The organism is Pseudoduganella sp. R-32 (assembly GCF_049913245.1).
Lineage (GTDB): Bacteria > Pseudomonadota > Gammaproteobacteria > Burkholderiales > Burkholderiaceae_D > Rugamonas.
Map to the genome: position 1 here is coordinate 4,589,075 of NZ_CP183987.1, position 115,343 is coordinate 4,704,417.

General features: G+C 63.9%; 97 protein-coding genes (2 of these 97 running past the window's edge). 57 read left to right on the plus strand and 40 right to left on the minus strand.

Annotated features, from left to right (window positions below; all coding sequences use genetic code 11):
- From ACN9MU_RS20725 to ACN9MU_RS20755, 7 genes are all read left to right on the plus strand, one after another.
- Positions 1-723 carry the 3' portion of a paraquat-inducible protein A gene (locus ACN9MU_RS20725; protein WP_426162310.1) on the plus strand. The gene continues 519 nt to the left of window position 1, outside the view, so the window shows 723 of its 1,242 coding nt (coding positions 520-1,242); the start codon falls outside the window, past its left edge; it ends in the stop codon at positions 721-723.
- Positions 716-2,353 (plus strand): intermembrane transport protein PqiB, encoded by a 1,638-nt coding sequence (locus ACN9MU_RS20730; RefSeq protein ID WP_426343398.1) that lies wholly within the window; start codon positions 716-718, stop codon positions 2,351-2,353. Before ACN9MU_RS20725 ends, ACN9MU_RS20730 begins: the two co-directional genes overlap by 8 nt.
- Entirely contained in the window at positions 2,350-2,949 is a 600-nt protein-coding gene (locus ACN9MU_RS20735; protein WP_426336050.1) for a PqiC family protein, read from the plus strand. Before ACN9MU_RS20730 ends, ACN9MU_RS20735 begins: the two co-directional genes overlap by 4 nt.
- A gap of 65 nt (positions 2,950-3,014) precedes the next feature.
- Positions 3,015-3,899: an AraC family transcriptional regulator N-terminal domain-containing protein gene (locus ACN9MU_RS20740; protein WP_426318453.1), complete on the plus strand. Its 885-nt coding sequence runs from the start codon at positions 3,015-3,017 to the stop codon at positions 3,897-3,899.
- A gap of 107 nt (positions 3,900-4,006) precedes the next feature.
- Entirely contained in the window at positions 4,007-4,465 is a 459-nt protein-coding gene (locus ACN9MU_RS20745) for a (2Fe-2S)-binding protein (RefSeq protein ID WP_426162314.1), read from the plus strand.
- Positions 4,462-6,657 (plus strand): molybdopterin cofactor-binding domain-containing protein, encoded by a 2,196-nt coding sequence (locus ACN9MU_RS20750; RefSeq protein WP_426343399.1) that lies wholly within the window; start codon positions 4,462-4,464, stop codon positions 6,655-6,657. Before ACN9MU_RS20745 ends, ACN9MU_RS20750 begins: the two co-directional genes overlap by 4 nt.
- Entirely contained in the window at positions 6,657-7,655 is a 999-nt protein-coding gene (locus ACN9MU_RS20755) for an XdhC family protein (RefSeq protein ID WP_426343400.1), read from the plus strand. The genes ACN9MU_RS20750 and ACN9MU_RS20755 overlap by 1 nt, the downstream gene beginning before the upstream one ends.
- Here the strand turns inward: ACN9MU_RS20755 and ACN9MU_RS20760 are convergent.
- On the minus strand, positions 7,608-8,477 hold the full coding sequence (locus tag ACN9MU_RS20760) for an acyl-CoA desaturase (RefSeq protein WP_426343401.1): 870 nt from the start codon (positions 8,475-8,477) through the stop codon (positions 7,608-7,610). The two genes, ACN9MU_RS20755 and ACN9MU_RS20760, sit on opposite strands and share 48 nt — an antisense overlap.
- Positions 8,478-8,543: 66 nt before the next feature.
- Complete coding sequence (locus ACN9MU_RS20765) at positions 8,544-9,464, minus strand: LysR family transcriptional regulator (protein ID WP_426162318.1); 921 nt, start codon at positions 9,462-9,464, stop codon at positions 8,544-8,546.
- 112 nt (positions 9,465-9,576) lie between these two features.
- On the opposite strand from ACN9MU_RS20765, the gene ACN9MU_RS20770 reads away from it, so the two are divergent.
- Positions 9,577-10,812 carry an MFS transporter gene (locus ACN9MU_RS20770; RefSeq protein WP_426343402.1) on the plus strand — a complete coding sequence of 412 codons (1,236 nt, stop codon included), beginning with the start codon at positions 9,577-9,579 and terminating at the stop codon, positions 10,810-10,812.
- Here the strand turns inward: ACN9MU_RS20770 and ACN9MU_RS20775 are convergent.
- A complete protein-coding gene (locus tag ACN9MU_RS20775) occupies positions 10,781-11,410 on the minus strand; it encodes a LysE family translocator (protein WP_426343403.1) in 630 nt (209 codons plus the stop codon). The two genes, ACN9MU_RS20770 and ACN9MU_RS20775, sit on opposite strands and share 32 nt — an antisense overlap.
- A gap of 78 nt (positions 11,411-11,488) precedes the next feature.
- On the opposite strand from ACN9MU_RS20775, the gene ACN9MU_RS20780 reads away from it, so the two are divergent.
- Positions 11,489-12,400 carry a LysR family transcriptional regulator gene (locus ACN9MU_RS20780; RefSeq protein ID WP_426162322.1) on the plus strand — a complete coding sequence of 304 codons (912 nt, stop codon included), beginning with the start codon at positions 11,489-11,491 and terminating at the stop codon, positions 12,398-12,400.
- On the opposite strand, the gene ACN9MU_RS20785 is transcribed toward ACN9MU_RS20780, so the two are convergent.
- Entirely contained in the window at positions 12,381-12,632 is a 252-nt protein-coding gene (locus tag ACN9MU_RS20785; protein WP_426162323.1) for a hypothetical protein, read from the minus strand. The two genes, ACN9MU_RS20780 and ACN9MU_RS20785, sit on opposite strands and share 20 nt — an antisense overlap.
- 766 nt (positions 12,633-13,398) lie before the next feature.
- A complete protein-coding gene (locus ACN9MU_RS20790) occupies positions 13,399-13,827 on the minus strand; it encodes a PACE efflux transporter (protein WP_426162324.1) in 429 nt (142 codons plus the stop codon).
- 124 nt (positions 13,828-13,951) lie between these two features.
- Between ACN9MU_RS20790 and ACN9MU_RS20795 the strand changes: the two genes are divergently transcribed.
- A complete protein-coding gene (locus ACN9MU_RS20795; RefSeq protein ID WP_426318457.1) occupies positions 13,952-14,839 on the plus strand; it encodes a LysR family transcriptional regulator in 888 nt (295 codons plus the stop codon).
- 40 nt (positions 14,840-14,879) lie between these two features.
- On the opposite strand, the gene ACN9MU_RS20800 is transcribed toward ACN9MU_RS20795, so the two are convergent.
- Positions 14,880-15,881, minus strand: coding sequence for a YeiH family protein (locus ACN9MU_RS20800; protein ID WP_426162326.1), 1,002 nt, complete (start codon positions 15,879-15,881; stop codon positions 14,880-14,882).
- Between the two features lie 102 nt (positions 15,882-15,983).
- Here ACN9MU_RS20800 and ACN9MU_RS20805 point away from each other — a divergent pair, with 102 nt between their 5' ends.
- A complete protein-coding gene (locus ACN9MU_RS20805) occupies positions 15,984-16,883 on the plus strand; it encodes a LysR substrate-binding domain-containing protein (protein WP_426162327.1) in 900 nt (299 codons plus the stop codon).
- A 70-nt stretch (positions 16,884-16,953) separates the two neighbouring features.
- Positions 16,954-17,385 carry a VirK family protein gene (locus ACN9MU_RS20810; protein ID WP_426318458.1) on the plus strand — a complete coding sequence of 144 codons (432 nt, stop codon included), beginning with the start codon at positions 16,954-16,956 and terminating at the stop codon, positions 17,383-17,385.
- A 51-nt stretch (positions 17,386-17,436) separates the two neighbouring features.
- Here ACN9MU_RS20810 and ACN9MU_RS20815 read toward each other — a convergent pair whose 3' ends face one another.
- Positions 17,437-18,078: an outer membrane beta-barrel protein gene (locus tag ACN9MU_RS20815; RefSeq protein WP_426318459.1), complete on the minus strand. Its 642-nt coding sequence runs from the start codon at positions 18,076-18,078 to the stop codon at positions 17,437-17,439.
- A gap of 148 nt (positions 18,079-18,226) precedes the next feature.
- Positions 18,227-22,492, minus strand: a complete 4,266-nt coding sequence (locus ACN9MU_RS20820) for a hypothetical protein (RefSeq protein ID WP_426318460.1) — start codon at positions 22,490-22,492, stop codon at positions 18,227-18,229.
- Between the two features lie 140 nt (positions 22,493-22,632).
- On the opposite strand from ACN9MU_RS20820, the gene sctV reads away from it, so the two are divergent.
- From sctV to ACN9MU_RS20855, 7 genes are all read left to right on the plus strand, one after another.
- Entirely contained in the window at positions 22,633-24,747 is a 2,115-nt protein-coding gene (gene sctV, locus ACN9MU_RS20825) for a type III secretion system export apparatus subunit SctV (protein WP_426343404.1), read from the plus strand.
- A 2-nt stretch (positions 24,748-24,749) separates the two neighbouring features.
- Positions 24,750-25,667 carry an FHA domain-containing protein gene (locus tag ACN9MU_RS20830; RefSeq protein WP_426343405.1) on the plus strand — a complete coding sequence of 306 codons (918 nt, stop codon included), beginning with the start codon at positions 24,750-24,752 and terminating at the stop codon, positions 25,665-25,667.
- Positions 25,661-27,022 carry a FliI/YscN family ATPase gene (locus ACN9MU_RS20835; RefSeq protein ID WP_426343406.1) on the plus strand — a complete coding sequence of 454 codons (1,362 nt, stop codon included), beginning with the start codon at positions 25,661-25,663 and terminating at the stop codon, positions 27,020-27,022. The genes ACN9MU_RS20830 and ACN9MU_RS20835 overlap by 7 nt, the downstream gene beginning before the upstream one ends.
- A 74-nt stretch (positions 27,023-27,096) precedes the next feature.
- Positions 27,097-27,483: a hypothetical protein gene (locus ACN9MU_RS20840; protein ID WP_426162336.1), complete on the plus strand. Its 387-nt coding sequence runs from the start codon at positions 27,097-27,099 to the stop codon at positions 27,481-27,483.
- Between the two features lie 260 nt (positions 27,484-27,743).
- Positions 27,744-28,331: an RNA polymerase sigma factor gene (locus tag ACN9MU_RS20845; RefSeq protein WP_426162337.1), complete on the plus strand. Its 588-nt coding sequence runs from the start codon at positions 27,744-27,746 to the stop codon at positions 28,329-28,331.
- A 64-nt stretch (positions 28,332-28,395) separates the two neighbouring features.
- The gene (locus tag ACN9MU_RS20850) at positions 28,396-28,734 is read left to right on the plus strand and encodes a hypothetical protein (protein WP_426162338.1); all 339 of its coding nucleotides are present in this window, start codon (positions 28,396-28,398) and stop codon (positions 28,732-28,734) included.
- Positions 28,731-30,230, plus strand: coding sequence for a DUF535 family protein (locus tag ACN9MU_RS20855; RefSeq protein WP_426318462.1), 1,500 nt, complete (start codon positions 28,731-28,733; stop codon positions 30,228-30,230). Before ACN9MU_RS20850 ends, ACN9MU_RS20855 begins: the two co-directional genes overlap by 4 nt.
- 3 nt (positions 30,231-30,233) lie before the next feature.
- Here ACN9MU_RS20855 and ACN9MU_RS20860 read toward each other — a convergent pair whose 3' ends face one another.
- Positions 30,234-30,485 carry a hypothetical protein gene (locus tag ACN9MU_RS20860; RefSeq protein WP_426162340.1) on the minus strand — a complete coding sequence of 84 codons (252 nt, stop codon included), beginning with the start codon at positions 30,483-30,485 and terminating at the stop codon, positions 30,234-30,236.
- A 98-nt stretch (positions 30,486-30,583) separates the two neighbouring features.
- Here ACN9MU_RS20860 and ACN9MU_RS20865 point away from each other — a divergent pair, with 98 nt between their 5' ends.
- Positions 30,584-31,357: an AraC family transcriptional regulator gene (locus ACN9MU_RS20865; protein ID WP_426318463.1), complete on the plus strand. Its 774-nt coding sequence runs from the start codon at positions 30,584-30,586 to the stop codon at positions 31,355-31,357.
- 9 nt (positions 31,358-31,366) lie between these two features.
- Here ACN9MU_RS20865 and ACN9MU_RS20870 read toward each other — a convergent pair whose 3' ends face one another.
- The 5 genes from ACN9MU_RS20870 to ACN9MU_RS20890 all read right to left on the minus strand — a co-directional run bounded on the left by ACN9MU_RS20870 (position 31,367) and on the right by ACN9MU_RS20890 (position 41,653).
- Positions 31,367-36,247 (minus strand): hypothetical protein, encoded by a 4,881-nt coding sequence (locus tag ACN9MU_RS20870; RefSeq protein WP_426343407.1) that lies wholly within the window; start codon positions 36,245-36,247, stop codon positions 31,367-31,369.
- Positions 36,248-36,355: 108 nt separating this feature from the next.
- Positions 36,356-37,291 (minus strand): class A beta-lactamase, encoded by a 936-nt coding sequence (bla, locus tag ACN9MU_RS20875; RefSeq protein WP_426162343.1) that lies wholly within the window; start codon positions 37,289-37,291, stop codon positions 36,356-36,358.
- A 10-nt stretch (positions 37,292-37,301) separates the two neighbouring features.
- Positions 37,302-37,706, minus strand: a complete 405-nt coding sequence (locus tag ACN9MU_RS20880) for a type III secretion system chaperone (protein WP_426318465.1) — start codon at positions 37,704-37,706, stop codon at positions 37,302-37,304.
- Between the two features lie 125 nt (positions 37,707-37,831).
- Positions 37,832-38,515 carry a response regulator gene (locus ACN9MU_RS20885; protein WP_426162346.1) on the minus strand — a complete coding sequence of 228 codons (684 nt, stop codon included), beginning with the start codon at positions 38,513-38,515 and terminating at the stop codon, positions 37,832-37,834.
- Between the two features lie 96 nt (positions 38,516-38,611).
- On the minus strand, positions 38,612-41,653 hold the full coding sequence (locus ACN9MU_RS20890; protein ID WP_426162347.1) for an ATP-binding protein: 3,042 nt from the start codon (positions 41,651-41,653) through the stop codon (positions 38,612-38,614).
- A 227-nt stretch (positions 41,654-41,880) separates the two neighbouring features.
- Between ACN9MU_RS20890 and ACN9MU_RS20895 the strand changes: the two genes are divergently transcribed.
- Together ACN9MU_RS20895 and ACN9MU_RS20900 are read left to right on the plus strand one after the other, a co-directional pair.
- Entirely contained in the window at positions 41,881-43,179 is a 1,299-nt protein-coding gene (locus ACN9MU_RS20895) for an SGNH/GDSL hydrolase family protein (RefSeq protein ID WP_426162349.1), read from the plus strand.
- 128 nt (positions 43,180-43,307) lie between these two features.
- Positions 43,308-44,534 carry a PrpF domain-containing protein gene (locus tag ACN9MU_RS20900; protein ID WP_426162350.1) on the plus strand — a complete coding sequence of 409 codons (1,227 nt, stop codon included), beginning with the start codon at positions 43,308-43,310 and terminating at the stop codon, positions 44,532-44,534.
- Between the two features lie 262 nt (positions 44,535-44,796).
- On the opposite strand, the gene ACN9MU_RS20905 is transcribed toward ACN9MU_RS20900, so the two are convergent.
- The 3 genes from ACN9MU_RS20905 to ACN9MU_RS20915 form a co-directional block, all read right to left on the minus strand.
- Entirely contained in the window at positions 44,797-48,147 is a 3,351-nt protein-coding gene (locus ACN9MU_RS20905) for a TcdA/TcdB pore-forming domain-containing protein (protein WP_426318468.1), read from the minus strand.
- Between the two features lie 158 nt (positions 48,148-48,305).
- On the minus strand, positions 48,306-49,223 hold the full coding sequence (locus ACN9MU_RS20910; protein WP_426323813.1) for an arsenic resistance protein: 918 nt from the start codon (positions 49,221-49,223) through the stop codon (positions 48,306-48,308).
- A gap of 82 nt (positions 49,224-49,305) precedes the next feature.
- On the minus strand, positions 49,306-49,899 hold the full coding sequence (locus ACN9MU_RS20915) for a cysteine hydrolase family protein (RefSeq protein WP_426318469.1): 594 nt from the start codon (positions 49,897-49,899) through the stop codon (positions 49,306-49,308).
- Positions 49,900-50,115: 216 nt separating this feature from the next.
- Here ACN9MU_RS20915 and ACN9MU_RS20920 point away from each other — a divergent pair, with 216 nt between their 5' ends.
- The 5 genes from ACN9MU_RS20920 to ACN9MU_RS20940 all read left to right on the plus strand — a co-directional run bounded on the left by ACN9MU_RS20920 (position 50,116) and on the right by ACN9MU_RS20940 (position 54,500).
- Positions 50,116-50,973: a hypothetical protein gene (locus tag ACN9MU_RS20920; protein ID WP_426162353.1), complete on the plus strand. Its 858-nt coding sequence runs from the start codon at positions 50,116-50,118 to the stop codon at positions 50,971-50,973.
- 3 nt (positions 50,974-50,976) lie between these two features.
- Positions 50,977-51,471, plus strand: a complete 495-nt coding sequence (locus ACN9MU_RS20925) for a hypothetical protein (RefSeq protein ID WP_426162354.1) — start codon at positions 50,977-50,979, stop codon at positions 51,469-51,471.
- Positions 51,468-52,646: an MFS transporter gene (locus tag ACN9MU_RS20930; RefSeq protein WP_426318470.1), complete on the plus strand. Its 1,179-nt coding sequence runs from the start codon at positions 51,468-51,470 to the stop codon at positions 52,644-52,646. The genes ACN9MU_RS20925 and ACN9MU_RS20930 overlap by 4 nt, the downstream gene beginning before the upstream one ends.
- A gap of 182 nt (positions 52,647-52,828) precedes the next feature.
- A complete protein-coding gene (locus tag ACN9MU_RS20935) occupies positions 52,829-53,767 on the plus strand; it encodes a DMT family transporter (RefSeq protein ID WP_426162357.1) in 939 nt (312 codons plus the stop codon).
- On the plus strand, positions 53,754-54,500 hold the full coding sequence (locus ACN9MU_RS20940) for an alpha/beta fold hydrolase (RefSeq protein WP_426162358.1): 747 nt from the start codon (positions 53,754-53,756) through the stop codon (positions 54,498-54,500). The genes ACN9MU_RS20935 and ACN9MU_RS20940 overlap by 14 nt, the downstream gene beginning before the upstream one ends.
- 98 nt (positions 54,501-54,598) lie before the next feature.
- Here the strand turns inward: ACN9MU_RS20940 and ACN9MU_RS20945 are convergent, their stop codons facing one another.
- Complete coding sequence (locus tag ACN9MU_RS20945) at positions 54,599-54,880, minus strand: hypothetical protein (RefSeq protein WP_426318471.1); 282 nt, start codon at positions 54,878-54,880, stop codon at positions 54,599-54,601.
- A 66-nt stretch (positions 54,881-54,946) separates the two neighbouring features.
- On the opposite strand from ACN9MU_RS20945, the gene ACN9MU_RS20950 reads away from it, so the two are divergent.
- Positions 54,947-55,357, plus strand: coding sequence for a hypothetical protein (locus ACN9MU_RS20950; protein WP_426162360.1), 411 nt, complete (start codon positions 54,947-54,949; stop codon positions 55,355-55,357).
- Positions 55,358-55,390: 33 nt separating this feature from the next.
- Here the strand turns inward: ACN9MU_RS20950 and ACN9MU_RS20955 are convergent, their stop codons facing one another.
- The 8 genes from ACN9MU_RS20955 to ACN9MU_RS20990 all read right to left on the minus strand — a co-directional run bounded on the left by ACN9MU_RS20955 (position 55,391) and on the right by ACN9MU_RS20990 (position 69,903).
- Complete coding sequence (locus tag ACN9MU_RS20955) at positions 55,391-55,642, minus strand: hypothetical protein (protein ID WP_426162361.1); 252 nt, start codon at positions 55,640-55,642, stop codon at positions 55,391-55,393.
- A gap of 262 nt (positions 55,643-55,904) precedes the next feature.
- On the minus strand, positions 55,905-62,303 hold the full coding sequence (locus ACN9MU_RS20960; RefSeq protein ID WP_426343408.1) for a TcdA/TcdB pore-forming domain-containing protein: 6,399 nt from the start codon (positions 62,301-62,303) through the stop codon (positions 55,905-55,907).
- Between the two features lie 213 nt (positions 62,304-62,516).
- The gene (locus tag ACN9MU_RS20965; RefSeq protein WP_426336056.1) at positions 62,517-62,813 is read right to left on the minus strand and encodes a hypothetical protein; all 297 of its coding nucleotides are present in this window, start codon (positions 62,811-62,813) and stop codon (positions 62,517-62,519) included.
- A gap of 137 nt (positions 62,814-62,950) precedes the next feature.
- Positions 62,951-65,080 carry a type I secretion system permease/ATPase gene (locus ACN9MU_RS20970; RefSeq protein ID WP_426336057.1) on the minus strand — a complete coding sequence of 710 codons (2,130 nt, stop codon included), beginning with the start codon at positions 65,078-65,080 and terminating at the stop codon, positions 62,951-62,953.
- Position 65,081: 1 nt separating this feature from the next.
- Complete coding sequence (locus ACN9MU_RS20975) at positions 65,082-66,449, minus strand: HlyD family type I secretion periplasmic adaptor subunit (protein WP_426343409.1); 1,368 nt, start codon at positions 66,447-66,449, stop codon at positions 65,082-65,084.
- Positions 66,439-68,562: a peptidase domain-containing ABC transporter gene (locus ACN9MU_RS20980; RefSeq protein WP_426336059.1), complete on the minus strand. Its 2,124-nt coding sequence runs from the start codon at positions 68,560-68,562 to the stop codon at positions 66,439-66,441. Before ACN9MU_RS20980 ends, ACN9MU_RS20975 begins: the two co-directional genes overlap by 11 nt.
- 168 nt (positions 68,563-68,730) lie before the next feature.
- Positions 68,731-69,387, minus strand: a complete 657-nt coding sequence (gene aroQ, locus ACN9MU_RS20985) for a gamma subclass chorismate mutase AroQ (protein WP_426162367.1) — start codon at positions 69,385-69,387, stop codon at positions 68,731-68,733.
- A gap of 51 nt (positions 69,388-69,438) precedes the next feature.
- Complete coding sequence (locus ACN9MU_RS20990; protein WP_426343410.1) at positions 69,439-69,903, minus strand: PliI family lysozyme inhibitor of I-type lysozyme; 465 nt, start codon at positions 69,901-69,903, stop codon at positions 69,439-69,441.
- Positions 69,904-70,199: 296 nt separating this feature from the next.
- Here ACN9MU_RS20990 and ACN9MU_RS20995 point away from each other — a divergent pair, with 296 nt between their 5' ends.
- Together ACN9MU_RS20995 and ACN9MU_RS21000 are read left to right on the plus strand one after the other, a co-directional pair.
- A complete protein-coding gene (locus tag ACN9MU_RS20995; RefSeq protein ID WP_426343411.1) occupies positions 70,200-70,547 on the plus strand; it encodes a hypothetical protein in 348 nt (115 codons plus the stop codon).
- Between the two features lie 158 nt (positions 70,548-70,705).
- Positions 70,706-71,050, plus strand: a complete 345-nt coding sequence (locus ACN9MU_RS21000; RefSeq protein ID WP_426162370.1) for a helix-turn-helix domain-containing protein — start codon at positions 70,706-70,708, stop codon at positions 71,048-71,050.
- Positions 71,051-71,359: 309 nt separating this feature from the next.
- Here ACN9MU_RS21000 and ACN9MU_RS21005 read toward each other — a convergent pair whose 3' ends face one another.
- The 9 genes from ACN9MU_RS21005 to ACN9MU_RS21045 form a co-directional block, all read right to left on the minus strand.
- The gene (locus tag ACN9MU_RS21005; RefSeq protein ID WP_426336061.1) at positions 71,360-72,334 is read right to left on the minus strand and encodes a fimbrial protein; all 975 of its coding nucleotides are present in this window, start codon (positions 72,332-72,334) and stop codon (positions 71,360-71,362) included.
- 204 nt (positions 72,335-72,538) lie between these two features.
- The gene (locus ACN9MU_RS21010; RefSeq protein ID WP_426162373.1) at positions 72,539-75,049 is read right to left on the minus strand and encodes a fimbria/pilus outer membrane usher protein; all 2,511 of its coding nucleotides are present in this window, start codon (positions 75,047-75,049) and stop codon (positions 72,539-72,541) included.
- Between the two features lie 196 nt (positions 75,050-75,245).
- Positions 75,246-75,992 (minus strand): fimbria/pilus periplasmic chaperone, encoded by a 747-nt coding sequence (locus tag ACN9MU_RS21015; protein WP_426318477.1) that lies wholly within the window; start codon positions 75,990-75,992, stop codon positions 75,246-75,248.
- 91 nt (positions 75,993-76,083) lie between these two features.
- The gene (locus ACN9MU_RS21020; RefSeq protein ID WP_426318478.1) at positions 76,084-76,632 is read right to left on the minus strand and encodes a fimbrial protein; all 549 of its coding nucleotides are present in this window, start codon (positions 76,630-76,632) and stop codon (positions 76,084-76,086) included.
- 181 nt (positions 76,633-76,813) lie between these two features.
- The gene (locus ACN9MU_RS21025; RefSeq protein WP_426162377.1) at positions 76,814-77,857 is read right to left on the minus strand and encodes a hypothetical protein; all 1,044 of its coding nucleotides are present in this window, start codon (positions 77,855-77,857) and stop codon (positions 76,814-76,816) included.
- Positions 77,858-77,860: 3 nt separating this feature from the next.
- A complete protein-coding gene (gene sctC / locus ACN9MU_RS21030; protein ID WP_426343412.1) occupies positions 77,861-79,456 on the minus strand; it encodes a type III secretion system outer membrane ring subunit SctC in 1,596 nt (531 codons plus the stop codon).
- Positions 79,450-79,869 carry a hypothetical protein gene (locus ACN9MU_RS21035; RefSeq protein WP_426343413.1) on the minus strand — a complete coding sequence of 140 codons (420 nt, stop codon included), beginning with the start codon at positions 79,867-79,869 and terminating at the stop codon, positions 79,450-79,452. The genes sctC and ACN9MU_RS21035 overlap by 7 nt, the downstream gene beginning before the upstream one ends.
- Positions 79,866-80,084: a hypothetical protein gene (locus ACN9MU_RS21040; RefSeq protein ID WP_426162380.1), complete on the minus strand. Its 219-nt coding sequence runs from the start codon at positions 80,082-80,084 to the stop codon at positions 79,866-79,868. Before ACN9MU_RS21040 ends, ACN9MU_RS21035 begins: the two co-directional genes overlap by 4 nt.
- Entirely contained in the window at positions 80,081-80,803 is a 723-nt protein-coding gene (locus ACN9MU_RS21045) for an HrpE/YscL family type III secretion apparatus protein (RefSeq protein WP_426343414.1), read from the minus strand. The genes ACN9MU_RS21040 and ACN9MU_RS21045 overlap by 4 nt, the downstream gene beginning before the upstream one ends.
- A 115-nt stretch (positions 80,804-80,918) precedes the next feature.
- On the opposite strand from ACN9MU_RS21045, the gene sctQ reads away from it, so the two are divergent.
- The 13 genes from sctQ to ACN9MU_RS21110 all read left to right on the plus strand — a co-directional run bounded on the left by sctQ (position 80,919) and on the right by ACN9MU_RS21110 (position 88,641).
- The gene (sctQ, locus tag ACN9MU_RS21050; protein WP_426343415.1) at positions 80,919-81,953 is read left to right on the plus strand and encodes a type III secretion system cytoplasmic ring protein SctQ; all 1,035 of its coding nucleotides are present in this window, start codon (positions 80,919-80,921) and stop codon (positions 81,951-81,953) included.
- Complete coding sequence (gene sctR / locus ACN9MU_RS21055) at positions 81,950-82,612, plus strand: type III secretion system export apparatus subunit SctR (protein WP_426162384.1); 663 nt, start codon at positions 81,950-81,952, stop codon at positions 82,610-82,612. The genes sctQ and sctR overlap by 4 nt, the downstream gene beginning before the upstream one ends.
- A gap of 10 nt (positions 82,613-82,622) precedes the next feature.
- Positions 82,623-82,904: a type III secretion system export apparatus subunit SctS gene (gene sctS, locus ACN9MU_RS21060; RefSeq protein WP_426162385.1), complete on the plus strand. Its 282-nt coding sequence runs from the start codon at positions 82,623-82,625 to the stop codon at positions 82,902-82,904.
- A 59-nt stretch (positions 82,905-82,963) separates the two neighbouring features.
- Positions 82,964-83,137: a hypothetical protein gene (locus ACN9MU_RS21065; RefSeq protein ID WP_426162387.1), complete on the plus strand. Its 174-nt coding sequence runs from the start codon at positions 82,964-82,966 to the stop codon at positions 83,135-83,137.
- A 93-nt stretch (positions 83,138-83,230) separates the two neighbouring features.
- Entirely contained in the window at positions 83,231-83,434 is a 204-nt protein-coding gene (locus tag ACN9MU_RS21070) for a hypothetical protein (RefSeq protein ID WP_426162388.1), read from the plus strand.
- 29 nt (positions 83,435-83,463) lie between these two features.
- The gene (locus tag ACN9MU_RS21075; protein ID WP_426162390.1) at positions 83,464-83,748 is read left to right on the plus strand and encodes a hypothetical protein; all 285 of its coding nucleotides are present in this window, start codon (positions 83,464-83,466) and stop codon (positions 83,746-83,748) included.
- 56 nt (positions 83,749-83,804) lie between these two features.
- Positions 83,805-84,368, plus strand: a complete 564-nt coding sequence (locus ACN9MU_RS21080; RefSeq protein WP_426162391.1) for a hypothetical protein — start codon at positions 83,805-83,807, stop codon at positions 84,366-84,368.
- On the plus strand, positions 84,365-84,730 hold the full coding sequence (locus ACN9MU_RS21085) for an EscI/YscI/HrpB family type III secretion system inner rod protein (protein ID WP_426318484.1): 366 nt from the start codon (positions 84,365-84,367) through the stop codon (positions 84,728-84,730). Before ACN9MU_RS21080 ends, ACN9MU_RS21085 begins: the two co-directional genes overlap by 4 nt.
- Positions 84,731-84,737: 7 nt before the next feature.
- Positions 84,738-85,493 carry a type III secretion system inner membrane ring lipoprotein SctJ gene (sctJ, locus tag ACN9MU_RS21090; RefSeq protein ID WP_426343416.1) on the plus strand — a complete coding sequence of 252 codons (756 nt, stop codon included), beginning with the start codon at positions 84,738-84,740 and terminating at the stop codon, positions 85,491-85,493.
- Complete coding sequence (locus tag ACN9MU_RS21095) at positions 85,471-86,154, plus strand: hypothetical protein (RefSeq protein ID WP_426318486.1); 684 nt, start codon at positions 85,471-85,473, stop codon at positions 86,152-86,154. Before sctJ ends, ACN9MU_RS21095 begins: the two co-directional genes overlap by 23 nt.
- A complete protein-coding gene (locus tag ACN9MU_RS21100) occupies positions 86,141-86,719 on the plus strand; it encodes a GNAT family N-acetyltransferase (RefSeq protein WP_426343417.1) in 579 nt (192 codons plus the stop codon). The genes ACN9MU_RS21095 and ACN9MU_RS21100 overlap by 14 nt, the downstream gene beginning before the upstream one ends.
- A gap of 6 nt (positions 86,720-86,725) precedes the next feature.
- Positions 86,726-87,514, plus strand: coding sequence for a type III secretion system export apparatus subunit SctT (gene sctT / locus ACN9MU_RS21105; protein ID WP_426343418.1), 789 nt, complete (start codon positions 86,726-86,728; stop codon positions 87,512-87,514).
- The gene (locus ACN9MU_RS21110; protein WP_426318487.1) at positions 87,511-88,641 is read left to right on the plus strand and encodes an EscU/YscU/HrcU family type III secretion system export apparatus switch protein; all 1,131 of its coding nucleotides are present in this window, start codon (positions 87,511-87,513) and stop codon (positions 88,639-88,641) included. Before sctT ends, ACN9MU_RS21110 begins: the two co-directional genes overlap by 4 nt.
- Here the strand turns inward: ACN9MU_RS21110 and ACN9MU_RS21115 are convergent.
- Positions 88,623-89,729 (minus strand): HD-GYP domain-containing protein, encoded by a 1,107-nt coding sequence (locus ACN9MU_RS21115; RefSeq protein ID WP_426162400.1) that lies wholly within the window; start codon positions 89,727-89,729, stop codon positions 88,623-88,625. The genes ACN9MU_RS21110 and ACN9MU_RS21115 overlap by 19 nt on opposite strands.
- A 218-nt stretch (positions 89,730-89,947) precedes the next feature.
- On the opposite strand from ACN9MU_RS21115, the gene ACN9MU_RS21120 reads away from it, so the two are divergent.
- Positions 89,948-90,295, plus strand: a complete 348-nt coding sequence (locus ACN9MU_RS21120) for a hypothetical protein (protein ID WP_426162401.1) — start codon at positions 89,948-89,950, stop codon at positions 90,293-90,295.
- A 20-nt stretch (positions 90,296-90,315) separates the two neighbouring features.
- Here the strand turns inward: ACN9MU_RS21120 and ACN9MU_RS21125 are convergent, their stop codons facing one another.
- Entirely contained in the window at positions 90,316-90,480 is a 165-nt protein-coding gene (locus ACN9MU_RS21125) for a hypothetical protein (protein ID WP_426162402.1), read from the minus strand.
- 375 nt (positions 90,481-90,855) lie between these two features.
- Here ACN9MU_RS21125 and ACN9MU_RS21130 point away from each other — a divergent pair, with 375 nt between their 5' ends.
- From ACN9MU_RS21130 to ACN9MU_RS21145, 4 genes are all read left to right on the plus strand, one after another.
- The gene (locus tag ACN9MU_RS21130) at positions 90,856-91,035 is read left to right on the plus strand and encodes a hypothetical protein (protein ID WP_426162403.1); all 180 of its coding nucleotides are present in this window, start codon (positions 90,856-90,858) and stop codon (positions 91,033-91,035) included.
- A 9-nt stretch (positions 91,036-91,044) separates the two neighbouring features.
- Positions 91,045-91,605: a disulfide bond formation protein B gene (locus ACN9MU_RS21135; protein WP_426162405.1), complete on the plus strand. Its 561-nt coding sequence runs from the start codon at positions 91,045-91,047 to the stop codon at positions 91,603-91,605.
- A 73-nt stretch (positions 91,606-91,678) separates the two neighbouring features.
- The gene (locus ACN9MU_RS21140) at positions 91,679-92,935 is read left to right on the plus strand and encodes a molybdopterin-dependent oxidoreductase (RefSeq protein ID WP_426162406.1); all 1,257 of its coding nucleotides are present in this window, start codon (positions 91,679-91,681) and stop codon (positions 92,933-92,935) included.
- A gap of 11 nt (positions 92,936-92,946) precedes the next feature.
- The gene (locus tag ACN9MU_RS21145) at positions 92,947-93,597 is read left to right on the plus strand and encodes a c-type cytochrome (RefSeq protein ID WP_426162407.1); all 651 of its coding nucleotides are present in this window, start codon (positions 92,947-92,949) and stop codon (positions 93,595-93,597) included.
- Between the two features lie 59 nt (positions 93,598-93,656).
- Here ACN9MU_RS21145 and ACN9MU_RS21150 read toward each other — a convergent pair whose 3' ends face one another.
- Positions 93,657-94,382 carry a hypothetical protein gene (locus ACN9MU_RS21150; RefSeq protein ID WP_426162408.1) on the minus strand — a complete coding sequence of 242 codons (726 nt, stop codon included), beginning with the start codon at positions 94,380-94,382 and terminating at the stop codon, positions 93,657-93,659.
- Between the two features lie 186 nt (positions 94,383-94,568).
- On the minus strand, positions 94,569-95,711 hold the full coding sequence (locus ACN9MU_RS21155; protein WP_426162410.1) for a branched-chain amino acid ABC transporter substrate-binding protein: 1,143 nt from the start codon (positions 95,709-95,711) through the stop codon (positions 94,569-94,571).
- A gap of 378 nt (positions 95,712-96,089) precedes the next feature.
- On the opposite strand from ACN9MU_RS21155, the gene ACN9MU_RS21160 reads away from it, so the two are divergent.
- The 6 genes from ACN9MU_RS21160 (at position 96,090) to ACN9MU_RS21185 (ending at position 107,296) form a co-directional block, all read left to right on the plus strand.
- The gene (locus ACN9MU_RS21160; RefSeq protein WP_426162412.1) at positions 96,090-96,491 is read left to right on the plus strand and encodes a CesT family type III secretion system chaperone; all 402 of its coding nucleotides are present in this window, start codon (positions 96,090-96,092) and stop codon (positions 96,489-96,491) included.
- Positions 96,492-96,503: 12 nt separating this feature from the next.
- Positions 96,504-101,276: a hypothetical protein gene (locus tag ACN9MU_RS21165; RefSeq protein ID WP_426343419.1), complete on the plus strand. Its 4,773-nt coding sequence runs from the start codon at positions 96,504-96,506 to the stop codon at positions 101,274-101,276.
- A gap of 156 nt (positions 101,277-101,432) precedes the next feature.
- Entirely contained in the window at positions 101,433-102,929 is a 1,497-nt protein-coding gene (locus ACN9MU_RS21170; RefSeq protein WP_426318490.1) for a DUF535 family protein, read from the plus strand.
- Positions 102,926-104,137: an MFS transporter gene (locus ACN9MU_RS21175; RefSeq protein WP_426318491.1), complete on the plus strand. Its 1,212-nt coding sequence runs from the start codon at positions 102,926-102,928 to the stop codon at positions 104,135-104,137. Before ACN9MU_RS21170 ends, ACN9MU_RS21175 begins: the two co-directional genes overlap by 4 nt.
- 111 nt (positions 104,138-104,248) lie before the next feature.
- Positions 104,249-106,159: an FTR1 family protein gene (locus tag ACN9MU_RS21180; RefSeq protein WP_426323815.1), complete on the plus strand. Its 1,911-nt coding sequence runs from the start codon at positions 104,249-104,251 to the stop codon at positions 106,157-106,159.
- Positions 106,160-106,270: 111 nt separating this feature from the next.
- Complete coding sequence (locus ACN9MU_RS21185) at positions 106,271-107,296, plus strand: hypothetical protein (protein ID WP_426318492.1); 1,026 nt, start codon at positions 106,271-106,273, stop codon at positions 107,294-107,296.
- A gap of 76 nt (positions 107,297-107,372) precedes the next feature.
- Here the strand turns inward: ACN9MU_RS21185 and ACN9MU_RS21190 are convergent, their stop codons facing one another.
- A complete protein-coding gene (locus ACN9MU_RS21190) occupies positions 107,373-107,714 on the minus strand; it encodes a hypothetical protein (protein WP_426162418.1) in 342 nt (113 codons plus the stop codon).
- 264 nt (positions 107,715-107,978) lie between these two features.
- On the opposite strand from ACN9MU_RS21190, the gene ACN9MU_RS21195 reads away from it, so the two are divergent.
- The 3 genes from ACN9MU_RS21195 to ACN9MU_RS21205 form a co-directional block, all read left to right on the plus strand.
- Complete coding sequence (locus ACN9MU_RS21195) at positions 107,979-109,619, plus strand: methyl-accepting chemotaxis protein (protein ID WP_426162419.1); 1,641 nt, start codon at positions 107,979-107,981, stop codon at positions 109,617-109,619.
- A 13-nt stretch (positions 109,620-109,632) separates the two neighbouring features.
- Entirely contained in the window at positions 109,633-110,373 is a 741-nt protein-coding gene (locus ACN9MU_RS21200) for an HD-GYP domain-containing protein (protein ID WP_426162420.1), read from the plus strand.
- A gap of 313 nt (positions 110,374-110,686) precedes the next feature.
- Positions 110,687-115,343, plus strand: partial view of a hypothetical protein gene (locus ACN9MU_RS21205; RefSeq protein ID WP_426343420.1) — the 5' portion only. Its footprint extends 647 nt past the window's final position; the window shows 4,657 of its 5,304 coding nt (coding positions 1-4,657); the start codon lies at positions 110,687-110,689; its stop codon lies beyond the right edge, outside the window.

The following is a 115,343-nucleotide window of genomic DNA, read 5'->3' on the forward strand; positions in this document are numbered from 1 at the left end:
GCGTTTGCCGCGCTGACGCTGATGCTCGCCATCGTGGTGTCGTTCGACCCCAAGATGCTGTGGAACCTGGGCGACGCCCTGGCGCCGCAGCCGGACGTTCCTCCGCCCGTTCCCCAGGCAGCGTTGGCATGCCACGTGTGCGGGCTGGTGTCGGCAGACAGCGGGACACGGCGGCAGGACTGCCCGCGCTGCCACGCGCGCCTGCACCACCGCCATCCGGACAGCCTGGGCCGCACCTGGGCCCTGCTGATTGCCGCCGCCATCCTGTACGTTCCTGCCAACCTGCTGCCCGTGATGTACACCCATTCCCTGTTCGGCCTGGAGGACGACACCATCATCAGCGGCGTGCTGTATTTCTGGGACAGCGGTTCGCCCGCCCTGGCCGCGATCATCTTCGTCGCCAGCATCCTGGTACCGCTGCTGAAGCTGGCCGCCCTGTCGCTGCTGGCATGGACTGCACAGCGCCGTTCGCGCTGGCGGCCGCTACAGCGCACCAGGCTTTACCGCATGGTGGAATTCGTAGGACGCTGGTCGATGCTGGACATCTTCGTCATCACCCTGACCGTGGCCCTGGTACGCTTCCAGACGCTCGCCACCATCACCGCCGGCCCCGGGGCCCTGGCGTTTTGTGCCGTCGTGGTGCTGACCATGCTGGCATCGATGCAATTCGACCCGCGCCTGATCTGGGATCCCGTCCCGCCCAATGGAGAACAACATGCCTGAACACGACGGCGCCCCAGCCAATACCGCCGGTGCTCCCCTGCCCCAGCCCCAGGTCGACAGGGCCAGCCACTGGCTGCCTTCGCTGGTATGGCTGCTGCCCCTGCTTGCGGCGCTGGTCGGTATCGGCCTGGTGGCCAAGTCCTACTTCGACGAAGGGCCGACCGTGGTGGTCAGCTTCCGCAGCGGCGAAGGACTCGAAGCCGGCAAGACCAAGGTGAAATACAAGGACGTGGACGTCGGCCAGGTGCGCGCGATTTCCCTGTCGCCGGACCTGAGCAAGGTGCTGGTCACCATCGACATGAACAAGGATGCGCGCCGCTTCACCGCGGCCGATACCCGCTTCTGGGTGGTCAAGCCGCGCATCGGCGTGAGCGGCGTCTCGGGCCTCGGCACGCTGCTGTCAGGCGCCTATATCGGAGTCGACGCCGGCAAGTCGAAGGACAGCAGCCACGAATTCACGGGCCTGGAAAAAGTGCCGCAAGTGGCGGGCGACCAGAAAGGCACGCACTACACGCTGCACGGCGAGTCGCTCGGTTCGATCGACGCCGGCTCTCCAGTCTTTTATCGCCGCATCCCGGTCGGCCAGGTGATCAGCTATGAGCTGGAAAACAACGGCCAGGGGGTTGCCATCCGGGTCTTCGTCAACGCGCCTTACGACCAGTACGTGGGCAAGAGCACGCGCTGGTGGCATGCCAGCGGCGTCGACCTGCAGCTCGACTCGGGCGGGTTCAAGCTGAATACGCAATCGGTGGCGGCCATGCTGGTTGGCGGCATCGGCTTCGAATCGGTCACCGGCCGCAAGCCCGACACCGTGGCCGCCGCGGGCACCGAATTCCCGCTCGCGGCCGACCAGGCCCGCGCGATGCGCGAGCAGGATGGCGCACCGATCACCACCGTGTTCTACTTCAACCAGTCGCTGCGCGGGCTCTCGCCCGGCGCGCCGGTGGACTTCCGCGGCATCGTGCTGGGCGAGGTGCGTTCTGTAGGCGTGGAGTTCGACCCGGTCAAGAAGGACTTCCGCATGCCCGTCACGGTGGACATGTATCCGGGCCGCCTGGGCCGCCGCTTCCAGGAGACGGTCACCGACGAGAAGGACCGCAACGCCGGCCCGCTGGTGCTCGAGCGCATGGTCAGCCACGGCTTGCGCGGCCAACTGCGCACGGGCAACCTGCTGACCGGCCAGCTGTATATTGCGCTGGACTTCTTCCCCAACGCGGCGCAGGTCAAGCTGGACATGAACGCCTACCCGGTCGAAGTGCCGACCGTGCCGAATGCGCTGGACGAGCTGCAGGCGCAGATCGCCAGCATCGCGCGCAAGCTGGACAAGGTGCCGTTCGACCAGATCGGCAACAACCTGCGCGACTCCCTGAAGAGCGCCGACAACCTGTTCAGGAAGGTCGATTCTCAGCTCGTGCCGGAACTGCAGTCCACGCTGGGCGAGGCGCGCCAGACCTTCGGCGCGGCGCAGCAGGTGCTGCAGCAGGATTCGCCGGTGCAGTCCGACCTGCGTTCAGCCTTGCAGCAACTGACGCAAACCCTGCAATCGCTCAATGAACTGTCGGATTACCTGCAGCGCCATCCGGAAGCGCTGATCCGCGCCAAACCCCAGCCTGCGAAGGAGAACAAATGATGCGCTGGCAATCTCTGTCAGGCGGCGTAGTGCTTGCCTTGTCGCTGGCCGGCTGCGCAAGCCCGCCGCCGGAACGCTTCTATAGCCTCAGCAACGGCATGGCCCCTGCCGCCAGCGTGCCCAATCCGGGCTACTACATCGAGGTGCAGAATGTGACTGTGCCGCAGCAGGTGTCGCGCAGCCAGCTGGTGGTGACTTCCGGCGAAGGGCGCGTCGACCTGCTGGAGCAGGAGCGCTGGTCCTCGCCGCCGGCAGCGGAGATCGGGCAGGCCCTGTCACTGGCCATTTCAGGCGAACTTGGCGCCATCGATGTGTTCCGCACCCCGCAGCCGGAAAAGGCCACGGTCTACCGCATCAACACCAATGTGCAGCGCTTTGAATCGGCGCCAGGCAACTATGCGCTGCTGGACGCCGTATGGAGCGTGCGCGTGGCGGGCAGCGCGCAAGTGCTGGCCTGCCGCAGCACCGCCCGTGAAGAAGTGGGCGCCGGCTATGACGCGCTGGTGATGGGCCACCGCCGCGCGATAGCCCGGGTGGCGGCGGATATCGCGAAAGCCGTGCGCAGCCAGGCGGCCGGCAAAGGCGTTTGCCCTTGACCGTTTTCTGCGCGTGGGAAATCCTGGCTCATGAACAAACCGGGCCGTGATGTTATGCTAGCCGCATGAAAACCCTGGCTGAAGCTGTCGCACAATGGACCGAGGACGCGGAAGACTACCAGTCCCCCATTGCCAACCTGTACCTGTACCGCCGCAATGAGCCGACTCCGCCGAACGTCTGCCTGGTAGAACCCAGCATCGTGATGGTCGCGCAAGGCGCCAAGCAACTGGTCATCGGCGAGCAATGCTACCGCTACGATGCACAGCGCTTCATGGTGACCGCGCTGAACCTCCCCGGCAGCTCGCAAGTACTGGAAGCGACTCCGGAGCAGCCTTGCCTTGGCCTGGTCTACAAGCTTGACCTGCGCACCATCACCGAATTGTCCACGCACAGCAGGCTGCCCCTGGCGGCCGACGTTTCCAGCCAGGGCGTGGCGGCCATCGGCAGCCTGACGCCCGCGCTGGCGGATCCTTTCCGGCGCCTGATCGCCTTGCTGGACGAGCCGGAGTCCCTGTCGGTGCTGGCGCCGCTGGTCGAGCGCGAGATCCACTACCGGCTGCTGCTCAGCGACCAGTCCGCACGCCTGCGCCAGATTGCCTCCACCGGCAGCCAGGGTTTCCGCATTGCGCGCGCACTCGACTGGCTGCGCGTGCATTACGCCCAGCCGCTGCGCCTGGACGAACTGGCGGCACACGTGAAAATGAGCACGTCCAACCTGCACCTGCATTTCCGCCAGCTGACTGCGATGAGCCCTTTGCAGTACCAGAAATGGCTGCGCCTGAACGAAGCGCGGCGCCTGATGCTGAACGAACACCTGGATGCCGCCAGCGCCGCGTTCAGGGTCGGCTACGAAAGCCCTTCGCAGTTCAGCCGCGAGTACAGCCGCCTGTTCGGCGCCCCGCCCAAGCGCGATATCGACAGCATGCGGCGCGAAGCCGCTGCTGCCTGAAGCGCCAAAGAGGATCAGGCAAGAAATCGGTGGGATTGTGCTATCAGTAGCGAAAATCCGCTCCCTAGAATGCAAGCTTGCATTTCCACATGAGCGGAGAGTACGGAATGATCACACTGAATATCAATGGCACGACGACACGCGTTGACGTCGCCGCCGACACCCCATTGCTATGGGTGCTGCGCGACAAGCTGCAGCTGACCGGCACCAAGTACGGCTGCGGCATGGGCCTGTGCGGCGCCTGCACGGCGCACCTGGACGGCACGCCGATCCGCTCCTGCAGCACGCCCGTTTCGGCCGCTGTCGGGAAAAAAATCGTCACCATCGAAGGCGTCGACCGCGCGCGCATCGGCAAGGTGGTGCAGGAAGCCTGGAAAAAGCTGGACGTGGTGCAGTGCGGCTACTGCCAGTCCGGCCAGATCATGAGCGCTGTCGCCCTGCTGGAAGGCAATCGCAAGCCATCGAACGCTGACATCGACGCAGCCATGGCCGGCAACATCTGCCGCTGCGCCACCTACGTGCGCATCCGCGCCGCCATCCACGAAGCCGCACAGGAGCTGGCATGAACATCACTTCCCCTCGCATTGAAAATGGCAGCCGCCGCGACTTCCTGCGCAGCGCAGTGCAGGCTGCCGCCGGCCTGACGCTGGCAATCTACCTGCCCGGCACGCAAGCCGCAACCGCTGCCGCCGCAGCACCGGAATTCGAACCAAACGCCTTTGTCCGCATTGGCACGGACGGCACGGTCACCGTCATCGCCAAGCACGTTGAAATGGGCCAGGGCGCCTACACCGGCCTTGCCACGCTGGTCGCGGAAGAACTTGACGCAGCCTGGTCGCAGGTGCGCGTGGAAGGCGCGCCTGCTGACGCGCGCCGCTACAACAACCTGGCATTCGGACCGGTCCAGGGCACGGGCGGCAGTACCGCCATGGCCAACTCCTGGGAACAGATGCGCAAAGCCGGCGCCAGCGCGCGTGCCATGCTGGTATCGGCCGCCGCCGCGCAATGGAAAGTCCCTGCCGGCGAGATCCGCGTCAGCGAAGGCATCGTCAGCCACGGCGCGCGCAAGGCCGGCTTCGGCGAATTGGCGCCCGCCGCGGCACTGTTGCCGGTGCCGGCCGATGTGCCGCTGAAATCACCGGAAAACTTCAAGCTGATCGGCAAGCATGCGCCGCGCAAGGACAGCGCGGACAAGGTCAATGGCCGCGCCCAATTCACCCAGGACGTGCACCTGCCCGGCATGTTGACCGCCGTAGTCGCCCGCCCGCCGCGCTTTGGCGCCACGGTCAGGTCATTTGACGCGCGCAAGGCAAAGGCCGTCAATGGCGTGGTCGACGTGGTGCAGATCCCGACCGGCGTGGCAGTGCTGGCGCACGATACCTGGAGCGCAAAGAAAGGCCGCGACGCGCTCAGGATCGACTGGGATGAGTCCCGTGCCTTCAAATTGGACAGCGAGGAAATTCTCGCGCAGTTCCGCGCGCTGGCGCAGCAGCCTGGCCTGGTGGCCCACAGTTCCGGCGACGCCGAGGCTGCCCTCTCCCGCCCGGGCCGCGTGCTGCGCGCCGCCTATGACTTCCCCTATCTCGCACATGCGGCGATGGAGCCCTTGAACTGCGTCGTGCGCATCGGCGAAGGAGAGTGCGAGTTGTGGTACGGCGCCCAGTTCCAGTCCATCGACCAGCCTTCGGTCGCCGCCCTGCTTGGCCTGCCGCCGGAAAAAGTGAAGATCAACATGCTCTACGCCGGCGGCAGCTTCGGCCGCCGCGCCAGCAAGGACGCGGACTACGTGCTGGAGGCGGTGCAGATCGCCAAGGCCAGCAAGTCCCGCGCACCGATCAAGATGGTCTGGATGCGCGAAGACGATATGCGAGCCGGCTACTACCGCCCTGCCTTCCACCATGCACTGGAAGCATCGCTGGGTGAAGATGGCCGCCCGACGGCCTGGCGCCACCGCCTGGTCGGCCAGTCGATCATCGCCGGCACGGCATTCGCCGGCATGATGATCAAGGACGGCGTTGATGCGGTGTCCGTCGAGGGTGCGGCCAATCTTCCGTATGGCATCCCGGCCTTGCGCGTCGAGCTGCACACGCCGACCAATATTGGCGTGCCGGTGCTCTGGTGGCGCTCGGTCGGCTCGACCCACACCGCTTACTCCACCGAGACCTTTATCGACGAACTGGCCAGCAGCGCGGGGCAGGACCCGGTTGCCTATCGCCTGGCGCTGCTCGGCAAGCATCCTCGCCACGCGGGCGTGCTGAAACTCGCCGCGGAAAAGGCCGGCTGGGGCCAGCCGCTGCCGGCCGGTGCGGCCGGTACCCGGCGCGGGCGCGGCATCGCCGTTCATGAGTCCTTCGGCAGCTTCGTTGCCGAAGTGGCTGAAGTGACAGTGAATGCCGATGGCAGCTTCAGTGTCGACCGCGTGGTGTGCGCCGTGGACTGCGGCATGGTCGTCAATCCCGACGTGGTGCGCGCGCAGGCCGAAGGCGGCGTCGGCTTCGCGCTGTCGGGGGCGCTGCATGGCGCCATCACGCTGAAGGGCGGCGTGGTGGAACAGTCCAACTTCCACGACTACGCGCCAATCCGGATCAACGAAATGCCCAAGGTGGAAGTGCACATCGTCCCTTCGGCCGAGAAGCCGACCGGCATCGGTGAACCGGGCGTGCCGCCGCTGGCGCCTGCCCTGGCGAACGCGCTGGCCGCGGCAACCGGCAAACGGGTGCGCAGCCTGCCGATCCGCACAGAGGAGCTGAAGGCCTGATGGAGAGTGTTGACCTGCAGGTGCTGGAAGCCGCCCGCCGCTGGGCGGCTGAAGGGCGGCGCTACGCATTGATCACCGTGGCGCATACCTGGGGCTCGGCGCCCCGTCCCGCCGGCTCCTGGCTGGCGATACGCGACGACGGCATAGCGGTCGGTTCGGTATCGGGTGGCTGCGTCGAGGACGACATCATCGCGCGCATGCGCGAGGGCCGCCTTTGGGACAGCCTGCCGTTCAGCCTTGACTACGGCGTCACGCAGGACGAGGCAGCGCGCTTTGGCCTGCCTTGCGGCGGCGCGCTGCAGCTGGTGGTCGAACCGCAGCCGGATGCTGCGCAGCTGGACGAACTGGCCCGGCGCCTGGAGCGCGGCGAACTGGCTTTGCGCGAAGTGGACCTGGCGCGCGGCGCCACCAGCCTGGCTGATGCGCGGCGCGGCGACGTCTTGAGCTGGGATGGCCAGCGGCTGCGCACCGTCCATGGCCCGCAATGGCGGCTGTTCATCGTCGGCGCCGGCCAGATTTCCTACTACCTTGCCCAGATGGCGCAGGCACTGGACTACGACATCACGATATGCGAACCGCGCGACGAGTACGGCGCCGAATGGCGTGTGGCGGGCACCAGGCTGCTCACCGCCATGCCCGATGACGCCTTCCTGTCCATGCAGGCGGACTCGCGCTGCGCCGTCGTCGCGCTGACGCACGACCCGAAGCTGGACGACATGCTGCTACTGGAAGCCCTGCGTTCGCCCGCCTTCTATGTCGGTGCGGTCGGCTCCCGCACGAATGACGCCAAACGGCGCGAACGGCTGTCGCGCCACTTCGACTTTTCGCCGGAAGAACTGGCAAGGCTGCACGGGCCTATCGGCCTGCCCATCGGCAGCCATACGCCGCCCGAAATCGCCGTCGCCATCGTGGCGGAGATGACCGCCGTGCGCCACGGCGCGCCGATTGCCTTATCGAAGGTGCCAAACCAGCCCAAGCTTCTCGAACCCGCGAATTAGCCATCCGCCAGCATCGAGATGCTTCGGCTCGTTCATCGCAGAAGCAGGACGCCAGTGATGGTGGCTGTGCAAGCCCTCGCCCAGCAGGAGCAAGGCAAAGAAAATATTGTCGCGCGCCTCGCTGTCGCTGCCGGCCACCTTCTGGCCAAACAGATGGCCGAAGGAATTGACCGACCAGGTCAACTGGTGCAGCAAGGCGACCCTTGCAGCACCAGCCCAGAAGACGCACCTGGCCATCTCGCCTTCGCCGCCAAGCAAATATCCGAAGGCTCCAGGCAGGACCAGGCCCAGGGCGACGATCGGCCAGTAGTACCTGGACAGGACGGCGATGCTGCGGTCGGCAAGGCAGTCAGGGGCATAGCGCCCCGGCTGCGACACGCGCCCGTAAATCATCCATCCCATATGCGCATGAAACCAGCCGTGCAGGCGATTCGGAATCGGGCCGCGGTCGGAATACCATGGCGAATGGGGATCGAATTGTTTGTCGGCGAAACGATGGTGGCGCCGATGATCGGCTACCCAGCGCGTGATATCGCCCTGCATCGCCCAGGTCCCGAGCACGCCCAGGCAGACCTTGATGAAGCCACTGGTCTTGAAGGCATGGTGCGTGAAGTAGCGATGCATGCCGATGGCGACGCCTACCACGGTCATGGCGAAGAAGACGGCAAAGACCAGCAAGGTCGTGGCGGTTGGCGCCAACTGCTTTTCGCTGCCAGACGCAATCGCCACCATCAACAGCCAGGGCAGGCAGATGGACGCCAGGTTCAGCACCCGGTTATCCCAGTTCTCTCTTGAGTCTTGCGAGATATACGGATCCTTCATCGCCGATGCTCGAATTATTTTAACAACAATATACTATTATCAATCTTCCTCTACCGCAACAATGGCTCACGCGGCTGCGCGCTGCAGGTCCGGCTCGGCCTCGAACAAGGCCTCCAGCCAGCGCGCGAATACCTGCAGCTTGGGCGACGCCATGCGGCCCTGGGGATAGACCAATGAAACAGGCATCGGAGTCGGCGGCGTGTCGTGCAACACCTGCACCAGCGCGCCGCTGGCGAGGTGGCTGCGGACAAGGTAGGTAGCCGTCTGCACCAGGCCAAGCCCCTGCAGGCCGAGCGTGACATAGCCTTCCGCATCGTTTGTCGCGAGGGCGCCGGCCATATCGATCTTGCGCACGCCGCCAGCATCGTTGAAGGCCCAGTCGAAGGCACGGCCGGTACGGCCTGAGTAGTGCAGGATCGCCGTGTGCTGCGCCAGTTCCTCCAGCGATCGCGGCACGCCGCGCGCGGCGAGATAAGAAGGAGCCGCGCAGGTCACGAAGCGCATGGTGCCGATCTGGCGCCCGATCAGGGCTGAGTCCTGCAGTTCGCCCACGCGCAGGGCGCAATCGACGCCTTCACGGACCAGGTCTGTCAGCCGGTCGCTGAGCGTGAGTACCAGCTCGACGCCGGGATAGGCACGACAGAATTCCCCCAGCTGCGGCAAGACCACATTGCGCCCTACCGCGCCGCCCAGCTCCACGCGCAGCCTGCCCTGCGGCGCGGCGCCATCGCTGGTTCGATATGGCGCTTCAGCTTCGTCCACCGCCGCGAGAATCGCCAGGCAATGCCGGAAGTAGGCCGCGCCGTCGCTGGTCAGCGAAAGCGTGCGTGTGGTTCGCTGCAGCAATTGCGTGCCGAGATAGGCTTCCAGCTTCTGGATGGTTGCCGTCAGCGCGGCGCGCGGCAAGTCGAGCGTTTCAGCCGCCTTGGTGTAGCTGTTTGATTCAACGATGCGGACGAAGGTTTGCATGGCTTTCAAGCGGTCCATGGCACTCCAATTGTTCATTTAATGTGAAAAGTATAGGCTATTTGTTGGACAATTATCTTTGCGGCCGCATCCCGCAGAATGGCTCCAGTCTTTCCACTACTGGAGTTTCAACATGAAGAACGATATTTCACGCAGCGTGGTGGCCCTGCTGGCCGGCGCCAGCGGACTGATAGTCGCCAGCCTGTATTACGCACAAACCCTGGTCGGCCCTATCAGCGCAGCGACCGGACTGCCGCCCGCAGCGGCGGGCCTGATCGTGACTCTGACCCAGGCCGGCTATGCGCTTGGCCTGCTGTTCGTGGTCCCCCTTGGCGACCTGCTGGAAAACCGCAAACTGGTGTTTTGCGCCCTGCTCTTCGCAGCTGCAGCTCTCGCCGCAGCGGCCGCGAGTCACAACGCCGCGCAGTTCCTTGCCGCCTCGCTGGCCATCGGACTCGGTTCGGTAGCCGCCCAGGTGCTGGTCCCCTTCGCCGCCCACCTGTCGCAAGAATCGACGCGAGGGCAGACTGTGGGCAAGGTGGTAAGCGGACTGCTGCTGGGGATCATGCTGGCCCGGCCTGTGGCGAGCCTCATTGCCGATCACGCCAGCTGGCGCGCAGTGTTCGCCCTTGCATCCGTGCTGGTCGCGATGCTGGCCTTCGTACTGCGTGCCAGGCTGCCGCAACGCGTTCCGGACGCAACGCTTTCCTACGGCCGCCTGATTGGATCGCTGTGGCACCTGTTCCGCGACACGCCCGTGCTGCGCCGCCGCGCCGCTTATCACGCTGGCCTGTTCGGCGCCTTCAGCATGTTCTGGACGGTCGTGCCGCTGGTGCTGGAAGGCGAACGCTTCCAACTGTCACAGGCAGGCATTGCCTTGTTCGCGCTGGTCGGCATGGCAGGTGCAGTGGCATCGCCTGTCGCCGGGAAGCTGGCGGACCAGGGTTATACGCTGCCTGCGACAGCTGCGGCGCTCCTGCTCGGGATTCTCGGCTTTGCGCTGCCCCTGTGGATGCCCGATTCGCGCGCCATTGCGATCGGCATGCTGGTCATCGCCTCCATCGTGCTCGACATGGGAGTGGCCGCCAACCTTGTGCTCGGGCAGCGCGCCCTGTTTGCCCTGGGCGCCGAAGTACGCAGCCGCTTGAATGGCATCTATTTCGCGCTATTCTTCGCAGGCGGCGCCCTGGGCTCGGCGACCGGCGCCTGGGTGCTGGCAAGCTACGGCTGGCGCGCCGCCCTGTTGACGGGCATCGCCTTCCCGGCCGCTGCACTGCTTTATTGGATTTCGGAAGCGCTGGCATCGCGCGCTGCGCCACGCCAGCCCTTGGCAGCTATCATTCGAAAGCCAGGAGGATCGCAAGGCTGATGAACAACACGGCAGTGCCGCGCTGCAGGATCGCCATCCGTGGACCGGACATGATCCGTGAGCCTGCCGTGGCAGCCAGCAGCACATAGCTCAGGTGCGCGACCAGGGTACACGCAACAAAGGTCAGGCTAAGCAACAGGAAGCGCGCCAACTCTATCTCGCCCGGCGGCATAAATTGCGGGAACACTGCGGCAAAGAACAGGATCGCCTTGGGGTTGCTGCAAGCGACCAGCATGCCGCGCCGGAACACCGCGCCGCGGCTGCTGCCTTCTGGCGCGCTTGCCAGGGCCGCCGCCCCAACCTGCCCCGCATTGCGCCATTGCTTGACGCCCAGCCAGGCGAGATAAGCGGCACCGCCCAGCTTCAGGGCGGAAAAAGCCGCAGGCCAGGCCTTGAACAAGACGCCCATGCCGCCGACGGCCACGCAAGCGACCAGGAATACCCCGACGGCGTTGCCGGCGGAGCTGTACGCGGTTCGGCGTGCGCCCAAGGTCAGTGTGGTGGAAACCGCCAACAGCACGGCAGGGCCTGGGCTGAAGGTGGCGGCAAGAGCCATGGCGAGGAACGCCAGCCAAAGGGAGAAAGTCATGGTTGTCATGCCGCCAGTATCCTTCCTGCAGCCGGGATTAAAAATACCGTAAAATTAACAACATCTTTAACTCATGATTAACAATGCATGGACAAGATGCGCAGCATGGAGGTTTTTGTCCGCGTGGTGGATGCCGGCAGCTTCAGTGCCGCAGCCCGAACCCTCGACATGTCGACCGTCATGGTCAGCAAGCACATTGCCGCCCTGGAACAACTGGTCGGTGCGCGCCTGCTGCACCGGACCACGCGCAGCCAAAGCCTTAGCGAGATCGGCCAGCAATACGCCGAGCAATGCCGGCATATCCTGCAGCTGGTGCACGCGGCGGAGAGCGGCGCCCTCGCCATGCGCACGGTCCCGCGCGGTACGCTGAAGATCAGCGCGCCGGCGGCGTTCGGCAGCCGCTGCCTGGCCCCGGCCATGGCGGAATACCTGGAAACCTATCCTGAGGTCAACCTCGAGCTCGACCTCTCCAACCGTTTGTCCGACCTGGTGGAAGAAGGCCTCGATGCCGCGATCCGCATCGGCCCCTTGAAGGACTCCACCCTGGTGGCCCGGCCGCTGACGTCTTTGCAGATGATGGTCTGCGCCGCACCAGCCTACCTGGCGCGCCATGGCACGCCCCGCACGCCCGGCGAACTGTCGCAGCACCGCTGCCTGGACTTCTCCCACTGGCGCCATGATGCGCGCTGGCGTCTCGGTCAGCTCGGTACGGAAGAAAGCACCTCCCCCCATTGCCGCATGCGCTCGAACAATGGCGAAGCTTTGCGCCTGGCGGCAGTCGCAGGCCTGGGCCTGGTGATGCAGGCCGACGCCGTCCTGGCCGACGAAATTGCCGCCGGCCGGCTGGTGCCTATCCTGCGCGCTTACTGGCCGACGCCACGCCCGATGCACCTGATCTATCCGCGCGACCGGCAGTCGACGCCCAAGCTGGCCAGCTTTGTGGAGTTCGTGGTGCAGCGCTTTGGCGCGGCAGCGCCCCTCAGAGAAAAGGCCAGCTAAGGATGCCTTTGGCGTGCAGTACCGGGCGCAGCACCAGGTATCCCACCGCCAAGCCGATTGCCAGCACGCTGCGCGCATCGCCCATGGCAGCGAGGAACACACCGCCAACGGTAATGGCGGCCACCAGCACCATCAGCCAGACTTCAATACTGGCGAAGAAAGGCGCAGCCCGACGCCACGTGGCCATCATCAGCTTGAATGCTTCGCGGGGAGTCTTGACTGGCTTTTGCATGAAATTCCACCAACTGTGCCAATTGCACAAAAATCGAGGCCGCAAATGAAAAATCCCCGCCAAGGCGAGGATTCTTCATTCTTTTGGAGGCGAGGGCCGGAATCGAACCGGCGTCCACGGCTTTGCAGGCCGTCGCACGCTTTTAAAATCAAGCACTTACAACGCTGCTACCCTACTGGCTACCGTACTGCCTATTTAAGCGGCAATTATAGCATCCCCTTCCCCTCGATACCTTGCCGCCGGGCAACCTACTTCGATCCCACCACAGTGCCACCTGCGACCGGCTTAGTCTCGGTCCCTTGCTTAACTTTGCAATAGCCCGCGATAGAACTGGTGTTCCATGAGCGATCTCCATTGCATCGAATCCGGCCCAGGTTGAACCTAACCGCCGCGCGCGCGCAAACCGCGCCACAATGTCAGCGGCACTAATGCATTCTTCCCCAGGCAAGATTTTCCGCATCTTTTCCATTGTCATCGGTAGTAGTTGATTCAGTAGCGACGCTGGGCCACGAACCCGCCAGCAGTCCTCCAACATCGCGGAACCCCGGGGCCTCTGCGTGCCCCGCGCCACATTGAATAATCGCGCGCAGCGGTCTGGTCTTTCCAGCAGTCCGCCTCGATGCATTCGAGGCCCTGCACGATACGCAAGGGACTGCCGTAGAACGGACGCTCGTCGCGCATCAGTATCGCGATGAGGCTTTCGCCAGAGCCATGGACATCGCCCCGCCCGCAGCCATGCCGGAGAACATCACCGTGCCGCCATAGCTCACGCAGATGTTCCCCGCTGAGTCGGCGCGCCGAAGAGCGCATCGAAGGTCCAATTGAACAGGAATGTGTAGCCCGGGATAACAACCATTAGCGCAAAATCGAGCTGGACCGCCTGCCATAGCGTAATCGCCATCCACCAGGCAATCAACGGAATCAGGTAGAGCATCAGGGTAAGTTGGAATCCCACAGCATGTAGCACGCGACGCCATACCGTGCGCGCCAGTTGTGCCTGGCATGCCTCCCATCGCTCGAATAACAGGTTGTAGGCCATATTCCAAGCGACTGCAATCAAGCTGATCATCAGCGACAAAGGCCCTGTATGAATGGGTGCGCCCCCCGACAGCCAAGCCAGCCCCAGACCGGATATCAGCATGCCGAGCAATTCGTAAGAAGTCGCATAGACCAGTTTCCGTTTGATACCTTGCATTTTTACTCTCGCTTTCTGTAGTCATGTGAAGGCAGCACGGTCGCTCTGCCTTGCAGCAAAGATACGTCAGTCATACTGACACTCAAAGTCAGCATCTTTCAGTTTTTCTGATAAGCTGTCGGATATGAACCTGACGAGCGATCACGTTGAACTATTGCTGGCCGTCCTCGAGCACGGCTCGTTCTCTGCCGCGGCGCGGGCGCTTCGGCGTGTCCCCTCCGCGGTCAGCATGGCAGTCGGCAACCTGGAAGCCGAATTGGGATTCGAGCTGTTCCAGCGCGGCCAGCGCGAATTGCGTCCGACGGCCGCCGCCCTGGCGCTGGTGCCCCAGGCGAAGCTGGTGCACAACCAGCTGAGGCAGTTGCGCACGCACGCCGTCGCCTTGGCGCGCGGCCTCGAAAGCACGCTGTCGATCGGAGTCGCCGCCGATCTGGACAGCAATTCCCTGATGGCGGCCATGTCCGTGCTGGCGCGACGATATCCTTTGCTTGATATAGAAGTGATGCAAGCGCCGCAGGACGAGGTGCTCGCCTTGTTGCGCCGTGGCCGCGTCGCCGTCTGCCTTGCGTACGGTGGCCCCGACGTCAAAGCGGACGAGCAATTCCTGTGGGTGGGAAGCGAATCGCTGGTGGCGACCATCTCCCCCCATCACAGCTTGGCGGGCTCAGTCTTCTTGCAGGAGTTGGTCAACGTGCGGCAAATCATTGTCGCCGCCTGTGAGCAGCCGATGACCGACAAGCGCCCTTTGCTGGCAGCGGCATATTGGCGCACCGATAGCCTGCCCCTGGCCCTGCAAATGGTCGAGTTGGGGCTTGGCTGGGGCAACTTTCCTTTGTCCCGCATCACCCGTTTGCTGGAACAAGGCCGGCTGACGCGGCTGCACTTCAAAAATACCCGCAACGAATTGCTGCTGCCGGTGCATCTGGTCTGGCGCAGCGCCACGCCGCTGGGCAAAGCGGCGCGCGAATTGATTGAACTCATGGAGCGGCCGGTTCCCGAAATGCGAGATTAATTGGCAGGCCATTTCCTCGGGAACCGGCCATGGCAGCGCATCAGATGCCTAAAATACGGATCAACAGGAAGCTTACGACCCCAAGCGCGGCGAGCGAGACCACCACCACTCCAGCAACGCGCGGACCTGCGCGCATCACGGAGCGCACATCGACGCCAAGTCCCAGCGCTGCCATCGACATGATGGTCAGGAAGTTCGCGGTATGGTGAGCCGGGGCGAGCAGCAGTTGCGGCAGCAGGTCCAGCGAGCGCATCGTCAGCATCACCAGGAAACCCACGATAAACCATGGCACCAGGTGATTCAAGCTCGGGCGGCCTTTCGCCTGGCCGAGGCCAAACAGCGACAGGACCACGCAAACCGGACCAAGCATCAGCACGCGCACCAGTTTCACCAGCGTTCCGATGTGCACGCAAGCCGGGGAAATGCAGTTGGTAGCGGCCAGCACCTGGGGCACAGCGTAGACCGTGAGTCCAGCAAAAACCCCGTATTGGACTGCAGTGAAGGATAGCAGAGACACAAAGAGCGGCAAACCGAGTACCACCACCACGCCCAGGACCGCGGTGAATGCAATGGAAGCCGCGACATCATTGCTGTCGGCATCGATGACCGGCGCCACGGCCGCGATTGCCGAATTGCCGCAGATTGAATTGCCACACGCGATCAGCAGGGCCATCTTGTTTGGCAAGCCGGCGCAGCGGCCAATCCCATAACTGGCCACGATTGCGATCACGACCACCCCCGCGATGCCGGCGATCAGCCACGGGCCGTATTCCAGCAGATTGCTGGCGCTGACTGCCGCCCCGAGCAGGACGACGGCAATCTCCAGCAGCAATTTGGCGCCAACCCGGATGCCCGCTTCGTAGCGCTGGTGGAAGCGATGCAGCGAGCGCACCGCAGTGCCGATCACGATCGCCAGCACCAGGCTTTCCAGCCAGGCGCGCCCGAAGATCCTGGCCTCCATCCATTCGGTCAGATAGGCGGCTAACGTCACCGCGCCACATAGGCCAAGGCCAGGGATGGCCGACAATACTTTATTACGCATACATACCTCCGTTCGTGACAAAAACAATGAGGCGATTGTCAGCTTTCCCATTCATTCGATCCATCTTATAATTTCTCATATTTCATTCATCTAAATTAAACAATGACCCTTGAGCAGCTCCGTGTCTTTGTTGCCGTCGCAGAGCGCCAGCACCTGACCCACGCCGCATCGGCACTGTCCTTGACGCCGTCCGCCGTCAGTTCGTCCATCAAGGCGCTGGAGGAACGCTTCGGCGTTGCGCTCTTCCATCGGGTCGGCCGCGGCATCGAAATCAGCGACGCCGGCAAGACATTCCTGGACGAGGCGAGGCGCGTTCTGGCTAGCAGCCGCGCGGCGGAATCGGTGCTTGCGGAGCTGGGTGGCTTACGGCGCGGCTCATTGACCATCCATGCCAGCCAGACCATCGCCAATTACTGGCTGCCGCCGCTGCTGGTGCGCTTCCAGGACCTGCATCCTTCCATCGAGCTCCGGGTTGATCTGGGCAATACCGAACAGGTAACTCGTGCGGTCGTGCAAGGCAGCGCCGACATTGGCTTGATCGAAGGCGCCCTGCAAGAAGAAAACCTGCAATGCCGCGTGGTGGCCGAGGACCGGATGGTCGTCGTCGTGCGGCCCGACCATCCCTGGGCATCTGGTCAGAAGCTCACGGCTGCCGTCTTGCGCACCGGGCACTGGGTCTTGCGCGAGGCCGGTTCCGGCACGCGCTCCGAATTCGAGGCCGCACTGAAAGTTATCGGTGCCCGCCGTCTCGCCTTGCGCATTGCCCTTGAATTGCCGTCGAACGAAGCCGTGCGCAGCGCAGTACTTGCCGGTCCCTATGCCGCAGCCATGTCGGAACTGGTCGCCGCGCCGTACCTGCGCGCTGGCCTGCTGGCCAGTGCGAACCTGGATCTGCCGGTACGCAGCTTCTCCCTGTTGCGGCATCCGGCCCGGCTGCGGAATCCCGCCGCCACTGCCTTCGAAGAAATCCTGCTGCAAAAGCAGGACTGGTCCGGGAAGTAATGCCTTTACCCCGGACGGCTCAGCACGCTGGTTAGAGTGCGCCTTTTCACCCATGGAAAGGCAAAGCACAATGAAGAAATTTCTGGCAGGTTTCTCCCTGATCCTGCTGTCCACGACAGCAGGAGCTGCTGAATTACCGGGCTACGGTGACGTGGTTGAGGCCCTGATGCACGGGCGAAGCGTGGCGCTGACAATGGATCTTGCGCAATGCGTCGATAATCTCGGTGCCAAGGGCCCAGACCGCCGTGCAGGGCTGGCCATCGGCAGTTTCATGCTACCCGGCTCATATCTGGCCTTTTCCGACACGCACTTTACTTTGTCCCCCATCGGCAGCCCTGCCACCGAGTTCATGCGCTACCGCCTCAACAACGATGGCAGCCTGACTCTGGACGTAACCGTCTTGGGAATGCCGGACTACCACCCGGTAAGGCAAATGAACTATCGATGCACAATTGGCGCCGGCGCCCGTTTCTGGACGGCAGATAGCCCTGCGAAGCGATGACCGAAAAAAAGCCGGGATACCTCCCGGCTTTTTTGTGCGGCAACGCGGAAATCAGAAGCTTACGCGCACGCCCACCGACATCATGTCTGCTCGGACCTTGCCACCAAAGTGCTTCTTGTACGATGCCTTGCCGAAGTAGTCATACTCCGCCAGCAGCGCGACATTCTTGGTCAGGTTATAGGAAGCGCCGACGCCAACCATTGGAGAGAGGCGAGTCGATTTCTCCTTGGTAATGCTGGTCTCCTTGGCCGGCTGTGGCTGACCTTCCGCAACCTCTGCCACCGGCTCGCTGATCCCCAGCACGGTGGTGTTGTGGCGGGTGACAGCGGCGCCGCCTTTGGCAAACACGGCGAAGTCGGCGCTCAGCGGCATGCGTGCGGTGGCGGCCGCATAGATAGCCGTATTATCCATCGTCAGCGAGCCATCGTTCGACTTCAGGAACTCGGCTTTGCCGAAGCTGACCACGCCTGCTTCAACACCCCAGTTCTGGTCCAGCTGGTAGCCACCGTGCAGGTTGAATGCACGATGCTTTTGCACGGTCTTGACGGAGTTGATAGACAACTGCTGGTGAGCATTGCCGATCGAACCGCCGATGTAGGCGTGGCCGGACTCATCATTCGTATCGGCGGCGTGGGCCAGGGAAGCGAGCGTGCCGACGGCACCGATCATTACAGCGATAACTTGTTTCTTCATGTTTAATCTCTTTGCGGTTTATTCGAGAAATGGATACTGCGGAAGCGCGTCTGCTTGAATGGCGACTTCGGGGAGAAGTGTATCCATCAGGAATCACGGCCGAGCACCCCCTGCACATTTCTAGGACGATGTTACGTCTAGGTTATTTTTAACTACGCCAATCCCGAAATTTCATGGGCATCGGGTCAGCCGCGGTGCGACTGCTGGCCTGGATATGGCTCGCCGATGTTTCGCTTGGGTGCAGGGCCGACGCCAAGGTCCGTACTGGCGTCGGCCAGGGAGCTTGCGCATCTGGCCGCCATGCGACCGCGCCAAGCTCGGATTGCGGCACTGCCGGCGCATTGTCATGCAAGTGCTGGGCAATCGCGCCCAGGTCGACCTGGTGTACCTCGGCCGGCGCCTGTGCCACCGTCGCGCCGGGTGTGGCGCTGTCGGGCGCCGTTGTCGAAGGCGGACGCATAAAGGCCGCAAATGGGGGGCCGTCGGTCGCAACCTGCTCGTGGTAAAAGGCGTGGCGTGCGAGCGGTGCAGGGCGCGTCGGCGCAGCTTGCGGCACTGCATCGGCACTGTTCGTTGCCGTTCCCGCCCGCGGCGCCTGCAGGCGGTCGGCATGGTTCCGATCAGCCGCTTCCAGCGCCCGGGTCACCAAGTCCGCTTGCTGCGCCGCCGCTGCCTTCTGCTGCACCTCGCGTTCACACGCATCGGCGTAGGCTTCCTCACGCCAAGCCTCTATCGCCGCAGCATCATATGCTAGCCGCTCGGCATTTTTCTGTTCGATCATCGCAGGCGCAGCGTCATTCATTTCTTGTACAAACGCGCCCAGTACGCCAAACATCGCGTCCGGCGGCTCTTCGCGCCTGCCCGGTTGCAGCGCTGCTGTCTCGGAGGCAATACACCACTGCTGTTGGGCAAGCCAATCCTGCAAGATATCGCGGCGCTTCGGAGCATTCAGTATCGCGCATTCCAGAGCACCGGCCACTTTTTGCCGCAACAGCAGCCGCGCCTCATTCGCAGTTGGCCTGACATCAAAGTCCACCGTCAACATGCCTAGGCGGGCCGCCAGTTCATCCACGTTGGCAGCATCGAATTCAGCCAGCACCCGCGGCGTCAACATGCGCTCCGACTCCAAGTTCTGGATGGTGGCAAAAACGCGCTGGCCAGATTCCCAAGACGCTTCCATCAGCAGCCTGATCGCTTCCACATCGGCCACATCGGGCCGCGGCAGGCTGGGCCCCGGCGCCAGCGGAGCCGGCCTGCGCGCAATCATCCCAGCGGGCTGAGGCGGTGGCGCTGCGCGCAGGCGCTTTGCCGCGAGCCAGCCCTCGATCCGCGCCGAATAAGGTGGTCTTCGACCGACTTCATCGTGACGCCGCAGAAGGCGGTTGCCAAAATCGGCACGGCTGGCGTCACCGAGTCTGCGGCTGTTGATCAGTTTGACAGCCACGATCTCCTGGTGCTCCGGGTGCATTTGAGCGACCAGCCGGTCCAGCAGGCTGCCCATGCGCGCAGCGGCGTTGTCCAGTTCCCGCCTGACGTCCCGATCCTTGTCCTTGAGTTCCTTCACGGCACTGTACAAGATGGGAGGCGCAAGGTCGTCGGCCGATAGGACGTCGCGCTCGCGCAGTGTTGCGATGGCGTCCGCCCGCGACAACACGTTCTCGGCCGATGGCTTGACATATTCTTGTGTCAGCTGGACAGCATAGCGCGCCGCCAATCGGCTCAGCTGTTTCCGGAACTCCGGCGCATCCGACAATTCGCGCAGACGCACCAATAGTGCGGTGTAGCCGGAGCGCAATGGCGCGTCTCCTTCACTATCGAGCACATCGAGAATGCCTTGCGCGGCTTGCGCTGAACTCACGCGGGCCGCCAGTTGGCCCAACAAGCGTGGCATCCCCTCGTAAAACGTGCCCGGGGCAACATTCTGCAAATACCCCAACAAATCCCCGGGCAGAACCTCGTTCCGCGCCATAGCTCGGCCCAGTGCATCGAAGATTCGGCCCGTCGCGTAGGAACCGCGTACCGTTTCGAGCAATCGGCTACGCTCCAGTATCTCCAGCAAGGCGCCGCCTTCCATACGCGCCAGACGGTCCAGGTAAAGCAACAGTGATCGCGGCATATCTTCCACGCCGCGCAGTGAACTGACCTGGCCTGCGGTCAGAGCGCGCATCGACCGTGCCAATCGCAGCGCATCCTTAACCCGGTCGCGCTGCAACTTGGCCGCATTTGATGCCGCACGGCTGGGTGCAGTGAAACGATCCATGAACTCAGCCAAATTCGTACTTGTGCCATCCGGGGATCGCCCCACCTCAAGGGCAGACAGCCTGGCCAACATTTCATCATCCAACGTCAGCACATCCACTACGGGGCCGTCATCCTTTCCGATTTCGACCGCATACGTGGACTGATTTCTGGCCAAATGCCTCGCGAGTCCATCACGAAGAGCTTCCTCGCCTGAGAATGCCACAGCACCCAGATTGGGGTCGAAGAGAAGATATTGCCGCTTTCCTCCCGCGCCGTCACGGCCCATCAGTGCCATCACATGCGTTCCCGTCATTAACAGGACGGCGGTAGATCCTGCTCCCACGCCCATATCTTCGACTACCTGGTCCAACGCCACCGCGCGCCCTTGAAATTCGCCGAATTCCACCGCACTAAACACTGTCTCGAGCGCCAATCTGAACCCGGAAAATTCAATATCCTGAATGGTTACAGCGAAGTTACGCTCAGTTCTTGCGGCAATGGCATGCGACAATGCTAGGACACCGCTTTCCTGACTTTCCTTGTAAGCCATTGCAAACATGGTTGATGTCGGCAAACAATTGCCCTGATCAAAGCCAGCAGAGCGCATGAATTGCGCTTGACACATACCAAACTCGCCGCGGGCGGGATCTGCCGCTCCTTCCAAAGCGAGGGTTTTGCGCCACTTTCCATACCTCCTCTCGACTCGTTTGGCAGTCCGATCAACTCGGTCCTGCAATAAGGCGGTCATGACGCCGATTTGACGCGCGTCATCCATACTCACGGCGAGGCGCGCCAGATCCCCAGTGGAGAGAGTCGCCAGCCACTCATCTTCCGCCCCATCCCATCTAAGACGCTCGGCAGGCTTTCCCGTACCCAATACGCCAAGCCAATACTCTCGCACTTCCTCTGGCGAAGCATTGGCGCTCTTCTGGAGTTCCCTATTGTCCCGGAAGTATCGCTGTGTAGAGTCATACAGCTCTGCCTGGGCGTAATCCAGATAGGGATTGCGTTCCAATAAGCTAATCCACTGCCGCATGAATGAACGGTCCCGGAGCCCGGCTTCGTCCAGCGTGTGGCCATCGAAATTCTCAAGATAATACTGTTGCAACCGTCTCACCGCCTCAGCCCTGCGTCTTAGCGCATCTCCCACTGCTTCTAAGGGTCGGTAGATTGCTTCGGTGGGCACTGCCCAGGCAATCGCATCTGCAGTCACTTGCGCAGCAGCACTCTGGTCGGCGGCCAAAACCCAGTCGCGCAGCTCTCGACGGCTCAGTTGCCTGTCACTGTCGTTAGCTTCGCTGACCGCACGCCGGTAGGCGTACGCTTCTTGTAATGCGCTCAGGTTCTCACCAATAGTCTCCCATCGGACCCTCCCCTGAGGTTCAGGCGTGATAACGGCGTCGCTGGTCCCGGCTTGCTGGGATAGCAGAATAAAGAGCGGTTCTCCCTCCGCTTGCCGCGCATCGTTCGGCACGCCGGCGTCCGCATCGCCTACCCTGCGATAAGAAGCGTAGCGCCAGCCAGGCGCTATCGTGTCGGAAATCGAACCGATTCCAGGACCGATGTTTGCAGTCGCCAAAGCCTCGTGGTTGACGAAATCTGCTACACGCTTCAGCCGGACCGCCGTGTATTCGGCCTCGTCAGGCGCTGGTCCAATTTGCAGCGTCAGCCGTGCGACGCCCTCATCCGGTTCGCCAAGCTGCCATTTCTCCACAGGACTGTCTTCCGCCAACAGCAAGGGGGCGACTGCGTCGAACGCCTCCGGCAGCTGGCGCGGGTCGATGCTGAAACGGATTTCCTCACCGAGATTGCCAACTCGCCCACCGCCGCGCGTCACCGTCAGGATCATTCCCGGCACGGCTTCGTCGAAACGGAAGCCGGCCGGCTCCTCCTTATAACCGCGGCGCGCCACGTCAAAACTCTGCACCTGGTTCTGCAAACGGAACTCGCTTTCTCGCAGAGTACGCATCTCCTTTTGCAACATGGACGACCGATCAGACAAGGATCGACTGGAAGCTTGCTGATCCGCGCGCTGCGCGAGAGGCCCGCTGGCGTCTGGCGGCCAAGCCGGCGGTGGGGTGTTGGGCGAATTCGATACTGAGCTAGGCATGGCGTGGTTTCTTGAGGCTCCGTATTTGTTAGTGCGGCCTGAGCGCCGTCCGGTTCGCGGCATGCCAACCTGCAGGCAGCGTCATAAACGCCGAACCAATTCCCACCGCCTTGGCACTTAGCGGGCATGAACCCCGATCGCAATACTCGATGCAACCGCGCGGCGGTCTGCCTTTCGCGCGCCGCCACGCAAGGAAACAACGTTTGAACGCCACGCCCCCATCCTGGAGCGACGCCAAGGCCCTCGGCAAAGAACTGCTGCCAAAGGGGGGCCGTGCCGAAGTCACCGCCGCCGCCATCCTGCTCGCCATCGTGCTGGCCATGCTGCTGCCGCTGCCCGCCTGGCTGCTGGATATTCTGATCGCCCTGAACATGTGCGCGGCCTGCCTGATGATCGTGCTGGTCATGCAGATCAAGGATTCGCTCGGCCTGAGCACTTTCCCCGCCCTGCTCCTGGTCACCACCCTGTTTCGCGTCTCGCTCAGCATCGCCAGTACCCGCCTGATCCTCCTCGAAGCGGAGGCCGGCCACATCATCGAGGCTTTCGGCGAGGTCGTGGTGGGCGGCAACTTGGTGGTCGGCCTGGTCGTCTTCCTGATTTTGACCGTGGTGCAATTCCTGGTGATTACCAAGGGCGCCGAGCGGGTGGCCGAAGTGGGCGCCCGTTTCACGCTTGACGCCCTGCCCGGCAAGCAGCTGGCGATCGACATGGAGTTCAAGGATGGCTCGCTGACCGCGAAGGAGGCACAGGCCAAGCGCTTGCAGCTGGGCCAGGAAAGCCAGTTCTTCGGCGCCATGGACGGCGCCATGAAGTTCGTCAAGGGCGACGCCATTGCCGGTATCGTCATCCTGCTCACCAATATGGTGGGAGGCCTTGCCATCGGCATGCTGCAACGAGGCATGTCCGGCGCTGACGCCATGCACCTGTATTCCATCCTGACCATCGGCGACGGTCTGGTGGCGCAGATCCCGGCCCTGCTGCTCTCGCTGGCGGCCGGCCTGCTGGTGACGCGCGTGGCCGGCGGCGAAGAAGGCGGACGCAACGTTGGTAAGGAAATTACCGCCCAATTGATGGCGCAGCCCAAGGCCTGGGTCATTGCCGGCTGTGCCATGCTGGTGTTTGGCATGCTGCCCGGCATGCCTAGCATGGTGTTCGCCGTGCTGGCGGGCAGCGCGCTCGCGCTTGGCCTGGGCATGATCTACCGCAAGCAGAAGCGCGCCCGAGACGATGCGGCCAGAGCAGCCGCCGAAGTGCCCGAGTTGCGCGAATTCCAGGTGCTGCGTCACTTCGTCGTGCGGACCGGGGCGCAAGTTGACCCGCTCATGGCGGCAAACGTGCTCAACCAAGCCCGCCTGGCACGCAATTCACTGGTGCTGCGCTACGGCCTGGTGCCGCCACCGGTGTGCGCCGACCCTGGCATCCATGTTGCCGACGCCGACTTCGAGTTCTGCCATGAAGAAGTGCGCGTCTTTGCCGGCTGGCTGCGGCAAGACATGCTGACCACCTTGTGCGCGCCGGATCAGGTACCGGCGCTGGAGCTGGCGCCCGACTGCATCGAGCCGATCGGACGCGACGGCCGCCAGCGGGTCTGGTTGACGCCGCAGCAAGCTGAGGTGCTGGAATGGGCGGCGGGCAAGCCGCAGCCATTCTGGGAATACCTGAACGGCCTGTTCACCAGCGCCCTGTTGAGGGCGGGGCCGCGCTATTTCGGCATCGAACAGGCACACAAGCTAAGCCGCTGGCTGACCGAAAAAACGCCGGAGCTGGCCAAGGAGCTCGAACGCAGTGTGCCTTTGGGCCGCCTGGCCGATGTCATGCAACGCTTGCTGGGCGAACAGGTCAGTATCCGCAATATGGATACGATCGCCGAGTCCCTGGTCGAATGGGGCCAGCGCGAGCGCGACCCGGCCGTGCTGTACGAATGCGTGCGCGGCGCGCTGGCACGGGAAATCTGCGGCGCCTACGCCAGCAAAGGTCCGTTGCACGCCCTGCTGCTGGCGCCCGAGCTGGAAGCGCTGGTGCGCTCGGCTGTGCGCCAGACTGCGTACGGCGACATGCTGGCGCTCGACGTGCGCACCAGCGAAGCCTTGACCGACGAGTTTGCCGTCCGGCTCGCGCTGCAGCCGCCGCGCCCACCGCCGGTGGTGCTGTGCGCGCCGGACCTGCGGCCACATGTGCGGCGCCTGTTGCGCGACCGTTTCAATGAACTGCCTGTCTTATCCACCCAGGAAGTGCCGCCGGAACAGCAGGTCCAGGTGCTCGATGTGGTGCCGTGTCCACCCGGCACGCAAGAAACGGAAGACGAATTTGGAGTGTGACCATGGACGAAACCATTGAGGGCAACATCGCGGCGCCTGCCGGCCTGGAGCTGCGCGTGCTGTCCGGCTTGCATGCCGGCGCCGCCTTGCCGCTGACGGAGGAAGCCGTCGTCGTGGGCAGCGATACCGCATGCGACGTCATCTTGCTCGACCCCGACGTCGCACCGCAGCACCTGAGCTTGCGCTGGGTGGACGGCCAATGGCTGGCCGAGCCGGGTTCCGGCGCCGATGTCGCCGACCTGGCAGGCCGGCCGCTGCATGCTGGCAGCGCGCTGGCGCCCGGTCTTCCGTTCCGCATCGGCCAGGCATGGCTCATGCTCAGTCCAGCCGACGCACCATGGGAAACGGCCGTGCTGCAGCCGTCCGCGCCGCCGGTGCCGGAGGCGGCAAGGCCCGGCCGGCGCCGGCCGCTGGCCCTGCCGGCCGTGACCGCGCTCGCGCTGTTGCTGCTGGTGCTGGCCTGGTGCGTGCTACGCAGTCCGTCCGCCCAGCCGCCCAGCGCGGCCGCGGCGCCAGCGGCGGCCGCGGTGCCAGCCGAAGCCGACGAGATCGCGCGCCAAACTGAACGGGTTCTGAGCGAGCGCGACTTGTCCAAACTGGTGGGCATTGTCTACGAAACCGGCCACCTGACGCTCTCGGCCGAGCTCGATGCCGACGAATCACGCCGCTTCGACAGCGCGCTGGCCAGCTTGCGGCAGCGCTTTGGTACACGGGTGCGCATCGACGTCGCCCTCACACCGCTGCAGCGCGCACTGCCCTTCGATGTGCGCGAAATCGTCACCGGCAGTGCGCCCCACATCACGCTTGCCGATGGCACCGTGATGTACGAAGGCACCAGCATGGCCGGCTACCGGCTGCAAGCGATCCGGCCCGGCAAGCTGCTGTTCGACGGCAAGCGCCAACTGGAACTGCCATGGTGAAACGGCATAGCCACTGGCGCCAGGCTGGCAACGGCCTGCTGGCCGCCGCGCAGCAGGCATTCGCCGGCGTCACCTTGGTTAGCGGCCTGGGCCGGGTACAGCGCGTGCTCGGCGCATTGGTCGAAGGCAGCGTGCCCAACGCCAGCATCGGCGAACAATGCGAACTGTTCCACCCATCGGCGCCCGGCCGCACGCGGCGCGCCGAAGTCGTCGGCTTCAATGAGCACGCCGCCTTGCTCTCGCTGCTCGATACGCTGGACGGACTGGGCCCGTCCTGGCAGATCCGGCCGCTGCGCCGCACGCACCGCGTGGCGGCCGGGCCGGATCTGCTGGGCCGGGTGCTCGACGGCTATGGCCTGCCGCTTGACGGCCAGCAGCCGCCCGACGGCGACGCGCCCGGCATGGCCTGGCGCACCGTCATGGCCGAAGCGCCCGCGCCGACCGAAAGGCCGCGCATCCGCGAAGTGTTCGCCACTGGCGTGCGCAGCATCGACACCCTGCTGACCCTGGGCCGTGGCCAGCGCGTCGGCATCTTCGCGCCGCCCGGCTGCGGCAAGACCACGCTGATGGCGGCCATCGGCCGCGGCAGCGCGATCGATGTGCTGGTGCTGGCCCTGATCGGTGAGCGCGGGCGCGAAGTGCGCGAATTCACCGAGCACGAACTCGACCCAGAATTGCTGGCGCGCACCGTGATCGTGTGCGCCACGTCGGACCGTCCAGCGCTGGAGCGCGTGCGCGCGGCCTTCACCGCCACCGCCATCGCCGAAGGCATGCGCGCGCGCGGCATGAATGTGCTGCTGATGGTCGATTCGCTGACCCGCTTGGCCCGCGCCCAGCGCGAAATCGGTCTGGCGGCGGGCGAAGCGCCGGCCCGCGCCGGTTATCCGCCCTCGGTCTATGCCATGCTGCCGCGTCTGCTCGAACGGGCCGGCAACACCAGCCAGGGCGCGCTGACGGCGCTCTACACGGTGCTGCTGGACGGCGAACTGAAGGCCGACCCGATCAGCGAGGAAGCCGTCTCGCTGCTCGATGGCCATATCCTGCTCTCGCGCAAGCTGGCCGAACAGGGTCACTATCCGGCGGTTGACGTCCTGCCCAGCCTGAGCCGCGTCATGTCGAATATTGTGGCGCCGGAGCAGCGCAAGGCTGCGGCTCGTTTGCGCCATGTGTTATCCAGCTACCGTGAAGTCGAACTGCTGATCCGGCTGGGCGAATACCGCAGCGGTGCCGATCCGGAGCTTGACAAGGTGGTACGCGCCCATCCGGAAGTGATCGCCTTCCTGCGCCAGGACACGCGCCAGGGTGCCACCTGGGACGCCAGCATCGAACAATTGCTGCGCCTGGCGAGCCTGTGAGCGCGCGCCGCTTTCCGCACGAGGTGGAGCCGGAGCCTCCCCCACCCAACCCCGACCTGGCCCGCGTGCAGGCCATGGAACACTTGCAGTTGCTGCGCCGCTTGGCGGCGGACGGCCTAGTCGGGCAGGCCCGGCAAGCGCTGGCGGCCGCCGAAACCGCACTGCTGGCACGGCAGCAAGCCCTGGCGCAGGCGGCCGACACGCTGCAGCTGCGGCGCGCAGCGCAGACGGCGGCCGCAGCTGCGCAGCCGCTCTCCATCGCTGCGCTGCAGTGCTGGCGGCAAGAGGAAGCGGCGCTGCTGGCCGGCCTGGCGCGGCGGCGCGATGCCGTGCACGCCCAGCACGCCGCCATCGACCAGGCGCGGCGCGAGCTGCAACTGGCACAACAGCAACGCCGGCAGTTGGAGGCTCGCCGCGAGAAGTTCACGCAACTGCTCGAACAGCTGCGTACGGCGGACTAACGGACTGGAACGGGAGTGGCGCGAGCGAAGCACGCGCGGATGCCTTGCAGGACAAGGCGCAAAGCGCAGCAGTTGCATGCTGTCGCGAGTATTGGCTACAGCACGCGGCGGCGCCTCCGATTCGCGCGCTGCGACCAACTAAGACCGAACGCTATGGAACCGGTCCGATAGATGGCCAAACGCTCAAGGCGGTCGAGATACCCATGCTCTAATTTTCTGCTGGTGCCCGTGGGGCGCCGCTCCTCTGGAAAAAGGCAGCAATGAATCCAACGCCTGACAGCAAACAACAACAGCAAATGCTGGCCTACCTTGGCCAACTCTCCCGCACCGCCACCAGCTCGTCCAGCCCGCTGCGCCGCTTCCTGTGGCGCTTCGAACGCTCACAGGACCAGCAGGACGACATCATCCAGCAAGCCCTGCTCGAGGCGCTACGCTGCAGCCATCACGACCTGCGCGGCGCGTCGGTGCAGACCTGGTTCTTCGGCGTGCTGGCCAACGTGGCGCGCCATCATGTGGCGCGCCAAGTGCGGCAGTCGGAACGTACCGAAAGCCTGGACATGTGGCAGGACGGCAGCGAGCGTAGCGCAACGCCCGACGACAGCACCCCCTCGCCCGAGGAAGTGACACATTTCCGTCAGCTGGCCAGGCGCCTGGAGGAAGCCACGCGCGAACTACCGCCGCGGCTGCGCCACACGCTGGAACTGGTGTGCCTGGACGAATGCAGCTATATCCAGGCTGCCGAACAGCTGCTTGTACCGATCGGTACCATCCGTTCTCGCGTCAATCGTGCCCGCATGCTGCTGCGCCGTCAGATGGAGTTCGGGGCACAGCAAGCCTGGAGCGAGTAATTCGGTCCTAAACTGCGCGGCAGCGGGCCGTGCCGCCGCGCCAGGTGCCTAAGATGCAGCGCTTATGGACATCAAACGCCCCACCACCACCCTGTGGCCCTTCCTGCTGGCCGGCGCCCTGTGCTCTGGCCACAGCGTTTTGCTGCATCGCTTGGCCCAGCCCTCGGCAGGCAGCGTTCCGCGCGCGAGCGCGGCCGCCGAAACGGCCGCGCTATGGTCGGCCCTGTATCCCGAGGCCAGCATCGCCCCCCACAGCGGCGGCGCCGACGCACGCGACTCCGGTGAGCTGCAGGCGCAGGCGCGCGCCTTGCGTTGCACGGTCCTGCTGTCGCGGCGCCCCAGCTTGGCCGCGGTGCAGGCGCGCAACGCCATCTCCGGCACGCAGCTGCCGGCGCTGCAATGAACGGCTGTCAACCGCGCCCCGCAGGACGGCACGCCTGCTGGGCCCTATTGTTGACCGCGTTGGCGCTGCTTGGCGCATTGGCCCATGCAGTCGCCGGCAACGCCGCCCTGCTGCACTGGGATCATCGCCTTTCGCATTGGTGCGCAAAGCACGCCACCGGTTGGCTGACCCACACCATGCACCTGATCAGCCTGCTGCACAGCGTGGCCGGGATTCTGGTCCTGGCTACGCTGCTGGCCTACTGCATGATCCGGGCGCGCGCCCGCCTTTGGCTGCTGATCCTGGCATGCGGCCTGCCAGGGCTGATGCTCCTGAACCTGTTGCTCAAGCAGGTCGTGGCGCGCCCCCGGCCGCTGTTCGACACGCTGCAGTCTGGTCAGCTCGCCACCGGCTTCAGCTTCCCAAGCGGGCACACCGCCCTCGCCACCATGCTGTACGCCCTGGGCGCCGCCTGGCTCCTGTCGCGCACCCGCGGCCAATGGCGCCGCGCGGCGATCGTACTGCTGGCCGCGCCGCCGGTGGTGCTGGTAGCAGCCAGCCGCGTCTACCTGGGCGCCCATTATCCCTCCGATGTACTGGCGGCAATGGCCGAAGGCCTGGGCTGGTTAGCAGCCTGTCTGCTGGCTGCGAACGCCCTGCACGGCCGGCGCGTGCCACCGCTGCTTGGCGCCGCGCCGCCGGCACGCCGGCACACCACGCTCGGCTTGCGCCTGCGCGCGCTGCCTGCGCCCCGCCTGGCACGCCGCTGGCTGGCACTGCTGAACAGCGACAGTGCGCTGCGCGACCTGCTGCACGCGCAACCGGCGCTGGCGCACAAGCCTTGCCTGCCCTGGTTCAGCCTGCGCTTGAGCCGCCCGCGACGGGTGGCGGCCCTGTGCAGCCACTACCGCTTCGTCCTGCAGCGAGGCTGGGGTGGTCAGCTGGCGGCGGCGGCGCGCCAGCCGCTGGAACTGGCGCACCTGCCCGGTCGCGGCGGCGCAACCTTTTGCGTCAAGCTGGGCGCCGCTGCGCCGCTGGCACCCCACGGAGAACAGCTGCTCTACCTGTATCGGGACGCGCAACCTTTGTACGCTATGGCCTTCTGCTTCGTACCCGACGATGGCCGCATCGAACTGGGGATCGGGGGGGTGCTGGATGCATGCGGCGAAAGCGCGCCGCTACTGGCGCATGAGCTGCATGGACTGCATCCCAGGGATTTGCTGTTGCGCCTGCTGCGCCAGCTCGGGCACGCCCTGGGTTGCAGCCGCCTGCTGCTGGTCAGCGACAGCAACCGCCCGCGGCGCTGGCGGGTTCCACACCGCCGCTGCGACCGGCTATGGCTGGCACTGGGCGCCGAACGGCGCCCAGACGGCGACTTCAGCCTTCCCTGCCTGACGTTAGCGCTGCATGGAACGCCAGACGGCACGCTCACGCAGTGCGGCCAGGATTTACTGCAGGCCGCCAGCCGCGCCGTGTTGGCCCGGCTCGGCCCGAACGCTAGCCGCGACGTGCGGTGACGCTCATTCGCCTTCGACCAGCCGGCGTAAATGCGGATCGCGCACCGTCAACACCTCCAGCACGCCAAGCGCGCGCAGCGCCGGTACGGCGGCCACAATGTCCTGCTCGGCAATCGCGCGATCGGCGGGCGCCGCATCCGCATCGAGCCAGGTCCTGGCACTGACAATAAACGCGCCGACCGTGCCTTTGCGCACGATGACGCCCTCGAAATCGCGCTCGTTCAAATGATCGGGCAGCATGTCTTTTGCTTGCATATGGGAGATCTCCGAAGTGATAGGAGCCATTACTGTAACCACCCGGCGCCCCCAGCGCTACGCCGCTGGCGCCAATTGCTAGCTCATTTCCGCCAATCATGACGAGCTTCTCCTTGCTTGGCGCCGACGCCGGGTCTGACACCGATCAACCGCCACTATTTGCCGTGGCGCACCGCCAACGCGAGCGCCGCTGGCACCGCCATGCACGCGGACAGCTGGTGGGTGCCGCCAGCGGCCCGCTGGCGGTGGAGGCTGGCGGCGGCCATTGGCTGGTGCCAGCCAACTGCGCGGTCTGGATACCGCCCGGAATAGCGCACGCGGTGCGTGCGCGGGACGCGGCCTGGAGTTTGTATGTGGCGCCCTCAGCTTGCGCCGCGCTGCCGCGCGAAACGCGCATCCTGGCCGTTTCTGGCCTGCTGCGCGAAGCGCTGGCGCGCGCCATGTGCTGGCGCGGCAACGTGCCCGATGCGGCCCAGGCGCGCCTGGGGGCCGTCATCATCGACGAAATCAGCGCCCCTCCAGCCGCGCCCGGCGGCCTGTCCATGCCGCGCGAACCGCGCCTGCTGAAGATTGCGCAGGCGTTGGCGGAAGATCCGGCCGATCCGCGCCGCATCGGAGAATGGGCGGCCTGGGCCGCCATCACGCCGCGCACGCTGACGCGCCGCTTCGTGGCCGAAACTGGGTTCAGTTTCAGTGCCTGGCGCCAGCGCGCCAGGCTGCTGCGCGCACTGGAGATGCTGGCGGCGCGCCAGTCCGTGACCGCCGTGGCGCTGGACCTTGGCTACGACAATGTCAGCGCCTTTATCGCCCTGTTCCGGCGCGTGTATGGCACGACGCCGGGGCAATATGCCGCCTTGGCGGCGATTGCCTGAGGGGCGCGCTCAGGCCGCCTGTTGCCGCTGCAGTTTGAGATAGTCCTCTTCCACCAGCACCGCCCGGCGTGCCTTGATCAATTCCGCCGTCACCTCCCGCTGCGACGCCAAATCGTTGGAGCGCGCGCGCACCGCCACCAATTGCGTGGGATGGTGATAGCCGGCCTCATGCAGGATCTCGTCGACCAGTTTCACCTTGCCGCCACGGCTCTTCAACGGCTGGGCCGGGGCTTCCATTTCAGTCATGGCATTGACGAAGGCAGTGGTGACCTTGCGTTCAAACTCGGTATCGCGCAAGCCCTGCTGTTCCAGGTACTGCGAATGATCGTCGAACACGTACAGCTTGCCGGTGGTGCGGTCGGCGGCGCCGGCCCAGGCCTGGCCGGCCGGCAAGTCCGCCTGGGCCGTCGCCTCGTCGAACACGAACTGCCATTTGCCCTCGGCGCGCTCGGGCATACGTTCCAGCAGGTTGCGGAAGGTCCGACTCTTCAGCAAACGCTTGCACACGCTCTCGAAGGCTCGCGGGGCGGCGCCGTCCGGCAGCTCGAAGCGTTCGCGCAACGCATCCAGGCGCCGGCCGGCGCGCAAGGTCGCGCTTGGCCTGGCCGGTGGCTGCCGCTGCGCCTGCTGCAACTGCTGCCATTGCGTGACGGTCGGGCGTTCGGCAAGGCGCTGTTCCAACACAACGGTGTCCGCAGTCGGTGGCAAGCGGTGGCGGTTCAGCATTTTGTCGATATGGTAGGAATCCAGTTGCGCATCGTTCGCCGCCACCGGCACGCGCGGGTCCGCCGCCCCCCGCCTGAAGTCGGCGTACGTCACCCGTTCCGGCACGTCCTTGCCCATTTCGAACAGAATGCGGTCGGCCAGGAACGATGGGCTGCCGGTGTCGGTGGGCACGACAGGCCGAGCGTTCACGGTCTGGTCCGGCAAATTGGGGTCTTTTCCCAACAACAGGGCGTGGATCAGTTCGTGCACCACCGCGTTCTCCTTGGTATAAGTCGGCACGTCATTCGCGGCCGTGTAGGCGTGCACCATCGTCGCCGGGATATCGATTGCGCGCGCTTGATGATCGGTTCTCGGATTAATCGCGTGCGTAGTTTGAACACGGCCGCCGAAATGGATTTTCCATAAGCGCCGGTCTACGCGGCGGCCATGGGCGTCAAAGTGATTCATGATGCGACGGAAAGTTTCGCTGCGGTCGTATAGCTGCTCCATGAACTGCCTGAAGCCTTGCATGCCGCTGCCGGGCTGGCCCGGCAGCTCCCAGCTCGTCATGCAGTTCCCGAGGTCGAACACAGCGAAATTCCGCTCGAACAAAGTGTTGAAATTCTGCCGGCTGCGGTCGTTGGCGGGTTTTAATAGCTCCTTCACGGCGACCACTGTCTCCCTGTTCGCGACCCGTGTGCCGTCGCTGGTCTTTTTCCGGCCGGAATGGCCCGGCAGGGGCATCCCGCCCGCCAGTTGCTGGTCGTTGCGGTAGCCGCGTGACGTCGGGTCCTGGTGGATCAGCTTGCCATTCTTGACCGGGTGTTCGGTCTGCCAGTCCAGCTCCTGATAGGCGCCGCCACGGTTTTTCACCGGCACCACCCGGTCCTCGTTCTCGATCAGGATCACTTCGTGTCCCTTCCAGGTCACACCGCGTTCGCCACTGCGCACACGCGCGGCTAGCGGCCGCAAGTCGCGCGGCACGTTCCCGTCGCGCACCTTGAAGTTGATGGTGCTGGCGATATGCGCCTCCGGCAGCAGGTCGCCTGGCGTCGGCGCCTTGAATTTAAATGGCACGTCGTCAATCCGCGGGACATCCTGCACGCCGAGCTTGCCCGTAATGCGCTTGAAATCGGACAAGGCTTGCCCCATCCCAGGCTTGAGCAGCTTCAGGCTGAGGCTGCGCAAGTCGCCGGCCGAGCCTTCGAGCAGATTTAGAAAGCCCATCAGCATCTCGATCTTGTCTCCATGCTGCCAGCCTTGGTAAATGCCCCATATCCCACCGACGATCGGAATACTGCCCAATTCGACGTTCAACATGGTTATTAACTGCTTGTGGTACTCGCTTTCAGCCTTATACGGCTCGGCCACGCTACGCATTTCCAGCTCAATGTCGACGTCGCGCATCGGCGCCCCGCGCAGACGCAGGTTTTCCTTGGCCTTGGCGCGCACCCAGGGATCGCTCAGCAAGCGTTCGTTGTATGCCGTGACGGCTGGCTGCAAAAAGTCAATGGGCTTGACAAATCGTGTACCGATCCACATTTTACTGCCGTCAAGCAGCGGCTGGTCGACGCACTGCATGAACTTCTCCAGCAAGCCGGTATTCCTGGCATACTCCGGATCCAGGCGGAACTCTTCTTGCAGTATCTTGAGGGCGGCGGCCTGGCGGTCGAAGCGCGGCGGATCACTCAGGGCTGCATACAGTCGTTCGGTGCCATACTCCACCACAGCGAAAGCCTTTTCCATCGGCGTATCGCCCACCACCACTTCGCTCAACAGGCCAGCTTGCTTAACCTTGGCTGCGAAGTCATAGACGACGTGCTTTGCGCGTACCCCAAATCCCGGTTCCTCGGAGCGCTCACACATGGCGCGCAAGCCGTTCAGCACCGCTTGGATGGCTTTGCGCTGCCTCTCAGCGGGTTGCTGGTCCCACCTCGCGCCTCCCCGGTTGTACCTGGCAGCGACGCTCGTCACCCAGGATTCCGGGTCCAGGGCGCTATTCGAGTTGCGCTCCTCGGGCGGATACGACAAGATGTGGCCTTGCGCCATCGCCAGGATCGCGTCGTAGCGCGCCTTCAGCTCCGCCGTGCTCATCACTTCAACGCCACTCGCGGCGGCCATGTGCTCCGAGAATTGCAGGCGCGGGTGCAAGGGAAAACTGCTGTTGTCGGCGGCCCACTGCTGCTCAGCTTCCACGTAAGCGCGCGCCAGTTCCTGGTTCGAGGCGAATGGGCCCGGTACCGGCTGGTCCCGATAGCGGGCCATACGGATCAGGGTACTGGCTACGGACTGCCGCGCCGTGCCGATTTCGAATTGCGTGCTTTCGCCCACGTCCGCGAACTTCGCCTCCAGCAGTTCGCGCTGGCGCGCCGCTGACAAAGCACGGAAGCCGGTGTCGATCGACACCCTGGGCGATTGCAGTACCTGGTCGAAAGTCTTGTTGTACGCGTCCGCGATCGCAAAGCCAGTGAAATATGGCGACGGCGCCGAAATATTGCGCGGCGATGCCAGCAACTGTTCCAGCGCATGCAAAACGACGTATTCTGTGCGCAGGTCGTCCAGCAGGCGCGTGCGCAATTGTTCGGAGCGCGGCATCGCGGCTTCGGCATCGGGACCGGGATTGCGCAACTGATGGTACAGTACGGCGGCTTCGTCCAGCCGCTCCTCATCCTCAAGCAGCGTGATGTCGAAAGTTCGCGTGAACTCTTCCGGCACCTCCTCGCCATAATGCTGAAACACACCGTGCAGCGCATGATAGGCGTTGACGCTCTGGTTGGCTTTGCTGTAGTCGACCCAGCCGCGCAGCGAACGGGCCAACGCACTGACGTAACGGCTGTCCTCCTGCACTTCCTCCGCCAGGTAGGCCGGCGTGGTGGTTTGCGGAATGGGGGTGGCAGCGGCGGCATTGCCCTGCAAAGTGACGGTGCGGATCAAGGTATCGAGCACGAAGTCCACCGCGCCCGCAGCGCTGCCAACTGCAGCCAGCATTGCCCCGGTACTCGTGTCCATGGGCTCCACATCCTGATTCTGGGGCATGGCAGGCGTCATCGCACCGGCCCCCTGCTGCGCGGCGGAGGGCACCGGTGGCGCGTCCTGCGCCGGCGGATCGAATTGTTTCGGCATCTGCTTTTGCAAACATCCGGCATATGCGGCGCTGTCCGAACCAGTCGCCCCCAGCAAGATCGCGGCAGTCTGGCCGGCGTCGCGGGCCGGATGCCGCGTACCGACGGGAACCGTCGCGTCGAACGCATTACGCAGCGCATTGAAGTTCTTCATGGCCTCTTTACTTGCCAGATCGGCCGCAGCCTGTTCGCGCCGAGAATTCGTACCGATTGCGCGCCTGCCCAGTTGGTCTCGACATAGCCTCTTGGCGGCCTCACTCGGGGCCACGTCGCAGATTTGCTCGTGCGCCCGCTTGGAGCCTTGAATGGCCGCCTTGCCACCGCAGGAGCCTGCATGGCCGATCACCTGATTGGCAAACTGCTCCGCGTCGTCGCCGCCGTTCAAGGTCGGATAGCCCGTGATTGGACGCCTGTAGGCGTCAAGCGGGCGCTGGTACTGCGCCAGCACCTGCCCCAAATACAGGACCACTGCCTTCAGACGGATACGCTTTGGGGTGGGCAAGTGCTGGTAGATGCCCTGATCGTTCAGAAAAGCCTGATTCTCCAGTTCCGACGTCGCGCCCAGCAGTAGGCGCGCCCCATCGGTGCGCAGTTCCCCCCGATTCACTTGGCCATGTATTTCGCGCCACAGGCCCTCGCGCTGGCGTAGTTGCTCCAGATGCCGGGCCGGAACGCCCTCTTCCGCCAGGTTTTGCAGCACCACGTCGGTGAATTCGCCGAGGTCGCGCGGATAATCGTTCGGGTTGACCGTGATCCAGCTGGAGGTCGCCCTCGCCTCGCCTGTGCGCAGGCGATGCAGGGGCACCGGATCGTCCATGGGCGATCGCAGCACGTCTGGCGCGCCAATAGCAGTGGCGCCGTTGATACCACCTTCGGTTGCGGAAGCGCCACCCGGCGCGCCGGCGTCGGGCACCTTGGCGTTGGCGCGCAGGGGTGCCCCGACCATAACAGCGGCCACCTGCTTGGCAGCGTGAAGATAACTGGCGATCGAGCCGATACCCTTCACGTAATTGACGCAACTGAATGCGCCAGCAGTCCGGCCGATTACCGAGTGGTTATTCATTGCGTGCCTCGCAGTCAATGCAGAGTTGTCGGAGGCAGTATGGTAGGGGCGCTCCGGCGCGGCGGCGGCGGCGGCGGAGAATCTCGGACCAAGGGAAAGGCCGTCCGGCTAGCGCCGCTCGCGTATCCACTCGGTGGCAATGCGGCTTGCGGCGGCCACCACATCGTCGCGCATGGTAGCGTCGCGCGCGTGACGCGTGGTGTACACCGCCAGGACCACCGGGGCGCCCTCGCTCGGCCACAGGACGGCGATATCGTTGCGCGTACCGAAGGCGGCACTGGCACCGGACTTGTCCCCCACCAGCCAGCCGGGCGGTACGCCGGCGCGTATCAACGAGGCGCCGGTGACGCTGCCGGTCAATCCAGCCCGTAATTGCATGCGTTGCGGCGACGGCAACTCTTCGCCCAGGACCAACTGCTGCAGGCAGTGCGCCATCGCTTCCGGCGTCGCCGTGTCGCGCGGGCCGTCCGGGGCGGCATTCAGGTTGGGTTCCCAGCTGTCAAGCCGGAACGATTGATTGCCGATGCCATGCGCATAGGCAGTCACGGCGGCCGGACCGCCGATCAGGCGCATCAGCAGGTTGGCCGCCACATTGTCGCTGTAGCGCAGCAACGCGTCGACCAGTTCGCCCACCGTCATGCCATCGGCCAGATGATGCTGCGTGATCGGCGCATAGGCCACCATGTCCGCCGCCCCGTAATGGATGCGGCGCGCCAGCAGAGCCGGAGCATGGATGTCGCGTTCAAGGACCGCCGCCGCCAGCAGCACTTTGAAGGTGCTGCACACGGGAAAAGGCTGGTGCGCGCGATAGGTCAAGCGCGCGCCGTCCGCCGTATCGATGGCGCAGAGGCCGAGGCGGCCATCGAAGGAGCGTTCCAGGTCAGCCAGGCGATAGCGCGCACGGGGCACGCCGGCATCGTGCGCCCAGGCCGGCAAGGACAGTAGCGGCGCCAGCGCAGCAGCTCTCAGCAAGGCTCGGCGGCCGCTGTCGACGGCATGGCGCGAACTGCGGCCCGCGCCAGGGGATATTGCGGTTCGGTTCATGGCAAGCCCCTTAGCGCGTCGCCACCAGCTGCGCCATGCGCCGACGCTTGACCAGGAAAGCGTTGATCTCATGCTCCAACTTTCCGACGGTGATGTGGTCGGACGGCAGCGCCACATGGTAGACAAATGCCGCCAGGCGATCCGATACCGACAGTACCCCGCCTTCCGAGCCCTCTTCAAGGCAATTGTTCTGTAAGAGGCTCAAGGCAATCTCAGGCCGACGGTTGGACGACAGGGGGGCCAGCACGGCATACACGTACAGCCGGTGCGCGGCCGGCGCATAGCGTAGATAGATTTCGCTGCCGTCGCGCAGCCGCAATCCCGAGGAACCATCGCCATCGAGATCCCACCCAGTGATGCCGTTCTTGGCGCCCAGCGCGCGGACGCATTGCCGCACATGGAAGTCTTCGTTCATTTCTGCCATCCTTATTCCTGTTGCAATTCGCCGAAGCGGCATTACTGATAAGAAATAATAGAAGCAGAGTGCCGCGCGCCGGCCGCCCGACGCGGGATTTCGGACCGAATTACCCTGGGCGGGGCTTACAGGGCATCGTGGTGCCCCTGATCGAATTTTTCCTTCAGATAGAGCGCCAGCGACAAGTCATCCGCCAGACCCAGCTTGGTCATCGCGCTACGCTTGTGCGTGCTGACCGTCTTCTTGCTGCGGCTCAGGCGCTCGGCCACCTGGGTCACCGACAGGCCATTGGCGATGTGGCGCAGGACTTCCACTTCGGAAGCGGTCAATTGCTCATCCGCGCTAAGCGGCTGGACTTTGTCGATGCGGCCGCCGCGCACGGCAAAGAACGAATGCGGCAGGGTGGCCGCCATGCGGATCGCTTCGCCTAGCAGTTCCAGCGGCGCCGATTTGGGCACGAAGGCGTTGGCGCCGGCGCGGAAGGCCGCATACTCAATCTCGCTCGCCTTGCCGGCGGAGAAGGTCACGATGATCAAGTCGGGAAACAGGCGACGGATGCGCTTCAGGAAGTGGAAGCCGTCTGTCGTGGCCTCGGGCAGGTAGAAATCCAGCACCGCTGCGTCGCATGGTTGTTTGGCCAGCATGGCAGCAAAGGCATCTCCCGACGTTTCCTCCACTTCCACCTTGAAATCGCTCTGGCTGCGCAGGTAGGCTGCCGTCCCCAGTGCGATCACCGGATGGTCGTCCAGCACGGCGATATGCATCGTATGCATGGGGCGGGAAGAAAGCAGATATTGCCTCGTTAACATAAAGTACTCCATTAATGATTAGCGACCGCAACGCTGGCGTAGGGCTGGCTCGGTCAATTTTACTGCCGGCAAACAGTCTGCCGACACATTCGAACGTTATTCTTGCTGCACGGGCGCGATGCCCCAGCGCAGCAGGCAGTCGGCCAGCATCTGCCGCGTCATCGGCTTGGGCAGGTAATCGTCCATGCCCGCCGCCAGGCAGTTGTCGCCGTCGCTCTTCGAAGCGCTGGCGCTGACGGCGATGATCAGCGTACGCGGCAGGCCGCGCTTCGCCTCCTCGGCACGGATCGCGCGCGCCAGGCCATAACCGTCCAGCCTGGGCATCTGGCAGTCGGCCAGCACGATGCGCGGCTGCCGCTGCCGCCACTGCCGCAGCCCGTCTTCGCCATCGATGGCGCTGCGCACCACAAAGCCGAGCTTGTCCAGCTGGCGGGCCATGATGTCGCGGTTGATGTCATGGTCCTCGCATAGCAGCACGTCGGCTGCCAGTGCGATGGGGGCCGGCGCCTTGGGTTTGGGCCGTGGCCTGGCCGGCAGGCCGCCCAGCAAGCGTTCAGCCTCGCGCACAAAGTCGCTGCGGGTGAATACCGTGGTGGGTGCCTGCCCAGGGACTGCCAGTAGCCAGCCCGCGCTGCCGGCATCGCTCACCTGCAGCGTCGCCGTCGCCGCCGGCGCGCCAGCCATGCCCATCTTGCGTGTCCAGGCCTGCACCGCGCGCCGCAGCGGCGGCGAATCCAGCGCCACATGCGCGCTGCGCCCTGCCAGGCTGGGCCACGGCGGTGCCGCTTCACCCCAGGTCAGCGGCAGCATGACCAGCACCGTGGTACCGGCACCGGGGGCGCTCTCGACCACCACCGTGCCACCCATCATGTCGGCCAGTTCCTTGACAATCGATAGCCCGAGCCCAGTCCCGCTGCGGCTGGCGGCGCCCGGACGCTCTTCCTGGTGGAAGGGGGTGAACAGGCGTTGCTGGAACTCAGGCGACATACCGCAGCCGCTATCGGATACCCGCAATTGCAAGTGCGGGCGGCCGTGGCGCAGCAGGTTGCGCATTTCAACCGTCACCGCGCCGTGTGCGGTGAAGCGGATTGCGTTGCTGACTAGATTGGCCGTCACCTGGGTCAGGCGTACCGCGTCGCCCAGCACCAAGCGGTCGAAGTGGGGCATGACGGCCACCCCGAAATCGAGTTCCTTCTCGATTGCCAGTGGCCGGAACAGCACCGCGATATGGTCGGCCACCATATACATATCGAACGGCGCCTGCTCCAGGGTCAGCGCGCCAGCTTCGATTTTCGAGTAATCGAGCACATCGTTCAGTACGCGCAGCAGCAGCCGCGCCGACTGCTCTGCCACGTTCAGGTAGCGGCGCTGTTGCGGGTCGAGTCCGCTGTCCTGCAACAGGTCGATGACGCCGATCACGCCATTCATCGGGGTACGGATTTCGTGGCTCATGGTGGCCAGGAATACCGACTTGGCACGGTCCGCCGCCTCCGCCTGCTGGCGCGCGGCAATGGCATCCTTGCGCGCCAGTTCGGCCGCACGTCCGGCGGCGCGGATGCGGTGAATGGTCCAGCCCAGGCCGGCCAGCACGACCAGCACCAGGCAGGCAATCAGTAGCGCCGTGCGCCACACGCTCTGTTTGTCGTAGCCCACCGACAGCACGGTCTGGCGGCTGCCGTGCGCCAGCCGTTCCAGTTCGCCCGGCCGGTAGCGGGCGATGGCGCGATTCAGCATATCGCGCAGCACGGCATTGCCAGCAGGCAGCCCAAAACTCAGGAATTCCGCGCCGGACTGCTCTGCCGCCACTTGCAAGCGCCCTTGGTAGTACTGGCTGATCAGGTCGTTTGCAACGAACAGGTTGACATAGGCGGCGTCGGCACGCCCCGCCACAATGGCCGCCAGCGCCTCGGCCGTGCTGGCCACCGGCACGATGTCATACTCCTGCAGGCCGGGCGCAGTCTTGATGCCGCGCAGGCGCCAAGTGACTGCTGCCACCCGCCGTACGGCAGCGGTATCGTCAAGTTTGCGCACCCAGCCCCACGGTTCATGGGTATACGGTTTCGTTTCCAGGATGGCACCGTCACCGGTGCCCACCGTATAGGACGGCGTGACGTCGATCACGCCGCGCTGCAGCGCCTCGTGTGGCGCTTCGTAGCGCGAGAGCAGGATCGGTTCCAGCCGGATCCCGGCGCTCAGGCTGAATCGGCGCAGCAATTCGGCGCCCGGGCCATGCCAATTTTGTTCGTCGTCCAGGTAGTCGTATGGGCTGGTAAAACCGGGAATGCCGACTTTCAGCGCCGGGTGGGCTTCCAACCAAGCGCGCTCATCGGCGCTGAAAGCCAGCGCGTGCTGGCTGGCCGTTTGCAGAGCATCGAGCCAGCGCACGCGGATATCGTTGCGCTCCTGCGTGGTCATTGCGCTCAACCCACCGGCCAGCAGTGCAATGGTGGCCTTATCGTCGTGCCGCGCCATGAAGTGCACCGAGCGGTTGGCCAGGGCCAGCTGGTGCGCCTCCAAAGTGCCCATGCCGCCGCGCTGGACTTCGGTCAGGCCGGCGAAGTAGAACCCCAGATAGGCATCGGCGCGTCCCTCGTCCACCGCCAGCACCCCTTCTCGCGGAGTAGCAACCGCCACCGCCTGCGCTTGCGGCGCGGCCTGCAGCAGGTGGTCGCGCCAGGCATCGCCTATCACGGCTACCCGCAAGCCGTCCAGCGCGGACAGCTTGTCGATGGAGGCTGCCGAGCGCGCCTGCACCACCCCTACCGGCAAGTTGGCGTAGGCAGCGGACAGCCAGAAGTCGCGCTGGCGCTGCGGAGTCCACAACATGTCGAGCAGGACATTGATCTCGCCGCTGCGCAAGGCTTGCTCGGCGGCGGCATAGCTATCGTAGTGGTGGTAGCTGGGGACGATGCGCCGGCCAGCCAGTACTGCGCGCAGAGTATCCGGCGTCAAGCCCTGGTGCATGCCGGAGGCATCGGCATAGTTCAACAGGTAATGTCCGCCGGCGTTGAACCAGCCCACGTGCAGCACCGCCGCGGCAGGCTCGGCCTGGCGCGCCGCGTGGGCGCGCCCCCCGCCCAGCAGCAAGGTGGCGCACAACAGCAGGGCAAGGGTCAAGGCGGTGGAAACGGTGCGCATGTCTGGGGCTGTGTCAAGGATGAAAATAATCATACACGATAGACACACTTTTCCGGACTGCCAACATGTCCCCAGAGCCGTCCGGCACAGGTGAATCAGTCCGATTTTTACACGGCCGCGCAAATAACTTTACGACTGAACAATATCCTGCCGCCGCAACTAGGACCAATTAACCCCCCGCCCCCCGCCCGGTCACGCACCGGGTCCTTGCTTCACGGAGCCACATCTTGAAGAATTTCATCATTCCCGCCCTGTTCTATTGCCTCAGTCAGGTAGCCAGCGCCGCGCCCGACCCCGGCCTCGGCGCCTGCTATTCTCCAGACGGACCGCTGAGCGAAGAACAGCTGCTCGGCCGATCCCGCTCGGAATGCGAGACAGCGCCGGGCGCCACCACCCAGACCTATCTGCGCTGCTTCTTCCGGGTCGACGACGACGCCCGCCGCCCCGCCACCAGCTATGCCTGGGCGCGCGAGGCCGATGGCGAGTATTACCGGGTCGAGGGCTACTGGTGGTCGGCCAGTCCCCTTCAATGGCGCAATATGTTCTATAGCGACGCCACGCAGGAAGCGCTGGCGGAAACTTGCCGCAGCACCCTGGAGCACGCCGGCATCGACCGGCCGCTGGCGATGTTTGCGGCCGCCAACAACGCGCTGTCGTTCAACCACACCATCTGGAGCAACGACGTGCCTACGCCGGCCGGTGCGATCAACAAACTCATTGCCTTCGGCGACAGCCTGTCCGATACGCAGAATATGTACAACGCTTCGCTGTGGCGGCTGCCGAACAGCCAGAGCTGGTACCTGGGACGGTTCAGCAACGAGCAAGTCTGGACGGAGTATCTGGCCCGGCACCTCGGCCTGCCTCTGTATAACTGGGCCGTCGGTGGCGCCGCCGGCGATACCGCCCACCTGGTAGTGCCGGGGCTGCTGCAGCAGGTCCGTTCGTGGCGCCAATATATGCAGGAAGCCAGCGGCTATCGCGCAGAACATACCCTGTTTACGGTCTGGATCGGCGGCAACGACTTGCTCACTTATGGCCGCAGCGTCGACCAGGTGAGCGCCAACGTCACGCAAGCGCTGGCCGAAATGGTCGACGCGGGCGCCCGGCACATCTTGCTGCTCAACCTGCCCGACGTCTCGCGCGCACCGGTCTTCAAATACCGCGGCGATGCCACCCGTATCGCCGCCCAGGTCCGCGACTACAACGCCAGACTGGCGGCACTGGTCCAACGTCTGCGCAGCCGGCATACCGACCTCAATCTCCAGTTGTATGATGCCTACGCCTTGTTCAACGACGTCTTTGCCAATCCGGCACGCTACCAGTTCGCCAACGTCACGGACTCCTGTCTGGAGATCAACCGCAGCTCCTCGCTCGATTACATGCTGCGGCAGCGCACCCGCGCCAGCTGCCGCGACCCGCACACCTTCCTGTTCTGGGATACCCTGCACCCGACCACGCAGACTCACCGCCTGCTGGCCGAACGCTTGGGGCAACAGGTGAAGGCCATGCTGCCGGGACTGCGCTGAAGACCTGCGCCGGGGTGCATCGGTCCGAGAAAGCAGCACCATGCCGGCGGCACGCCCCTGCCGGGGCTAGCATCACGCCCACCTGCCTGGCGCCCGGCGCCGAACCCTTTCCCAAGCCGAATCCGACAATGCACGATTACCCGAGCTTCCCCCACCCTATGCTGCAGCACTTGCGGCCCTGCATGCTGGACGGCGTGCTGCAATTCCCTGTCTACGCCATGCGCGGCGGCACCTCCACCGGCGCCGTGCTGTGGCAGCCCCAGCTGCCGCCGGCCGGCCCCCTGCGCGACGAACTGATCCGCCTGATCATGGGCGTTCCCTTGCACCACGATGTCCCGGGCGACCGCCAACTGACCGGCCTGGGGCGCGGCACCCCGACCAGCAACAAAGTTTTCCTGGTCGAGGTCGACGCGCACTCACGCGAGATCACCAGCACCCTGGCGCAACTGGCCCCGGGCCGCAGCGCCATCGACTGGAGCGTCAATTGCGGCAATATGTCGGCCGCCCTGCCGCTGTTCGCGCTCGACAGCGGCCTGCTGCCGGCCGGCCCCGAGAACGGCGACCTGCGCATCGCGATCCAAAACCGCAATACGGACAGTGCACTGAGCGCCCAGTTGCAGCGCGTCGGCGGCCGACTTGCGCAGGTGGCAATTCCCGGCGTGATGGGTTACCACCCTGGCGTCGACCTGCACCTGCATCACCCCGCCGGGGCCAAGACCGGCGCCCTGCTGCCCACTGGCCGCGCGCGCGACACCATTTTCGGCGTCACCGTCAGCTGTGTCGACGTGGCGGTGCCAATGGTGATCGTGGCGGCCTCCGAACTGGGCAAACGCGGCGATGAAACGCCGGCCGAACTGGACGCAGACAGCGACTTCAAAGCCCGCCTACGCGTTCTGTGGACCGAGGCCGGCCTGCGCATGCGCCTGCGCGGCGACGACGGCGCGCTGCTGAGCGCAGCCCGTCTGGCCGCCAGCGAAACCATGCCGAAGGTCTGCCTGGTGTCGGCCCCGCGCGAAGGCGGCGACATCGCGGCCCGCTACTTTACGCCGCAGCGGGCGCACGCGGCGCTGGCGGTCTCTGGCGGCTGCTGCCTGGCCGCCGCCTGTCTGGTTCCTGGGACAGTGGCCCACGCTCTGGCCCTGCCGCGCGGCGTGCCAGTCGGCGACCCTGGCCTGCATAGCGTGCACATCGAGAATCCGGCCGGTATCTTGACGACCCTACTGGATACGCGTATGGTCGACGGCCAACTTGACATCGTGCGCGCCGCCTACCGCCGCAGCGCCCAGGTTCTGATGCGAGGCCACGTGCCGCTGCCGCAGGCATCGCCCGCGCTGCTCGCGTGCTATGGCGCTTAGGCGACTGCGCGGCGCAAAGCGGCGTGCTTCATGATGCGACAGTCCGGCTCGTGAAGTTCTCGGTCGCCGCATTGCGCGACAGGCCGCCAGCGAAATCGGCTGCGGCGGACGACAGGGAAGAACATGGATGATCGTCCCTTGCAGCCAGCCGCAGCGCCCCGACCGCTTTCCGTCGTGCCGCGCAGATGCCCAAGGTATGGCGGCCAACACCGGCGTTGGCGCCAACCATGCCGCAAGGCCAGCGCCGTCAGCGGTTCTTTTCTTACGCCGGTCCGCCGGCTGGGTGCGGCAGCGCGCCCGGCCCGGCCAGGAGTCCAGGCGCTTGCGGCGTGACAATGGCGCGCTGGCCGGCCGCCCCTTCACGCGCAAAACTGCTCATTTCCTGCTTCAGCAGCCCCGTGTCCATCATGCGCAGCGACGTATGCGCCGGCGCTGTACTGGTCTCTGTCCAAGGCAGATGTTCATCCGCCCCGTGTTGGTTGCGCGGGTGCACGCGCAACACCTCGCCTTTGCTCACATCGATGATGTCCACTTGCGTCAGACCATCGACGATGAGGCGCACCTGGGACGCGATCCTGTCGCTCTTGGCTTGGCCCGAATGTCGGATCACCAAGGTGCTGCCGACGCGCATGACGTCGTCCACCTCGTTCACGCCGCTGGAGAGGATGCCTATCACCGTGCCATCTCCGACGCCACGCATGAGACACTTGCCGGTGGCGGTACGTTCGAACACGACGATGCCGTTCGACATCTTGCCCAGCACCGTAAAGCTTGCCTGCCGGTCCTCCGGAAGATCCGCCGGGCGATACACCTTATATTCGTCGCCGTAGTGCTCGGGTTGCAGCCGCACCCATCCCTTGCCCGCGCCATCCTCGATCGGAACGAATGTGTCGTGTTCATAAATCCTGGCCAGGTCGTCCGAGTAACCGCCCTTTTGCCGAACCACCGAATCCGCCATCTCCCCCTTCAGGCCCAGCAAGCGCGGCTTGCCACCGCCGGGGCGCAACGACAGGATGCGGCCATCGCCAGTCTCGATGACGAAGCCGTCGCCGCTGATCGATGCCGACTTGACCCATCCTTTGATGTCGGGCGGGCCGCTCAACGGGTCGGCGATTTCAAAGCAATCGGGCGCGCTGTCGTAGCGGGCGTCCAGCTTGTGGCTGTAAAGCTTGCCCATCGAAGGGTCGAACAGCCAAACCTTGCCGCCCATGATCCCCAGGTAATCCGGCCGCTTGCCCGGCGTGTTGCCCGCCACCAGCAGGTGGCGGCCGACGTCGTACCAGCCCGGGCTGATGCCGCCGTCCGCGCTTTGGATGCCGGCCACGCTGAGAATGCCGGCGCTCGCCTCCATGCTCAGATTGGCCAAGTCCTGCGGCAGAGTGGCCCGGTGTGCCGCGCTCCAGCTGGCATCGACGCCGAGCACCCGCCGGCTCAGATCGCCTGCGACGCGGTACAGCACCCCGTCGGCCGCACGGCCCAGCAATTCACCGGAGACGCGGTCATAGCGCCCGCCGGGCAAAGTCATACCCTGCGCGGGAATGCCCAGTACTTCGACGGTGCTACAGCCGAAACTGCCGGCCAGCGCACCCAGCGCGCCCAGCAGATTGCCCTGGTGCGCCTTGACCCAGCTTGCATCGACCAGCAGAATTCCTGCGCCATTGTGCGCGTTGCGCACCAGACTGGCCCCCGGCTCCGCCCGGCATACCAGGTAGCCGCTCTTGGCGCTGAAGCAGCCTTCCAAGGCCTGCCCGCCAGGGCCCGGATAGCCGATCACCTCCAGCTTGTCCGCCCCCTGCTCCTTCGCCAACTGCGCCAATGAGGTCAGCAAGGTCTTGGCGTGCGCTTCGATCCACCCCGCGGCGACACCGCCCAGCTCGATCTTCCTGGCCTGCGCGTCGACCTTGTACAGCGTACTGTCCGCCTTTTGCACGCACACCTTGGTGTTCGCCGGGCGGTCGATCCAGACCTGCGCGCCGCCGATGGCCAGATGGTCGCCCTGGAACGCGATCGCATCGCCCAGGCCCTTGGCGCCGGCGTCCAGCAGCCAGGTCGACTTGCTGTCGCCATTTTCCTGCAGGGTGACGCTACCGTAAGCACTCAAGGCCAAGGCGTATTTTCCACCTTTGCCCCGCATGCGGTACTGCATGTCCCAGTTGGTGCCATGGCCATCCTTGATCTGGGAGCGTGCCATATTTGGCATCACCAGGGTCTTGCTGGCCTGGCCCAGGAGCACGTCGACCGTGGTCGATTCGAACGTGAGATCGATTCCGGTCAGCTCATCCTCGCTCTTGATATAGGTCTTGAAACTGATCGGGTTGCCCCTATCGTCGAGTTTGCCGTCCATGCCGCGTATCACGGGACCCAGCCCCACGGTTTGCACGCCATGCACCATCTTCGCTCTGGCCGCCGGCATGAAGGGCAACAGCACCAGGTCGCGCTGCTCCGGCAGCGCTATGGTGTGCTTCACGCCCAGCCCTGCGTGGATTTCGAAGGTGCGGCCATCGTCAAACGGTTCCAGCGTAGCCTCCCAGCCGCCCGCGGCCGAACCGCCCATCCCGCGCCGCCCCTCCTTGTACTGCAGCATGTCGAACTTGCCGAAGGAGACGGTGTTGTGCTCCAGGTCGAGCGTACCGATCGGCACCCCGTATTGCGGAATCAACGCCCTCCCCTCCTTGTCCAGCCCATAACCGGCGTGGTGGTAGCCTGCGTTCAGGATGTCGAAGTATTCCTTGGTCTTGCTGGCGCGTTCGTTGCCTTGCTCGATCGCTTCGACCAGCCCGGCGACATACCAGCCGACGGCCGCAGCGGCCAGCCCCACGCCACCGAGCGCGCCAGCCACGGCTTCCGCACCGGCGATCTCGGCGACCACGCTCGCCACTTCGAGCCCGGTGCCCAGCAGGTCATTGGTGAGCTTGGTGCCAGCCACCATCTGCGCGTCCGGCGACTGGGCTTTGGCCAGTTCGATGGCGTCTTCGAATGCCAGCCCCCCTTTCAGCACCACGCCGGCCGCACCGAGAATGCTTGACATGTTTTCGGTTATCAACGCGACTTTTTCGAACTTCATCGCTTCATTGAGCGCTCCAGCAAAGGCGTTCAGGCGCTGCAGGCCCACCACCGAGTAATCGACCTGTTCGGCGACCTTGACAAAGGTCTCCGCTTGTAGCGACTGGCGTACGACTTCGCCCAGCTCCGCCTGCTCGCCGACCTGCACCTGCGCCTCCAGCGCTTCGTCGAGCATCGCGGCGTACGCGCCGCCCAGCGCCAGCTCTTGCGACCCGGGCGCCGGCGCACCGCCGCTCTGCGGTTGCAGCTCGCCGTCCTCGACCTTGAACTTGCTTTGGATGGCATTGGTCAGCTCGCGCGTGTAGGCCAGCGCCTGCCGCAAGGGGACAGCCCCGACTTTACAGGTGAGCAACTTGCTCGGATCGTTGCGTTTCATGAAACTGACCTGACCGCTGGCCGTGTCGTAGCTGCCCAGCATCGGCACCCATTCACTTCGCTCCAGGCCCTGCTGTTTCATCAACACGGCCAGGCCCTGCCGCAAGGCACGCGCTTGCTTGCGTGCTTCCAGCACGGCCATCGCTTGTCGCTCTTCTGCGTTAAATGAACCCATTTATCTCTCCTTGACGTGACAACGTTCAACAGCCAACGGGGCCAGGCCGCTGCCTGACAGCAGTCCGAACCGGGTTGGGAACCGGCTTCAGGCTAGCCTTTCGCTAACGAGGCAGCGCATCGACGGTGCAATTTCGGACGGAATCACGCGACCCGCACTCAGAGGCGTGCGGTGGGCGTCGCGGCGCCGAGGACGGGCAGCATGCGGATGTAGAGCAGTTGGAAGACCAGTTCGACGCAGGTCTGGGCCACGATGACGGCCGGCAGGATGGGAACGGCGCCCGGCACGGCCAGCGCCAGCGGCAACACCACCAGCGAATTACGGGTCGCCGCACTGAATGCGACGGCGCGGCCCGCGGTCGGCGCCAGGCCCAGACAGCGGCCGGCACACCAGCCCAGCAGCGGCGCCGCCAGCGCGAAGGCCAGGTACACCGGCAACACCTGCAGCACCGCCGCCGCCGCGGCGCCAAGTTGCGGCAGCATAGCCACCATCATCAGCCACAGCACCAGCGCCGTGGCGGGCACCGTCAGGCTGGTCAGGCCGCCGGCGACGTGCCGGCCTGCGCGCGACGATGCGGCCCAGTATTGCAGCAAAGCTGCCAGGGTCAGCGGCAGCAGGATCATGGTGCCGAACGCGTGCAGGAATGCGGTGGGCCGTACCAAGTCCGCTTCGGCCTGGCCTAGAAACAGCCGCAGGTATAACGGCAACAGCGCCATCTGCGCCAGCAGCAACAACGGGGTTGCCGCCAACAGCAGGCGCGCGTCGGCCCGGCCAAGGTGGGAAAAGGTCACAACGTAATCGATGCAGGGCGCCAGCAGCACCAGCAGCACGCCCAGGCGCAACAAGGGCACCTGCGGCAGCCAGTGCAGCAGGAACACCACCAGGAGCGGGATGCCGACGAAATTCACCGCCAGCAAGGCGGCCAGGAAACGCCCCTGTCGCAGCGCCCGCCCCAGCTGTCCCAACGGAACTTGCAGGAAAGTGAGCGTCAGCATCAATGCCAGGCAAGGCTCGATCGCCTGCGCCCATGCCGCACTGTGCGGCAAACAGTAGGCCCCCAGTGCGCCCAACAGCATGGCGCCGAAGTAGCAGGCGATCTGGTGGCGCTCCAGCGCCGCGCGCAATACCTGGCAAGCCGACGCGGCGCTGTCCACCGCTTCAGTCCTTCATGCAGGCGCGCACTTCGTCCAGCGTGCGCACTTGCGCCACCTGCGACAGCGCACCGGACAAGGTGGCGCGGTGCTGGTCCAGGCTGCGCGCCGCGCAGCAATCGGACAACACGGTCACCCGCAGGTCGCGGTCATGCCCCTCGCGCGCAGTCAGGTCAATGGCGTGGCACGTCGAAACGCCGGCCAGCACCAGTTGCCTGATGTTCTTGGTGCGCAGCAGTGATTCGAGCGGCGTGCCGTAAAAGGCGCTGACGCGCGGCTTGACGATCACCAGCTCGTCCGGATGCACGTCGAGTTCCTGGTGGAAGGCGGTGCCCCATCCACCCAGCTGCAGCGCACCGATCTGGTCGGCCTTGCCGAACATCGACCACGAACCGAGCGTGGTGCTCGTGCCGGCTACCAGGGCAACCTTGACGTGGCCGATGTGAAAACCCTGCGCCCGCGCCCAATGCAGCGCTTCGTTGCTGCGCGCGATCACGCCGCACGCCATGACCATTGGCGCGCAGCCGGCCATCTTGCCGTCCGGGTGCACCAGGTCGTTAATGAAATCGACTGTCAGGAATAAGGGCTTGGAATCGTTCATGAGACTGTCCTTGAGCGAGAAATGTGGCTGCGATGCTAACGCTCGGGCGCCCCGCGGCAGAGGGACCGCCTCATTTCCCGGACCAATTCCGAGAGGCGGGGTGCAATCGTCCTAGAAATTGCCCTTGGGAAGTTATTAGTGCTGAGTAGCCACATACTGCGGACCGGATCGGCAAGGCCCTTGCCGAATAATTCGATCAGACCAGGAAACTGTTCCATGAACCATAAACTGAAAATTGCCGCCTTGCTGCCCCTGTGCGCCACCCTGCTCGCCTGCGGTGGCGGCGGCACTCATGCCGGCGCTAGCACGTCCAGCCTGACCCCGGCTCCCGCCTTCAAGCCGAGCGGTTCGCAACGCCTGGCCGACGGCATCTGGTTCGGCACCAATGCCGATGGCAAGCCGGCCTTTGCGCTGCTGCACGGCCAGAACAACGATGCCGAAACCGAGTTCTATTTCGCCGACGGCGTTGGCGAGGACAATTATCTTGGCACCTATAGCGGTTTCCTCAAGCTCAACGATGGCGACATCGGCGGCGCAAGCGTCGTCGCTCCGCTCCACTTCGTGCATGCCGTCATGAGCGGCCACGCCGACGCCGCGAACACCCTGTCCGCCACCTTCGACCTGGCGGACCGCTATGTCGCCGGCGCACCATACGGCAGTTATGCGATGACTTACAGTGCCGACAACAACCGTCCCGCCAGTCTCGCGGAGGTGCGAGGCAACTACTCGCCCACGGCGCGTACACTGCCCGGCTACCAAGGCTACGACACGGCCACCACACCGCGCCTGTCGATCGACGCCCAAGGCAAGGTGATCGGCAAGTTGTTGGGCTGCAACCTGGATGGCTACATCCGGGTGCTGGATCCGTCCAAGAACATCTACCGATTTTCGGTAACGGCCAAATCGGATACGCCCGGCATGGGCTGCGTGCAGGGCGACGCTTCCGAATCGCTCGACCTGAATGGCTTCGCCGCCCTGGTCACCCTGCCCCACGACAAGGTGCGCAGCCTGATCTTCGCCGCAAGCGGCGGCAGCAACCTGCGCATGTTGGCCGGTGCGGTGCCCAAGCAGTAAGCCATGCACCTGCTGCCCCGCCGCCTGGTTCTGCGCTGCGCCGCGTGCGCGACGCTGGCAGTCTCCACTGCCCTGATCGTGCACGCCGGCGTGCTGCAATGGGCCGGGCAGCTGAGCGGCGCCTTGGCCCAGGGCCACGTCTTCCCCGGCCCGCAGCAATACTCGGCTGGCATCATTGCCATGGCCTGGCTCACCGCGCTGGAACCGGTGATGGCGCTGATGGCCTTGAATTATGGCGCAGGCCACCGCCTGCCGGCGCGCCTCCTGCCGCGCGCCGGGCTTCTGGCCGTGGCCGTGCTCGCACTAAAAGGCGACTTGTTGCGCCAGGCCTGCATGACCAGCTTGGTCGCCAGCGCGGCCGGCCTGGCCGCGCCGTGGCGCTATGGCCTGTTATGCCAAGCCGATGTCTGGCTCGCCAACGGCGCGTTGGCATTGTGCGTGGCCTGGCTGGGCCCGCGCCGCGCTCCACCAAATGAACCCAACCTGGAGCATCGATGAATCCCATTCCCCTTTCGCGGCCAGCAATCGCCATCCTGCTATTGTTGCTGGCCTACCCGCAACTGAGCCAGACCATGTACGCGCCGGTGTTGCCCGACATTGCTGCCGCCTACGGCGTCAGTGCCGGCCAGGCGCAATGGACCATGAGCTTGTACTTCGCCGCCTTTGCCCTTGGCGTCCTGTTCTGGGGCCGCATTTCCGACCTGAAGGGACGCCGCCCCGCCCTGTTCGGCGGTTTGTGCTGCTACGTCGCCGCCGCCGCCCTGGCGCTGGTGGCGCGTAGCTTTACCGTCCTGTTGCTGGCGCGCGCCTGGCTGGCGTTCGGCATCAGCGTCGGCGCCGTCGTCATGCAAACCATGGTGCGCGACAGCTATCAGGGTCCTCAGCTGACCAAAATGTTTTCCGCCGTTGTCACGGTGCTGGCCTTCTCGCCGGCCATTGGCCCCGCCTTGGGCATGCTGGTGGCCAGCCATTACGGTTATCACGGCGTGTTCGCCTGCCTAGGGCTGCTGGCCGCGCTGGCACTGCTGTGCGCCGCCTTCATGCCGGAAACCCGGCCGCGGCATCAGCCGGCCCCGGTGCCCATGCTCCGCGTCGCGCGCCATATGCTGACCGACCGCCATATCTGGATCTCGGCCGCGCTGGTGGCCGGCTTCAACCTGATCCTGTTCGGCTATTACGTGCTGGCGCCGCACACGTTCGATGAATTGGGCATGCCGCACTGGCTGTCCGGCGCCAGCGGATTGTTGCTCGGCCTGGCGGCCGTCGGCGGCGCCCGCCTCAACAAGCTGGCGCTACGGCACTACCGGCCGCGCCAGCTGATCCGCCGCGCCTGCCACGCCGGGCTGGCGGCGGCCCTGCTGCAGTTGCTCGCCTTGGCCGCCGGCGCTCGTGCGCCGCTGCCGGCGGCGTGCGCCGTGCTGGCCACGCAGGTGGTCCTGATGCTGTGCTTCGCCTGCGCCATTCCCAGCATTTTCGCCGCCTCCCTGCAGCACTACCGCGCGGTGCAAGGCAGCGCCAGCGCCATGTACGGACTGACCTATTACCTGCTGATCGCCGCCGGCCTGGCCGCACTGGGCGCCCTGTACCACGCGCAAACACTGGCCCAGCCGGTGTTCATGCTGGTGGTCAGTGCCGTCCTGATGCCGGTGGCGCATTGCTGGGCACAGGACTGAAAGCTGCCACCGCATGGTCCTGGCCCGTGGGCGCGGCGGCGCGCCGCCCGCTCGGCAGGCCGGACCGGTCCTGCTTTTCGCTTCCCGCAAGCGCAACGCGCCTCATCGTGTGCATGATCCATGCCGGCGCCCGATGTCGGTCTCGCAGCCCGTTCGAGCCCTGGCACCAAGGAGAACGCATCATGCACACACAACAAAGAACCCTGCTCGACTATCTTCTCTTATTGGGCATCGGCACAATCTGGGGCGGACAATTCCTGTTCAATGCCTTCGCCGTCGAGAGTATTCCGCCCGCCACCACCGCGGCTCTGCGCGTGTTGATTGGCGCGGCGACGCTGACCATGCTGGCCGGCTTCACACGCCGACCTACGCGCCCGTTACCTGCAGCCGGCCGCAAGGCGCCACTTTCGCCCGCACTGCTGTATGCATTGATTGCTCTGTTCGAGGCAGTGCTCCCCTTTTTCCTGATCGTTTGGGGGCAGCAGCATGTCGACAGCGGTATCACGGCGGTGATGATGGGCAGCGTGCCGATCCTGACAATGCTCCTGTCTTTATGCATAAGCAAACACAGGCGCCCCGGCTGGCCGGCGATGCTCAGCGTTCTGCTCGGTTTCGCCGGCATTATCATCCTGGTAAGCCCTGCCACCAACCACGGCAGCGGCCACTTGGTCTATGAAGGCGCCATCTTCCTGGGCTGTGCCAGCTTCGCCTTAAGCCTCAATCTCTTGGAACACCTTCCGCATGACAACCCGATCCGCTCCGTACGGACCATCTTGTGGTATGCCGCCTTGCCGCTGGCGATAGCATCGTTGCTGATCGACCATCCCTGGCAACTGACATGGACGCCGGGCGCGCTGGGCGCCGTGGCCGTGCTGGGCACGGTCGAGTCCGGGCTGGCTTACCTGATGTACGCCGCACTGGTACAACGCCGCGGCCCGGTATTCACGTCGCTGTCCAATTTCATCGTTCCCGTGGTCGGCGTGCTGCTCGGCGTGGCGCTGCGCGGCGAGCACTTCGGCCTGCGCCAGGCGAGCGCGCTGGCGCTCACGATTGCCGCGCTGGCGGTCAACGGGATGCCATCCTGGCTTAGAAAAAAGGGGATCAACCATGTCTCACCGTAAACAATTCGTCCTGCTTCCGGGCTGGAGCAACCATGGCGACCGCATGTGGCGCGACTTGATCGAACACCTTACGCCACACTACGACGTGCACACCATCGTCGTGTCCAACCAGTCCAACGCGGCCGGCATGGCCAGGGAAGTGCTGCAGCTGGCACCGCCGGAATTCACTTTGCTCGGGCACTCCCTGGGCGGGCTGGTGGCCCAGCATCTGGCCCTGATGGCGCCGCAGCGCGTGCAGCGCATGGTCCTGGTGTGCACCTATCCGGGCAATGCCCCGGAGGCGCAGCGCGAGTTCTTCCGGCACGGCATGCTCACGCCCCTGCTCAACGGCACCATCGGCCAGCATTGGCCGCAGCTCAACCAGTCCTGCGTCGATCCGCGCCGCGCCGGGGAGCGCGACCTGCTTGACGCCCTGGCCGCCTGCCAGCAGTTGCCGCGCGCCGGCCTGGTCAACCAGACCCGGGTCCTGATCAACGCCTGGGATATTTCCGCGCGCCTGACTGCACTCAGCATGCCGACATTGATCCTGTACGGGCGGCAAGACCAGTTGTTCAGCATGGAGATGCAGCGGCTGATGCTCAGCAAGCTGCGCCGGGCCGAACTCAAAGTCATCGAGAATTGCGGGCATCTGCCTGCGCTTGAGCGGCCACAGGCGACGCGCGAGGCGATCCTCTCGTGGCTGGCGCAGTCCACGCCAGGCGAAGATCGGAGGAAGGACGGGCAGCCTGCCTGAGCGCGCCCCTTGCCACGCCGGCCGGCATGCGTCTGGCGTGCGGCCAGGCATGCTGCCGGACGGCACACCACCGTGGCCGCCGCAGCGCTGTCCCGCCGTTAGTGACGGTAGCGGCGCCGCCATTCGCGGTCTTGCCAGCGCTGCTGCTCCAGCCAGTCTTGCTGCTCGCGCTCCTTACGCGCATTCACTTCCGACCCGACGCACTGGGCATATGCGTCGGTGCCGGGACGGAAACCGTATTCACTGCAAACCCGGCGCGCATCCTCCTTCTCACTGCGCGCCATCCCCTTGGCGAGACCGTCAAGTTCGGCGCACGCCGTTGCCGCAAGCCCAAGCAGGCAGAGCAGCAACAGCTTGCATAGGCGGCGGAACCTGTCCATTTTTCCGCTGAATCATAACGCTCCTTTCCCCATAAACGTGGCGCCGTCCAGCGCGGGCGGCCAACCATGCAAGTTACCGGCGGAGTGAAGCACGTGTTCAAGGCCGGCCTGCGCACGCTCTGGACCGAGGCCGGTCCGCGGATGCGATTGCGCGGCGCGTACGGTGCCCTGTTGACCGCCGCCCAACTGGGCGCCAGCGAAACCGTGCCAAAAGTGTACCTGGTGTCGGCGCCGCCCCAGGGCGGCGACCTCTCCGCCCGCTATTTCAGGCCGCAGCAGGCGCACGCCGCGCTGGCGGTCTTCGGCGCCTGCTGCCTGGCGGCGGCCTGCCTGGTGTCCGGCACGGTGGCGCATGCGCTGGCCCTGCCGCGTGGCATGCCAGCCGGCGATCCCGGCCTGCAAGGCGTGCATATCGAGAACCCGGCCGGCATGCTGACCCAAGCGTCGCCGCGCCTCAAAGCATGCTACGGTGCCTGAGCCGGCGCTTGCGGCGGCCCAGGACGCCGTGACTCAATGGTGCCGCAGCAGCGGCGGCGCGGTCAGCGGCAGCGTCGCGCCATCGCCGGTCCAGGGCAGATGCTCGTCCGGCGCATGCAGGTAGCCCAGATGCATGCGCAACAGCGCGCTCTTGCTGACGTCGATGATATCGATCGCTTTCGCGCCATCGGTGAGCAGGCGCAACTGGGCATGGATCGCCTTGATACTGTCGGTTGCGGACGTCTTGATGCCTAGGGTCGTACCGACGCGCGCGGCATCGTCCACCTCAACGGCGCCCGATGAGAGCACCCCTTGGAAGCTGCCTTCGCCAATGCCGCGCAGGGCGCACTTGCCGTTGCCACTGCGCTCGCTGCAACAGGCCGGGGGCCACCTGGCGCAGATCTCGATTCAGGGCGTGCTGGGTGCTGGACGTACAAATAGCGGCAGGCGGCCCATGGGCCGCCTGTTGTCCCGCAATCGCCGCGCTCTGAATGCGCTGCCAGACGCGGCCCGAAGCGGTCTCCAGGCCGCATCGGCGGCATTCACGTCAGACGCGGATGGTCCCGCCCGCCGCCTTCGGCAAAGCGGCCGCCAGAAACTCGGCGCTCCCGGCAACCGGCGCAGCCGTCCTGCCGGCAACGCCGTCCTGCGCGAACGTGCTCATGGCCTGCTTGAGCAGGGCCAAGCCATCGGGCGCCTGCATGCGCGTGGCCGGCGGCTTGTTACCGGCTTGCCCGTCCGCGATGGTACTGGACTTGGTGTCGAACCACTGTACCTTGCCATCGGTTTGCTGCAGGCTGATCCCGTCCTCGCAACCGAGGCGTTTGGCCAACTCGGCCAAGGCCCCGGTCAGATTGTCGGCATGCGCGGCCAGCCAGGCCGGCCCAACCTGCAGCAGTGTCGCCTCGTGATGTACCGACACCTCGAACGTCAGGTCGTCCTTGGTGGTGGCTATGTAGTTGTCCACCTTGAACATCCGCGGCAGCTTGGCCAGATCGGTTTCGGCAATGCCGCTCAGGCCCAGGACGTTGCCTACACGTACCACGTGCTGCGCCTCGATCGCCACCGGCTCGTGCCGCATGCCGCCTTCACCGGCCGCCGACACCAGCTTGTGCGCGAGCGGGTCGAACATGTAGAAATCATCGCCGTAGCCGAGGTACTGCAGCTCGGCAGCTTGCGGCGCCGCGGTCATCGCGCGATGCTCGAAGTCATACCAGGCGCACGCGCCATCTGCCATGCGCACGCGGATCGCTTCGCCAAAGCTGAAGCCGTAGTGTTGTTCCCAGCTTTGCAAGCGCTCCCGGTCGCTGTTCGAAACCGTCTTGGCCGACTTGCCGCCGCCCAAATCGATCGTGCCGACCAGCGTCTCGCCATCGATCTCCAACGGCGTCAACACTCCCGGCAGCGCCAGGTCGGCCCCCAGCGTCAAACGGCCGTCTTCCATTGCCAGCACCAGCGTGCTGCCCACCATGGTCGCGGACTTGAGTTTGCCCAGCTGTCCGAACATGCGCCCGGCGGCCGGCGGCTGCTTGAGCGCGTCGAGCGAAGCGACCTGCTTCCGCGGCACGCTGCCCAGCACCTCGCCGCGCTCAGCATCGAACAGCCAGGCCATGCCGCCGAACGTGCCCAGGTAATTGAGGCCGCCACCGCCCGGGCGGCCGGCCACAATCCACTGTTCCGCCACCACGTCGTACCAGGCGCACAGCGCTTTGCCGGCGGTATCGGTCAGGCCGGAGACGGCCAGCACGGACGCGCGCCGCTCGGGCAGGCTCTTCAGCGAGTCCGGGCCATGCTGCCGGAAGAATGCCGCGCTCAACCCGACCAACGTGCCGTCCTGGTCCAGATGGGCCGCATCGTGCTGCCAGATCCTGCCCTCGCTATCGGTGCCGGCCAACGTCCAGGACTTGCCGTCGTAGTGGCCGGACACATCGTAGGACTTGCCTATCGGCAGGCCATAAATATCGAATTGTTCGGTTCCCCGGTACGCCTTGGCTTCCGCGACCAGCTCGGCCAGCAAGGCGCCTTGCTTGTGCTTGAGGTAGTACTCAGCGCCGAGTTTCTCCTGCCTGCGCCTGATGGCCTCCGCGCTGAATGCCACCAGCGTGCCGGATCCTTGCAGAAGCTCAGGCGCGCTCGCGAACTTCATCACCAGCCCGTCCTCGCGTTCGGAGATGATGCCGCTACCGACGATGTAACGACCGCTGCGCGGCTTGCCGTCGTTCCATTGCACGGTCAATCCGGTCAGATGCTGGTCCGCGGCCAGTTGCGCCAGATCCTGCATCAGTGTGGCCGCGTGCTCCTCGACCCAGGCGGCGTCCACCAGGCGATCGACGGCCGTCGCGGTCTGCTTGGCCAGATCCACCTCCATCAACTGACCGTCCGGTTGCTGCACGCGCAGATGCGTTTCCTGCGGCTTGTCCAGCCAGACCCAGGTCGAGCCCACCTTCACCCAGTTCGGCGCCTTCCATTCCACCACATTGCCGTCGCCGCGCAGTAGCCAGGTCGACGCTTTGCCGTCGTCTTCCTCGTAGAGCCAGACTTCGCTCTTGCCGTGCAGGTCCAGCGCCGCCTGGCTGCCGTTGCCGCGCACCAGGCAATGGCCTTCCCCATCGTCGGCAACCATGGCCTGGGTCTTGCCGTCGAAATGGCCGCTGATCACATGGCTGCGGAAAGGCATGCCTGCCACGTCGAAGCTGCTCCCTCCGATATCCCGCACCAGGTCGGCCAGCGTGGCGTTCGCGTGGTACTTGAAATACTCCTTGGTGAAGCCTTGCTTGTACGCAGCCGAGTCGAGCAAGCTCAAGCGCATCAAATTTCCATCCGGCTGCTGCACCCTCAGTTCCGTAGCCGCCGGCTTGTCCACCCAGATCCGGCTCGAACCCAGCGTCACCCAGTTGCGGGACCAGCCGCTTGGATCCTGGCCGTCCGTCTCCAACTGCCAGGTCGACGGATGATCGGCATCTTCCTCATAGAACCAGACCTCGCCTTTGCCTTGCACCTTGAACACCACGTGGCTGCCATTGCCGCTGACCAGCCAGTGGCCATCCTTATCCCGGCCGACCATGGTACGGGTCTTGGCATCGTAGTGGCCGCTGGCCAGGGTGTGGCCGTGGAAAGACAGGCCGGCCACGTCGAAACTCCCGCCGCCGGCAATCTTGACCAAGTCGGCCAGCGTGTCGTTCGGGTGCGTCGTGAAAAACTTCTCGCTGAACGCGCTCAGCCTGCCGGCGCCACCGAGATCCGGGTTGGCCCCCTCATACACATACACCTGTCCCTTCGGATCGACACGCGTCAGCACCCAGCTCTTGCCATCGTAGTGGCCAGAGACCACAAACGACGCATCGGCCGAGGCGACCAGCTGCTTCAGCGGAATGTCATACACATCGAACTCGGTCGCGTCGAAGTCCTCCGCATATTTCACCAGGTCGGCCAGACTCTTGACGTCCGGTTCCTGGAAGACCTCGGCGGTGAAGCCTGCAACCACCCCCTTGGCCGTATCCAGGCCGCCGTCGGCATTGGCATTGAACCTGTCGACAAATTCATCATGCGCTCCAATAATGTAGTTCTGACCCGCGGTATAGCGGAACGTCAGCACGCTGGACTTCTGGCCGGGCGCCTGCCAATTCAGCGTCAGGCCATTCAGATTCTTCTCCTTGGCCAGCTGCGCCAAATCGTGGAACAAGGTTGGGGCGTGTTCCTTCACCCACGCATCCTCGACCACATAGTCCACCAGCTCAATGGACTTCTTCGCAACATCCAGGCGATACACCCCCTCTCCGTTGCGCAACAGGACGTTGGTATTGAGATCGTCGAGCAGCACGACCTTCGGGTGGGTATCGGGGTGTTTCGACTCGTGGCCAGGCGCCCAGACCGGGGTCAGGATGATCGAGGTATATTTGTGGTCCCAGTACGTGCCATCGTAAAACTTGACATCGAACGTTTCATCTTTGCTCGCGCTTTGCAGCACCCACGTCGAGGGTGCTTTCGGATCCTGCTCGGACAACAGGACGCGGTCGCCGTTGGGGACCAGGCTGTAGTGTCCCCCGGCACCGGCAATGCGATACTCGATATTGCCATTATCGGCAGGGATAACCAGCTGCTTGGGTGCCTTGCCCAGGGTGACCTCGAGTTGCGTGAACTGCGGTTCGTATCCATAGCCGACAACGCCCACGCCCAGCGATCGGGTATCGAAGGTGATACGCTGGTCCTTCAAGTCCCCCGAAAGATGGTCGCCCTGATGATTAGGGCAATCCTCGCCACTATGGCCCGGATCATCTCGATGGGAATGTTTGGAGAAGTCATTGAGCGTTTCGCCGGCCGCCTTCAATCCGTCCAGAGCCGTGGTGAACCAGCCCACCCGCTTGCTCGTGACCGGAAGTACGAATATATCCGGGTTGTCGATGGTCGCTGTGTGGCCGACGCCAAACGCTTCGTGCACGTCGAATGATAATTTGGGATTACTCTGCAGCCCTGGCACCAATGCCCCCGGCTCGACTTGCTCGCCATAAATCACGTTGGCGCCGAAGCTGATCTTCGCATTCTCGCCGGACAAATCGATTTTGTCGATCACCACGCCATCGATCGGCAGCATGGCGGAATGGTCGCCGTTCCATTCATAGCCCCCTCTTTGGTAGCCTTTTTTCAACTCGTCGAAATAGACAATGGTTTGATCCTTTGTCGCGGCGGTTTCCAGGAAATTGTCGACCAGGGCGCTGATGCCGATGCCGACCCCTGCCAGCGGCACGGCCATGCCTCCCATTACGATGCCCGCCGTCTCACCGGCCACCATCGCCGCCACACCCACGCCCATGGAGACCGAATCGAGCGCCAGCGAGGTGCCTGCGCTGACGCGCTGCTCGTAGCTTTGCGCCTGCGCCAGCTCCGCAATATCCAGGGCCACACCGGTCGCGTCCAGCGCGGTCGACAGGCCTTCAAACGCCTTGCCCACTTTACCGCCGATCTTGAGCAGCCCTTCACTCAGCTTGGCAGTGGCCTCTTCCAGCTTGCCCGAGTCCTCCAGCAGTTTGCCCACCATTTCGGCCAACTTGCTCAGGTCCTTGCCCGAGCTCGCGCCAACATTGCTGACATTGGCCCACATGTGCGCCTCGATGGTTTGCGCCAGCGACCCGGCCAGCTCTTCCTGCTCGCCCCCTTCGACCTTCTCTTGACGGTGCCGCGCGTGCAGCAGATCGACGATGGTCTGTAAGGTAAACGCGGCATTCAACCCTTCCGAGCCGTCCACCCCGCCCTCGCCCTCATGGTGGGCCTGCGTGAGGTGGTCGTTTTTCATCTGGAAGTTGTCGCCCACCTTTTTCAGCAGATCCGACATGCGCTGCAGGCTGGAGCGCAGACGGGCCGCTTCTGCCGGATCGGGCAGGCTCACCTGCACTTTTTTGGTCTGATGACCCGCTGCTCCGGTATCGAGAAATTCCATCGTCGTACTGCCGTCGGTTTCTATGCGGAAGGTATTGAACAGCGGCTTGTACCGTGCTTCGGGCAGGGCGCACTGGACCATCCATTTGCGCATATTGTCCACCAGCGCGTCGCCGATGGTTTGCGCCTGCACGGCGGCATGCGCAGATTCCTGCGCGCTATCCAACACCATCGCCGCATCCTGCGGGATCGTGAAGATCTCTCCCAGCTTGGCAATGCGCTGCCCGCCTACACTGTCCTTTATCTCCATATTCAAGAGACTGGCGGCCATTGCCTCATCAATTTTGGCCGCCGCCAGCATAAGCTCCCCGTCCCGCATAGGGATCCTATATGCCTCCTGTCCCGTCGACAGCAGCATGGAGACGTCGTTAATCGCCTGTTCCGCGCTATCGAAGGAATAATTGCCGAAATTGGGGTCGAAGAATTGATAATGGCGTTGACCATGTTCGTCGATGCTGACGCCGAGCTCCATTGAGTGATTAGGGGATTCGATAAGAAAACTAGTCCGGCCCGTGGTGCTGGCGAGCTCCTTGACCACCTCGCGCACGGTGCGCATCTGAAGCCTGGCAAGAAGCCCCCACGCTACATCATCCGAACCATTCAGATGCGATAAGGCAGCTCGCGTGGCCGATTTATCGCTCGGATAGCGCGCATGCATGCCATCGAACATCTCAAGTCTGAAGCTGCGGAACAATCGGGCGGCAGCGTCCACGTCATTGTTCACCAATGCCGTGGCATAGAGGATGGAATACGCACGGCAATATCCTTCGTTACCGCCAAAGGCGTAGAAATGAGCCGTCTGATTGAAGGCGAATTCGCCCTTCTTCCGGTCGGGGATAAGACCGCCAAAGGCGCTCCGCCAGTGTGCGTCATTCGCCCCCATTGTCGCCCATGCATCCTGCACTTTCCTGCCCATAAGCCCGATAACGGTCCCGAAGTCTCGCGGGCGGTCAGCCAGACTGAGCCCAAGACGATACAAATCCCGACCTTGGAATGTGCGCCAGCTCGGATCGGACGGCGGCTTCGCCACGCCATCCCAGAAATCAATCAATGCGGTTGCGCTGGCGGCGGAATCAGCGCTTTGGAACTGTCTTTGCGCATCTTTGAAGAGCCGTCCCTGCGCATCACGGAAGCCGGAAACGCCCTCAACATTGTGGATTCCGTCGGCAAGCACCGCCACAGCTTTCAACTGGTCCGGATTGGCAGGGTCAATGGTGGAAAAGTTCTTGTTAAAGCAAGCGTATAGGTTGTCCAACGCCGTCTGGTACATTTGTATCGCTCTTTCGACTTGGCCCGGCGAATCCAGCAATTTTTTGGCCTTGTTGGCAACATCAAACGCTGCCCGGTACTTTTCTTCCAATTCAGATCCTGCTGCCTTATCCAGCCACTCCGACCGATCTGAATTGGTAATAGCCGGAAGATCTTTAGCATATTTTCCGATGAGCCGTTCGAATTCTTGGCGAGATCTGATGCCCGACTCGGCTTGTGCTGTGGATTCCAACGCGTGTGTCATTTGAACAATCTCCTGATAACAGTTTCGATATGAGGCAGTTTCACGCCGTAAGCGCGAATGCCGACTCAGTTACTGTTCAGCATACCGGTGGACCCGGGCGCAATCTGGATCGAGGAGATTTATCGGACGGATTTCGCGATGCGGGTCGCTGCGCCACGTGCGGGTGCGGCCTCGCAAGCTTCCGCCCTGTCCGCCACGGCGCTGTGCCGCGGCTTAGTGACGGTGGCGGTGCCGCCACTGGCGGTCTTGCCGGCGTTGCTGCTCCAGCCAGTCTTGCTGCTCCCGGTCCTTGCGCGCATTCACTTCCGAGCCAACACATTGTGCATACGCGTCGGTGCCGGGGCGGAATCCATAGTCGCCGCAAACCCGGCGCGCATCTTCCATCTCACTGCGCGCCATCCGCTCGGCCAAACCGTCAAGTTCGGCGCACGCCGTTGCGGCCAGACCGGCCAAGCAGACCAGCAACAGTTTGCATAGGCGGCGGGACCCGTTCATTTTCCACTGAACCATCACTCTCCTTTCCTCATCAATGTGGCGCCGCCCAAGGCGGCGGCAAACCATGCAAGTTACCGCTGGAGCGAACCACGATTGGCTCTGGCGGCAATTATCCGGACCGGTCCGAGCGCCGCCGTCGATCATGCCGCGCACTACGCAGCGCCGGTCTGCAACCGCCACAGCCGCGCATACAGGCCATCGCGCGCCAGCAGTTCCTCGTGGGTCCCATCCTCGGCCACGCGACCGTCGTCCATCACCAGGATGCGGTCGGCGTGGCGGATCGTGTTGAGCCGGTGCGCGATGCTGATCACGGTTCGGCCGGCCACGATATCGGGCAGGCGCTGCATGATGGCCGCTTCCGACTCGTAATCGAGGGCGCTGGTGGCCTCGTCGAGGATCAGGATGCGCGGATCGGTGATCAGGGCGCGTGCCAGCGCCACCCGCTGGCGCTGGCCGCCGGACAAGGCCGCGCCGCGTTCGCCCACTTCGCTGTCGTAGCCCTCGGCCAGCGCATCGGCGAAGGCATCGACCCCGGCCAGGCTGGCGGCGGCACGTACCTGTCCCTCGCTGGCGCCGGGACAGCACAGGCGGATGTTGTCGGCGATGGTGCCGGCCAGCAGCACACTGTCCTGCGGCACGATGCTCATCTGCCGGCGCAGTTCGACCGGGTCGGCCACTGCGATGTCGGCGCCGTCCAGCAGGATCTGGCCTTGCTGCGGGGTATACAGGCGCTGCAGCAGCCGCACCAGGGTCGACTTGCCCGAACCGGATGGCCCGGTCACGCCGACGAAGCTGCCGGGCGCGATGTCCAGCTGCAAACCTTTCAACACCTCGGCACTGTCCTCGCCATAGCGGAAGCGCACTTGGCGGAACGCCACCGCGCCGGCCAGCGCCGGCAAGGCGCCGGCGCCTTCGGCCGCCGCCTCGGCCGGTTCGTCGAGGATATCGCCGACCCGGCGCAGGGCGATCTGCGTGTGCTGGAAATCCTGCCAGACCTGAGCCAGGCGCAGGATCGGCTGCACCACATGGCCGGACCACATATTGAAGGCCACCAGCTCGCCCACGCTCATCTGCCCGGCCAGCACCGCATGCACGCCAAACCACAGCAGCAGTGCAGCGCCCAGCTTCTGCGCCAGGCCTATGCCCTGCCCGGCAATAATGCCCAGCGCCTTGCTGGCGAACTGGCTGCGCAGGTAGGCCGCCAAGCGCTGCTCCCACTGCGCCGCCAGCCGCTCCTCCACCGCATTGGACTTGATAGTCTCGATGCCGTTGACCGCTTCGACCAGGAATGCGTTGGCGTCGGCATTGCGCTCATAGGCCGCCAGCGCGCGCTGGCGCAGCAGCGGTCCGAATACCATCCACAAGACGAAACACAGCGCCAGCGAGAGCGCCAGCACGCCGGTCAGCACCGCCGAATAGCACAGCATGACAGCCAGGAACACCAGCACGAACAGCAAGTCCAGCACCAGCGTCAGTGCCGAGCCGGTGAGGAACTGGCGCACCGAATCCAGCTCGCGCACCCGCGCAATGATGGCGCCGGCCTGGCGTGCGCGGAAATAGCGCAGCGGCAGCGCCAGCAAGTGACCGAACACACGTCCTTCCAGTTCGGCCGTGATCTTGCTCGACAAGTTGCCGTACAGCCAGCTGCGCAGCCAGCCGTACAGCGGCTCGAAGAGCGCCAAGCCCAGCATGCCAATCAGCAGCACCTGCAAGCTGCCGGCGCTGCGGCTGACCAGTACCTTGTCGACCACGTTTTCGAAGAACAGCGGCGTCACCAGGGCGATCGCCTGCAGCGCCAGCGACACCGCCAGCACCCAGGCGAATTGGCGCCAGTGGCGCCGCAGCGCGGGCAAGAACCAGCGCAGGCCAAATGCCGGAGTGCGCGTTGGCGCGCGGCGCTCGCCCAGCAACAGCACAGTGCCTTCGCACCAGCCCTGCAGCTCGCCATGCGTGAGACGCAGTTCGGCCCCGGTAGCCGGCAGCCACAGCGTGGCGCCCGCGCTGTCGTTGGCCGCCAGCAGTACGAAGCCGTCCCCGGTCAGCAGCAAGGCCGGCGCCGGCAGCGTGGCCAGGTCGCCGGCGCGATAGCTGGCGACGCTGGCGCGCAGGCCAAGCCAGTGCGCCAGGCGGCACAGCTCGGCGGCGCTGGCGGCCTCGCCAGCCCGCCCCATTTGATGGGCCAGGCGCTGCGGCGCAACCGCCAGGTCGAAGCTGGCCGCGGCACGCGCCAGCGCCAGCAGGCCGGTGTCGGACGCGGCCGTGAATGCGGTGAGCCGGTCCATCTTAGCGCTCCCGCATGGCCGTGGCCTGGTAATCGCGGATCGGACTTAGCAAGTAATCGATCACGCGCCGGCGATCGGTCTTGATCTCGGCCACCACGCTCATGCCCGGCTGCAAGTCCACCTGCTGGCCGTCCACCAGCATGCTGCCGCGCGCCAAGTGCACGCGCGCCGGGAACACATAGCCCAGCCGTTCATCCTTCACCGCGTCGCGCGACACGAACGACAGCCGCGCCTGCACCGTGCCGTAACGGGTATAGGGGAAGGCGTCGACCTTGACATCGACCGGCTGGCCGGGCACCACGAAGCCGACATCCTTGTTCAGGATATTGACTTCGGCCTCCAGGCCGCTGGCATCCGGCACCACCACCATCAGCGTCTGGGCCGGCGTCACCACCCCGCCCACCGTGTGCACCGCCAATTGCTGCACCACGCCGTCGGCCGGGGCCCGCAGGCTCTGCAGGTCCTTGCGTTCGACCGCCTTGGCCAGCTGCTGTTCGATTTCGGCCACGGCATTGTCGGCCTGGGTCAGCTTGTCGCTGAACTCGCGCCGCATATCGGCCAGGTAAGTGCGCTTGCGGGCCAGCAGGTTGGCATGCTGGGCTTGCAGGACCTGCAACTGGGCCTGTTGTTGCGCCTGGCGTTCTTCGAGATCGAGCTGTTCGCGGCTCTTCTCAAGCAGGGCCACGTGCGACACCATGCCTTGCTGCTCCAGCGTGCGCAGGGCGCGCAGGCGGCTCGCCACGTTGCGATGCAGTTTGTCGAGCGCCTCCAGTTCACGCGCCGCCGCTTGCTGGCTGGCCTGGTTGACCGCGCATTCCGCCGCCAGGTCGGCCAGGCGCGCCGACAAGGCTTGCCACTCGCTGGCCAGGTGGGCGCGCGCCGCCGCCACCGGCGTGGGACCGATGCCGGCCGGCGGCGCAAACGCGGCCGGCGGGTCCTCCGCCAGCAAGGCGCGGAAACGCGCCGCCTCCAACTGGTTGGCGACCAGTTGATCGCGCAAGCGCAGAGTGTCGGCGCCCGCCCCCAGCAGCTTGAGGTCGATCAGCGGCTGGCCGGCCGTCACGCGCTGGCCGTCGCGCACCAGGATCGCCATCACTTCGGCCTGTTCCAGCGGCTGGATCAGCTTGGAGCGCGAGGAAGCCACCACCCGGCCGCTCGCGCTGGCATGGATGTCCAGCCGGCCGAACACCGACCAGAGCAGCGCCAGCAGGAGCAGCAGCGCCAGCGCCAGCGCGCTGCGGCGCGCCCAGGGCGAGGCCGGTCGCTGCAGGATTTCCAGATAGGCGGGCAGGAATTCGTACGAGGTGTCGGGCCGGCGGTCCGGCTGGCCGCGCCGGCGCCAGGCGCCAAGCAAGGATTTAAATGGCATGGGACTGCTCCGATAAGAAATTTTGTTGTAAGCGCCACAGGCGGGCATAGCGGCCGTCCTCGGCCAGCAGCGCGGCGTGGCTGCCGCTTTCGACGATGCGGCCGCGCTCCAGCACCACAATGCGGTCGCAGCCGGCCACGGTGGACAGGCGGTGCGCCACGGTCAGCACGGTACGGCCCTGGGCGATGCGCGGCATGTGCTCGCGCAGCACTTGCTGCGCCTCCTCGTCCAGCGCACTGGTGGCTTCGTCGAATATCAGCACCGACGGATCGCTCAGCAGCGCGCGCGCGATCGCCAGCCGTTGCCGCTGGCCGCCCGACAGCGAACTGCCGCCCTCGGCCAGCACGGTGTCGTAGCCCAGCGGCAGCTTCAGGATGAAATCGTGCGCGCCGGCCAGGCGCGCGGCCGCCATCACCGCTTCCAGCGGCGCCGCCGGCTCGCGCAGCGCAATGTTGTCGCGCACCGAACGGTGGAACAGGAAGTTTTCCTGCAACACGACGCCTATGCGCCGCCGCAATGCACCCGCCTCCAGCGCGGCCAACGGCTGGCCATCGATGAACAGGGCACCGCCCTGCGGCAGGTAAAGTTTCTGGATCAATTTGGTCAGCGTCGATTTGCCGGAGCCGGAAGGGCCGACAATGCCGACGTGCTCGCCGGCCCGCACCGTCAGCGACAGCCCGTCCAGCGCCGGCGGCAAGTCCGGCCGGTAGCGGAATTCCACCGCATCGAGAGTAATGTCGCCGCGCAGGCGGCCCGGCAGGCATGCGCTGCCACCCTCCTGTTCGACTGGCAGGTTGAGCATATCGCGCAGGCGGTCGACCGCGACCCGCGTCTGCACGAACTGCTGCCACAATTCGACCAGGCGGGTCAGCGGCTGGCTGGCCTGGCCGGCCAGCATATTGAAAGCGATCAACTGGCCCACGCTCAGGCGCAGCTGCAGCACTTCGTGCGCCCCAACCCACAGGATCAGCACCGCCACGACTTTTTGCACCCACTGCACCGCCTGGTTGACCAGCACTTGCCGGCTCTGCACCGCGAAGCCGCTGGCGACCTGGTCGCGCGTGGTTTCTTCCCAGCGCCGGCGCAGGCGCGGCTCCAGCGCCAGGCCCTTGATGGTTTCCACCGCGCCCAGCGACTCGGCCAGCAGGGAGGCGCTGCGCGCGCCATGGTGGAACATGGTTTCGATACGCCCTTGCAGGCCGGGCGTGGCGCGCCAGGCCAGCAGCAGGTACAGCGGCAGCGAGGCGGCCAGCAGCGCCGTCAGCAGCGGTGACAAGCTGGCCATCACCCCCAGCAGCACCAGCGTGAAGACGGCATCGACGCACAAGCCCATCGCCGCCCCGGTCAGGAACTCGCGCACGGTATCGGCCTCGCGCACGCGCGCCACGATGGCGCCGGCCTGGCGGCTGCGGAAATAGGCCAGCGGCAGGCCCAGCAAGTGGCGTACCAGCTCGCCGCCCAGGCGCGCGTCGATGCGGGCCGCCGTGTGGCCCAGCAGGTATTCGCGCAAGCCCTTGAGCAGCACTTCGGCCAATGCCGCCAGCGCCAGGCCCAGCACCATCACGTCAAGCGTGGCCAGGGCCTGGTGCACCAGCACCTTGTCCAGCACCACCTGGAAACCCAGCGCGGGCAGCAAGGCCAGCAGTTGCAGCACAAAGGAAAACAGCAATAATTCGAGCAACAGGCTCCGGTGCGCGGCAAACGCCGGCACGAACCAGCGCAAGTCGAAACGCAGTGCCGGCCCGGCCAGTTGCAGGGCCTGGCCGCTCCAGTCCTCCTTCAGGTCGGCCAGCGCCAGCTGCATCGGCTGCGCCCGGTCCGGCACTTGCACCAGCGCGCGCGCCTCGTCCATGGCGGCCAGCACAGCGAAGCCGCCGCTGCGGCGCCGGTAAGCCAATGGCAGCTGGGCTGGCCGCAGCTTGCGCCAGCCCAGGCGGCCCAGGCGCAGCCGCACCCGGTGCCGGGTGCCGTATTCGGCCAGTGCCGCGCCCAGCGGCTGGCCGGGCTGCGGGTTCGGCGCCTGCGGTTCAATGCGCGCCAGCGCCAGCAGGCTGGCGGCGCAGGCCAGCGCCGAGCCGGTGTCGTCGGCGCTGTCGGTTGGATGGGATTGCATGGTAACTCCAGTGGGGCAACGCCGAAGCGTCGTCGGTTCGCATCAAAATGCGCAGCGCCGACGGCTTGGGCCAGTGCTGCGGTGATAGCTGGATGTTACCGATAGGAAATCATTTTGGCGCACCGGGAGCGAGATCTCGGACTGGATTACCAGAACCGGACGCCGGACTTATTTGCCGCGCGGATAGGCGCTGCCGTCGGTCAGCACCAGGGTGGCGTGTTGCGATGCCTCGACGCTCAGATGATCGCTGTCCATGGCGGCAAAAATCACGGCGACGCGCGGCCGCTTGGCCGGATTGGACAGGATCGGCCAGGCCGCCGCGAGCGCCAGCAGCAGCGGCTGTTCGAGCGCATCGAGGCGCGGCCGGGTCTCCTGCGCCAGATCGGGCACGGGACCGGCAGTAATGCATGGCAGCGAAGCAGTACAGGCGCGCTGTAACATTTTGGCGGCGTCGATCTGGGCCCGGAAAAACAGCTCGCTCCAATCGCTGGGCAAGCCCAGCGCCGCGGCCTGCGCCGCGAAACGCTCGATAATGACGCGTTCGCGCGCGAGATCTTCGATGGCCCCGCCGTGGCGCCATTTGTAGCGCGCCACGTCCGGCATCAGCGCCAGGCGCTGCTCCATCAGCTTGCGCAATTGTTCGAGCAACGCATCTTCGTAGGGCGGTGCACCGGCAGATGCCGCCTGCTGCGCCTCTGCCAAGCCCACAGCGCTGGCGGAGCCCGCGCCGGTCAGCGGACCGTCCTCCCCCGCATTAGCCGCATAGGCTGCGCCTGCATACAGCATCGCCAGCCCGGAGGCCGTCAGTAAGGTAAATCGCTTCATGGCATTCCTTTCGTTTTAATCGCTTGGTGGGCGCTCCCCGGGCGCGCACGCTCAACGCCGGCGGCGCGACAGCGCGGCACGCAGCACGGTTATCGGGTCGGCCTGAGGCGACAGCCCGCCGACGCTGGCGCGCAAGGCAAGCTTGCCGTTCGCAACGCTGAACGCGTCGGCCGCCAGGAAGGATCCGGAACCGGCGCTGCGCATGATCACGATCAGGCTGTCCGCCTTGCCATCGAGCCTGTCCAGCATGATTTTTTCCACGCTGCCGTCGCGCGGCAAGACCAGACCGGCCTCGTAGAACACAGTGTCGTCGCCCGGCGCAGCGCCGGCGCTCGAATACAGGCGCACGCTGTAGCTGCCGATCGAGCGCGCTTCACAGTCGCCCTCCGCCACCACTGCCGTATACTGGCGCCCCACGGCTAGTTTCCGGACAACGCGCCCGGAATCGTCCGCGCGGCAGGCAGCGTTCGACAGGGCAAGGAGCCCGGCGAAAGCCAGCAGTTTGCAGGATCGCATAGGCCTCCTTGCTAAAAGCCACCCAGCATAGACGCCTTCCGCCCAAGACAGCGCGGATCGCTGCATTTCTCGGACCGAATCACTGCAGCACTGCCGACGGTCCGGTAAACCCGCGCGCCAGCACCGCGCCGCACTTGACGTTTTAGCATGCATGATCCACGACATCTCGATTCAGAGGATCATCCATGCCGGAACTGCTTATCTCCACTCCCGTCCAGCACGGCGACACCGCGTCCTGCCCCAGTGTCGCGAAAGCTGGCACAATAGCGGTTGGACACTGCTCCCGGGAAACCCTTATGTCAGACGACACGCCGCTGCTCGACCTCGACGAGCTGCAGGAACTCTACGATGCTGATGCTCTGCGCAACTTGCTGACGCAAGTGCGCCAGCACCTGTCGGCCGACCTTGCCATCATCCGCAGCGAGGCGGAGACTGGCCGCCACGAGGTTTGCCGCAGCGCCACCCATCGTCTGAAAAGCATGCTCATGTTCGTGACCGGCGAGCGCCTGCGCGCCGATTTTGAACACCTGGAAGAGGCCTTGCGTCAGAACGCGATCAACGTGGCGCCGGCGCTGGAGCAACTCCAGCAGCGCCTCGGCCAGTTCGACGCCGAACTGGCAACCGCCCTCGATCACCTGGCCTGACCATTCCTCCCCGCGAGCGCAGCCGCAACGCGGCGGCGTAATCTCGTCCGGTAATTGCAGCACACGCCTGTGGGCCATCTGACCCGCCGGGATAATTCTTCACGCCAATCCCGGCACCCTGATGATAACCACAGCCTGGCGCTGCTATCGATATGAACATGAAAACGCCCGAACATGCCGTCTACAACCCCGACATGCTGCTCGACACCGTCAAATTCTGGCTCGGTTTGCGCTACGACGCCGCCCTCGCCGACCGGTTGCAGGTCACTCGCACCACCATCAGCAAAATCCGCCACCGGCACTGCCCGGTATCCTCCGAGCTGCTGCTGCGCATCCATGAGATGACCGGACTGCCGCTCCGCGAGCTGCGCTTTCTCGGGGGGGATTTTCGTTGGCACACCGGAACTTCGACCTGGACCCTCCTCCCCAGCCAAGTGACATGCCAGCTGTCGGCGCCGCTGCGCGCCTGCGCGCACAGGGCACGCCAGGGCCGGCGCTTTTAAGCCAGCGCGGTAGTTTCCCGCCCCAACTAACCCCTGCGCGCGGGGCACGTGGGCGCCCCAGTGATACACCAGGGTGACCGTCTCAGCGCCCTTGGTGATACCGGGACTGATCTGGCGGCCGGTCGACTCATAGCGTACACTCAAAGGAACCTTCTCCTGTTAGTACACCAGGGCCTCTTCCTGGACTTTGCTGCCGCAGCACGTGACCTGCCAGTTGTCCAATCCGATACGTCATTGCGCGCGCCGGGCCCGCCAGTGCCGGCGCTTTTAACGTCCCGCCCAAGCGCGCTCGGCTAGCCGACTTAGTCGTCAGTCATAAGTTATGGTGAATGTGGCCATGCTGCGAATAATACCGGGCGTAACTTTGCCCGTCGCCACATAACGCACACTGAGCGGGATCTGCACTGGCCCCTGTGGATAGTGCCAAGTGTTGGCGATTCGGCCAAGTGACCACTTGTTGCCAGGCCCGCCCAGACGCACCGGCTTGCCATCGCGCGCAATGCGCAGCTGCACACCTTTGACTTCGGAGCCGGCAGCCGGCGTTAGCAGATCGCCATCCTTTCCGTTTCCATTCGCGTCCGATAGGTAGATAGACGGTTCGGCTCCAGCGTAGCAAAGCAGCCGGACCTGGAATGGCGTTTCGCCAGCTTCGCTCCCGATGGTGCTCAGGTCCGACGCTCGCACCTCGTTCAGCCTAACCTCGCTCTGGGAAACTTGCGCTGTGCAGGTCGGACGAACAAACTTCACCTTGAATTGCCACGCTCCCGCATCGTGTTCCTTCCACATCCATTTGTCCGTGAACCGCATCACTTCGCTGGACACATCCCCCACCACCGAGGTCGCCCCAAGAGCCCATCGGGTCAGCTGAATCGAAAACGTCTTATCGAAATTCTTGCCCCCCTCATCTATGATGGTGCTCGTGTCGAACAGCAAGCCTTTGCGCTCCCGAACGATATTGCCCTCGCTGTCACGCAATATCATGCCAATGCCCGGGATTCCCGTCTTCCATGCCCAGCCCCCATCCGTTGATTCAAAAGGAATCTGATAATAGACTTGTACGCCCAGCGTGGTTTTATCACAGTGAAAGCTAAGCTTCATGGGGTAACTTGTCGAGCTACCAAATGAGTCGTCGTCGGTACCGAAAGCTGGCAACATCAGCTTATTGAGAGGCTGCATCGGGGGACTGATAAGCGTGCACGTCGCGTGCGCGGAAAAGCTGGCGACCACGAGGCCAAGACCAACGGCAAACCTGCGCCACATGGCAGGAAGTTTCACTAAAAACATTATGGTTCTCCTGAACTGATGATATGTCTGGGTGGATGAACGTCAGCGCGACACGCCGATGGGAAGTCAGGTAGTGGTGGGCAGCAGGCCCATTGCAAGTGCCTGCTTTACGTGCGCTGGCGCATAATCGGGCCAGACGAGAAACGCGGCCGCGATGCAGACAGATGGCGTTGAAATGGCTTCCACGCGACACCGGAAATTTCTTCATGGCGAACCCGATGCGGCATTTGAAGCAGATTCGGTCAGCGCGCCCGGCCCTGTCGGACCTTGCTTGACACTGGATTCATCCGCCGTCCGGTGCTGCGCCACACAGACTGCACTGCTACGGGAAAATGGGCTCGCCGCTCCCGCTTGCTGCTGCAAGTGATAGTCGAAGTCGCAACGCTGTGCTGCTCCATCACCCCAATCCGCGTAAAGGTGGCCTCTATCCTCGATTCCACGCACGTACAGCTGCCCCCCCTGTCCGACAACGCCAACCTCGACACCTTGAGCGTCGCGGACAGTCGAACCGAACGGCAATGGAGCACCATCGGCGCCGGTCAATGTGAGAAGCGCGGCACGTCCGGTCACGGTACCAAAGCGCACCATCACCACCGAATTGGCACGTGGCGCCACTTGTGCGCTGGTGCTCGTAAAGTCAACATTGCTTGCCGCGCCTTTGGGATCGATTTCGACATTGTTCATGCGATATGGCGTCATGTACGGCACCACCGCATAACCTCGTCCGTCGACCTTCACACCTGGCGCATTGAAGACGCTGGCCCCTTTGGCCGACTTCGCTTCCAATACGGCGACTGTATCGCCCAGATCGTTCGCCAGCGTCACGCCGCCAGGGTGCACCACCACGCCGCCGGATACTCCGCCCGACCATTGCGAATAGCCCTGGCTGCGGCTGCCGGTGGCACGCAGCGCTGCAAATTGCGTCCGGTAAGAGACATTGGCGCCGAAATCGGCATCCTGTCCGTGCCCAGCCCGCACGCCGTAACTGAGGGCATTGTCTTCACCATAGCTTCCGCTCAGCTCGGCAAGTTGGCTGGTGCCGCCGCGATCGTGGGTGGCGCTCAGCGACATCATCGGCGCCTGTGTGCCACGGCCGAACGGCACCGACAGGCGCAGGGCAATGCGATTATCCATCTGCCCGCTCAGCATGTCGCGCTGGCGGCCGGCTGAAATGTCGTAACTGACATTGGTGCCCAACGCGGTCAGAGAGTTGTTGTAGCGCAAAGTGAAATCGGTCCCCGCCCCTGGCCGGTTCCAATAGCGGCCAGCGACACCGGACAGCGACAGCACGCCGCCGCCTTCCCCGAACTCTTGACTCAGCATCAACTGCAATTGTTCACGTGGGCGATCGATGCTCAGCGATTCCCAGCCGCGAGCCTGGTAATCGCGCACCAGCGCCGTATCGCTCAAGTTCCAATAGCCGCGCGAGGAATAGCGCAGGGCCGCCAGGCTGAAGTTGGTACCGGTCGAGGCCATGCGCTTGCTGTAACGCAGACGCAGACTCTGCCCCGTGGCCGGTGCGGTACGCGCGAACTCCGCGCGCGCCTGGGTCAGGTCGGCGGACAAAGCGCCCAGCGAAGTATTGAAGGCGGCGCCCCCCGTCACAGCCCAATAGTGCTGGGTGGCGGTCACACCGCCATAGGCGGTTACCATATTGTTCAGGCCACGCTGCAAGGTACCCTGCAACAAGGCATCGCCATTGTTCAAGCGGCCATCCCGCAAGCGCCCAGCCGATACGCTGTAACGCATGGTGCCTGGCCGCAGCAGTTGCGCGACCGAGGCAAACGGCACCACCGAGCTATGCTGGCTGCCGTCTGCCTCCGTCACCGTCACCAGCAGATTGCCGCCATAACCGGTGGCGTACAGGTCACTGATCTTGAATGGGCCGGGGGCCACGGTGGTTTCCAGCAGCGTCATGCCGTTCTGGGTCACCGTGACGCGCGCATTCGTACGCGCCACCCCCTGGATCAGCGGTGCATAGCCGCGCAGCGAATCGGGCAGCATATTGTCGTCGGTCGCCACGGTCAGGCCTCGGATGCCAATGCTATCGAACACGGCGCCATCGGTGAAGGCGTCGCCCACGCGCAGCTGGCTCTGCAGCGACGGCAGATCACGCTGAACGTAAGTGGAGATATTGTCGAAACTGCGCCGCCCCTTGTTGTCGCGCATCATCGATGAGTTATGGCGCAGGTGCCAGTCGCCGATATTCAAGCCGGCGCGCAAGCCCAGGTAGTCGCTGGTGTCGCGGCCGCTGTGGAAGGTGTTGAAATCATATGCCAGCGTAGCCGACGTTACGCCGGCATCCCACAGCTCGGGGCTGACGTAACCGCGTGGCTGTTTCAGCAACGCCGCCTGCGGCAGGTTCAACTCCAGGCGCAGTTCGCCCGTGTCGAAGTGCTCGGTGGCAGCCGGGACGAGTCGGCCCAGCGCAGCGCACTGGCCCGCCTGCGCTTGCGCCAGCTCGGCGCGGCTCCTGCTGGACAGAATAGCGTAATCGAGACCAAGGCGGCCGATCAGCGCCTTGTCAAGACAAGCACTAGCATTCGCGACACCGGGGCTGGCAACAAAGCGTACTGAAGTGCGTCCGCGCCATTCGCCGTTGACGATAAGGTCAACCAGGTAATCTCCCGGCGTCACCGGGTTGCCGCGCGCAAAGCGCGACAGGTCGACGGCACCGCCGCCACCGCCCATCAGAAATTGCTCATTGAATTGCATCGACTCCGAACTGCTTTCGGCACTGGCTGGCAGGCACAGATGGACAGAAAAAACGCCCAGCATTGCCGCACAGATGCGGCGCAACACAAGACGGTCGCGTCCGCACCCGGAGGGTGGTTGGTGATAACTCATAGTGATGATTCGTTCAGTTAAGGGGGCGCGGAGCTGCCGCGCTACTGCAAGCGGGAAATGCTGTTCAGGGCGCGGCAACGTCGCCGTTAGAGCCGCCGCCGTAGTCGTTGAGGAAGGTGTACTTGACCTTGAGCGCACCGGCTGGCGCAGCGCTCAGGTGCCCGACCGGAAATTCCTGGGTCGCACCGGGCGCCACCATACCGCCCGCCTCGCTTTCATAGCTGGCATTGCCGGCGCTCGCAGTCAGCTTGCTGAACGTAACGTGGTAAGGAGTGGGATTGGTTGCGGTCAGGACGTAGTTCCCTGACTCGGCCTTTCTCCAGGCCCAGTGCACTTTGGCCGCGGCGTCACGCGGGTCTCCCGGCAGGCCCGCGGGACGGAAAAATACTTTGATACGGCTGCGAATAGCCAGCTGCAGCATATTCTGCGGACGTTCCCCTTTTTCGGCGCGCGGCGGCACTTCCAGAACGTTGAGCCAGAATAGGGATTCCTTATCCTTCGGCAGCGCGTCATGCGTGTACATCAGGCGCAGGTGCTGTCCCTTACGCGGATCTATGCGGGACAAGGGTGGCGTCAGAGCAAAAGGCACTTTGGCCGAGCCCGGCGTAGCGGAGGCATCGCCGTCGTCCAGCCACACTTGGGCCAGCACCGGAGTCTTGCCTTCATTACTCAGCTTAACCGTGACTTCGCGCTCGTCGGCCGGATAGATAACACGGGTGCCGGAAATGATAATGTTGGCGTTGGCCGTGCCGGCACTGATCACCATACCCACCGCCAGCAGCATCGAAAAGAAAGAAGGTCGTACTAACATATCGCGATTCCGATCTTGGTCAAATTGAAATACGTGCTGAAAAAGGCGCCGATGCCCAGCCAAGCCATCGACGCCCTGCTTACTTAATGCATCACAGGTACTGGATGGTGTAAGTCGCAGTGGAAGTCACGGCACCGGGGGTCGCCGCGCCCAGCGCAGCGTACTCGGCGAAGTACTTCAGTTCGGCCTTCTTGCCGGACACGGTAGCAGCGCTCGAACCTTGGTCCGCCGGGGTAACGGCAGCCAGATTCATGTCCTTACCGTCACTGTTCAGCAGCGCAATGCCGACGTTGGTAGCGGCGTCCTTACCCGTCAGGTTGTTTTTCAGCTTGCCGGAATTGGCATCCAGCGCACCAGGCACGAAGAGCGCGCTTACCTTGCCCGCTTGGTCGTCACACTCGGTCAGGCTCAGCGTGAATGGAACACGGCCGGCGCGCTGGCCTGCCGTAGCCAGCGACCCAGCGACAGCAGATGGCAGCGCTACAGTGAGATCGCCCTTACCAGTGTTGACCTTGCAAGATTGAGCCAGCACCTTGCCGGTGAAGGTGATGGTGCCATCCGCTGCGTGCGATACAGCCGGCACGATGGAAGCAGCGGCCAGCAGTGCGCCAACGATCAGGTTTGCTTTGGAGTGTTTCATGTAATGCCTTTCAAATGAAAGTAGATTTAAAAACCGGACCGGTTAGTCCGGCTGCGTGATGCGAGGTGCATCCTAGCGGCGCGTAGTCCGAGAGCGAAACTGCGACGCCACTTTCTAAGACGGGTTCACACCGGCGCGATGGCGACTAGGACCAGCTCACCTTCGCTCCGGAGCCCCCGTCTCAATTCGATTGCTTGCGTACCAGCTGCTGCAGCACAAGCGGCTTGCTGTCGGGTGTCGTCCACACCAGGTCCGGCCAGCGCAGCGCTTGCCCGTACAAATAACTGAACAAGGCCTGGCGCCGTTTGCGCGGCGCCGATTGTCCCAGCACGGCGGCGGCCAGCTTGTCCAGCATGCCGGCCGGCACCGAAGAATTGGCGATGTCGATCATGGCCCGCGCATGTTTGAACGGCAGCACGGCATCGCCTGCCACGGCCCCCGGGTAGCGCTGTAGCGCCCTCCCGTGTTCGACCATGGTGCGCACCGCCCCTGCCAGGCGGCTGACAATGATGAACACGGCGATCTGCTCCAACCGTCCCACTTGCCCAGCCCAGGCACTTTGCATGGCGTTCAACGTCTTGGTCGCATCGGTGGTTCCGCCCACTTCGGCCAGCACATCGAGCACGGTGCGCACCGTCGGCTTGCTGGCCAGCAGCTCGCAGTAGTGGCGCTCCACGCCAGGCAATGGCGACGTTGGCGCGGGGGGCGGCGCGGCGCGCATCGCCGGCAAGGCGCGGAAAATACTGTTCAGCGGCGCCGGATACTGCATGGCCAGCGCATGGGCCTCGGCATTAAGCCGGTTGGCCGATTCGTCGGCCATGGCCCGGGTGGCAAGGCGCAGCACCGCCCAGCGGTGCTGCGGCTGCAGGCCATCGGTCAGGTAATCCATCGCCTCGCGCCGCCCTTCGCTGAAGGCCTTGGCGAACAGGCGCGCACGGCCGCGCAGCTGATCGAACAGGTCGCGTCCCTCCAACAGACGCAGCACGGCGCACACTTCCTCCACTGACGCCTCTTCTTCGTCATGCAGGGCGTGCATGTCCACATCGAAACGCTGCTCCAGCGCGAGCTGGGTCGCTTCCACCACTTCGCTGACCTGGAAGGTCAGTTCTTCCATGGCGTTGACCAGGCCTTGCTGCGAATACCCTCCCTGGCTCGGGCCATCCGCCTTTGCTTGCTCGCGCGGGACGTAGGTGGGGAACGCACCACGTGAAATCGCTTCTGCCATCGCTTAGCCTTTGTCTGAATGGGAGGCGCTTGGTACAGGCAAGGTAGCGTCCGCTGCCGCGTCGTGTCCCACGACGCGCGCCGTTAGAATGAACAGGCGCTCCAGCTCATCCTTCTTATCGCTGTCGGCCGAGAACAAGCGCCCCAGCAGTGGAATCTTGCTCAACACGGGAACGCGCTCCTGTCCGTTTTGCGTTTGTTCGCGGCGGTAGCCCCCGACCACCAGGGCCTGGCCCGGGTGCACCAGGGCTTGGGTGCTGATACTATTGCGCTCGGTCGTCGCACTGCTGCTACCGTCGCCTGCCGTGATCAGCCTGCCGTCCTCGATGTCCACCAGCAGATGGATGGTGGGGTCGGCTGCATCGGCAATCACGCGCGGGGTCACCTTCAGCAAGGTGCCGGCGGTCAAGCTCTTCAAGTCGGCAGTGCGCTCGCCCAGCAGCTTGACGTAAGCCGACTGGCTCATGTCCAGCACAGCATCGACATTGTCGAGCGTGAGCAGCGAGGGACGCGACACCACGCGCAGCGCGCCTTCCGATTCCAGTGCACGCATTTCCAGATTCAGCTTGCCGAGCGACCACAACACAAGATTGGCGCCACCTTGCTCAGCATCGCCGCCAGCGTGAGAAAACCGGGCCCCCATCTTTCCGCCCTGCAGCGACAGGCCGGCCGACCAATCGCGCAGCGTGCCGCGCTTGGCGTCGACGATGGTCACCAGGATTTCCACCTGCTCGACCGGCACATCCAGTGCCGTGATCAAGTCCTGGTACATGGCGCGCCGTTCGGGCAGGTCGCGTACCAGCACGGCATTCAAGGGCGCATAAGCTTCGACGGTCGCAGGTACCGGCGCGGCCGGAGGCGCGCCTGGCGGCACCGGTTCGTTGCGTTGCGCCGCACGTGCCAGGGCGATCGGTCCCGGCCCGCCAAAGGGCTCGGGACGTCGCCCCGCCACCATCTGGCTGAGCAGCGTTGCCACACCCGGCTGAATCAAGAGCTGCTCGCGTACAGTGGTTTGATGATCGGCCGCAAGTGCGTATTTCAGGCGGAACAGCATGGGCTGCGGCGTCTCCTTGTTCTCGTCCTTATGCTCCAGAACGCTCTTTAGCAGGCGGACATAGTCTGGCGGACCGGCGACAATTACCGTGCTGTTGCTATCGTCACCACCTCCCCATCCGAACTTGGACTCAAACAGACCGAGGCCCTCCAAGGCCTGGCGCGCGCCCGCGCTATCAAGGCCGGCCAAACTGACACGCTCGGTCACCTGTGCATCCGCAGCCGACACATACAGCACCCCGTGATAGACGAACCACTGGAAGCGCTGCGCCGCCGCCAGGCGGTCCAGGTAGACGCTGGCCTGAGCCGCATGTGGATCGAACGGCACCGGCGCGCGGGTCAGGGCGCCATCCTGCAGACTCAGACGCAAGCCCATGGTGCGGGCAAACGCTTGCAGGCGCTCGCCCAGGGTCGATGCTTCGCCGCGATAGCTGTACAGCGTATCGTTCCAGGAAGCGGGCATGGCAGCGGAACAAGGCGTGACGGACACGCCCAGCGCCAGCAGCAGTGCCGCGCCTGCAGCCAATTGGCCCAACGGTCTCAGCATGCTCGCCCTCCTGCTGGGGCCGATGTGAGCAAAAGCAGCCAGGCGTCGATCTGGTTCAGCATCGCCTCGATTTCGTGCAGCAGGGAAGCCCTGTCCCGTGCCGGCAGGCGACGCACGAAGCGCAATGCGGCAGCCGCATGGCTATAGCTGAGGCTGGCAGCATGATGCGCGCTGGCCGGCAGCGCCATGGCACATAAACGCGCAAACAGCACATCGTCCAGTGGCTGCGCCAGCGCCAGTTCACCTGTTAGCCATGCGGAGTCCTCGTGCAGCGAAAGCTGCAGCGTGCGTCCCGGCAGCGCGATTTCAGCCGATCCGGTTTGCTCCAGACTGGCCAGGCTGGCGACAGCCGCGGCGTGCAGCGCCTCCATCTCCATGCCAGCCGTCACTGGCGTCGGCAGGCCATCCGTCATCGGATCTCCGTCATGATTTTCGAGAGCAAGCTATGGCGCCGTTGGGTGGCGACTTTGGCAGCCCACACTGCCATTTGCACTTCCTGAAAGGCCGCGACGTAAGCTTTCTGTTGCGCCGGATCGCTAGGACTGAGGTCGTTCATGGCTTTGTCAAAATTCTGCAGGGTGTTGCCGAAGCCGCTGACAAAACGGCTCAAGGGATTGTTGTAACTCATTGCGCTTCCTCCGAAATATCGCCCGCATGCCGGCCCAGTGCTGCCACGAGACTGCTCACGCTGGCGGAAAAATTGGCTGACAGTTCACTCCCGCCAGCGGTCAGTACACATGTCCCAGACGCCACCGAGGCATCGGCCACGGACTGCCAGGCGTCACCGCTGCGCAGTTCCGCCGCCAAGCTGTCATAGTCTTGCGCATGCACTCGCAGCACCGCCTGGCTTGTGCCAGCTGCCGCACGCCATTCGCGCAACACAAGGCGCACACTGGACACCGCCGGCCAGCCTGGCGGCACTTCAAGCAACAGGCGCCGCAATGCCGTCCGCGCCAGTCGTGCCAGCATACGTCCCGCCTCCGTTTGCAACGCCGCACGCTGGCCCCGCAACTCTTCCAGCAAAGCATGCGCTTCGCGCCACACCATCTGGCTGGCTTCCTGCTTCAGCGCCAGGGCATCGTCGGCTGCCGCGGCGCGCACGGCATCCGCATCGTCGTAGGCCGCCGCGCGGATTGCCTCGGCTTCGACCTGCGCCGCGAGGCGCATTGCCTCGACCTCTTCCTGCCCTGCCGCACGCATGGATTGCAGCAGCTCCATGCCTTCCTGCCAGGTGGCGAGCTGCTCGCGCGGCAGGACCACGTCGTCCGGCGTGCGCGGCATACCGGGAGCAAGCCGCAAACGACGCACAACCGGCATCAGTAAAGCTGGATTCAACTCATCATTCATGCCTGCTTAGTGCGCTGGCCCGCGGTGCCGGTTCAGTATTTTTTTTGGCGAACCGTTCGCTGGCGGCGTGCCACTACAGCCCAAGCCCTAGGGGCGCTATGCCGAAAGGTCGCCAATGCCAGCCAACACCACACCATCCAGCCACCCTGCCCGCCGCGTCTCGTTGCGCAGCATGCCCGCCGCGCAAGCGCAGCTGGCACGCAGGCTGGCAAGCGGGTTGATCTGGAAGGCAACGCAAGGACCATGGCAATCTTTCGAGTTGCGTCGTTCCGCGTTGCCCGCGGCAGGCGCAGTTGAGGCAGGCTTTGCGCTCCGCAATGCACACGGTGAATTGCAGATAGGGGAATTCACCCTGCTGCAGATTGCGGGCGGAATTGCGCTCGATCCCGCTTGGCCGGCTGCGGTAATGCATGACATGCTGCAGCTTGCCTGGGGCATGGTCGATGACGACCTGCGTCAAGCGCTCGGCGGCGACGCTACGTGCAGTACACAGCCCGTTGCCGCAGCATCCGACGACGTCCACTTGCTGCTTACCCTTTGCGGTAGCAATGGTTTTCGCCATAGCGCTGCGCTGCGCTGCCCGGCAGCCAGTGCACTGCCATGGCTGCACTGCGACGGCTGGCAAGCCGGCGCACCGCCGGCTTGCCCCGCCGTCGATGCCCTGCCGTGCCACGGGCGGCTGTGGCTGGGCACCTCACACCTTACGGCACGCACGCTACGTACCCTGCGGCCCGGCGATGCCGTGCGCATTGCGATGCAGTACTACGGTTCAGACAACCGCGTGCGCATCAAGCTCGGCCGGCACGCACTGATCGCTTACACGGCAAGCGACGGCACCCTCTACTTTGACTCTTGGAGAAGCGCAAGCATGGAACACGACAGCACGGAATGGGAAAGCGAAATCGATGGCGCCGACGCGCCGGTTGCTCTGGACGACTTACCGATCCGGGTCGACTTCGTCGCTGGACATGCGAACTTCACTGTCAACGAGCTGCGCAGCCTGGCGTCCGGCGCCGTCATCGAGTTGTCAATGCCGGCGCGCCCGGCAGTCGACATCGTCGCTAACGGCCGCCGCATCGGCTCCGGCGAACTGATCGAGGTTGACGGCACGCTCGCGGTCGAAATCATCAAGCTGGAAGGCGGCGCGTGAGCATTAGCAACGTCGACCCGATCGGCATCGCCCTCTTCCTGGCGGCGCTGTCGCTGCTTCCGCTATTGTTAATTTGCACCACCTGCTTTCTCAAGGTTTCAATGGTGCTGGTCATTGTGCGTAACGCCATCGGCGTGCAACAGGTGCCGCCCAGCATCGCCATCTATGGTGTGGCGCTGGCGATCAGCCTGATGGTGATGGCGCCGGTGTTTCATGACGCGGCGGCACGCTTGCCCGGGCAAGGCGGCACTGTGACTGAACGGACCGCGGGCCTGTCGCTTGGCGAGATGGCGCGCGCGGGCGAGCCGCTGCGCAGCTTCATGATCCAGCACACCGCCCCTGAAACGCGCAGCCATTTCCTGGCGTTGGCGCAGCGCCAGTGGCGCGGCACCACCCTGGCCAACGAGGCCAGCGACCGCGATTACGCCGTTGTGATTCCGGCATTCGTCGTCTCGGAGCTGACAGTGGCTTTCCAGGTTGGTTTTGTGCTGTATGTGCCTTTTGTGGTGATCGACCTGCTGCTGTCGAATGTCCTGCTGGCGCTTGGCATGCAGATGGTGTCGCCGATGGTGGTGTCTTTGCCGCTGAAGATGCTGCTGTTCGTCATGGTCGACGGCTGGAGCAAGCTGGCGGAAGGATTGATGCTGTCTTACACATAGGAGAAAGGATATGGTCGAAACAATTGCGTTATTCCAGCGCGGCATGCTGCTCGTACTTTGGCTATCCGGACCGCCCCTGGCGGTGGCGGTACTGGTCGGTGTAGTGCTGTCGCTGGTGCAGACGCTGTTGTCGATTCAAGACCAGGCCTTGCCGTTTTCATTCAAATTGCTTGCCGTGGGTTTAACTCTGGCAATCAGCGGGCGCTGGATGGGACTCGAACTGTTCACGCTCACCAACCAGGCAATGCAGGCGGTGGCCAGCTTGGGCTACCACGGCTTGCCTGGCTCATAGGCGGCTCACATCGCCATTTCAACCACGCCGGCATACGCCGGCATTTAAAGGAGAACTTTATGCAACTACTCGGCGGTATCCTTGGCATTATCCCAAAAGTCATCGGCGGCGTGCTTGGCGGCGGCGCCTCGTCCGGTGCACAAAACGCTCCTGCGCAGTCTGGCAACCCGCTTGCCAACGTCGCACACCAGGTGCTCAACGCGGTCGGTCTGAATCTTGGCAACTCGTTCTGATCAGACCGAAAGAGCGAACCGTGCATTCTTCGCCTTGCACTAACGAGGAAGCGGCATACTGTGCCGCCCCCCCTTTAACAACAGGAGAATCAAATGCCTGACATTAGCGCCCCCGGCAGCAATCCTTTCGTGGATTACGAAAAGGATTTGACCAATAGCGAATCGATCAGCTCACAGATTCAAGCTTATCAATTGGCCCGGCAACAAATGCGGTACCAAACGGAAAACGCGCGTTTGAAGAACGGCCTCGAGCAGACTACCGCTGTCTACGGCTTTCTCACTTCAATCCGACTGTAGTTTCTTAATCAACCAAGGAAAGGAAAAGTATGGCTACTCCTATCGATACCCGGCCAGTCTATATTGACCGCAGCGTCCATATCAATGAAAACCCGGGTGGCGGCATGCCATTCGGCGGCGGCATGCCGTTCGGCGGCGGCCCCTTCGGCTTCGGCGGCCCCCAGTACAACATGGGTTACGGCATTGGCAATATGCTGCGCAATTTCGGTTCCATGTTCCAGGGCATGAGCGACGGCTTCCGCGGCGGCTTCCTGGGAGGCCTGGCCCAGTATGCCATGTGCGGTACCCAGCGCATGTTGCAAATGCCGTTCTAACATTTTTTGCCAGTGCGTTTGCGCCGACGCACTGGCTTTTTTTTCAAGGATAAGCAATGTCCGAAGCAATCAAACTTGATATCACTCCGCGCTTGGCACAACAACGCGCATGCATCGCACGGCTCATGGACGACCATCCCTGCACCTTTGCCGCGCCGCAAGATGGCGGCCGCTGGAGCGAGTTCATTCAGCACGGCACCGTAGCGCAGGGCGCAGATCGCCATACCGCCGACAAAGCGTTAGGCATGCTGTCCAGTACCATCCGTACTGCCCAGCTCTCACTGAATGTACAAACCAGCCTGGTCGACATGCTGGCGCGCGCACGCGAACTGGAGATCGCCGATTTTCCCGCCGACCCGGCAGCGATGGCCCAGGCAGGACCGAACGCCGATCAGGAAGAGGCCACTGCATACGGCCAGGCGATCACCGTCTACAAGCAGTGCGTGCTGGAGGGCTTGATGGAACGCCAGGACCTGCTGCGCTTCCTGGCCGAGGCGTTCGACGAATTGCCGGCCACTACCCCGCTGAGCCGCGCATTGATCGAAACGGCCAAGATGCTGGTCATGATCGATCTGGAGGAACTGCTGCCGGAACAGGAGCTGCTGGAGGCGCCACGATGAGCGCGCCGGCCATGCTTGGGCGCGTGGCTGCGGCACGTGCCGCCACGCTTCGCGCCGCGGGTGCTGACAGCGCAGCCGCACGCGACGTCGATGTGTTTCGCCAAGCCTTGCAGGCCCCTCTGCCTGGGTCCGTGCTCAAGCCGGGCCGCACCGGCAGCGCATTGCAAGAGCTGACAGACGCATTGGGCCGGAACCGGCGTAGCCTGGCGCGACAGATCGAGCAGGTTCAAACCACACGCGACCCCGCCAGCATCGTGAAAATCACCAATGAACTGGTCGATCAAGGTGTACAGAACGACCTGATTGCCAAGGTGGTGGGCAAGACTGTGAGCGCGGTGGACCAGCTGACCAAATTGAGTTAGGCCGCCGATGTCCGCTCCCCTGCGCCGCTGGCGCGCGGCATTGCTATGCGCTTGCCTGATGCTGGCCGCATGCTCACACCCGCTCCAGCTGTATGCCGGCCTGCCCGAAGGCGACGCCAACGAGATCGTCGCCGTACTGCGCGACCATGGCATCAGCGCCGACAAAAGCAGTGCCAAGCAAGGTTTCGTCGTCAGTGTCGGCGAAGCCGAACTGGCCACGGCAGTCGCCCTGCTGCACGAGCGCGGCTTGCCGCGCGACAGCTTTGCCCGGATGGGCGAGGTGTTCAAGAAGGACGGCATGATCTCCACCCCGACCGAAGAGCGCGCGCGCTATCTGTCGGTGCTGGCGGCGGAGCTGGAAAATACCCTGTCGCAAATCGACGGTGTGGTGCTGGCCCGCGTCCACCCGGTGCTGCCTGAACGCATCGTAGCGGGAGAACCGGTGCTGCCGTCCTCATGCGCCGTGTTGATCAAATTCCGTCCGGGCTGGGACCCGGTCGCCTACGAGAGCCGCATCCGGCAACTGGTACTGGCCAGCATCCCCGGACTGGCGGACGCCCCGTCCCCAGCCCACAGCGTGTCAGTGGTATTTGTCGCGGCCGAACAGGCGACGCCGTCCCCCCCACCGCCGGACGATCACCGCTTCGTATGGCTGGGCGTTTGCGGTGCCGCGCTGCTGGCGCTCGGCAGCACGGCCGTCTGGGCCTGGCGCCGCCGGCAGGTCACGAACACGGTCGAGCATGATGACGACGGCCCGATGTGATTCCGAGGCGCTCGATGCCGCCTGGCGCACGCTGTGGTTCGCGCCCTGGCGTGGGGCCGATCCCAGCTGGCGCGAGCAGGCGACGGATGGCGCGCCCTGGATCGCCCTGGAACGCCAAGGCGGGGCCTCGGAACACCTGTCCTATCGGCTGTTTTGCCTGCACTATGATTTGCCGCTGCTGGCGCCGCCCGCCGCGCCCGCCCTGCGCTCCTTGCCTGCAGCCGCGTGGCAGGCTGCACAACTGCCGGCGGTGCAACTCTTCCTGGGCATGGCCGGGTGGGCTGGCACGCCCGGTTTTACACGGAGCGGCTTGACCGAGCCCCTGGCCCATGCCGGCAGTGCGCTGGAGTGGCGCACCGCATTGCGGCTGGCGCGCGTGCGGCCGCTGGCGCCGCTGGAACCGGATCTCGCGCCACCGGCTGACGCCGCGGCCCTGATGCACATTGGCGGGCAGCAGCTACAGCAGGCCTGCGAAGCCTTGGCGCCTGGCCTTTGGCAACGCCTGCGCCTGCGCCTGCCATGCGGCGTCAGCGCCGGCCAGACGCCGCGAGCGGCGCCGGCCGCGATCGACGTCGCCACCGCGCGCCATATCGTCCGCGCCTGGCATTGCGCAACGACTCTCCCTGTCACCGTTGAGGAACACAAGCTTGAAACAGAATAGATCATTCATTTGGCGCACAGCGCTGCAAACGGACGCCGAAGCGATCGCTGCCATCTATAACGAAACCGTAAACGGCGGCGGACATTCGCCGACCTTGAACAAGAGCAATGCGGCCAACGTCGGCCATTTGTTGCGTGAATCGCGCCGCAACGGCTGGCTGAATTGGGTGATTGAGCACGATGGCCAGCCTGTCGCCTGGGCCTTGCTGCGCGCCATCGTCTGGGGCCGGGAAGTCTGCCACCGTACCGGCGACCTGTCGATCTATGTGCGGCACGACATGCAGGGACAATCCTTGCCGATGAAGATGATCGCCCAAGTCTACCGCGAAGCGCCGCGCCATGGCTACGAAGCCGTTTCTTGCTGGATCCTCGGCGGCAACCGCAAAAGCCTGATGGTCGCCCGCGCATTCCGCATGAGTTTATGGGGCTGCCTGCCGCGTGCAGCCTGCTATGGCGACCGCGTTGACGACGTGATGATCTATGGCGTACGCTTCGACGATCCAGAATGGCGTGCCTACATGGAACGGCGCATCGCGCGGGCCGAGCGGCGCGCAGGCGCCGTTTAACCCCACATGGCTGCCGCGCCGCTGCCGAACTTTCTGCTGCCGGTCAGCTGCCTGGCGCTGGCCATGCCGCGCATGCTGGGCTGCGCCCTGGTGCTGCCGGCGCTGGGACGGCAGCATATGGCCGGGCTCGAACGCAGCGCCTTCTGCCTGGCGCTCTCGCTGCCGCAGGCGCAACTGCTGTGGCCTTTGCTGCAGCATCAGCCGCTGACTTTTTTGCAGGGCGGCGCGCTGGCCCTGAAGGAAGTGCTACTGGGCGTGTTGCTAGGCTGCCTGCTCGCCGTACCGTTCTGGGCCATGCGCGCAGCCGGTACGCTGATCGACAACCAGCGCGGCACCAATGCGGCGCAACAGATCAACCCATCCCTGCAGGCCGATTCTTCGATCCTCGGCGAGCTGTGCGAACGGGCTTTGCTGGTCTATCTGATTGAAACAGGCCTGTTCCTGCGCCTGTTTGATGTGATGGCCGACAGTTACCAGCTGTGGCCGGCCCTCACGCTGGCGCCGCTGCATGCGCCGGCCGCGCATCAAGCAATGCTGGCGGCATTGACGCGCTTGATGGCCGACGCCATGTTGTACAGCGCACCGGTATTGCTGGTGACCATGCTGGCCGAATATGTGCTGGCGATCGGCAGCAGCGTGCTGCAGGGGCTGGATGTCTACCAGGTCGCCATGCCGGTCAAAGCCATGCTGGCGCTGTGGATGCTGATGATGTGCTTCCCGGCCCTGCTGCCCTTTATCGCCACCCACGCCGGCGAATGGTGGGGCGACGCCGTGCTGCAGGCCCTGTGCCCATGAGCGACAAAACCCACCCGCCCAGCGAACAACGCAAGCGCCACGCACGCGAGCATGGCGAATTCGGCTTGAGCCAGGAACTGTCCAAGCTGCTGCTGTGGACCATCGGGACCGAGGCCGTGCTGGCCGCCGAGCCGGCATGGCGCACCCTGCTGCAGAACGATATGCTGCAGGCGCTGGCCGCCATTGCGCGCCCCGGCCGGGTGCCGCTCGACAGTGCCTGGTCCGCCTTCAGCGCCGCCGTCCTGATCATGCTGTGCATGGCCGGCGTCGCGGCCCTAGTATCCGCGCTTTCCGTTCTATCGCAGACCGGTTTCAATATCGCACCCAAAGCGCTGGAGAAAGGCACGCAGCGCTTCGACATCGGCAGCAACCTGAAACAGCTGGTGGCGCCGAAGAAATTCCTGATGGCGCTGCTGGGGCCACTCAAGATGAGCGTGCTGCTCGCGACCGGCTACGGCTGCCTGCGCGACCAGTTGCCCGGCCTGGCCCAGTTGTACGTACTGACGCCGCAACAAGGCTGGCTGGCGGCAATGGCGGCCATGCGTACCGTCACTCACCATTGCCTGGGTGTGTTGCTGGTGCTGGTGCTGGCCGACCTGGCCCTGCAGCGTTATATGAACTACCGCAGCATGATGATGGATATCAGCGAGGTCAAGCGCGATCATAAAGAATCCGAGGGCGACCCGCATACCAAGGGCCAGCGCAAGGGGATTGCCAAACAGAACGTGATGGAAGAGCGGCGCAGCCCGCGCGCACCGGAGGCCGACGCCGTGGTGGTCAACCCCGAGCACATTGCGGTGGCGCTGGCCTACAGCGCCGAGCGCGACGGCTTGCCGCGCATCGTCGACAAGGGGCGCGACGGGGAAGCCGATCAGCTGCGCGCGCTGGCGCGCCAGCGACACGTCCCCATCATCAAATACCCCGGCTTGGCGCGCCAGCTGTACGCCACCGGCCGGGTGGGCAGCCACATTCCATCGCACACCTTGCGCGCTGTGGCCTTGCTGTACCGCGCCATCCAGGAACTGGAAGGCATGGCGGTCGACGAGCTGCACGAGATTGATGAGGAAATCGGCCACGCCATGCTGGCCGGCCCAGTGCCACCGCCGCCTCAGTCCTCGTCCACGTAGCGGGCGGCAATGCCGCGGAACTGGTCCTGGATCGCCAAGAAGGCGTCCAGCACGTCAGGGTCGAAGTGCCTGCCACGTCCCTCGCTCATGATGGCGACCGACTGCTCGTGGGAGAAAGCTGGTTTGTAGACCCGCTTGCTGATCAGCGCGTCATAGACGTCCGCCACCGCCATCAGGCGCGCCGAGACCGGAATCGCGTCGCCGCGCAAGCCTTGCGGGTAGCCCGTGCCATCCCATTTCTCCTGGTGGCCGTACGCAATCTCGCGGGCAAACAGCAGAAAGCCGTTGCTGCTGCCGAGATACTCTTCCACCGCCTGCACGGCATCGCGGCCGTAATCGGTATGTTTCTTCATGATCTCGAATTCATCCTCGGTCAGCTTGCCGGGTTTGAGCAGGATCTGGTCCGGCACGCCCACCTTGCCGATGTCATGCAGCGGCGCCGACTTGTAAAGCAGCTCGATGTTTTCCGCCGTCAGCACGCGGCGGAATCGCGGGTGCTCGCGCAGCGCATTGGCCAGCGCCGCCACATAGTGCTGGGTGCGCCTAATATGGTTGCCTGTTTCGTTGTCGCGCGTCTCGGCCAGGCAGGCCATGGCGAAGATCACGCCGTCGCGCATCTTTTCCACCTCCTGCGTGCGCGCTGCCACCTGCTCTTCCAGCCAATCGTTGTGGCGCTGCAGGGTACGGCGCGCCTGGCGCACCATCAGCTCCTTGCCCACCCGCGCCAGCACGATGGCCGGAGAAATCGGCTTGGTGATGTAATCAACCGCGCCCGCCCGGATGCCACGTTGCTCTTCTTCCGCCTCGCTCTTGGCGGTCAGGAAAATCACCGGAATCTCGGCCGTCAGCGGATTGGCCTTGATGCGCGACAGGACGGCGTAGCCATCCATCTCGGGCATCATGACATCGAGCAGAATCAAGGCCGGCAGCGGCGGAATTTCCAGTGCACGCAAGCCACGCGCCCCGCTATTGGCCAGCGTGACACGATACTGGTCCTTGAGCAGGTTGTTCAGCAGCGACAAATTGCTGGTGTTGTCTTCAATTACCAGGATGGCGGGCTTCGCCGCCACGAGCGTCGGGTTGCGCATCTTCTTCTCCAGTTAAACGAAGGCAGGCTTGCCGGCGACTGTCGGCAGCACCTTTCAGGTAGCGAAGCCGGAGTAACTACATAATTGCAAGTACGTTAATCCCCGTAAAGTTTCAGTATAGATTGTTAATTCGGGAAAAAACCATGCGTTGCAAAAAAAGATATACGAAATGCTCTCCCGTTGTCGAACTGCCTTGAGACAGGCAGGCACTCACTGTCATGGACCGAGACCTTCCCCTGGCCGCCCCGGTGTGCCACAGCCTGCTGACCAGCCTAAGGCTGGGCCAGCCCAGTCATGACTGCTATCGATGTGGCGAGCTGATTTTGTCGGCCTTGAGCGGCGGCCGGCTATGTGTCGCATTTGCGGAAAAGAAGATGACGCTGGCCGACGCGCAGCGGCTGATGCAGCGCCAGTTCGAGGCGCCAGAGCGGCATGGCGAAGCCCAGCTGGTGCTGGACCGCCTTGGCCGGTTCGGTTTGATTGTGCGCCTCACCGCCGACGGGGGCAGCGATGAAGCGCGCCTGCGCGCCACCCTCCGGCCTGCTTTGCGCCTGTTGGCCGGGTGAGGGCTGCAGACGCCCGGCAGTCAGGCGGGGCAGTCTGTGCCCTGTTCGGGCAGTTCGGAACGGTCCTGGCCGACAACCCGCGCGTACGTTTCGCGCGTCATGACGTGACCAGGTTGCCACACCGCCAGTTCATCGCCCTCATCGGTGAGCGACGTGGTGCGGATTGGGTCGAGGTAAATAGTCAAGCGATTCGCCCTCCTTCAGGTTGAAACAGTGGTCGCCCAGTGCACGCACAGCAAGGCTGCGGCGAACAGGCAATCCATCAATAGCATGCCGGCCACCATGCGCCTGTCATGCTGGTTCTCGTTTGTTTTGCTCATAACATTCTCCTTTCGGGCCCGCCTTTGGCGCGCCGACCGAAGACTATATGCCGTGCCCGGCATTGCCTGGCGGCCCCGCAAGAATTCCCGGACCAATCCCGGACAGCAAAGCCGGTCTGCCCGCTTGACCTGCATAAATCGTTACCCATTGGTAATTCAGTCCGACATTTGGCAACGTCCAGCGCGTCGCACGGCCACAGGCATACGATGGTTGCGCTTCTACTTCAAAAGGAGGTCAATGTGTTTATCGGATTTATCCCATTCATTTTCTTATGCGCAGCAACCGTGCTGTCGCTGCGCCCGAACGCGCGCACTGTGGCGCAGTGCATGTGGCTGCTGTCGATCCTGATGATCGTCATCTGGGGCGTCTACCATGGCAGCCATCATATGCCGCTATTCCGCACGCTCAGCTCGTGGTAAGGAGCCATCATGAAACTGAACCGTTTAATTGACTCGCTGACCCTAATGGGCGTGTGCCTGGTGCTGCTCATCGCTTTTTACTTTCAACTTTTCATGGATGAACTGCCCTGCTCGCTTTGCAATCTGGAGCGCGCCGGCTTCCTGTTGTTTGGCGGCGGACTGCTGCTCAATGTCAGGCAGGAGGAAGCAAGCAATGCCAACTATGTCCTAGCCGCGCTCGGAGCCCTGGTCGGCAGCGTCATTTCCTTGATGCATATGTTCGTCAAAGTCCTGCCTGGCACGCCACCGACCGGCACCACCTTCCTCGGCTTGCACATGTACACCGCCAGCTATCTCGCCCTGACCGCAGCCGTTCTGTATTGCGTTTGCATGCTGGCGCTCGCGCCCAGGCTGGGCAAGCGGACAGTGGCTTGCAGCGCATCCTGGACTCGCGTCGCGTCGACGCTGTTTGCGGTGCTGGTATTTGCCAACCTGGTATCCGCCTTCCTGGAGATTGGCTTTCATCCGTTCAAACCTGGCGGCCAGCAGCATTACCTGATGCTCTATGACGGCGATGTCATGAAGCCTTGACGAGGCCCACGGCCTCACTATCCGAAGCGCCAGCCACGCCTGGCGCTTCTTTTTTAATCCAATGGAGTGTTCAATGACCGACCACAACAGCGCGGCCCCCAAAGGCCGCCGGCAATTTGTCAAAGGCATGGGCGCCGTCGTCGGCGTGGCCGCAGCCAGTCCCTTGCTGGGCTTTGCCGCACAAACGGCGCAGGCTAACGACGATGTCGCGCTCGCGGCCGGGCCACGCCCGCTTGTCGCCTATCCCCAGAAACGGCCCCTGCTGCGCGTCACCACCCGTCCGCCGCACCTGGAGACGCCGTTCGAAGTCTTCAATCATGGCCCGATCACGCCAAATGACGCCTTCTACGTGCGTTACCACCTGGCCAATATTCCGCTCGCGGTCGACCCGCAAACCTACCGCCTGCAGATCAAGGGCAAGGTGAAGACGCCGCTCAGCCTTTCGCTGAACCAGCTGAAAGACCTCGGTGCGCACGCGGAAGTGATCGCGGTCAACCAATGCTCCGGCAACGGCCGCGGCTATCTTTCGCCACGCGTGGCGGGCGCACAGCTCGGCAACGGCGCCATGGGCAACGCGCGCTGGGTCGGCATCCCGCTCAAGACCGTGCTGGAAAAGGCGGGCCTGCAAGGCCGCGCCCGGCAAGTGGTCTTTAACGGACTGGATCAGCCGGTCCTGCCAAGCACGCCGGACTTCAGAAAAGCGCTCGATATCGACGTGGCGCTGCAGGAGGACGTGATGCTGGCCTGGGGCATGAACGGGGAAGACTTGCCATTCCTGAACGGCTATCCGCTCAAACTGATCGTGCCAGGCTATTTCGGCACCTATTGGGTCAAGCACTTGTCCGATATCGAAGTCATCGATACCGCGTTCGGCGGTCACGATGCCGCCTTCATGACTGAAGCTTACCGCCTGCCCGACAATGACTGCCATTGCGTCACCCCGGGCGCTCCCGCCGGGCACACCAAGCCGATCGGCCGGCTGCCGGTGCGCAGCTTCATCACCAGCCTCGCTTCCGGCGCCGTGCTGCCAGCCGGACGCCCCGTGGAACTGAAAGGGATTGCCTTCGACGACGGCAGTGGGCTGAAGACAGTGGAAGTGTCGACCGACGGCGGGCGCAGCTGGCGGGCTGCAAGCCTCGGCCAGAACCTTGGCCGCTACTCCTTCCGCGAGTGGCGCTTGGCCGTCAGCTTCGGCGCCCTCAAGGGCCCTGCGGTACTGATGGTACGCGCCAGCAACCGGCGCGGCGAAGTACAGCCCATGCAGGTCGACTGGAATCCCGGCGGTTACCGCCGCCACGCGATCGAGTCCTACCATATCACTCTTGCCTGATGAGGAATTCAATGAAGTTCAGCCACGCTTTCGGTGCCCTGGCCCTGCTGGCCAGCACCACCTTCGCCATGGCCGCGCCGCACGCCATCACCTTGCCGCCTGAGACGGCCAAGCTGAAGCCATCGGCCTTGCCCGGCTATCAGATCGCGCTGCAAAAATGCGCCACCTGCCATTCCGCCGATTACATGGAATACCAGGCGCCGCATATGACGCTGGCGCAATGGACCAAGGAGGCGGCCAAGATGCGCGACCTGTTCGGCGCGCCGCTCAGCGAAGACGATGTGCGCCAGGTCGGCGCCTACCTCGCCGTGACGTACGGCAGCGCCAAGGAAAGCGAACTTCCGGCCGCACTGCGCAGCGCGGCGCCGGTCCGCCCCGGCACGCCGGACGCCGGTGCCGGTAATGCCAAGGCGCCGGACGTGAAAGCCCTGCTCGCGGCAAATGCCTGCCTTAGCTGCCACGCCATCGACGCCAAGGTCGTAGGCCCAGCCTACAAAGACATCGCCAGGAAATACCGCGGCGATGCTTCCGCCCTGGACAAGGCTAGCGCGAGCATTCAAGGCGGCAGTGCCGGAAAATGGGGCCCGGTCGCAATGCCGCCGTTCGGCCAGTTGAAACCAGAGGAAGCGCGCGCCCTGGCTGCTTTCGTACTAAAGCAATGAGGTAAAGCGGGAGGTGCCCGGCGTGCGCCGGGCAGTGCAGATGCCGCGGGCGACGCAGCCTAAAGGCTCGCGTCGAAGCCAGCCATCAATGCCGGTGCCCGGGACCTGGGCAGATAAACGAAATTCCGATTGAACGCCTGGCCGGCCAATTGCGCATCATCCATATCCCTGTTCCATTGCAGCGAATACAGCTGTCCGGCAATGTACGGATCGGCCACGGCGCACAGCATGCGGCGTAAATCGGAAATTGTGCACGTGCGCCACCAATCCGCGCCACGGCCATGCAAACGGAATGGCTCGTCATATGGCCAGGCGTTGGCGCGCCGCGCCATTTCGTGGCGCCCGAAACGGCATATGCCCAGGGCGAACATCGTCGCGACAGGCCCATAGCGAAGACGTTGCAGCGCTTTGCGATAAGCGTGTACACGGGCGCGCCGCACAGCTGGAGCCTCGTCATAAACCTTGAATATTTCCTGCATCAGCCTCGCGTTCTGAACCGCCGCGGCGGAAGACGGGCGCGCGAAACAGTGTTGGTAATGTTCCAGAAAAGCCGTCAGGCAGTGTTCGTATGCCGCCAAGCTGTCCCCGTCGCCGGGTGAATCGCGCAAGTTGGACAACAAGTTGTCCATCGACCTGCACAGGCGGTTCACGACCCGCCGCGCATCGGTGGTCTTATCGTCCAGCCAAGCCGCCGTGTTGCCGTCATCGGGCCAGTTCCATTCAAACAGCGCCCTGGCATCACGCCGGCCATGCTCGTAATGCTCGTGTGTCAAGATCGATTTCATGACACGCTTTTCCATACTGTTTTCGCCAACCGGCATTGATCCCTCGTTAGAATTGAATTAGGCCCGCTTGGGCAACGAGCCATCCTAAAAGACCCGCGCACGCAGGACGCACCCGGCTAACTAGAATCAGACCAATTCACGGAAGGTGTGACAGGAAACGCAAGGATACGGAAGGCCAACTAGGGTTTACAGTCGTGCGCCCTGCGAAGTCGCGATCGCTCGCCATTCGCCGTTCGTGACTCGGTAGAGGGTAATTGACCCGTTCTTCACATCACCCTTGTCATCAAACTCAGTGGTTCCTGTAATGCCCTTGTAATGAATTTTGCGCAGGGCCGGCAGAAACTTTACAGGATCCGTCGAGTTAGCCTGCTTCATGGCCTCGACCAGGATCATGACCGCATCGTAGCTGTAAGGCGCGTATGCCTGCATCTCGCCGTACTTCTCGGTAAATGCCGAATTGAGCGCCGCGTAACCAGGCATACTCTCTTTTGGCATACCAATCGAAGAGGCCATGTGCCCTTCCGCGTCGGGACCTGCAAGCTTTGTAAAAATGGATGATTGCATGCCATCCGCTCCAAGCAACTTCGCCTTAATTCCCAGTCTGGCCATTTGCTTTACCATGAGACCAGCCTGCGAATCCATACCGCCGTAGTAAATAAGATCCGGATTCAAACCCTTAATTTTCGTGAGAATTGCCGTAAAATCAGATGCCGTGTAGGTGGTGTACTCGCGACCGATGACCTTCCCCCCACGCTGCGCAAATACTTTGGCAAATCGGTCCGCCTGTCCTTGCCCCGCTGCCGTTCGATCATCGATCACGGCCACTTTTCTGGCGCCTAATTTATCGTAGGCGAAATTGCCGAGAACTGAGCCTTGCTGGTCGTCATTGGCGATATTTCGGAATGCCGTATTCAACCCTTGATGGGTATAAACAGGGCTGGTCGACCCTGGTGAGATTTGCGGAATACCTGCGGCAGCGTAAATCCTCGAGGCGGGAATGGTCGTTCCGGAGTTATAGTGACCGATTACAGCAACGACCTTCTGGTCCACCAACCGATTTGCCACTTGCGTGGCGACGCGCGGATCCGATTGATCGTCTTCCACGACCATTTCGAACCGAACCTTCTCGCCCCCAATCACAGGCTGTTGGGCGTTGATCCGGTCGAGTGCCAAGCGCGCACCTGACTGAATATCTTTTCCCAGGTGCGAAATTGGCCCAGTCATTGGCGCGGCAAGTCCGATCTTGAGCAGGACTTCGCCAGCTGTCGCCATTGCAGGGAGACCGCTCGCAAAAATCGCGGTGCAGATCATTGCTCGAATTACTTTCATATGTCAGTCCTACGGAAACTAAGTTGAGATCTAATCCCACAGCGAGGCAGCTCCGACTGTGGCCCGAGCGTGGCTGCGCGCGACGCATCGCCTATGAGTGAAGAATGACAACTGGAGGGTTCGGGTAAATTAGTCCGACTATTTGACGTCGACCGCCGTGAATGAAATTAGCGGCGCGGCCAGGTTGTCATTATCTCGCCCCCGGTTCCCCGGCTGGTGGTGCCGGCCACGCCTTTGCCGGAGCCGACATCCACTGCAAATCCAGACCAATTCACGCTTGTTATTCGGCGTAGTCCGAAACTTGCCCCCGCCTAGCCCAGGGGGAGACCAGCACCGTTATGCTCCTGCCCTCAGAATTGATTGCATACGGTGTAGCCTTTGAAGGAGGAATTTCAGATCCGCCAATACGTCGAGGCGTTGGGCATCAGATACCGGATCGCCGGCCTCACGCTCGATGCGGATGGCGGCGCCGGCTTGCGACTGGGTGACGGCAGTGAAATCCATCTGCGGTTCAGGCGCGCCACCAACCGGCTCTACATCCATGCCGTGCTGGCGCCGCTGCCGGCAAGGCCCATACCCGGACTGGCCCTGAAGCTGTTGAAGATGAACTGTCTGGAAGCGGGCAGCGGCGGCGGCGTGCTGTCCGTCTCCGCATTTCAGCGCGCTTTCGTCTATCACGTGTCGCTGCCGGCCGCCTGCATCGACAGCGAGCGCCTTGAGCGCGAAATCGAAGCATTCCTGTCCAAACGCGCGCGCGCCGCGCAATGCCTGGACGCCTGAACGGAAACCAATATGTGGCCCTTTGGAACCAACCAAACCTCGGCGGCGGAGCATCTCGGCCATACCCATTGCACAGCCGGCGCCTACTCTGAACAAGAGCTCTCCAATCTCTTCGACAGCACTTTCATTCCCGCGTTGAGACTGATCCAGGACGCCGGCGCTAGCCAGTCCACCAGCCACGATACCGGCGGTCCCGGCTTACACAATGCCACGCCCACGCCCAGCGCCGACCCGTTGGGTGGCGCCAGCGGCAGCCAGCCGAAAGCAAAGAAGGAACGGCGCGGAGAACACGTCGTGTATCACGTCAACCCTGACAACTACCCGCAAGTGATGGAGGAATTCAGGGACCTCGTGCTGGAAGGCCTGAAGGAAGAAGGCAAGTCTAGCGAACAGATCGCAGCGTTACGCCGCCAGCACGACATGTGGACAGCCCTGCACGCCGAGGCGCGCAGCGGACAGCTAAGATCGAGAAAGGCACAAAAGCTGCTGTTGGGCTCGACCAAGCGCAATACCCGTTTTGTCAAGGAAGGCGAGCAATACACCGAACTGCCGGATCCCACACATCTTGGCGCGAAGGCTGCCGTAGTCGGCTATCTGCGCTTGTCGCAGCCCCGCCTCCCGCCGCCTGAGGCCAGCCAGCAATTGGCGACTGGTTATCCTTCGGTCTTGAACGAAGCGGGCGACTTTGCGGTGAATTTGGCGACGCAGACTGCGCAGTTCGCCCTCGACGAATTCCAGGCGGCGCGGGAAGCTGCCTTGTTCGGCAATTGCGAAGACCGCGACAATCGCGAGTCCTGCGTTGGCGTCTTCAGTAAAATGGAAAACCGTACGGTGAACGCCCGCGGCCAGAAGATCCGCGACGATGCGCTGAAAGGCGCCCTAAACCATACCAGCTGGCTCGGACAACTGTTCCAGACCCCGATGAATATCACCATCGTGCATCTGACGCGAAATGCAACCGCGATGGCGACGAAGATGCTGGGCAGCCAGAGCACGAAGATCAAGGGTTTCAGTGACTATCTTACGCAGAAAATGCCGCATCAGTTTCCCGCGCAGCCGGTGGGCAACGCGACTGAGCCGGCCGCCAGCACGACCGAGCCGGCTGGCAGCGCGACGACCACGGAGGGCGGTCCCGCCACCACACTGCTTGACAGCATGGTTACCTTGGCCGGGAGCGCGCTCACGGCTACGCGGACGACACTGTCGAATGGCGCCTCGGCGGCGGCCAATGGCGCCGGCTCGGTGCTGAACGGAATGGCCAACATGTTTACGCTGCCCGGCGCGGACGCCAGCACCTTGACCACGCGGCCGCCGTCGAACACGACGGCCAGCCCAGCCGCCGGTCCCTCGGATACGGTCTACCTGCGGCTGCTGTCGAGCATCCTCGACGGCTGGATCGACTATGGCAAGGCCAGGGCCCAACGCGACAAGCCGCTGGCGCTGTTGCAGGGCGTGTTCCAGCACCATGGCCGCAACCTGCCGAAAGCCTTTGAAACCGGCTTCAACGTGACCCTGCTGGAAGACGAGGGCTGGTTCGACGAAGCCGCCCTCCTCCACCACAAGCTGCAAAACCAGGCTGCGGACGACGCCGAAGACACCGTTCCGCCGTCCCTTGCCTACCTGCAGCAGCGCTTCCAGAATGCACTACGAGCGGAGTCGCAAAGCAAGCAAGCCCACGCCAATCTGATGCGCCCATCCGCCGCTGCCGCCGGCGCCCCGCAATTCGACGGTTTTTCGATCCGCAACGCTTTCAACCAGACCTTCGATGAGGTGCTGGCCATGCCTGACCTGTGGCGCGATCCAGTGCATGCCAACGTCGGCATCGACAAGAAGCGCGAAATGCTGAAAGCCAGATTCGCCGAACTGGGGGAGAGTACACAGTACAAGATCGGCACTGCGCAGCAGTCGCTGGCCAGCACCCTCATCCGCATCGCCAAATACCGGGGGCAGCCTGTCCCCGCCGACTTTGAGAATGATGAAGCATTGCTGCTTGCCTTGAAGGAGGTGGAAGATGCCTGGGTGGCTGACCGCTCTACCTTCCCAATCCACCCGCGCCTGCTGTTCTCGATGCACTTGGCCAATGCCAGCGGAGTCGACATCATGAGCACCGCCCAGCGTTTCGAACAGTTCCGGTCGATCTTGCAACGCGGCTTCGAGGGAGCATCGCAGCATCCGCAGCGCGACTACAGGACCTTCGCCTGGATGGTCGATGTCGGCAAGAAATGGAATGATGGCCAAACTTGGTGGATGTTCCGCAACGACAGCATCAGGCGCCAGGCGCTCGCCGCCTGCTTCGAAGCCTTGCGCGCAGAAACCGGCCATCGCCGGCCACCGGAGGGGACGGGCCACGAACGGATCTGGCAGGTGGCCCAGTGGGCGAAGCAGAACAATTTGCTGGGCGAAGTGCTGCTGGGCGACACGACGAACGAAAAGCTGGCCGCTGCGCTGCAGTATGGCAGCGAGCGCCTGCAGGCCGCGATAGGGGGACCGCCTAAATTCGACCGGGAAACAGCAGCATTCGAAATCCTCAAACGCTATGGATTGAGCGATGAAGAGGCGTTACGCCTCGTGCCCGCTTTCATGGAGCGCCTCGGTGCGCCGGACTTCGTGGGAACTATGCTGCGGCTCAACCCGGGTCGCGTCATTAAACCGTACACGGAATTGTTGCACGCTGAACTGCTATTCAATGACGGCCTGCCGAACGATCCCCGGGTGCGCGCCGTGGCGCTCGAAAACCTACGGGTGCAGGGGGTCGTGCCGACCGAAGAGAAGGTGACGGCGGAAATCAATCGCATCGTGCCGGGCTTGAACACCGACCTCGAGAGCACACGTTCCCGGTCGCGGATGCTGGACAGAACCCTCGTCTTTATTCCCTTTGTCGGTAGTGTCCGCGAAGTCTATTCAGGCTGGTCGGACGGCGACCGCAGCCGGCTGGTGCTGGGCCTGCTGTCCGGCGCGATGGAAGGGGTCAACCTGCGCCAACTGAACATGATGCGGGTAGCAATGAATCAACGGCAGGGCCTGCAGGATTTCGTCAAGATCGCCAACAAGCTGGACCTGACATCCCCAGTGACGGTGAGCGACTTGCCGGCCGACCCGCTCGAAGTCGTCGGCGGCCCGCCCGCCGTCGCGGCCAGTGTTGCTGCCCGGGACGGCAATGTCCCGCCGGCTTTCCGCAGACTGGCGCAGCGGGTGCGCAACGGCGAACGCGGCGTGCTTTGGCAAGGGCACGAGCTGGTGATGTTGACTAATGAAGAAGACCGCGTCGTGCCGGTCAGGAACATTGGCGGCGCCTACCAAGAGATCGACTGGCAAACCGGCCACGCGGTGGGCACCGGACGCATCATCCATTACGACTCCGCCACGCAAAAATTCCATTCCGACTTGCAGCTGAATGGCGGCGTGCGGCCGACCGTTGAGGTGCCGGTCGACTATCACGGCACACCCATCGCGGAACGCCAAACGGTGGTCGATGTCATGCGCTCGCTTGCACCCGCCACCGATGCCAGCGTGCGCGATATCGACGCCATCTTGAATCGCCGCTTTACTTTCCAGGAACAGAACAATGCCCTGCGCGAATGGGCCAGCGAAGGGATCAACGGCATGCAGGGTTTGAAGAACTTCCTCAAGCGGATGTACGAGCGCAGCTACACCTTTCGACGCATGCTGAACTATTATGACGATACGGCTGGCGACAAGCGCTGGGATCTGCGTTTCGGCGTGCCTGGTCTGAACGGCAAAGTAGTCGAATCACCGGTCCAGTACCCGCGTACCTCCCATATAGAATTCCCACACGCCGGCGTGTACGACACCTTTACCTCAGTCGGCGGAACCGGCCTATTTACCAAGGAGAATATGGTCATTCATGAATTGATGCACGCCCTGACCGGATGGCGAGATCCGGGCCGCAATCAACCGCATCTCGGCGGCCCGAGCTGGGCAGCCGACAAGATGCTGCATGAGGCAGGTTTTATGGTTCGCAACCGCCTGCTCTACCTCAACCTGGCTGGCGGCGACAACGACGCGCGCCGTCCGCACCTGATCCAGGACATGAATGCCGAAAACATCATGCTCGACGAAGTCATGGACCGGTATCGGGCGCCGCCAACCGACGGCACGATGCTGGAAGACATACCGCTTTCCCAGCGCGTCACCGTCGAGCAATGGCGGCAGCTTGAGGGCCAGCTGCAGAGGCCGCCGGACGTCACGGTCGACCAATGCTGGAGCAAACTGCAGGGACAGTTCGATTTCGGCTTGGACAACGTGGGCGACGTCTCGCCCCAGCTGAGGGAAGTGAAGCGTATCACCCAGCGCTTCCTGAAGAGCAAGACCTTCCGCAGCCTGGTCGAAACCATGCGGGTCCGGGCCGCTGGCGCCTGGAAATTCGAATTCGATCCGGCCGTCGCGCAAGAGGAACTCGGCAATGCCAAGTCCAGCACGGGCGCCAGCCCCATGCACGGCAAGATTTATCTGTACGATGCCCAGACCAGCTATCTCGCCGCCGACGGCTTGCATCCGACCGAGTATGCGCGCAAGGTCCTGCTCGGCTATATCAACGCCATGACCGACCTGTCGATGAAAGCCAAAAACCCGTTTCGCAATATGGGCGGGGCCGTGAAACTGGCCAACCGGATTCTGCACGAATCCGGTTTTCATTATCCCGAGCAATTGGTGGCGGCGCGCGCCGCGTCCGATGCTGATGCACAGCGACTATTGCTGGATTACATCACGGCCGCCCGCCGCAACGCCGCGCTGGAAAGCGCATATCTGCACAGGCCGAATTGATTTTGGGTAATTCCGTCTGAGAAAGCGCCCGGTTCAGTCTGCCATGCCCGGACTGGCCCTACCATTTTGCATCCCGTCCCCACGCACTGCATGCGCGCCAGAGCCGCTGCTCGCGCTCTTGCCGTGTGCCGGGCCGATTTGCTTGTGGAACCAGTCATGAACAAACTTAACAATCGCCCCACCACCGACGACAGCTGGGCCGAATTCACGGGCCTGCTGCTGTTGCTGCTGGCCGCCGCCTACTTTGCCGCTTGGTCCAGACTGGGACACATTTCCGGCGTGCTGCCGCGTTTCGATCTGCGCGTCGCCTATTGGCTCACACAGCACACGGCGCCATGGCTAACGCCATTGCTGCGCACGCTCAGCCATGTCAATAGTGGGCCCGCCATTGCCTTGCTGAGTCTGCCATTGGCCTTGCATTTCTTATTGAGGGGCAGGCGCGCCTGGCTGGCGGCCCTGCTGCTCGGCTTGGCACTGATCAAGCCTGCGGGTGGCGCTACCGCCATGACCATCCTGCTCATCGGCATTGGCGGTACTTACCTGGCCGGGCGCCGGCCCCCCAATTGGCAGCGCGCCGCCGTCGCCGGTTTTGCCTTGCTGCTGATCGCATTGGTCGCCGTGAGCCGGGTCTGCGTCGGCGCCCAATACCCAAGCGAAGTGCTGTCCGCACTCTGCGTCAGCGGCGCCTGGCTCGGCGTGTGCCTGGTGTCGGGCGCCTGTGCAATGCGCATGCGTCCGCAGGAACGGCCGACCCGAACCGTGGGTTTGCGCACTGCCGTGACCGGCAAGATGGGGCTGTCGCGTCTGTGCGCCCTGCTCAAGCTGGAGCTGCGTTGTCTCCCCACGCCGCGGCTGGTGCGCCGCTGGCTCGACCTGCTGAACGATTACCCGATGCGGGAATTTGCATTGACCAGCCCGCACCTGGTTCAAAAGCCGTTCCGGCCGTGGTTCAGCCGCCGGCTGGACCGCGCCGCCCGCCTTCAAGCGTTGGCCGGCCATTACCGTATCATCTGCAATCATGGCCTGGCGCCGCTGCTCATCAAGGCAGCCAGCAAGCCAGTCACGCTGGTGCGCTTTGTCGGCAAGGACGAGACGCCTTACGCCATCGAACTGTGCGCGGTGGCGGTGATGGAGCGAGAAGGCGAGCTGGCGCTGCGGCTGCGCAGCGCGCAGGGTCCGGTCTATACGGTCGCTTTTTCCTTCTTACGCGACAACGGCCAGACCTGCGTCGCCATCGGCTGCGCACAAGGCCCCGCCGCCGATGGTCTGGAACTGGTGCGCAGCGCCACCCGTAACCTGTACGGCCTGCGCCCGCGCGACCTGCTGCTGCGTCTGGTCCAACAATTCGGCCTGGTGCTGGAGTGCGAGCAGTTGCGCCTGGTCGGCAACGACAACCGCACTGTGGCGCGCGGCTCGGTGCGCCGCGGCAGGATTAAGGCCGATTACGACAGCATGTGGCGGGAGATGGGCGCCAGGGGGCGCGCCGATGGCGACTTTGAATTGCCCTGCCTGCCCCTGCCCGCACTGCACCTGGAAAGCGTCCCGTCCAAAAAACGCGCGGAAGCGCGGCGCCGCCACCAGTTGCTGCAAGCGCTCAATGACGCTGCGCTGGCACGCCTGTTTCCCGCCAACAAACGACTAAGCGCCGCATGAACGGCAAACCACTTTCCCGCGCCGCCATGGCCGCCGTACTGTTGCTGCTCGCCTTTCCCCAGTTGAGCGAAACGATCTATGCGCCGGTGTTGCCCAGGATCGCCGCCGCGTTCGCGGTGGCGCCGGGCATGGCGCAGTGGGCCGTCAGCATCGACTTCGCCGCTTTCGCTGTCGGCGTTCTCTTCTGGGGCCGCCTGTCCGACCTGCAGGGGCGGCGTCCGGCCTTGCTGGCCGGCTTGGCATGCTATGCGCTGGCCGCGCTGCTGGCCCTGGCGGCAGGCAGCTTCGGCACGCTGCTGCTGGCACGCGCACTGCAAAGCTTCGGTGCTGCCTGCGGCTCCATCGTGGTCCAGACCATGTTGCGCGACCGCTTCCAGGGCGCCCAGCTGGCGGCGGTGTTTTCCACCATCGTTGCAGTGCTGGCCCTGTCGCCGGCGGTCGGGCCGCCGCTGGGCGCCATGCTGGCGTCGCGTTACGGTGTTCACGGTGTGCTGGTCTGCCTGGCCGCGCTGTCGCTGGTCTTCCTGCTGTGCGGAGCCAGCCTGCCGGAAACCCGCCCCGCGCACGCCGCGGCGCCCGCGCCTTTGCTGCCTACCGCATGGCGCATGGCGTGCGACCGGCAGCTGTGGAGTGCAGCGTGGCTGGTGGCCGGCTTCAACCTGATCCTGTTCGGCTATTACACGATCGCACCGTTCACGCTGAACCAGCTCCAGATGCCGGACTGGATGTTCGGCGCCAGCGGCATCCTAATTGCTGTCGCCGGGGGCCTGGGCGCACGTCTCAATCGCCGCGGCTTGCTGCGGCACAGCCCGGCACATCTGACCGCACTGGCCGCCCTGGGCGCCCTGCTTTCGTCCGCGCTGCAATGGATGGCAATGACTGCGGCCGCTGGCCACCCGCTGGCGGCGGCGCTTGCCATGCTCGGCACGCAAATGCTGCTGGTGCTCGCATTTGCCTGCGCCATTCCGAACGTCCTGGCCTCGGCCCTGAGCCGCTATCGCGATGTGCAAGGCACGGCCGGTGCCCTATTCGGGCTGGCCTACTACCTGATGCTGTCGGCCGGCCTCGGCCTGCTGAGCGCACTGTACCGGCCTCAGCCCATGTTTCAACCCGTTTTCATGCTGCTTGTCAGTGCGGCCATCATGCCGTGCGCCGTCCTGGCGCGACGCCAGGCCGCGCTGGCACTGCGCACGGAGGCCAGTAGCTAAGGCAGGCATTTTTCCGCGTCCGCCACCCTCGCACCACAAGCCGGCAGCCAGACGACGCTCTTCTTCCATCATGCAGCAGGAGGTAATTTGAGTATTTGGCGTACCCTATTGATGGTCTGGCTGCTGGCCGCCCCGGCTGCGTTTGCCAGTACGCCCAAGGCCGGCGGCGACGGCGCCCGGCAAATCTGGCAGTTGCTCGATTACGTGGCGGTCGACTACGGTGGCGCCGTGGAGAATGGCGCACTTGCCAGCGCCAGCGAGTATGCCGAGATGGTCGATTTTGCGGCGCGCGCGCAACAGCAACTGCAGTCGCTGCCGCCTCATGCCGGCAAAGCCGCCATCGCAAGCGCCATCGGAAAGTTGCGCACGGCCATCGGCACCCGGGCCAGCGCAACCGACGTGGCGCGCCTGGCGCAGGAAGCCAACAGGCTGCTGCTGGCGGCCTATCCGTTTCCCATCGCGCCGCCACTACGGCCCAGCCTCGCACGCGGCGCCGAACTGTATGCCAGGCATTGCATCGCCTGTCACGGGGAACGCGGTGGCGGCGACGGGCCGCTGGCCGCCACGCTCAATCCCGCGCCAACGGCTTTGAACGATCCGGTGCGTGCGAAGCTGCGCAGCCTTGGCGCGCTCTACCAGATCGTGTCGCTCGGTGTACCCGGGACTGCCATGCCGGCGTTCAAGGAGCTGCCCGCCCAGGACCGCTGGGCACTGGCCTTCTTCGCCGGCACCTTGCCATATGACCAGGCCATGGCGCAGCGCGGCGAACAGCTGTGGCGCCAGGGCCGCCCCGTCACGCCACAGCGCGTTCCCGACCTCGCCACGCTCAGCCAGCTTAGCGAGTCGGCACTGGCCCAGGAGGTGGGCGACGCTGCCGCGCAGGCGCTCACCGCCTACCTGCGGCGCCAACCCGCCGCCATCCAATCCGGCCAGCCCGAGGGCTTGGCGCTGGCGCGCCAGCTGCTTGACGCAAGCCGGGCGGCCCTGCATGGCGGCGACCGCGCCGCTGCGTTACGGCTCGCCTTGTCGGCCTACCTGGACGGCGTAGAACCGGCCGAGCCGGTGCTTGCCGCACGCAGCAAGTCCCTGCTGGCAGCACTTGAGAGCGCAATGCTGGCTTACCGTTCCGCCCTCACTGCCGGCGATCTTGCCCAGGCCGATGCCAGCGCCGCCCAATTGTCCGAGCTAATCGATCAGGCCGAAGCTGCCAGCAGCGCCACGCGCGCCACCCCGCTGGCCACTTTCCTGGGCGCGCTCGCCATCCTGCTGCGCGAAGGCTTGGAAGCGCTGCTCATTGTGGTAGCCATGATTGCCTGCCTCAAGAAGGCTGGCCAGGAGCAAGCGCTGCCCTTCGTCCATGCGGGCTGGGCCAGCGCCCTGCTCGCCGGGCTGATCACCTGGGCGGTAGCCACCTGGCTGGTGGCATTCAGCGGCGCCAGCCGCGAGTTGACTGAGGGCCTGGGTTCGCTGCTGGCCGCCGCGGTCCTGCTCAGCGTAGGCATGTGGTTGCACCGCAAAAGCAGCGCCGGGCGCTGGCAGCATTTCATCGACACCACGCTGGCGGCCGCCCTGTCGCGCCGTTCAGCATGGGCCTTGTTCGGGCTGGCATTCCTGGCGGTTTACCGCGAAGTCTTCGAAACTGTGCTGTTCTACTCGGCCTTGCTGGCCGACGGCAACGGCACCGCGTTGCTGGCAGGGTTCGCCAGCGCTGCCGCGCTGCTGGCCGCAGCCAGCTTCGTGCTGCTGCGAACCAGCACCCGCCTGCCGATCCGCCAGTTCTTCGCCCTCACCTCGGTCGTGGTCGCCGTCCTGGCAGTGGTCCTGGCGGGCAAAGGCATCGCTGCACTCCAAGAAGCCGGCTGGGTCGGCGTGCGTCTGGTAGCCGGCCCGCGGCTGGAGATGCTGGGGCTCTACCCCACGTTGCAAACCATGCTCGCGCAAAGTGCGGTGGCGCTGGCGGCGCTGGCGGCCATCATGTTCAATCGCCGTCCGGCCAGCGAGCGCGGCACCGCAAGCAGTTAGTTGGTCCTGATTTTGATTACCGTCGCGCGCCAATTGCCAGTGGCTTTGCATACTGGAGTCCAGCCTCGTCGAGAGGCTGACGCAAGCATCCCAATCACATAGGAACCAACAATGAAATACAAGAAGTACACGTTGACCGCTTTGCTGCCGTTCTGCTTCGCCCTGTATGGCTGCGGTGGCGGCGGCCATGGCGGCGACGCTCCGCAGAAGAGTCCTACGCCCCAGACCAAACCGGTACAGCACGGCAGCAGCGCCGAAACGCAGACCGATCCTGCCGGAGAAGGCAGCAGCACCGAAACGCAAACCGACAAGGCCGACACCGTGGATGCGGGCACCATGACCGACGTCCCGCAGAATCCAATGCCTCCCGACATCGCCATGGATGGTTCGCAGGGCGTGGCAAACGGTATCTGGATCGGCAAGGCGGGCAACGGCCTGCCCGCCTTCGCGCTGGTGGCAAACGACACGCCCATCGCCAATGGGCCCGCCAATTTCTATTTCATTTACAGCTCAAGCGCCGAGCACAAGTACGACGTGCTGCGCGGCGGCAGCATGCGCATCAACAAGGGCGCCATCGCAGCCGACGTATATTCCAGGGGCGGCGCGCACTACAACGCGCTGCGCGGCAAGGTTGATCCCGCCAATACCCTGATGGGCGACCTGTACAACGATGCCGGCCAAGTGCTCAACAACTACAGTTTCAGCTACAGCGCGGACAACGCCATTGCCCCGCAACTCACGCCCCTGTACGGCAACTATCTTGGCGTGGCGGCCAAAGCAGGGGACCCTGTTCCCTCGGTCGTCATCAAGAAGTGGCCCGACCCGGCCACAGCCACCACGCAGGCCGCCATCGAAGGCAATATGCCTGGCTGTACCTTCCGCGGAAGCATCCGCGTCGGCACCGGCAAGACGGCTGTTTATGCGCTGGAAATGCACGCCGAAGGCCCACAGTGCAGCCTGCCGGACAGCACTGGCGGCAAGACACACCTGTACGGCATGGCAGCCCTGACAACCTTGCCCGGCGCTAAAGCGCCCAGCCTGGTCTTCGCCGCCTCTGCCGACCAGGTCAAGGAGGGCAAGTACGGCACCAGCCTGATCCCTCTGGCCAATCTGACCGGCACCCTGCAGAAGCAGTAAGCAAGGCCGCTCCAGAAAAAACCAGGGGCCTGCGCATCAGCGCAAGGGCTCCTGGTTTTTCAGCAGGGCGGCAGTTTCAAATGCTGCCAGCCTTGCCTGTCGGTCCAAACAACGCCGCCACCAGCGAATCGCGCCTCACCTTGCCCTGCTGCTCAGCAGCGACCCAACTGCGGCGACACTCGATCACGTCGACTTCTTCCTCCTCCTCGATTGCGATCCGCCAGGTACAGGCGATCGACCCTGGCCGCCGCGGGCCAGGCCGGATTTCGCCGACCGCGTGCAACACCTTCAAGTGAAAACGCAGCTTCGCTACCGGTACGTCGAAGATCCGTGCCATTTCCGCTGGCGTGGCGTCGCCGACCTCTTCCAGCAACATCAGCACGGCATCGCGAATGATTTCCGCGCGCTCGTCGCTCACCGTACGCGTGCTCCCTTTGGGTAACGTAAGTTTATATTTCAACATCTTATTAAGGCCAAGAATGGATGGTCGTCCGATTCTACTGACGTGCCGCCTAACCCCGGTCGTCAGCGCCCAATCTAGGACCAGGGAAGGTGGCCAAAGTAACTAAGTCCTATTTTCAGGACCGACTGCGCCTGGCGTTCATCGGTCCGATACCATGCAATTCGTCTATCTGGGCGCCTGTTTCGCCGCCCGTATTCCTGATTACAAAGAGAGAAAATCATGTTCAAAAATATGAGGCTGGCCCACAAGCTGGCGCTGGGGTTTGGCTTGACCATCGTGGTGGCGGTTGTCGTTGCCGGACAAGGGCTGCACAGCACCGGCAGGATGAACGACCTGCTCAAAGGCATCTACGAAAACAACCTGATGCCGATCAAGGATGTCGCCAATGCAAATATGCAAGCGATCTATCATCATAGAGCCCTGTACGAAGTGGTCACCGCCAGCGATGCGGCAGCCATTGCCACCACGCGCAGCAAACTCGACAAGCATGCCGGGCAAATGAACGGACTGCTCGACAAATACCGTAAGACTTTCCTGACCGATAAAGAAAAGGAATTGCTGCAGCAATTCGAAACCGCTTGGGACGCCTACCTGCAAGCGGCCGGCAAAGTCGAGCAGTTGGCCATCGCCGGCCAGCAATCGGACGCCCAGCAACAATTGAACGGCGCGGTCGCGTCCACCTTCCAGGTCGCGGATGACCTGCTCAGCGACCTGGTAAATATTAACGAAGAGCTGGGCCACGAGGCTTTCGAAAACAGCCAGGCCGTTGCATCCGCAGTCCACATCGAAAGCATTACCGTGCTGCTGCTCGGCGCCATCCTGGGCACGGGGTTGGGCTACTGGATCACGCGCTCGATCGCCAAACCCATGGGCGAAGCAGTGCAAGTGGCGCAAACGGTGGCCGCCGGCGACCTTACCAGCAACATCGAGGTGCGCAGTGCCGACGAAGCGGGCCAGCTGTTGCAAGCCCTGCGCCAGATGAACGGCTCCCTGACCAGCATGGTCGGCGATGTACTGGACGGCACCTCGCTGATCGCTTCCGCCTCCAAGCAGATTTCGGCCGGCAATGCCGACCTGTCCTCGCGTACCGAGCAGCAGGCAGCGGCCTTGGAACAGACTGCAGCCTCGATGCATGAATTGACCGACACAGTCAGGCAGAATGCCGCCGGCGCGCAGCAGGCCAGCCAGCTGGCCCACGATGCCTGCGAACTGGCGACCAGGGGCGGCACTGCGGTGACCCAAGTTGTGCAGACCATGGGCGAGATCCAGGCGTCCGCCAAACAGATCGTCGACATCATCGGCATCATCGAAGAGATTGCGTTCCAGACCAACATCCTGTCGCTGAACGCTGCCGTGGAGGCAGCGCGCGCAGGCAAACACGGCCAGGGCTTTTCCGTGGTTGCATCCGAGGTGCGCAGCCTGGCGCAGCGCTCGGCCGCTTCGTCCAAAGCCATCAAGACCCTGATCGAGGGATCTGTCGGCAAGATCAATGAGGGCACACGCCTGGTCGGCGAAGCTGGCGCAACGATGGAAGAAGTCGTGCGCAGCTCACAGCAGGTGGCACACATCATGGACAGTATCAGCGCGGCCAGCGGCGAACAGGCCGAAGGCATCGAACAAGTGCGCCAGGCCATTGCTCAAATGGACCAGGTGACGCAACAGAATGCAGCACTGGTGGAAGAAGCTGCCGCCACAGCCGAATCGATGGAAGAGCAAGCTGCCCGGCTGGCGGCCCTGGTCGCCGTGTTCAAGATCAAGCAGGAAAGCGCACCATTTGTTTCTGCTCCCAGGCCAAGGGACATCAATCCGGCATGGCGTCCGGCGTTGATGCGCCCACAGTCGACCTCAGCAGGTAATTGAAGAGCGGGCTGCCATGCGAATCTCCTATATCGAATACACCGCCGTCAAGGCCGAAAACAATGCCGCCGAAGTACGCACCGATGTCGATCTGGCGCTGCTGATGCTGGTTTCCCTGGTCAAAGCGCGCGACAATGAAACGGCCAGCCACCTGGTGCGTACGGCGCAGTACGTCCGGCTACTCGCGGAATATTTGCGCAATCATCCGCGCTTTGCCCAAACCCTGTGCGATGAAACCATCGAACTGCTGGTCAAGTCGGCGCCGCTGCACGACATCGGCAAGGTCGGCATTCCCGACCGCGTGCTGCTCAAACCAGGCCGCCTGACGCCCGATGAATTCGCGGTCATGCGCACCCATGCCAAGCTCGGCTACGACGTGCTGGCGCAAGCTGAAGCGCAGCTCGGCCATCCACTGCCCTGCCTCGCCTTCGCCAAAGAAATCGCCTTGTCGCACCATGAAAAATGGGATGGCAGCGGCTATCCGCAAGGCCTGGCAGGGGATGCGATTCCGATGTCGGCGCGCCTGATGGCCGTAGCCGACGTCTACGATGCGCTGACCAGCAGGCGCAGCTATAAACCGGCGATGTCGCATGAAGAAGCCTTACAGATCATGCGCCAGGGACGCGGTCGTCACTTCGATCCCGACGTGCTGGATGCGTTCCTAGTCCTGGAACAGCAGTTCGCGGCCATTGCGGCGCGCCATGGCGACACGGTCGGCGATCTGACCGCACTGGCCCAGCGGGTGCTGCACGGCTAACGCAGTCACGGCCAGCACCCGGCTGGCCCATGATTTCCTCTTCCCGCGCCCCCTCCTCTGGCGGCCTCCTGCTTGGGACCTTAACCGTCATTGGCGCTCCCTCAGCTCCCGGCCCAAAATGCGTACTGAGCAACTCCGCATCCATTCCAGCGCGACGTCGGTCGAACCGTTGATCCTGTAGCGCGCACTTCATTATGCGCCCAGCCCTTACTCATCCGGAAAATGTTCCGGCGCAGCGCAACTTTTGATCAATCCAGCACCGGCAGCCTTGGGAATTCCCAAGGCATGCCATTAACTCATTGGAATAAACAAAGTGAAGTTCTCAATCATTGTGCCCAATCCCGACATCGCGTCGAACCGGGCCAACAACATCGGCGAACGAAGTACGGCAAACGATAATTCAACGAATAGCGGCGGTAAAGTGCCTACCTTGCCACCGCCGTCGGGATGCAATGCGCCACACGAAGAGACGATGTTTTGGATCTATGCGAGTAAATTGGATCAGAAGGATCCAGGGATTCCCCGCTTCTGGATAACAGATCCTAAAGGACTGAAGAAGAAACTCGAAGAATTCCGAAGTTGGCAAACGCTTGGATCCGTTCATTCCAGTCGTGCGACGGTGCTGCAGGATTTTCCCGAAGTCTTTGCGCCATTCTTCAAACACGGCTTTGGCGAATTGATCCGACCGGACCTGCTGGACAGTCTGCTGACCCCTGGCGCCCCCATTCCCGAATCACTGATGCCTGTGCTGTTGCACGGTATTGCCGACATGCTCGGCAAAAGCATCCATGTGGCCGACGTCGGGCTGGCAAACGACCTTCCGCCGAAGGAAGGCATACTCAAGGATGTGCTCCGTGTCTACCAACAGGGGGAGGATGAGGAGGCCCGCTTCTGGGCCACTGACAACGGTCCCACTCCGCCCAATGTAAGTTCCGATCCGGACGGATCGAGCATTTTCAGGGCATTAATCGCCGATGCACAAGGCTTACGCGATGACAAAGTGCGTCAGGAAGATATCAATCGCTTCCGTCAAGATATTTATGAGCACTTTTGCCACAACCATGGGCCTTATCAGGAAGCTTTTGCCAAGGCCTATGGAGAGCAGAAAGAAGTCGATGACGAATACTCCAGCCGGCCACAGCCTGAACCGGGCCTGAAGCAAAAAGCGACTGCCGTGATATTTTCGGGCTTGGCATTAGGCGCCCAATTCGAGCCGGTGCTTCGGCTCAAAGCGCAACGCATGCTCGAAGGCCAGCAGGTTACAGGGCCACAAACCACGACGGTAGCGCAAGGAAGAACCGCCATCTTCGAGCAACGCCTGCAAGAGGCGCGAGCATACGAGCAACAACATCAGGAGCCGCAGCCAGCGGCACAGACTCCCAACGAGCAAAGCAAGGGCTGGCAGGAGGCCGCAACCGAGGTTGCGAAGACCGCCTTGGTGGCCGGGGCTACCATGGCCCTGACTGGCAATCCAGTTATCGCGGCAGGGGCCGCGGTTCTATCGCAGATCGGCACCGCTGGTACCGCACAACCGGTCGAAAACGTGGTTGACGCACAAACCGACGAGGCCGGCGATGATGACGTGACCATTGAAACCGAACATGAGCCTGGCGAAATGCAGGGCGAGCACACCGGCCCGAAGGCAACTTACTCAGACTATATCGATTTCAAGCACGCCATCATTGACAATGCTTCTGCGTCAGCACGGCAGCGCCGCGAACTTGCTCCTAGCGACGCGACCGCGCAAACCAACGAACTGTTCTCAGTGCCGCTGGAAACCGTCCATGCCAACGAAACGGTTTTCCGAAACGACTTTGAAGCCTATTCGCGGCTGAATGCACCAGCACCGCGCGACCCGGTGCAATTGCAACGCGACGCGCAAACGCTGCTCGATCAGCACATCGCCGACACCGAAGCTGAAGTCCAGCGACTTCATGTTCAACGAGGCAGTGGCGAGCTACCACCACCATTCCAGGGATCGAATGCCACCGATGCCAGCAGTCTTGCTGCTAAGCTCGATCGGCTGCTCGAACTGGAGGTCCTGAAGCTGCGCTACACCACAACCCCAAGCAACCACCACCATCGCCACCGCAATGCACGTCTGCATGTACTCACCCATCAGCAGACGCATGGCGCGGCGAAAGCACTTCTTCAGACATTGCAAGCGGACTGGAAGCTGAAGACCGCAGGGGACGACAGCTTCATTCTCAGCCTTCTCGGAAAAAGTCCCGCCCAGTGGTTCAGGGAACATAAGGATCAGCTGAACGGAAAGACATGTGCCCAGGCCAAGGCGGCCATGCTGGCCAGTTGTGCAGGAGAGCTGCCGGTGGGCGAGCAGGGCAAGCTTGCCTTTACCCTCGCCCTCATTGACCAGCTCGATCCTACGCTTCGCCAAGTCCCGGAATCCGTACTGGAACAGATGCAATGGGCCGATGACAGGCATTTGAACTATCGGGTCGGCTATGCAGCATTGAGCGCCGCAAACATCCCGATCAGGTCTGAAAAGGAAATGGACGCAGCGGCGCAGACCATCATTACCCAATTCATGAACGATGATCTGGGCGCGTTGGGGCAGCATCACATGGCAAGCGACTTCGCGCTCCTGACCGGGGCCTACGGTGCGGAGGGAAAATCCGACGACACCGTCCTTGCCGACATCATGAAAGACTTCGAGCAACGTCCCAATGCCGTCCGCGATCAGAAACTTGCACAGATCCGGGCAGCCCTGGTTGACCCGCCTCCATCCCTGGCTGAGATTGCAGCGGTGTTCGGTGAACAGTATATCTCGGGACGGCCCGAAAGTGTCACCACCGTCAAATACCCGGTACGGCCCGTCAGTTTCGACAACCGCGTCGTCCGTAATGAGACCCTGCTGGACGCATTCGCCCATGGCAACCATTACAGCCGCGGTTCCGACGGTAACTCATATCGACAGCGAACTTTCCTGATCGAAGTGCCTCATGGCGGACTCGCCGCTCAAGGCCAGGAAGTCACCATCGACGGCGAGCGCATTTTTGCAGAATACGATCAGCGCGCAAGGGATTATTTCAAGACAGTCGAACGTGGTGCGCATGCGCAATTGGACTTGTTGTTCGGGCTTCATCGCCAGCCAGAAGCAATTCTCAAGCCACAAGTACAGATGGGATCGCACACCGTCAAATCGCCGGATAACATCATGATCGTGATGTTGCGCTCAGATGGCGCGAACCAGCCTCAGCCTTACAGGCTTGCGTTCGATGCCGGAAGGCACGCCTCGCTCACTCCCATGGCCGCAAGCATCGAGGACATCGCTGATCATGATCTGAACACTGTCGAGGATCAAGCCATGTTCTACGTAAAAAATCATCCCGCGGAGTTCTTCGAACGAGCGCCGGATCAGATTCGCAGCGGCACTTTCGGTATCGAGCGGCGTTTCCCCGGTACGCCGCATGAAGTGCGCAGGGAAGTGTTCTCCCAGCTTGGCTGGACCCAGAAACTCGAGGCACACAAACTCAATGCTGAGCGCAGCTTGCACGCCAAGCCCTACGTCGAGGGCTTGCCACTATACGGCTGCGTCAACAGAGTCCGCGACGCCTTTACCGACCCGCGTGTTCAAAATGAGCCCTATGAGTATCCTGTTGGCGCCCGACCGCCACGAACGACACCATCCAGCAGCTATGTCAATCCCTTCCCGACCGACGAGTTCATAATCGGTCTGCAGTGCGGTGGCGCAGTTGTGAGTATGTTGGGTGGCAAGCGCACGCTCATGAATAAGGCGGCAAAGTGGGGCAAGGCCGTTGGAAACTTGCACGGCGTCAAGTTCAAGAGCCTGAAGAGACCCAGGAAGGTCTTCGTGGATGCGCTGATGAAGGGGAAGAACGAGTTCCGTGACCGGCTGCGGGCCCATGGCCTCAGCACGGCCGATTCGAACGATCTAAGCGCGAAGCTGAATAGCGTGGGCTATGGACATGCGTTCCAGCGATTCCGGGATGCGAAAGAACTTGAGGCGCTCGCAAAGCTGACAACCGATGGGTCACGTCTCCGGGACGGCGCTGACCTGCCGCACGGGATGCTGATTACGGGATCGGATGGCAAGCGCTACCTGAAGGCAAGCGGCGGCCAGGAAGGCGGTATATTCTTTGATCCAGACCGGCGTAAATTCATGCGCCAGATTGGCGCCGCCGATGCTCCTCGCTTCGCCGAAGTTGACTTGCACACGCTCACCCTCAGGCCCGGTTCGTCCGGCTATCGGCAGCGCGAGCCCGATGCCGTCGCCATCGACCGTTTGGGACAGGCCAAGACCAGCTACTATGGCGACGGCACCGACGTACGCGTTCTGGATGGACCGGGCTTGCGCCGCGCCCGCCCGAACGAGGGAGAGGCTTATCGCAACTCAGATACCGTCTTGAAACGCGACACGCGCCGCCACGCAGACGGCATCATTCGCTACGTTGAGGACGGCGCTCCAACGTCGGAGAAGACCCACTACCGCCTGACCCAGCCCGATGGCTCGGACGTTGTGACGCCACCGGCCGGCAGCATCCATTCGTATAAAGTTCCGATGCTGCGCGCCATAGGCCCCGAAGGAGATGTGCTGCCTTTCCGCTGGGAGCGCGTGGCGGCCTTTTCCATCGGATCGAAAGAGATTCTCGTTGTCAAAATTGATGGCGCACTTTACCACCTCAAAAACAAAGAAGGGCGTCTGCATGCAGTCCACGCAAGTCCGCACACGGTCCAGGCTTATAACGAAATTTCCTGCGCGCCGCGCATCGGCAATGCGAGAACCAAGCGTGCGCCTGGTCAACAATTGCGTAGGCTATGCGACGCTGGTGCATATGATAAAGCTCAACTGGTAGAGGAATTACAACGCCAGAAAGCGGCATCGACTGACGAAAAAGAAAGGACGGAGATACAGCGCAATATCAACCATCTCGAGCAACACCATATTCAGAGAGGTACCGATGCCGAATTTGCAGAGCTGGATCAGCTCG

Coding starts and splice junctions, on each gene's coding strand:
- ACN9MU_RS20950 (WP_426162360.1), top strand. CDS start 54,947: ATGCAAGTTACCGGCGGAGTGAAGCACGTGTTCAAGGCCGGCCTGCGC.
- ACN9MU_RS20860 (WP_426162340.1), bottom strand. CDS start 30,485: ATGCAAGCAAAAGACATGCTGCCCGATCATTTGAACGAGCGCGATTTC.
- ACN9MU_RS20810 (WP_426318458.1), top strand. CDS start 16,954: ATGAAGAAATTTCTGGCAGGTTTCTCCCTGATCCTGCTGTCCACGACA.
- ACN9MU_RS20760 (WP_426343401.1), bottom strand. CDS start 8,477: ATGAAGGATCCGTATATCTCGCAAGACTCAAGAGAGAACTGGGATAAC.
- ACN9MU_RS21135 (WP_426162405.1), top strand. CDS start 91,045: ATGAAACTGAACCGTTTAATTGACTCGCTGACCCTAATGGGCGTGTGC.
- ACN9MU_RS20735 (WP_426336050.1), top strand. CDS start 2,350: ATGATGCGCTGGCAATCTCTGTCAGGCGGCGTAGTGCTTGCCTTGTCG.
- ACN9MU_RS20870 (WP_426343407.1), bottom strand. CDS start 36,247: ATGAATAACCACTCGGTAATCGGCCGGACTGCTGGCGCATTCAGTTGC.
- ACN9MU_RS21170 (WP_426318490.1), top strand. CDS start 101,433: ATGAACAAACTTAACAATCGCCCCACCACCGACGACAGCTGGGCCGAA.
- ACN9MU_RS21080 (WP_426162391.1), top strand. CDS start 83,805: ATGTCCGAAGCAATCAAACTTGATATCACTCCGCGCTTGGCACAACAA.
- sctS (WP_426162385.1), top strand. CDS start 82,623: ATGGTCGAAACAATTGCGTTATTCCAGCGCGGCATGCTGCTCGTACTT.
- ACN9MU_RS20910 (WP_426323813.1), bottom strand. CDS start 49,223: ATGCTGTTGGGCGCACTGGGGGCCTACTGTTTGCCGCACAGTGCGGCA.
- ACN9MU_RS20990 (WP_426343410.1), bottom strand. CDS start 69,903: ATGCGATCCTGCAAACTGCTGGCTTTCGCCGGGCTCCTTGCCCTGTCG.
- ACN9MU_RS21150 (WP_426162408.1), bottom strand. CDS start 94,382: ATGAAATCGATCTTGACACACGAGCATTACGAGCATGGCCGGCGTGAT.
- ACN9MU_RS20845 (WP_426162337.1), top strand. CDS start 27,744: ATGAATCCAACGCCTGACAGCAAACAACAACAGCAAATGCTGGCCTAC.
- ACN9MU_RS20885 (WP_426162346.1), bottom strand. CDS start 38,515: ATGTTAACGAGGCAATATCTGCTTTCTTCCCGCCCCATGCATACGATG.
- ACN9MU_RS21140 (WP_426162406.1), top strand. CDS start 91,679: ATGACCGACCACAACAGCGCGGCCCCCAAAGGCCGCCGGCAATTTGTC.
- ACN9MU_RS21085 (WP_426318484.1), top strand. CDS start 84,365: ATGAGCGCGCCGGCCATGCTTGGGCGCGTGGCTGCGGCACGTGCCGCC.
- ACN9MU_RS21035 (WP_426343413.1), bottom strand. CDS start 79,869: ATGACGGATGGCCTGCCGACGCCAGTGACGGCTGGCATGGAGATGGAG.
- ACN9MU_RS20850 (WP_426162338.1), top strand. CDS start 28,396: ATGGACATCAAACGCCCCACCACCACCCTGTGGCCCTTCCTGCTGGCC.
- ACN9MU_RS21020 (WP_426318478.1), bottom strand. CDS start 76,632: ATGAAACACTCCAAAGCAAACCTGATCGTTGGCGCACTGCTGGCCGCT.
- sctQ (WP_426343415.1), top strand. CDS start 80,919: ATGCCAGCCAACACCACACCATCCAGCCACCCTGCCCGCCGCGTCTCG.
- ACN9MU_RS21175 (WP_426318491.1), top strand. CDS start 102,926: ATGAACGGCAAACCACTTTCCCGCGCCGCCATGGCCGCCGTACTGTTG.
- ACN9MU_RS20830 (WP_426343405.1), top strand. CDS start 24,750: ATGGACGAAACCATTGAGGGCAACATCGCGGCGCCTGCCGGCCTGGAG.
- ACN9MU_RS21115 (WP_426162400.1), bottom strand. CDS start 89,729: ATGCGCAACCCGACGCTCGTGGCGGCGAAGCCCGCCATCCTGGTAATT.
- ACN9MU_RS20920 (WP_426162353.1), top strand. CDS start 50,116: ATGAACCATAAACTGAAAATTGCCGCCTTGCTGCCCCTGTGCGCCACC.
- ACN9MU_RS20835 (WP_426343406.1), top strand. CDS start 25,661: ATGGTGAAACGGCATAGCCACTGGCGCCAGGCTGGCAACGGCCTGCTG.
- ACN9MU_RS20805 (WP_426162327.1), top strand. CDS start 15,984: ATGACCCTTGAGCAGCTCCGTGTCTTTGTTGCCGTCGCAGAGCGCCAG.
- ACN9MU_RS21075 (WP_426162390.1), top strand. CDS start 83,464: ATGGCTACTCCTATCGATACCCGGCCAGTCTATATTGACCGCAGCGTC.
- ACN9MU_RS20775 (WP_426343403.1), bottom strand. CDS start 11,410: ATGACAACCATGACTTTCTCCCTTTGGCTGGCGTTCCTCGCCATGGCT.
- ACN9MU_RS20755 (WP_426343400.1), top strand. CDS start 6,657: ATGGAGAGTGTTGACCTGCAGGTGCTGGAAGCCGCCCGCCGCTGGGCG.
- sctC (WP_426343412.1), bottom strand. CDS start 79,456: ATGCTGAGACCGTTGGGCCAATTGGCTGCAGGCGCGGCACTGCTGCTG.
- ACN9MU_RS20980 (WP_426336059.1), bottom strand. CDS start 68,562: ATGCAATCCCATCCAACCGACAGCGCCGACGACACCGGCTCGGCGCTG.
- ACN9MU_RS21145 (WP_426162407.1), top strand. CDS start 92,947: ATGAAGTTCAGCCACGCTTTCGGTGCCCTGGCCCTGCTGGCCAGCACC.
- ACN9MU_RS21015 (WP_426318477.1), bottom strand. CDS start 75,992: ATGTTAGTACGACCTTCTTTCTTTTCGATGCTGCTGGCGGTGGGTATG.
- ACN9MU_RS21005 (WP_426336061.1), bottom strand. CDS start 72,334: ATGTTTTTAGTGAAACTTCCTGCCATGTGGCGCAGGTTTGCCGTTGGT.
- sctJ (WP_426343416.1), top strand. CDS start 84,738: ATGTCCGCTCCCCTGCGCCGCTGGCGCGCGGCATTGCTATGCGCTTGC.
- ACN9MU_RS20925 (WP_426162354.1), top strand. CDS start 50,977: ATGCACCTGCTGCCCCGCCGCCTGGTTCTGCGCTGCGCCGCGTGCGCG.
- ACN9MU_RS20865 (WP_426318463.1), top strand. CDS start 30,584: ATGACGAGCTTCTCCTTGCTTGGCGCCGACGCCGGGTCTGACACCGAT.
- ACN9MU_RS20975 (WP_426343409.1), bottom strand. CDS start 66,449: ATGCCATTTAAATCCTTGCTTGGCGCCTGGCGCCGGCGCGGCCAGCCG.
- ACN9MU_RS21200 (WP_426162420.1), top strand. CDS start 109,633: ATGCGAATCTCCTATATCGAATACACCGCCGTCAAGGCCGAAAACAAT.
- ACN9MU_RS20790 (WP_426162324.1), bottom strand. CDS start 13,827: ATGCAAGGTATCAAACGGAAACTGGTCTATGCGACTTCTTACGAATTG.
- ACN9MU_RS20820 (WP_426318460.1), bottom strand. CDS start 22,492: ATGCCGCGAACCGGACGGCGCTCAGGCCGCACTAACAAATACGGAGCC.
- ACN9MU_RS21040 (WP_426162380.1), bottom strand. CDS start 80,084: ATGAGTTACAACAATCCCTTGAGCCGTTTTGTCAGCGGCTTCGGCAAC.
- ACN9MU_RS20840 (WP_426162336.1), top strand. CDS start 27,097: ATGGAACACTTGCAGTTGCTGCGCCGCTTGGCGGCGGACGGCCTAGTC.
- ACN9MU_RS21180 (WP_426323815.1), top strand. CDS start 104,249: ATGGTCTGGCTGCTGGCCGCCCCGGCTGCGTTTGCCAGTACGCCCAAG.
- ACN9MU_RS21195 (WP_426162419.1), top strand. CDS start 107,979: ATGTTCAAAAATATGAGGCTGGCCCACAAGCTGGCGCTGGGGTTTGGC.
- ACN9MU_RS20780 (WP_426162322.1), top strand. CDS start 11,489: ATGGACAAGATGCGCAGCATGGAGGTTTTTGTCCGCGTGGTGGATGCC.
- ACN9MU_RS20965 (WP_426336056.1), bottom strand. CDS start 62,813: ATGGTTCAGTGGAAAATGAACGGGTCCCGCCGCCTATGCAAACTGTTG.
- ACN9MU_RS21065 (WP_426162387.1), top strand. CDS start 82,964: ATGCAACTACTCGGCGGTATCCTTGGCATTATCCCAAAAGTCATCGGC.
- ACN9MU_RS20740 (WP_426318453.1), top strand. CDS start 3,015: ATGAAAACCCTGGCTGAAGCTGTCGCACAATGGACCGAGGACGCGGAA.
- aroQ (WP_426162367.1), bottom strand. CDS start 69,387: ATGAAGCGATTTACCTTACTGACGGCCTCCGGGCTGGCGATGCTGTAT.
- ACN9MU_RS20855 (WP_426318462.1), top strand. CDS start 28,731: ATGAACGGCTGTCAACCGCGCCCCGCAGGACGGCACGCCTGCTGGGCC.
- ACN9MU_RS20900 (WP_426162350.1), top strand. CDS start 43,308: ATGCACGATTACCCGAGCTTCCCCCACCCTATGCTGCAGCACTTGCGG.
- ACN9MU_RS20880 (WP_426318465.1), bottom strand. CDS start 37,706: ATGAACGAAGACTTCCATGTGCGGCAATGCGTCCGCGCGCTGGGCGCC.
- bla (WP_426162343.1), bottom strand. CDS start 37,291: ATGAACCGAACCGCAATATCCCCTGGCGCGGGCCGCAGTTCGCGCCAT.
- ACN9MU_RS21110 (WP_426318487.1), top strand. CDS start 87,511: ATGAGCGACAAAACCCACCCGCCCAGCGAACAACGCAAGCGCCACGCA.
- ACN9MU_RS20935 (WP_426162357.1), top strand. CDS start 52,829: ATGCACACACAACAAAGAACCCTGCTCGACTATCTTCTCTTATTGGGC.
- ACN9MU_RS20745 (WP_426162314.1), top strand. CDS start 4,007: ATGATCACACTGAATATCAATGGCACGACGACACGCGTTGACGTCGCC.
- ACN9MU_RS20795 (WP_426318457.1), top strand. CDS start 13,952: ATGAACCTGACGAGCGATCACGTTGAACTATTGCTGGCCGTCCTCGAG.
- ACN9MU_RS20730 (WP_426343398.1), top strand. CDS start 716: ATGCCTGAACACGACGGCGCCCCAGCCAATACCGCCGGTGCTCCCCTG.
- ACN9MU_RS21000 (WP_426162370.1), top strand. CDS start 70,706: ATGAAAACGCCCGAACATGCCGTCTACAACCCCGACATGCTGCTCGAC.
- ACN9MU_RS21165 (WP_426343419.1), top strand. CDS start 96,504: ATGTGGCCCTTTGGAACCAACCAAACCTCGGCGGCGGAGCATCTCGGC.
- ACN9MU_RS20940 (WP_426162358.1), top strand. CDS start 53,754: ATGTCTCACCGTAAACAATTCGTCCTGCTTCCGGGCTGGAGCAACCAT.
- ACN9MU_RS20890 (WP_426162347.1), bottom strand. CDS start 41,653: ATGCGCACCGTTTCCACCGCCTTGACCCTTGCCCTGCTGTTGTGCGCC.
- ACN9MU_RS21070 (WP_426162388.1), top strand. CDS start 83,231: ATGCCTGACATTAGCGCCCCCGGCAGCAATCCTTTCGTGGATTACGAA.
- ACN9MU_RS20905 (WP_426318468.1), bottom strand. CDS start 48,147: ATGGGTTCATTTAACGCAGAAGAGCGACAAGCGATGGCCGTGCTGGAA.
- ACN9MU_RS20800 (WP_426162326.1), bottom strand. CDS start 15,881: ATGCGTAATAAAGTATTGTCGGCCATCCCTGGCCTTGGCCTATGTGGC.
- ACN9MU_RS20995 (WP_426343411.1), top strand. CDS start 70,200: ATGTCAGACGACACGCCGCTGCTCGACCTCGACGAGCTGCAGGAACTC.
- ACN9MU_RS20815 (WP_426318459.1), bottom strand. CDS start 18,078: ATGAAGAAACAAGTTATCGCTGTAATGATCGGTGCCGTCGGCACGCTC.
- ACN9MU_RS21155 (WP_426162410.1), bottom strand. CDS start 95,711: ATGAAAGTAATTCGAGCAATGATCTGCACCGCGATTTTTGCGAGCGGT.
- ACN9MU_RS21045 (WP_426343414.1), bottom strand. CDS start 80,803: ATGAATGATGAGTTGAATCCAGCTTTACTGATGCCGGTTGTGCGTCGT.
- ACN9MU_RS20915 (WP_426318469.1), bottom strand. CDS start 49,899: ATGAACGATTCCAAGCCCTTATTCCTGACAGTCGATTTCATTAACGAC.
- ACN9MU_RS20945 (WP_426318471.1), bottom strand. CDS start 54,880: ATGGACAGGTTCCGCCGCCTATGCAAGCTGTTGCTGCTCTGCCTGCTT.
- ACN9MU_RS20970 (WP_426336057.1), bottom strand. CDS start 65,080: ATGGACCGGCTCACCGCATTCACGGCCGCGTCCGACACCGGCCTGCTG.
- ACN9MU_RS20750 (WP_426343399.1), top strand. CDS start 4,462: ATGAACATCACTTCCCCTCGCATTGAAAATGGCAGCCGCCGCGACTTC.
- ACN9MU_RS20930 (WP_426318470.1), top strand. CDS start 51,468: ATGAATCCCATTCCCCTTTCGCGGCCAGCAATCGCCATCCTGCTATTG.
- ACN9MU_RS20785 (WP_426162323.1), bottom strand. CDS start 12,632: ATGCAAAAGCCAGTCAAGACTCCCCGCGAAGCATTCAAGCTGATGATG.
- ACN9MU_RS21095 (WP_426318486.1), top strand. CDS start 85,471: ATGATGACGACGGCCCGATGTGATTCCGAGGCGCTCGATGCCGCCTGG.
- ACN9MU_RS20960 (WP_426343408.1), bottom strand. CDS start 62,303: ATGACACACGCGTTGGAATCCACAGCACAAGCCGAGTCGGGCATCAGA.
- ACN9MU_RS21010 (WP_426162373.1), bottom strand. CDS start 75,049: ATGCAATTCAATGAGCAATTTCTGATGGGCGGTGGCGGCGGTGCCGTC.
- ACN9MU_RS21025 (WP_426162377.1), bottom strand. CDS start 77,857: ATGGCAGAAGCGATTTCACGTGGTGCGTTCCCCACCTACGTCCCGCGC.
- ACN9MU_RS21120 (WP_426162401.1), top strand. CDS start 89,948: ATGGACCGAGACCTTCCCCTGGCCGCCCCGGTGTGCCACAGCCTGCTG.
- ACN9MU_RS20765 (WP_426162318.1), bottom strand. CDS start 9,464: ATGGACCGCTTGAAAGCCATGCAAACCTTCGTCCGCATCGTTGAATCA.
- ACN9MU_RS21185 (WP_426318492.1), top strand. CDS start 106,271: ATGAAATACAAGAAGTACACGTTGACCGCTTTGCTGCCGTTCTGCTTC.
- ACN9MU_RS20770 (WP_426343402.1), top strand. CDS start 9,577: ATGAAGAACGATATTTCACGCAGCGTGGTGGCCCTGCTGGCCGGCGCC.
- sctT (WP_426343418.1), top strand. CDS start 86,726: ATGGCTGCCGCGCCGCTGCCGAACTTTCTGCTGCCGGTCAGCTGCCTG.